This is a genomic window from Exiguobacterium sp. R-17, assembly GCF_049913315.1.
GTDB lineage: Bacteria > Bacillota > Bacilli > Exiguobacteriales > Exiguobacteriaceae > Exiguobacterium_A.
In genome coordinates this window covers 115,343-196,999 of the sequence record NZ_CP184373.1, presented here as the reverse complement: position 1 = coordinate 196,999, position 81,657 = coordinate 115,343, and the positions used below count along the sequence as shown (strand labels likewise).

The window sequence follows — 81,657 nt, the reverse complement described above, 5'->3', positions numbered from 1 at the left end:
TGCCAGATTGCTTCTAGACGATTCCGTTCGACCGGACCGTCACTCGAATAGTGCGATGATTTCCTCATAGTCGACCGTCGGATCCGGACGGAGCTCGCCGTTCTCGATTGCGTCGAGCATGCGTTGCTCCTTCATCTTGAGGCGGTCATAGATTTTCTCGTCGACCATCCCATGTTCCTCCGGTTGTCCTTGCATCATCATGTAGTGATAACGTGTGTATTGTCCCTGAGGTAGACCCAGTCGATGGATGCGGTCGCGCGATTGCAGCATGTGCGTCAGGTTGAACGAATATTCTAGGTAGACCGCATCATGACAGACGTGATGTAGCGATACCGACTCGGCGAGGGTATGCGGGTTCGTGACGATGACGTCGAGCTCGCCCGCCTGGAACGACTTGATGATGCGTTCGCGCTCCTCGAGCGGCGTACTCCCATAGATTGCCTCCGCCTTGATGCCCCGGGCGAGAAGCTCCGCCCGGAACTTGTCGATCGTATGGACGAACATGCACCAGACGACGGCCGTCTTGCCCTCATCATGCAGGTCGGAGACGAGCTCCACCCCGGCACGGAACTTCCGGGTCGTCGGCACGCGGCGCAACAGTTCGACCTCCGAGCGGTCGAGCGTGACGGGAGGCGTGTCCTCCTGTCCGGCGAAGGTGAGTCCGGATGCCTCCTCCTCTCCATACATCTCCTGGAAGTCGAGTGCCCGCAACAGGAGCTCCGGGCAGGTCGAGGCCTGCAGGAGGCGGATGTACATGCTGAACGGGTTCCCCAGGTACTTGCGATGGACGAGGTCGATGATCGCCTGCTCGGCGTCGTTCGCCTCCACGTGGTACTGGATGTCCGGCTCCGCCTGCGGCACCTGGAGCTCGTGCTTCGTCGTCCGCCAGAAGAACGGCAGCAGCTTCGCGTTGATTTCCTCGATGCGGGTCGAGGAAGGATTCTTCAGCTCGCTCGGCTTGAAGTTGAAGAAGCTCTTGTAGTCCTCCCCGTACAGGATGTTCAGGAAGTTATAGACGTCCTCGTAGGTGTTCGGTATCGGCGTACCGGTCAGGACGTACTTATAGGAAGTCAGCGTCGAGAGACGCTTCGCAATCTGGGCCCGTTTGCTCTTCATCCCCTTGATCTTATGGACCTCGTCGAAGACGAGCATCGTGCGTCCGTCGATGACGTCGCTGAGCACGCCCTCGAATCGTCCGAGCGACTCATAGTTGACGAGGACGAGGTCGAACGAGTCTCCACCGAGACGAAGCTGACGGATTGGCTCGACCGAGTCATGGACGTTGAGAAGGCTTAGGCTCCGCTTCGTCCCGAAGTTCTCGACGTACTCGTCCTTCCAGGCGAGGAACGTGTTCTTCGGCCCAATCATGATGATCTTGTTCACGCGGTCGACCTCCGGGGAGGACAGATAGGCGAAGGCGCCGTATACCATCGAGGTCTTCCCTGCACCCGGTACGGAGAAGTTCGCCGCCCGGTGCATCTCCGCCATGTAGAAGGCGGACTGCATCTGCTTGTCGCGGAGTTCCCGGTGCAGCTCACGGTCGACGATCGATGCGAAGTTCGCATACTTATCCTCGATTCGGTCGTCCTGCGTCTTCAGCAACATCGCGTAATTCGATCGTTCCTCGATGAGATAGGTCTGTCGCTCGAGATGTTCAATCAACGCACGAGTCTCCACGACGTCGAAGTCCCGTCGTCGCCCAAGTTTTTTAAAAAGCTTTACGATTTCTCGAATCTCAACATACGTTAAATCTTCTCGAAAAAAAGGATATCCCTTGTCCGAGTAATATGGATCCAGCTTATCCACGATAGTGAGCTCACCTTCTTTTATCTTGCCTGGTGTCACGTTATCGTGGATTACGAACCGTCCATCATCGTCCACCGTGAGGATCATCGCGTCCTCCTGTAGCATCTCCTTGTCCAATATGATCGTCCCCTTGTCGTATGTCAGTATCTTCTTGATGATGAGTTCCTCGATGTGCTTGACGTAGATGTTTTCCTCCCGCATCCGGTCCGCCCAGAGCAAGTCGAACTCGCGACGTGCGCGAGGGATTTTCTCGACGTCGAACGGGGAGGAGAGCCATGTCGTCGTGATGTCGAAGGACTCGAAGTTGTTCTGAATGGCTGCGCTCGTCTCGTTGTTCGAGCCCGTGAAGTAGATGACGTTCCCGTATCCGTCCTCGACGAGCCCGAACTTCGAATGGAACAATCCGGACGACTTGAAGCCGATCCGGATGTCGACGACGCCGGTCGCGATCAGATGCGCAAGGTTGCAGTAGTCCATCATTTCCTGGTTGTCGAGCTTTTCGTCGAGTCGTCCGAGCAGGTCGTCGACGGTCTGCTCGCGCAAGGCATAGCCCTGTCGTATCAGCCGTACGTCCTCCTCGCACAGCTCCTCCGAGACGATGAGCCGCATCCGTCCGCCGTTTCGGACCAGTCCCTTGACGCCCTGGCCATAGGAGGCCAATGCTTTCGAGCTGAAGTAGCCGCTGACCCGGTCATAGGCGACCGCCCGTCCGAGGACGGGCGTATAGAAGTCCTTGCCGATCTGATGCTCCGTCGTATAGTAGGACGGGCGCAGCACCAGGTCGCGGAAGTCAGAGTCGTGACTCATAGGCCCCGAGTTCCTTCCGGATCTGTTCGACGAGACGGGCGAACTCCTTCTTCGAGCCGGCATCCATCCGGGCGATCTGGTCCGCGTCGACGTTGTCGAGCGTCCGGATGACCGTGTTGAGCGAGTCGATCGGCTTCATCTTGACGCGCGTCAACACCGTCTCGTCCACACGCTTGCTGACGATCGAGCTCGCCTCCTCGCGTACGTTCTTGAGGTTCTCGTTCACCTTCTTGACCGTGTTCACGGTCACGCTCGCCTCTTCCCGATAGGCATCACGGACATCCTCGACGATGTCGTCGTATTCGTCGAGGAACTGGTCACGGTTACTTGCCTGGATGATTTCCTTTCCGATGCGACGGATATAGCGCGTCAGGTCGCCATCCTTCGAGAGCGTCATCGCCGCGAACAATGTTCTTTTGACTTTCTTGTACTCCACTTCATCTTTTTCCTTGTTCAAAATGAGCATGACCTCCTGGAGCGGTCCGTCGAGCTCCATGTCGCGTGCCACGTAGTACTTGCCCTCGGCGTTGATGAACGAGAGGAACTCGACCATGAGGTTCGCCTTCTTGAGCATCTTCTTGACGTCCCCTTCGGTCTTGTTCGTGTTCGTCGCATATTCCTTCACCGTGAAGTACTTGTTCTTCTCGATGTCGTTGTAGACCTCGACCAGGTTGTCGATGGCGTTATAGTCGACCGGCCGCTCCTCGCCGTGCTGCAGGTTGAGCTCGAGTCGCTTGATGTCGATCGCGGAGAGCCCCTCCGACGGATCAAGGATGACCGCCTCGAAGAACGACGTCTTCCCTTCCCGCTTCAACTGACGGAGGCATGTATAACGTCGGTTCCCGTCGACGACCGTCCCGTCGTTGAGGACGACGCCCGGAAGGCGCTGTCCGAAGAGATCGATGTTCTGCTTCGTCTTGTTGAGCGCGGCGCTGTTCGACTCGACGATGAACTGCTCGACAAGGTCGTTGTACTCGTCCTTCGAGAGGCTCTGGATGTCCTTGCCTTCCGATTCATAGCGGTTCATCGAGCTGATGATGCGTCCGTTCTGGCGGTTATATAAGAGGTGCTCGAGCGGGATGCGGTGTACCGGGTAGCTGCGTGTCTGGCCCTTGATCGTCAGCTTACGCGTTCCGTCCGTCAACGAGATGGTCTTACCGATTTCTTTTTGTAGGTCGATCTTATTATCGAAGTTCATAGCTTGTGATTCCTCCCAAATTTCATGTGCGTCAACCAGCTGGTGACGCGACTCCATAACTAAATTTTACGCATTTATAGAAAATAAAGACAGTATGTTTTCGGAAATAGTTGTCAGAATTTCTAAACTGACCCCCATGACAGACGGGCACGCCCATCCGAGGAGATGAGCGTGCCCGATTCATGGCTTCAACGACGTAGATATTGCTCGAGTGCGAGCCGGATGATGTCCTCCGGGCTGCTTCCGTCCTCTTCCGCCCGTTCCTGCAGGTTCTTCAACAACGGATCATCATCCCCGAAGTCAATCCGCAGCTTGACCGGACGGCTGACGGACGGTTGTTCGATGACGCGTCGTTCCTTGCGGTCGCCTAGCATCCGCTTGACCTCGCGGAGTTCCTCCCGCGTCATCTCGTAGACGGTCTTCTCGCCGTCCCCGACCTGGTATGTACGTCCCTCGAGCATGACAGCCCTCGGGTCCTCCGGCCAGGAGAGCAGCTCCGCGAGCTTCGACGCCGTCAGCTCCTCCTCGACCGCACGGACGAGCAGCTCCTCGCCGAACACGTTCCAGAACGAGACGAAGCGGCTCACCTGCGACTGCGACAGGCCGATGCGCCCGACGAACTCGAGCCATCCGCCCTCCTCCTGCCGGAAGCCGTCACGCGTCCCCTCATAGCGGAAGATGGCGTTGGCGTGCGCGAGCACGCGGCACTTCTCGACGAAGCTCGTCGCATGGATGGCATCGATGTGGTTGTAGTACTGGACCAGTCCGTCCATGTTCTCGGGTAGCTTCTTCGTCACGACACGGGACAACGAGGTCGCGGACAACGATTGATACGGGTTCGCGACGCTCGTCGTCGAGGAGAACTTCTTGACGGCGTCGACCTTCTCCCCTCGTGCGTCCGTGTTCGGGTTCGTCGCCTCAGGGAGCGCGCCGTTCGCCTGGAAACTCGAGAACTTCGGTGCGTTCTTCTTACGACTCATAATGCGAGCACCTCCTCCGCGAGCTTCAGGTACGCGTCCGTCGCCGGACCCTTGTGGTCGATGACCGGACGGGACTCACGCTGGAGTGATTGTACCTTCACCATGTACGGGATCGTCGTCAACACGGGGATGCCGACCTCCCGTCCGAGGTCGACGAGTTCCTCGACCGTCGTCAGGTCCCCGCGCGAGCGCGTACCGACCATCGTCGGCACGAATGCCGCGATGTGGATGTCCTCCTTGTAGCGTCTGATCTCCTCGAGCTCCTCGGGTGCCGTGTAGACGGCGTCCATCGAGAACTTCTGCATCTGCACCGGCATCACGATGATGTCCTGTGCGACCAATGCGCAGCGAGCATAGGGGTTCAACGCGGACGTCGATCCCGGGCAGTCGATGAGGCAGACGTCGAACAGTTCCTCGACGCGTGCGAGCTCCTCCCTCAGGCGGAACTCGTAGCCCATCTGGCTCGTCAGGCCGGTCGGCGAGGCGGAGCGACGCGTCGGTACGAGATGGACCGTCCCCGTCTCGTACTCGCAGTTGACGATGACCTGCTCGATCGGTGCGTAGTACGGGTCGTCCTCGTTGATCAGACAGTCGAGCAGCACCTTCCCTGGATAGTCCTCGGTCAGCCCGAGACCGTTCGAGGTCGACGCCTGGTCGTCCGCGTCGATCACGAGTACACGGAGCCCCTCCCTGGCGTAGGCGTGCGCGAGGTTGATCGTCGTCGTCGACTTCCCGACCCCGCCCTTACGGTTGTATAACGCGATTTTCTTCATCGTCTCTCTTCCCCTTCCGTCTCATCTGAGCCCTCCACGATGCCGTGGTCGAGCGATTCCTCTATCAATCGTGACAAATATTCGCTGATGCTGAGCCCTTGTGCGCTCGCGAGCGCATGGAGGCGTTCCGATGTGTCCGTCGGCACGCGTGCCGACAGGACCGTCGACGTCGTCTTCTTCTGACGGAAGGCGCTGACCTTCACGCCTGACGTGGCGGAACGGCTAGCCCGGAGTTCACGTACGGTCGCCTCCTCTATCGGTTTCCGCCCGCCTTCCACGGGTAGGCCGTTGAGCACGACGTCCTCCGGGTCCTCGACGTACATGAGCTCGAAGATTTTCGAGGCCGGCAGCTTCCCGAGCGACTCCTCGAACGGTTGGAGCGTGTCATAGGCCTTGACGTACCGCGAGGCGAGCGAGTTCGACATCTGGACCGTCTCGAGGAACCCTTGCCATTCCTTGCCATCGTGCATCTCCGACTTCGCTATCGAGAGACGCTTGCCGATCTCGAAGACCGATATCGTCTGGACGCGCGCGAGCTCCTTGATCTCGACCGCCAGGTTCTCGAGGTCCTTCGACACGGGGAGCTTCTGGACGACGGAGCCGATGTCCGTCAACCCGCTCCGATACGGATGTTGCTCCTGAGGCTTGATCTTATGGATTTGCTTGTTCCGGGCCTTCATGCGTCCTTCCCTCCTTCGACCATACGACGAGCGAGCTCCCTGAATGGTGCGGCGAGCTCTTGTCCTTCCTTCGACTTGTACTGCAGCACGCTCTTCCCGTTGTCGGCGGCCTTCTCGATGAAGGCTGCACGCCTGACGGACGGGAGCACGGCGAGCCCCTCCTCCTCCGCGAGCCGTCCCATGGCCTCCGCATATTCACGGTCACCCTTCAGTCCGACGTCGAGCGCGACCGGCATGATGCCCGTCAGTTCGAGCGAGCCGTTATAGAACTTCTTCACCTGTCGGATCGTCCGGATGGTACTGCCGAGTTGATCGAAGACCAGCTTCTTCGGCATGAAGGGGACGATGACATGGTCCGCACAGGAGAGGACGACCTTCGAGAGCTCATTGATCGACGGGACGGAGTCGAGGATGATCCAGTCGAACTCCTCCGCGAGCGGTGCGAGCAGGTCCTTCAATAGGAAGAGCTTGTCCTGTTCCGATATCAGGTTGATGAGTCGGGCGTTCCGTTCGTTCGAGGGGAGAAGGCTGATGTTGTGTTTCTCGTCGTCGAACAAAATCTCCTCGATGGCGAGTCCGCGCGCCTGGACGTCGAAGAGCGTCATGTACTTGATCGTATCGGACTCCTTCAGCATCAACTTGCTGAGGGAACCTTGTGGATCGAGGTCTACGAGTAAAGTGCGTTGACCGAGTTCACCGAGTGCATGCCCCATGTTGAGGGAACAGGTCGTCTTCCCGGAACCTCCCTTTGATATGTAGAACGTCAGAATGTTCATCATCTCTCCCCTTTCTGTCTCCATCATCACATACGAGAGGATTGAAGACAATCATTTTTATCGTTCGATATCGATTTTTTATGATTTTCATAAGTATACATCAAAATTAAGTTGTATACGTTTCGATGTCGAAATGTATACAAGATGTTTTGTCAGTCTTCCCGAACTTCAATCACCAGAGAGGGTTCTCCTCTCCAATATGATGACATACGGGCTAACCAGATTATCTTCATTACAGATATTTTAGGAGATTGAAGGGATTAAAAAAGAATTAAAAAGAATTGGAAAACGTGAATCGATCATGGAGCCCGTGATACCAACGTTCCTTGCCGAAATCAAAGTCCGATAAAGAGACATGATGATTTGGAGAAGTTCGCCTTCATCTGGATTATGCGCTCTGATTACTCGTTTTCGTTCGATGCGAGTCGTTTCTCTGCATCCATTAGCTTTTTTTATGTCCTGTATATTTGTTTTTTTTCCTGAATGGTATGACACATTCGAAAAATCGCCTGGACGGACATCCTGGATGCGGAGACCCCCCTTTTTCGAGGCCGATGACGTCGATATCAGAGGTGATTTGCCTCGTTTTCATCATTTTTTTCAGAAAAGGGCATGACAAATAGACCATCATGCGATGGCCAATTTTTCCGAGAGTCGTCTTAGACGCTCATTGAGATAGAGGAGCGGGGACTGGAAGAAGAGACTATAGACGTCCGTCTCCTGCAGGCGTTCCCCGTAGCGGAGGAAGTCGTTCCGAATCGAACGTAAGACCTCGTCACAGGCCTCGAACCCATACGTGTCGCTGAGCGATTTGAGGGAGGACTGAGGCACCTCGAGCAGGTCGAAGTCGACGAAGTCACGAGCCACCTCACGAAGGTCGAACCAACCGATGAGCGTGCTCGCGCGTTCCGCCTCGCGGATGCGTCTGCTGTCGACCTTCTCCCCGATCTTCATCTGGAACATGAGCGGACGTGTGACGGTATGTATGCGTCGCTTGAGCGAGATGTTGTCCTTGACGGCCGACAGGAAGTCCTTCGTGTCCTCGACGAGTTGCACGTCGAAGAGGCGTGAGAGCTGGTCGAGCATGCCCTTCACCGCGAGACGATGGCCACAATAGCGAGGGAGGAAGCCTTTCACCTCATCATAGGTGAGGATGGCCTTCTCCTGGGACTGGACATGGATGTCCCGTTCCACCTGTACGAGGGCACGCAATGCCACACGCAGGATGTTGACGTGGTCGATTTCCATGAGATGACGGATCATCCCGCACCAGATGGAGGTATATCCCGTCTTCGAACCGAAGCTGCCGGATTCTTCCGTGAGGTCACGATAGTTGGAGAGGTAGTCGACGAGCTCGATCGATAGGACGCCGGTGAAATGGAAGACATACCGGATGAGTCCTACCTCCTCGAACAGACGGAGGTTGTCATGCAACGAACGGACGGAGGTCCGGGCATGGTCCGCGAGCGTCTCGCTCTCGACGAGGGACAACACGCCCTTGTCGTCACAATGCGAGAGAAGCGTGAGAAGATGACGGATCCGCGACTTCGTCCATTTCAGGGCGAGGAACGGTCCCGGGATGTTATAGTGATGCTGTTCATACATGAAGCCTTCTTCTCGTTTCGTCCAACGCGTCAGACCGCTCATGGCGATCAACACCTTGTTCGCGACCAATACGTGTCTGTTCTGCTGATTCATCGACATTGCCTACACCTCCCCTACTCTGGACTATTAAGCCTAGTATCCTGTCCGGGAGGAGAACTGTCAAAACGCGTCTCCGGTACGGTAAAAGACGACCAACACGCCAGGAACGTTGATATGAAGCCGTTTCCATGAGTCAAAAAGATGTCATTTCGGTACGGTCGATTACGACCAAAACCGAAGGAATCCCCACATGAAGCCATCCACGGCCTCTCTTCGCCAGTATTTTCAAGGCTTTCTGACTGATGGATGTCGCTCCGGTACGGTGAAGGGCGACCAGAACAAGAAAAGTGTCGTTCCGGTACGGCGCTGGGCGACCAGAACAAGAAAAAGTGTCGTTCCGGTACGGTGAAAGACGACAATTCTTGATGTTGGAGGATCTAAAAAAAATTTGAAAAATCTCAGAAAATCTTTGGAATGTCGTTCTGGTACGGGGATTCGCGACCATTCTCTCAAAAGTGTCGTTCCGGTACGGTGACAAGCGACCAAAACATGAAAGATGTCGTTCCGGTACGGTGAAAGACGACAAAAGGCATCCGAAATCGTTGAATATGTGTCGTTCTGGTACGGTAATGGACGACCATAATCAAAAATTGGTCGTTTTACGACATAATTCGACATATGCATTGATTTCATTCTGATGGACCTTTTACGAGGACTACGATGCGTAATCAGACTGAAACTCCACCTAATGAGAACGTATGTTCTTATTTTTTTATCTTGATGATCATCTTAAAACTAACGACCAAGATCGTCTGTCGGAACCGGTAAGTAGAGTACGGTACGTGACGACCAAAATGTCTATTTCCCTCCTATGGATTCTTTTCGTCTGTGAATACGACCGATATAAGCCTTATGTCGACGAGTCCTTCAGTCTGACGAATCACCATCAAAACTGACGGAGGTTCTTCATGAAGGAAATCATCAGTTCGAATGCCATACGGATGGGAATCAGTCAATAACACGACATCTAAGTTGGAGAAGATGTTCAATCTAAGCTTAGGTGGTGCGTTCTTATTGGTATCAACATTGTTCTTACTCTCCTGCGTCACCTTTTACCTCGCCTTGGTGATTGAATCGGGAAAACTATCATTGGGTCTAGAAGAAATGAGGAAATCAGAAAAGAAGCATGCGGAACGTCCAGCCACATGGACAACCTTATCAGACTGTAATGGTTGAGTACTGAGATGGATGAGTACTGAGATGGATGAGGACAAGAAGTATGGAGTGAGGATGGAGTACGAGACGAAATTCAATCAGGTAGTGATCGACGAAGAGCGTGGACATGAGGAACGGATGAATGAAGAGATTGAAGACATATTCGAAAGTTCGAGGAAAACAGATATCTAGGCAGTACATAAGATTCAAGTAGTGATGCGGACATAAAACGATAAGATGTTTGGAGATGGAAGAAGAGCGTACGGATGAAGAAATCCGTACGCTCTCCTATTAGAAAATAAGACATTACCCTAATTATAGAGACGATTAAAGAGAGAACTAAAGAGGGAAGACGTCATCCTTTTGTGGAGAAAGAATGACGACAAGGATACATCATGTAGACGCTCGTCCCCTCGTGGACGGGTCCATGATTAGCGTTTCTACGAATGAACGATCATCTCAGAGCGAGGAGAAGTCGAAGAGAAGAGTATACCCGAATGTATTGAGAGGGTCTTCTTCTCCTGTACGGGGAACGCGCGTGACGGAAATCCCCTTCAAGCGGAAGTATCGGATGAGTGATTCACCGAAGCTCTCATGTAATAGAGGGAACTCTTCATCGAAATCTACTGTCTCGGAGTAGATATCTCTTTCCTTGAGTCGTCTGAAGCGGAAGGTGAGTCGATTGATGACTTGTAGTGCTGCACGGTTTTCCTGCAGTCCTTCGATCATCTGGACATCTTCTTCCGAGAGTCTCTCCTTGTACGGAAGAGGAGTCAGGTGTTCTGGATTAATCATGTGGGTATGCCTCCTTGAAAGATGACAGTTTTTGTTGCCCCAGAGGAGCAAACATCGTTAGCAGTCGAGCTAGGAAGAGTCACTCAAAGCAAGAGCACGTTGCTCCGGTCATCGAGTTCCCATCTCTCGAGCGGATGGAAGTAGAGGAAGTAGTAATCCCCTGAACGATGCCAGTCCTGGATGATGAAGTCGAGCTCCTTTATCCGATCGAGGTTCGTCTCGAGCTCCTTCAGGTTCTCGGCCTTCCGACTCTTGTTGAAGCGGATGGAATGGGTGAACTGTCGCCAGTGCCGCTTCGCCGGCATCTCCTCCTTGAGCTGGAAGGAGGAGAGACGTTCCTTCTGCAGGACGAACGACAGATGATAGGCGAACGTCCCCTTCAGTCGTTCGATTTGTTCCCCGTAGATGCTGATGATCTGTTGTTTGAGCAGGTCGTCATAGACCTCCTCCGAGACGGTCACGGTGATTTGTGTGTCCCGCTGGATGGCGGACGCCCCACTTATCTTGACGGAGGAGAACAGACCGAAGATGGAGAGGTCGCCCTCTTCGTTACGGACCGCAACCCGATAGTATCCCAGCTTGACGAGACGCTGCGTCGTAAGGGCATAGCTCTTCCCGCTGTCGTTGCCATAAATCTTCTTGACGAGCTTCGAGATCGGGAACACGATCTTCCGGTTCGTCTGGAACGAGATATCGCGATAGGATAGTATCTCGTTGAATGCCTCGAAATCGCGCGAATCAAGGTCAGGTACCTTCCCGTCGAGTTCTGCCAGGAATTCATTGCTGACGAGGACGGATAGATTGTTCGGTACGCCCTGCTTGTATTTAGGTACGACGGCAGAATAGTCGTGTAGGTCGAGAGAGAGGTCCATCAATGTCCCCTCCCCTTGGTTGAACTTCTCCGTCGTGTTCTTCATGCGATCGGCCAGACCGAAGAACGGGACGGTGATTGAGGTGGATGTCGCGACGTGCGCCTTCGGTTGTACTCGCTTCAGTCCCTTCGCGACCTCACCGATGACCATCAGGACGTCGGTCCGCATGGTGCTCGTCCGTTGGTTCTTCGTCTTCTGCCCCCAATGTGGATACGTATGGATGAGGAGGTTGTTGTTCTCGGCCCATTCCTCGAGTTCGCGAATATGTTCTTTCATGAGGTCCTCGACACTGTCGGCAGAGAACTTTCGTTGGAAGCCTTCCTTGCCTGAGATGTCCCAGAACTCGAGATACATCTTATGCAATCCCCTAAGCTCTTTCATCGGCCCCTTATTCTCGACATAGTTTCGGATGGCGGATCTGACCCATCTTCTCTTCAGTTTCTTGAACGAGTAGTAGCGGAGCTTCGTATAGACGTCCTCCTCGTTCTGGAACTCATAACATTCCTCATAGAGCTGGTTGACGTAAGCCTCGACGTCGACGATGTCGATCGAGGCGAGTTGTTCGGTGACGTCGTTCTCAAGCAACGTCTTGGCCGCCTGAGAAACGACGAGCTGTCGGTGTTGGACGGATGAAGAACTGTCCATGGTACATCGCCCCCTTTTTTCGATACATCTAGCATATCATGTCATGCGATGTACGGGGAAACCTGACAAAAAGTATGCACCGGCGCATACTTTTTGGTAATAGAACTCGTCGAGGGATCAGGACTACCGCCGTCTTGTAGTCGACATTTCATTTTAGGAACGCCGGAATCGTTGATAAGACATGACCATAGGAATTGAGAATCGTGGATCCGGACGCACGTTCATCATCCATAGATGCAAACAGCATGTGACGTGTATCGATGATTACTATATCAGGATTGCGCTCTGTTGGATTGTGGTTCGTATTTAGAACACTAGAATACGCAGGTGTCCATCAATCATCTTGAGTCGATGAGTGGTGATGATACGATTACTGATTACTATAGAAATGATTGTTTGTCTGCTCTTCCGAAAAAAGTATGCGCCGGCGCATACTTTTTTCGCAATCCATCCGTCCAAGAGGCATAGTGCTTCTGCCAATCGGATGACACCTTCGCGGGAGGATATCATTCGTCTTGAGGGAAACGAACACAGACTAGGAAGGTGTAGTTAAAGAATTTGGAGCTGCCTCGTGAAGTGGCAACCCCTAAAATAAAAGTGTGAGCGATGCATCAGTCATGGAAACAAAGTATTCAAGTTAAAGAAAAGTATGCGCCGGCGCATACTTTTTTGTTATCAGAACGACGAAACAGATGGAAGAAATCATCAGTAATGTACAGGCATCGAAATACATAAGTCGATGGGTTTAATAAGCAAGAAAATAGACAGCTTGATCGACGCCATGAATGAATATCGGGAAGAATTAAGACTGAAGACCGACTTCATCAAAATGGACGGTCTCCCGCATGACGAGGACGGGAAAAAGTATGCGCCGGCGCATACTTTTTTACAAGGTCTTTCCGTACTTCTTCATATAAGACAAATAGACATGTATCATACCTGACCTAGATGATCATCCATCTACGAATGATGTTTGCGTCCACCCGGAGAATCAGAGGAGGGGCTAGTCCGGCCTCCGATGGTCATGTCGTAGAGCGAAAAAACTCCGAATAGGAATCATGAATTGGCTCAGACGGAAATGGATGCATGGATGAGTAGATTTAGCGACTAGTAGAAAAAGTATGCGCCGGCGCATACTTTTTCTTATTTCACGTACCATATTCATAATAAATATCCAACATAGTCACGGGGGATTTCTCATACCTATACTAAAGACAGAAATATGTCTTTGAACCTCTAAATGGATAGGAGGAGATGGTGGGATGACAATCATCTTTAACACTGCGTCAGATTGACAGAAGCAAAAAATGTTACAGGAACGATGACATTGAATCGAAGGATAAGGATGAGTGATCACGCCGAACGATGTTTCACGTGAAACAAGATGATGCACATCTTCGAGAGTCCTCGATTCGTCAGAAGCCAGGATGATGTGAGGATGGATCTGGTAGATGGATGGACTCGTGGATCAAAGTGGACGATGGTATGGCGTCAGAGGGGGGGACGTGAGAAGTACTGTTACATATGGGTTTCATATGAGACATTCTATGCTGAGTAAAAAGTATGCGCCGGCGCATACTTTTCGTCCATTCGCTCTGCTGAAAAGAATACTATCTTCATGACCTCGACATATCTATATGTCGCTTCATTCTTATGGTCTAGAATGGAACGGGAGAGAGCATTCAGGAACGTACATGTGAAAGTAAAAAAGATGAGGATGAAAAAAAGTATGCGCCGGCGCATACTTTTTTACGTTCAATCCCCGTATACATGTCGGAGGAAGGAATCCTTGTCTGAGAATAGTCGTGCCAGTTCGTCCGAGACGTAAATCTCGGTGTCCTTGAGGATTCGAAGCGCTTGCTCCTCTACAGGTAGAAAACCATAGCGCTCCTCCAGGCGATGGAGGTAGTCATCGATTGGTTCTCCATCCTCGACATGAAAGGACAAAAAGCTCTCGGCCGAATGACGGATTCGTCTTCGGTTCCGATAGTAGACGGTGCCTCCGGGAATGTACGACGTACGCAGCAAGGGACTCCTGCGCAACACGCTCTCGAAGAAGATGGAATCAAAACCTAGTCCGTAGACCGCATGACCTCGCCCCAGGCCTGCTGCCATAGAGGAGCTGATGAACTCCTCATGAGGTAACCTCTCGAGAAGCCAGGAGACGTATCCCTCAAGTTCGGAAGGGGACAGACCGGAACCGAACAATCTGGACACACGGAGAAAGACGTCAGGCTCCACCTCTACGTACGAGACATCATCGAGGAGTAGGGAACGGAGATGGTGTTCCCAGTGCGCCCGTCGATGACCGCTCGTCGTGGCCGCCTCATCGGCCAAAACGCGGACGGAGATGAACTCGGGATGAAGTCCGATCAATCCCTCGATGAACTCACGTCTCGTCCTCATCCGTACGGCGATCTCTTCCCGAGAAAGGACGTGAAGTTCGTCGAAGGAGAGCTTCCGTCCGAGCATGTGCCTCAGCTCCATCAGTGAATGGATGTCGAGTGTACGTATCTCAGGGGACAATAGATTGTAGATGACCCGGGGCGTGAAGACACCACGTAATCCATCCAACTTGTCTGATAGTAGGATGGATAGAACGTCTTCATCATAGGGAATCCTCAGACGCCGGACGTATCCCTCGGCACGAAGAAGGTGAGGAGAGACCCGTACGGCATCCTTCACCCGTTCCTTCGTGATCCCCAGGGTGTCCATGTGTCCATGTGGGTTGACGACGGTCGACATCCGCTTTGCGTCCCTCGCGATGACCGCTTCATCGATGGGGGAGTGACTATCCTCTGTCAAGGAGAGCAGGATGTTCTCGACATCGTAGTGTCGGACCGTTCCCGTGGCGGGGCAGACATAGACATCCCGCATGCGAAGGAAACGGGACAGTTGCCCGGCATCGAGGCCGGCGACGAAATCCTTGGAGAGCGACTCCTGCACCCCACGTCCATGGAGGAGCTCGAGGTAACGGTCGATGCGATCAGGGACCTCGAAGACGGTCTGGAACATGACAGGGTCCAGCGCATATGTCGCGAACACCTCTCCGAAGAGGTGGTTCTCTAAAATCTTCTCGTTCGGCCATTCCCGTACAAGTGCGCGTAAGACATCGAGGGAGATTGTACCCGATTGTCCTCCTCCGACCAAATATCGACTCAGGGCGTCGTCGCCATCGTGCCGTTGGATGACGTAATCGAGAGGATATAGCTCGTCATCTTTTCCATCACCCGGGAAGGGGATGACGTTGAGCCCGTCCCGTCCATCATCCATCGAGGACGCCCGATTCTCATCGAACAGACCGAACTCCTCGATGGCACCGATGATGTTCCGGTAGAGGGTGGACGTCCCCTCGCCACGTGTCCGTTCACGGAACTCGAGGAACGACATCGAGGAGAAGTCGACGAGCATGAATCCTCGTCTCCGGAGCAACGATTCGATCACGGCATACGGGATGGGATGCATCTGGGATATCGTCAGGTGATATAGGTTCGCCCTGCGGCATAGCTCGCGGCACGTCTCCGCGCCGAGGTCGTCGACCATCCGGAAGAGGACCTTGGATTTCTCGGGGGACACGGGGATGTGGCTCCGGATGACCGGGTCCAATATGTCATCGAGCCTGACGCCGATCTCGCTCAGGGAACGGAGTACCGTATAGCCGCTGATGCCCATCGATTCCATCTCACGATGCATCAATCCGAGTAGTTCGTACTCGCTCCATCTCTCATGGTGTCCTATGGTGTTCATGTGCAACCTCCTACTCATAAAGAAGTACCTAAAGACGAATCATCCTATACTTCGATTATAGAATGTGGACGAAAGGACGACCATATGAATTCGAATATGATGACAGGATTTTCTAGACACCAACGTTACTTTTCTCATATAAAGTCATATAATGGATGTATGAGAAAGAGTAGGGAGGGGGGATTCCCTCCATCGATGAAAGGATGTAATCAGGAATGAACCAGAACAAGAACGACCTGTTGTTCCACGAACTCGTAGGGATGGACCTAGAGGAGATATCGAGAGCATACGGACTGAACCCGGATCTCAACAAGAGCAAGGCACGCCTGACGAACGTGGCGAGCCGTATGGTGGAGTCGGTGAAGGACGAGGTGGAACGTCTCCGGATGGAATCCGGAAAACCAGAGCTCTCCATCCGTACGATCAACCTGACCGAGAAGGGACGACCGAAGGAGCTGATGTCCCTGGACACCATCGACTTCCTGGAATGGGTCGAGAAGCCTTGGGAGGAGAGTCAGGTATATCGTCGATTCAAGGAGACGGTGTTCGTCCTGTTGACGTTCCGGACGGACAAGCAAGGACGTACGATCTTCATCGGGGATAAGTTGTGGTCGATGTCGGAGAAGGAGCTGGAAGGTTCCGTCAAGCGGTTCTGGAGACAGGTGAAGGAGACGACCGAGGAGGGCATCGTCATCACGCCGATCCAGCAGAAGAGCAAGGTGGTCATGAAGAACAACCTTCCGAAGCAGGATGAGAACCGGATCCTCCATGCGAAGACGAAGGCATCGAACGCCGCGGACCTATGCTCGCTACCGGACGGACGCGCCATCACGAAGCAAGGATACTGGTTCAACGCCAGCTACATCTCCGACTTGGTGAAGGACCTCCATGGGCGGAAGACGACAATCCAGACGAAGAAAGAGGGGAGTCGGACGAGCCTGGAAGCGGGGCAGGTGGCAGCAATCCAGTCCGACCTGACCGAGGACGGCTATGCCATCGCGGATTTCGTGGACATCATCCGTCAGACAGTACCGTCGTATGACAAGCAACAACTGACCGCAGCTGACGCGGAACTGCTCGGTTATCGGGTCGATGATCAACTCGCGGTCCGCCTACGCTACCCGAACTCGACGGCGTACCTCGAGCAGCTCATCTTCGCGAACGACTATGTCCGCACCGAGCAACATCGGGTCCTCCGCACGGACATTGCCGGACGACTGTTGAAGAACCTGGAGCGACATGCGCGGTTGATTCTCCTCGACAAAGGGTTCTATATCACGGACCGCTGTCTCTCCCGCGCTGGCGTCTCGGAGAAGAACATCTCGGATTACCGAGAGACGATTGAATCGTATGTAGCCAAAGATGAGTTCTTCACGCTCGCATCGTTGCGTAAGGACGGCTTCACTCATCCACTCGAAGAAATCGGTTTCGAGGACCTGTTCTATGAGAGCATCCTTCTACGTGTCGGCGTACTCAAGAGTCTACGCATCGGGAAGTCGACCGTGTTCATCAAGTCACTCAAGAAGCCGGATCCGGATTCGTTCATGGAATGGCTGATGGGGGAGGACGGCATCTTGTCGATAGAAGAACTTCAGTCGAGAGCATCAGTGCTACTAGCGACCGAAATGGCAGAGGATGACTTGATCACCATGGTGAATCGTAGCAAGCAGCACTATTCTAGAGAGTTCGAAAAAGTATATAGCAGTCACGATACGTATCTGGATAGCATCTATGCGTAAGGAGGTTTGACGATGAAACAAATGATGAATTATGTCTTGTCGAGTGACGGGAATGAATTCGAGCGTGGAGAGATTGAAGCAATCGGAGAGTCTGTTTATGAGATGACGGAATATGTAGTCGAGAGACTTACTCCGCACTTCGGATATCGATTGGAATTTGATTTTGTCGATGTCTCCAATGAATGGACATTCTCAGCTGATGACGAAGAAGAAGGCTCCCATACCATCCGATTCGCTCCCGAAGGAATCCATGCAGACAAGTTTGGCATCGAAGAATGAGATTGTAAGATTATAAGAAAAATGTATAAAGGAAAGCCCCGTTGACCATTACTGGTTATCGGGGCTTCTTTTTTTGTTAAGGAGTTTTAGAAGCAGTCGTAAATATAAAGATAAATTCCATAGGCTATCAATTCGTTCTTTTTTTTCAAGAATGTCAGCCTTGAAAAGAATGATCTTAAACTTTATGTCTTTAGTTATCTCTGGTTCTTGTTCTCTGCTTTCTTCATATTCTCTCAGTAACTTTAAAAACTCAATATAGTATTCATTATTAGAAAGACTAATATCATCATATTTTGAATATCTTTCGTAAGAAGAAGAACTTTCTACTTTATACATCACTGAATGTATACTTTTGTTTTCATCTAAATATGGCTGAATACGTTCAATTTGATGAAGTAATGATAGGTATACTTCTTTATCTAACGAATCATATAGATTCAACACAATGAAAATAAAAATTTGATAAACTGTAAAAAAATCAATGAATCGCTTTAAAAAGCTTCTTTCATCGTAAGCAGATAAATTTTTAATAGGTGTTTCCATGATTATAAGTTGAAAAAGCGAAAACATAATCAAAATTTCCACCAAATAAACAATTAATTTATATATAAAGTTAATTTTAAATCGGGTTTTAAATGAGAGTTTTTTTGAATCTTTCGATAGCATCAAAAAAATATTGATAACCACAAGCAGGACTGCAGTATAAAATGTAAAGTATGTTCCGAACAAATCAATATCACCTCTTTTTCTGTTATTAAGTTATTTGAATAAGCGTAATAGTAAAGATACCTTCCAGTGTGAATCTCTTTTTCCTTTTTCACGAACAGCATCGGTCTTCAAGTCACGAACAGCAAATTTGATTCTTTCCATTTCTTCATTATTTGAATCAGTTTCGAACTTTAATTGATTTAAGGACACTTGAAGAGATTTTCTTTTCTCTGAAGGTAGCCGCTTATTTAATAAATTGCTTTCCAGTTTTTTCACTTCTTCTGATTCAATCCGTATTTTCGCTAGTAATTCAGTGTACTCTGTTAGTAAATCGTATAACTTGTTATACATAGATTTTACGTTTCCTGGAAGAAAATTTCCGTCTTTATAATATTTTACTGTCTCCATAAAGAATCTATCGTCAGAAGAATTTTCGATTACAGCATTTTCATCTATTCTAGGTTGGGCTATTTCCATTTGATGAATCAAGGGACCATAATGATCTTGTTCCAGAGAGTCATAAAGTTTTATAAGTGCAAATACCAATATTTGATAAGCAGTGTAAAAATTAAAAAATTGTTTTAACATGCTGTCTCCGCTACTGCTTAAAGTTGTTCCGGAGTTTATTAAAATTTGTTGGAATATCCCGAAAAAGAGAAAAATCTCAATAGCGTATATACAAAAATTCAAGATAGTGTTAATAAGGAAAGTGGGCTTTTTCTTTACTTTCCTAAATATGAACACCTTAAGAGTAATTACTAATATCAATGCAGGAAGTGATATCTGCAAATTAAGATTTAAGTTGTCAAGATCATTCATTGTGTCCTCACCTTTTAAGTTTTCTATTCTTTGGTATTTGAATAAAGATATTGCTTACTGGAATTAATCCAAGATGACATCGACGTAACGCCCGTAAACTGTCCCGTACGTGTATCGATCTCAATAGCCTTCTATGTATCATTATCTTTAATAAACATACGTACATCAGTTCTTTTAGTTCCCTAACATCGTTGTTATTTGGCATATATTTGTGGCACTAAATCATCATAGTTAACCTAGCCGTTCCCTAAGAAATTCTACAAAATAAGGGTTAGTTAATTAAATCGGTTAACCTACACGCTATAAACGTTGGTGTTAAGCCATCGTATTATTAAAAATCCATCGGTTAAAAAGTATACAAAATTATATAGCAAAGATACGAGGGGGGACTTATCCTCTTCCTACCGAGGTGACAAAGCAATAAGACGTGGAATGTGTGATGTAGTTAGCAATTATTTATTATTGATTAAGATGTAATTGATAGCGGTATGATAAACCACGTCATTTGTAAGTACACTCCCTTAAATTAGTTCTGTAAGTTTATTTGTTGATTGAAAGACTGCTATGAGAAAATACAATAAACTATATAATTGTATTACCTTTATATAGATTTTTTTGTAAACTCCCCCTAGACATTACCATTAAACTAGATAATAGAATGTTTAAATTATGTATAATTAAATGGTAAACAAGTTAAGACGCTTCAGACTGCGCTACTTACCTGATTGAAAAAGGACAATCAAAGAATTTGATGTCACTGGACATAATTAACAAGTAAAAACGAACGATCTTCATCGGGGATAAATTGTGGTCGAAATTGGAGAAGGAGTTGGGAGGCTCCGTCAAACGATTCTGGAGACAAGTGAAACAGACGACCGAGGGAGGCGTCGTCATCACGCCGGTCCAGCAGAAGAGCAAGGTGGTCATGTAGAACAACCTTCCGAAGCAGGATGAGAACCCAATCCTCCATGCAAAGACGAAGACGTCGAACGTTGCGGAGCTGTGCTCCGGACGTACCTGGAAGTAGGGCAGGCGGCAGCAATCCAATCCATCCTGATGGAAAATGGCTATACCATAGAGACTTCTTCACGTTCGTCTTCAATCATCCACTCGAAGAGAGTGGTTTCGAGGATTTATTCTCTTTTCTATGAGAGGAACCTTCTACGTATTTGCGTACTCATGAGTCTACATCGGAAAGTCGAACATGATGAAATCGAGTTAGTTTACGAAAGGACAGAAAATGTAGTTGAAAGACCGGCTCCACTATTTGAACAAAAGCTAAAGTTTGGTTTCATCGATATATTGAATGAGTGGACATTTGTTGCGGATGATGATTATGAGAATGAAGATATAATACTAATTCAATTTTTATCTAAGGAATCAATAAGGAGTAAACTTTATTGTGAAGAGATTAATATAAAATATAGATAAGTGAGGAAAAAAAATGAAAATCGAAAAAATTGAAATAAAAAATTTTAGAAACTTTGAATCGCTAGAAGTAGAAGTGGGAGAACAGATTGTGATAATTGGTGAGAATAAAGTCGGGAAAAGTAATTTTTTATATGCTTTAAGATTGTTACTTGATCCTTCATTACCTGAAGCAGCTAGATATTTATCTGACGTCGACTTTTGGGATGGGATTAAAAGACCAATAACAAATCAAGAAATTGTTATTTCTGTGGAGTTCACGGGTTTTGATGATAATAAGGATTTGCTATGTATATTTGCTAATTGCCTAGTCAATGCAAAGCCATTAACTGCACGTATTACATATATCTATTATCCGAAAAAAACTAAACAAGAGAAGGCTGAATATGAATATGCTATTTATGGAGGAAAAGACGTTAAAAATAGATTGAGTTATGAAATAAGAAAAGCTATTCCTTTTGAAATTTTACCAGCTCTAAGGGATGCAGAATCAGATTTATCTAACTGGGGAAAATCGCCTCTTAAACCCTTAATAGAAAGAATCACAAAAAAAATAGACCGCTTACAACTAGAGAAAATTTCAGATGATATGTCTAAAGTTACAGATAAATTAAGAGAGAATCAACAAATAATTAATTTATCTAAGGATATCAATAACCAATTAGAAGAACTGGTCGGGGCGAATCATATGATTGATACAAGCCTTGGTTTTAATCCTACAGATCCTGACAGAATATTTAGGAGTATAAAAATGCTGATTGACGATGGAAAAAGAGGAATAAGTGAAGCGAGTCAAGGATCAGCAAATCTGCTTTATCTAGTGTTAAAAACATTAGAATTAAAATTTTTAGTACATGATGGCTCTAGAGACCATACTTTTTTAGCCATTGAGGAGCCTGAGGCACACCTGCATCCTCATGTTCAAAGATTAGTATATAAGTATCTATTAAAAAAGACACGAAATAGTGAAATTAAAGATAAATTAAACGAAGAGTTTACAAGTATTTTAACTACTCACTCCCCGCATATAGCGAGTGTGTCACCATTAAAATCATTTGTTGTTTTAAAGAAGGTAGAAAGTTTGAAAAAAACAGAAGGTATATCTACAAAAAATTTAGATATAACTGAAAAAGAAGTCAAAGACTTAGAAAGGTATATTAATGTGACAAGAGGTGAAATTTTATTCGCTAAAGGCGTGATTTTAGTAGAAGGAGACGCTGAGGAAACTTTAGTTCCTGTATTAGCTAGTCAAAATAACTATTTTTTAGATGAGTTAGGTATTACTATATGTTCTGTCTCAGGGACTAATTTTGCTCCTTATGTAAAGTTACTAGGAAAAAAAGGTCTAGATATTCCTTTCTCAATAATTACAGACTTTGATCCTCAGGGTGGAGGTAAAGAACCTCTTAGCAATAATAGAATAAAAAAATTACTTCAAGAAGTCATGCCCAAAGTTGAATTAGAAAAATATAAAGACAAAGATGAAGAACTGATTTCAAAATCTTCGGAATACGGTATTTTTAGAAATACTCATACTTTTGAAATAGATTTATTTAAAAATGGCGGTGCTTTAGCGATGACTGAGTCAATAAAAGAGTTAACGGAAGTTAAAATAGCAGAAGCTCGAGCAGAAAAATGGTATGCAAACAAAAGTATTGATAAAGAAGAAAAACGATTTCTTGATGATATAGAAAAAATAGGTAAAGGAAGATTTGCACAGAGAGTAGCAACTAATATTGTATTAAAAAATCAAAAGGCTTTACCTGTATATATAAAGGAGGCAATTGAATATGTCTCAAGTAGAATATAAATATGAAATTGAAGCTGCTAATCTATACAATAATCCTGAACAAGTCCAAATATATAATTCCAATAAAAGCTGTGTAGTATTAGCTGGACCTGGTAGTGGCAAAACGAAAGTATTGACCTTAAAATTAGCTCGTATTATGACAGAAGATATTAAAAGACCTAGAGGGATAGCTTGTATTACTTATAGTAATGAATGCGTACAAGAAATAGAAAAAAGACTATACGCTCTAGATATAAAAAAAGAGAATAATCTTTTCGTAGGAACAGTCCATAGCTTTTGTTTACAATACATCATTAAAAATTTTATACACTTAACAGATATAGTTTTTCCTGCAGAATTTAAAATTGCAAATAAAAAAGAGATAGATGACGCATGGGAAAAATCCTATGAAATAATCAAAAAAAATGGAAAAGGATTTAAGCGATCTTTATTAACAAAAGTTCAAAAATATCGTAGAACATATCTACCTACAACTAAACTTTATGGTTCGAAAAATCCGAACTTTGCAAAGTGGATTGAAAAATACAAATCGATTTTGCGAGAAAATAATAAAATTGACTACGATGATATTGTTTTAACAAGCTTAGAAATAATAGAAAATTATGATTGGGTGAAAAAGATACTTATTGCCAAATTTCCTCATCTAATAATTGATGAGTATCAAGACTTAGGTTTGGCACTACATAAAATAGTATTGAAGCTATGTGAAGATACTGATTCTAGACTTATCGCATTCGGAGATCCTGATCAATCGATATATGGCTTTACCGGTGCTAACCCTTCTTTAATTAAAGAACTGAGTATGATAGATAACGTTGATACGATTCAATTGAAATTAAACTACAGATCTAGCACTGATATTGTAAGTGTAGCGAACAAATTTTTAGGAATAAAAAGAAGCTATAAAGCTGTTAAAAACATTGAAGGTAAAATAAAATTTTATAAGATTTTAGAAGGTGTAGAAAGTCAAGCCATAAAAATATTTTCTGAAATAATTCCTGATATATTAAAACGTAATAGGGGTACTGATTTAAAAGACATAGCTATACTTTATCAGAGTAAGAATGAAGGAGATATATTAGAGAAAGTCATAACTGAGAAAAAAATTAACTTCCAGTACTTTAGAATTGATAATGATACTGCTTATTTGAGAAGTAAGTTTAATCGATGGTTAGAAGATTGTGCGAACTTGTTAACCAACTGGGAGGATAAAAGTTCGATTTTATTTAACAAAGTGATAATTCAGTGGGAAAGTTTTATCAAAAGCGGCGAATTAGAATTTGAGGAAATACTTGAACTAAGGAAAAAGCTTATTTTATTTTTATTGGACAATAGGAATAAAAATCCTTTATTGAAGGTTTGGCTTAATGATTTTTATGAAGAAATTTTAAAGGTTACTATAAAAAACAGCATGAATTTAAGAGATGAAATTGAATCTTTCGAGAAATTAAAACAAGAAAGCGAAATTGGAGAAATGAAAGACTTCGAATTAAAATCATTTTCAGGAAGACGAGAGTCGACTGAACATCTTAATTTAATTACTTTACATAGTGCGAAAGGTCTTGAGTTCGAACATGTAATATTATTTCGTATGGAAGAGGGTAAAATTCCTTTCATAAATGCTAATAAATATGAGGTTGAGGAATCAAAAAGGCTTTTCTATGTAGGAATAACCAGAGCTAAAAAAGAAATTCATATCACATACTCTGGATGGTATGAAAATAACAAAAAAGAAATAATTGAAGAGGGTCCGTCTCGCTTTGTACTGGATTTAAAAAAAGAACTAGACATACCTACATTGAAAGCCCAAGATTTTTCGATGACTAATCTCAAAGAATATTTTGAGAAAAATAGTGATGTCAGTATGAATGATCTAAATGAACTGATTGAAAATAAGCATGTTAAAAGAAGTGAATACCATGAGTTTATAAATCCTTTATTGGATTATTTTTCTAATCACGATTATTTTGAAAACTACATTAACTTTCTAGACGATCACTTAATTGATTTTATAAAAATCCTTGAAGAGAGTTTTGATATATGTATAAGAAGTGTTGGTTGGCCGTTTAAAGAAAAATATAGATTTGGAGATTTTACTTTAAAACTTTATAAAGCTTCAGACAATGTTGAAACGAGAATAGAAACTTTAAAAATCTTATGGAATTTAGCTTGGAAATTTGATATTCGACCAACAAAGAAAATAATTTTAAATGAGTTAAGTTCATTAAATCCTCAAGACGAAATATTACCATATTTATTAATTTTTATAAACGAGAATAAAAGTGATTTAGATAGAATGTCGCAATTCGATTTAATTGATTTTCAGAGTCAGGAAATAAGAGCATTTTTCCTGTAATTTATTTAAAATTCTTAACTTCTTATTGAAAAAAGTGCAATTCACTCCTTTTTAAATTAGGAAGAATTGCACTTTATTTATATAAAATGAATTTTACGATTTAAAGCTTGATTGGTTCAGTTTTTTTCAATAATAGTTCATAAATCTAGACTGAAATTCTCATAGTTTGTATAACTGCTAGAAATTCTTCTCAAAGCTCTCATTGTTAATTGTGAATCAAAATCTAAGTTATTAGCGTTAAACCAAGTTTCGACTATCTGATAACAATATTCTATCTTATTTTCTTCAAATGAAGCAGTGAATCTATCTACCATAATCCAGTGACATACGGATAACATCATTAAAGATGATTCGTCTTCAAAATCTTTAAGTAGGGAAATGACTTCCTTCATTTCTTTTGAATTAAAAATTTCTTTCTGGTCAGAAATAGTAGGGAGTTGAACTGCAATCATTTGATTATCATTTTTTTTACGATTTATTGGGACCAAGTAATGATTATTTAGTCGTAATAGAATTTTGGTAATTTCCTCAGAGTAAGGACCTAGCTTAAAGAGTTTGAAATTTATTTTTTCGTTATTAAAATTAAGTAAATAGCTTAATTGATGAATTTGAACGTAGGTAGCTAAAGAGCTCTCCGATTTTGAATTGTAGTAATCGACGAGCAATAATAATTTTTTTCTATCGGATGTTAAGGTAGGACGCTTTTCAATCTTTTTCTCTTTTGATTCTAATTTTTTTGATTTTTGAGGTTCATACACATAAATTTCTACATCTTCTAAAAATTCCAATTTATTAGAGATTAGAGCCTTCACTTCGTTCCAATTTAATCCCCCTAATCCTGCACCCAAAGCAGGGAGTGCTATGGACTTTATTTCGTACTGTTTAATAATTTTTATCAAGTCCTCTAATCCAGCATCTACATATTCGATTTTCGAAGGGTTTCGCCAATGTTTCTTTGTGGGGAAATTGACAATGAACTTAGTAAGGCTTTCGTTTCCTAACTCAAACACAAAACTATTTCCTATAGTTATAGATCCTTCCTTGCATCTAGTAACATATTCTTTTGTGTTATCTGGAAATCTTTTTTTGAATTCCAATGCAATCCCTTTACCCATAACACCGACAGTATTGACCGTATTTACTATGGCATCGACTTCATTTAATTTATCAAATAAATTTCCTTTTAAAAAAAATATCATAAGAACGCTCCTTTTTTACCATTATTTTGATGATATAATTGAAATGTCCAAATATAGGAGGGTCAATTATGGGGTATAAAGAAATCTTAAGGAGTCAACTAGTACGAAATCATATAGCTACTAGGAGACACTGGTGGTCTGAATATATATATCATTTTAGCCATGTCACGAATATAGCAAGCATTCTGAATGAAGGAAAAATAAAGAGTAGAGCTGAAATAATGAGAAAGCTACCAATAGGATACAATGATAATGCAAGTTCTGAAGTAATTGATGGTACATCTTTCGACGTACATGAGTATGTACGTTTTTACTTTCGTCCTTTGACGCCGACGCAGTATCGTAATGAAGGAGTTAAATCGAATTTTGAAGTAGATCAATTCAATGCACATTGTCCAGTTCCGGTATTCCTTTTATTTGATACGGATATACTTGAAGATGAAAGAACTATGTTCTCATATGAGAGTTTAGCCTCCAGACATCACGTTGAACGATATAACAATATTTATGATTTTATTAGAGCGCCGTTTAGAGACATTTATCATACGGGACCCATTTCTCGAGAAGATAATAGCAGTATTATTAAAAAACGTAGACATGCGGAGGTTTTAATAAAAGACTCGTACGACTTAAGTCTATTGAGATTGATAATTTGTAGAACTGAAGCGGAACAAGAAACTTTATTCAACTTAATAGACGAAAACGCTAAAAGATTGTACCGAGATAAAATAGTACTATTAAAAAATGATTATTGCAGAGATATGTTTTATTACGACAAGTTAATGATAAACAAAGTGACAAAAATAGATGACCAAATAATAATCTATTTCAATAAGTGTGATACGTTACTTAGAAACATTTCGATTAAATGGACAAATTTACAAGGAATTATATTAACGTACTGGACAAGTCTGGATACTAACCTCAGTGAGTTTATGCAAGAAGGTAATAAGATAGTATTCAACATTCCTGAACTCTCTTCAGAAACGTTCTTTAAACTCACTGTGACTATTGATGAAAATCTAGTCTATCAAAAAGATTATTACAAATAAATTTTATCATACAAATCCAAGTGGATATTTTTCATATGATGTTATAGACATAGTTTATTTATAAGGTATAGATAATATCGTTCTATTTTTTATATCTTGTAAATATTGATTGGTAGTAGAGATAGACTCATGACCTGAAGTATTCATTACATCATACAGAGGAAAGCCCTCTGACAAGAGTTTCGTGATATAAGATCTTCGGAACCAGTGTGGAGAGATTCCCGAAGACAGTAACGTGCTCGCCGCATTTTTAGATATTATTCTTAGAGCTTCATAGGTAATAGGAGAGTCTAAAGAATTAGGGTTGAAACATATATAGGTTGTAACTTTTTCTTCGGTATTTAACAATGATTCAAGTCTAATTAACAAGCGAAATGCCTTATCCGATAAAGGAATGCGGCGCTGTCGATTACGTTTCCCAATCACCTCTATATAGTGGTGTTCCGAGTTTTGCCTAATATCTTTGAATTTTAAAGAAAGTAGTTCCGAGGCACGCATCCCAGTCGTCAATAATAGATAGCCCATCGTCTCGTTCCGCAGCTGCAACAGCTCGCGGTTCTTTTTCTGCTTCACTGTGTGGCGGAAGGCGAGGGCAATCGCCTCCATCTCGTCGAAATCAATCTCGCGGCGGAGCGGCTCCGGCTTCATCTGGTCCTTCACCTGCACTGACAGGTCGCGCGCATGATAGTCGTTGAAGTGTAGGAAGCGCAGGAAGCGCCGCAGCATGGCGTTGCGCCGCTTGACGGTCCGCGGGGCGTACTGGTCGTGGACGTCCTTCAGATACTCGTGCAGATTGAGGATCGTCAGCTGCTTGACGCCCTGGGTCTTCGTCACGAAGAAGCGCAGGATGTAGTCGAGGTCCTGCTTATAGGCCCGCTTCGTGTGCGGGCTCTTCTGGCTGTAGATCGGGAACAGCTCCGTCGCCCAGAAAAGCTCGAAGATCTCGAGGTCGCTCAGCGCCTCCATGTTCAGGTGGTCGTCCTCGAGCACCGCGAGCAGCCTCTCCCGGCTGTCGGCGAACGCGAGCGCCGCCGCCTCCCTGATCTCGACCTCGTTCCTCACTTCTTTTTCCATCATCCCATCCTCCTCCATGTCTTCGCCGTCCGACGCTTCCTCTTTCGGCCACCTTTTTTCATGATTTCCGCATAATCGGGTGTATGTAAGTGTATTACATCAAATTATGTTTATTGTATGTACGTAATTAACGATTACGAATCGGATATATTATGTATTACAGATAACTCACGAATCCATTATAACATCCAATTACTTGTGATAACAGCTAATTATCACAAGTAAATTTTTAGAGTACATGATGGTTGACATAACGTTTTTATCCGTCGATTGACGAAAAGGGCGAGGAGCGATGGGGGAGGAGGGATGCCGATTCCTCCTCTATCATTCTTGGAACGATTCGATGTCTCAAAAACAGTAGTATTCTATTTTCAATGAGACGAATTGAAAATCAATAGTACGGTCAGGTCGGACGAAAGAAGATGATGATCATGGAGTGGGGGATGTCAGTGTCACGAAGTGACCGTAAGGAAGAACGGCGTTCTTCGGACGACCACTAGTGAAGCTGGCTGTAGACGCCCCGCTTCCTCGATAAGTCCCCTGCCGCTCATGATAGGGCTGGGCGACTACATCCTCATCGTCCATCATCGATTGATGCTATCATTCATACTTCCTGTCATGTCGCCTGCTGTTCGCTCCTTCCCCGTCCATCTCATTCTATCGTTACTGATCCCTGGGCATGATATCGAGTACGTCTGCCTCTTGGACCGACCAATGGATTCAACCGAGAGAGCCAGAATTGACGCCTAAGTGAAGGTCCTAAAAAATTAACGTTATATAAATATATAAAGTATTGACTTGGTGTTGAAACTTCGGGATATATAGCGACATATTTATGGTTAAAATATCCATATCATGATTCGAGGGAGGGGAAACGAATGAACAGGAAGGTATCAGGTGATGGTTTGATCATGAATGGGTCTAAAATCGGGAGTCATACGCTCGAGTTCTATGGAGAGTACATGAGGATGCAGGACACGGGTGGATTATTTGTCGATGCTTCATCGAAAAAGTTGGATTATAAGACGGAATTGCTTCAAGTGGCCGTGGCAGGAGTCGGTGGCGGCCCATCCGTGATGGCGAGCGGAATATCAGTGGGCGGCAATCGATTATTCTCCTTCAGCGTCAATATCGAAAAGATGTTCCATATACTAGGCGGATGTGAATACTACGAGGACTTCATTACCATTCACGATTATAAAGATTACGCGGACGTGTTAATAAAGAAGGCGAGATTGAGTAGAGGAGATGAGCCGGCATCCTCGTATACGATTGTCAAACATGGCCAGAAACATACTTTTGCAAAACTGGATTTCGTGAATGGATACGTCACCATCGATTCAGGCGTCGAGACGATAGAGAAGATTCAACTCTCGCACATCAAGCAAATCCAGAACGACGTGATGACCGGATCAGACTCCATCGGTTCAATAATGACGTCCGAGGGCGCTTATGAAATCATACAAACGGCGGCTGTCAGAAGACTGCTCGACCAGGTCAAGATTGATTTGGCGGTCCTACACAGGATTGGTGACGTGGAGGACCAGGTCGTCCTCAAAGGAATGGACGGAGATTTGATTGCCTACATCAAAGAGTCACAGCTGAAAATCTATGAGGCATCTACACTGGATTTGAGGTATGAGTTCGATGCCAGAAGTCTCAATCTATATCTAGGCTCGCGGTACCTCCTCCTGCAGCATGGGGACGACGTCATATGCTGCTCCAACGAGAGCGCACGTCTCTTGTGCGCGAAGACCGGCATCAGACCGGTGGCGTTGCATGCACTGGAGGATGCTCGTCTAGTCTCCCATGGCGGGCAATGGAGCTTCGATGAACTCCTTGTCTGGCAGGACGTGCATTCATGGTACATGTACGTGCGGCAGGACGGACGCATGATAAGAAGGCCACACCATGCGGAGCTCCGGAGAAGTAACGAGGATCCTAGACTCGTGATCTTCGGAGATGGATTGGTCTACTCAGAGACCCCTGCTGATTTTCTCGAGACCGTGGACGCTCCTCGGTCCGTCAGGACGAAGGAAGGATTCCCGGTGTTCATCGAGCGTGTCGACATCAGCACGATGCGTGTGGCAATCCCGGGTAAGGTGCTGTGGGAGGACCGGTTGAAGGTCTTCTATGACGCTGAGACGAGACAGGCGGACGGAGACGTGGTAGTGACCCTCCGTCCACTGGAGCTGAGGATCCCTCTCGCACTGTACAAGTCGCACTATACACAAAGCCTGCTCGAGTCGAAGACGACATCCTTACCGGACGTTCCGATCACGATGCTGTTGACGTCGCGGGCGCGGAACCTGAGCGACATGCTAATCTACGAGTTCTTCGGACAATGGCAGATACTGATGGATTACATGTCCTCCTCGGTGGATGGAGAGGAATTCTCGGAGGAAGAAATCAAGAACCATGGGTTGTTCATGTATCATGCCATCTATCAGCAACGGAAACGGATGGAAGAGATATCAAGTAAGTTCCCCCACTTCATGTCGACGTTAGCCGATGAGGTCGGCATCGGAAGAGGTGGCGATCGAATCCATCGGATGCAGCAGAGACAGATGTTCCAACTGTCCGCACAGCTGAAGTCGCAGTTCACAGAGATTGAGAACCTGTTATCGCAGATCACCTATGTCCATTTCCACAACGATGAATACCAAAGAAAGATAGACAAGGCATACAAGGATAGTGGCATGAAGCGAGTCGGAGGGGCGATTGTCGTCGGAGTGGGCATCGGCGTGTTGACTGGGGGATTCGGATTGGTCCTCCCTGCGATGGCAGCGATATCGGAATGGACGACCTCGAAGCAGAGGAAGGAACTCAGTGACATCCAGGCAGAGAAGGAGTACAAGAAGAACGCGTTCTTGTTCAAGAAGGCAATCGATCTCGTCAGGCATATGGATGCCTTCACCATCAATCATCATGTCGACGTCCTGAACCAGTTCACGTTCGAGACGCTCCAGCTCGAGGCGAAGGAGATCATGAAACTCGAGCTAGGCCACAGACGGAGGGGCAAACTCTTGGAACAATCCGTCCATCTATATTCTAAGAACACGTTGCCGGTCGACTTCGACCAGGGACTCGTACCACAACGGGTCGTCACGTCGATACTCGACAAGCCATCGAAGAAGGATGAGGGAATAGCATCCCTTTTCCTAGATTAAGGAGGAAACCAACATGTATAGAGACCCACTGAGACCTTTAGGTTCGTCAGTCAAGGACCCGTTCCTGGATTTGGACCATGACGGCATACCTGACGTCAATGATTTAATGCTCGACACGAACCACAATGGAATAGATGACCACTCAGACGCATTCCTAGATTTAGACCATGATGGCATACCTGACGTGAACGATTCTTTCATTGACGTGAACCACAACGGACTCGTCGACTCGTCGGACCTCTCCATCGATGTGGACCATGACGGCATATCTGACATGAACGATTCTTTCATCGACACGAACCATAACGGTCTACAGGACCTCTGAGTGACGTCCTTCTTAAGGCTTAAGGATGTTCAAGACGAGGTATGACTGAATCTAAATGACGAAAGGGGAGAGGACATGATGTCGCTCCCCTTTCGTACGTGATGAATTGATTAAATGTAGGAGTCTCTCCACCCGCAATGCTCGGAAGGGGTTGGTTAAGCCTGATGGAAGAACCGTGAACTCTTAATGGGGTTAGACGTACGATTCATCGTTCAACAAGCGACAGAGTATTGTCCCTTTAATCCACAGGTCCTGCCGATAGAGTGAAATACCATCGATGGACAATACCTTGTCCTTGGCATCACGTCCGCTTCCGCGTAGGAAGAACGTATAGTGGCGGGACTTCGGTAGGTTCGTCCGGGTGCGTGGGACGTTCGTTCGTTTCGTGTATCTCACCATCCCGTTTTTGTCGAGTTCGGTCGTCACGCTTAGGCGTCCCCCTGCAATGAGATCATGCACCTCCTGCCATGTCCGCCGCAGCTCGACCTCGAACAGGTCGTCCGACAGCATCAGGTGCTTGAAACCGACGAAGACGTCGTCGAGCCGGTCTCCTCCCGCTTGCGTCTCGAAGATGGCGAACAGGAAGTGTATCTCGCTCATCTCAGCATGGATTGCGGACTCCTCGAAACATGTCTCCTCGCCCGTTTGGACTAAATCGACCGGGAATAGTTTCGTGTCCTCTACGTTCGCTCCTTCCTCTGTCAGACGGGTCGACTTCACGACGACGTTGAGCTTCGAGAACAGGTCGACTTTACCGACGCGTCGCCCTTTCGCTCCGAACATGCGGACGACGATTGATTCCGTCAGGGACTTTGAGCCGCTACCTCCCGTCAAGCCGAGGTCGGTCATCAGCTGGCGGACGGTCCTTCCCTTACAAGCACGTGTGAGGCGTCTGAGCTCGTCGTTGAACTCAGCCATGGTCGTGATGCGTCTTGGAATCGACTCGTACCGTCGTCCCATCGACTTGTTGACGATGTTCGTGAGTACCGCTCGCTTTATCCGGAAGCGCGGCTTATGCGGCCACTTCGGGGAAGTGTCGAGGAACATCAGTCTTTTTCTGAGCGCGGAGGACAGAGAGGGATAGTACTCCTCTGGATTGTCGTGTGTGTCCTTCAATTGCCGGATATAATCGCGGATGATCTCCCAGTCGGCCTGTAGCGTCTCGACCTCCTCTTCGTCGAAGTGATGAAAATCATATCCGATCAGTGGGAAATCCCGATAGGCGGAGGCTGGCACCGTGGTCGGTGATACATACTCATAATAGACGAGGAGCAGATGCTCCACCTTCCTCCAAAAATGAGAATACCAGAAAGTCTCATCCGTAATGGTGGCTGGACTGACAGCCGTGATCGTCAGCGGTTCCTTCGCTTCATAATGTACATCCGTACGTCGCTTTGGCCGACGAAGACCCGTCGTCTTGAGTTCGACCTCCACCCCGTCGACGATGATGTCGGGGTCGCGACTTGGGTTCGAGGGGAACCCGAGCAATGACTGCTCGATGACGTCCCCTGCAATCCCCGTGATTTTTTTCGCGATCTCCGTCCGGCGAAAAACGTCTGCGGTGTCAATCTCACCAAGCGTCTTGCCTCTCGCGTTGTTCAGAAGTTCTTCGAGCGTCGTTCTCTCGAATTCGATACGTTGCATCTTCCCGACCTCTTTCTTTGTCTAAAATGATTTTTTGGCATACCTGAAGGATTCACCCGTCGGTGCTCGAGAGCGTATGGGTATCTGGATTCAGATTCCCTCATCCTAATCGTGTTTCCTTGAATCGAGCGTAAAAATCGAGTCGATTCGAGCGAGAATGATAGTGCTTAGGATGACACCCCTTTGGCGTCACTCTCGAGTCACGGATGGATGCACTGCTTAAGACCAATCGGAAAGTTCCATCCATCATCCTCTACTTCATGATGGTAGAGAACGATGATAGTCAGAAAGGAATAATCGGAAGCAGGATTTTTTTGTTAATAAGTCGTATATAAGTAAATTATATAAAATAATACTAGTTATAAGTAATCATTTTTGGAACCATATGTATTTTCATGAAAATATCTGTTTTCTAGGGAGGATGAATTCATGACGGAACATAACATGTTCATAAATCTCATCGAGCTGTCTCCCGGCGATAGACGGTGTGCTCTGGATTCAATCAGGTACATCATCGAGGAAGGCTCGGGAGGAAGACATCTGGATACCATCCAAAAGAAAAGCTTCAGGATGTCGGTGGATGAATACTTCAATCGTCTAGTCAACCTCATCGAAGAAACACCCTCTCTCTGGTCACTCGTCTACGATGCGCTCGAAGAATGGTACGGGACGTTCGTCGAAGATTATCGTGCATCCTCGACCATCGAGAAGCTTCGAGCTCGCGATGCTGAGCGACCGATACACACATGGGTGCACTGCCTGGTGACGGGCGAACTGCACGTCCTCAGGAAAATCAGGAGCGACGAGAGGATACTGATAGAGGAGAAGGAATGGGAGGAACTCCAAAAACGAACCAAAGGAACGCATCATCCGAACGACGATGCAGAGAATCTCCCTGAAGAGAACCGACTCTCGGATAACCTCTTGCGATTGCTAGAGTTGGATGAAGAGACTCGTCTGAAGGCATGGTTCCTCGGAAAAAGAATAGCAGTATTCATTGCGGATGAATTCGAGGACAAAGATCTCGAGAGATACATGGATAAATATCATCTCGATAGGATCACGCAGTACTCCACTCTCTCGGCAAGCTCGTTCAGCACGAACCATGACCTCTTCATCTACATGGGGAAGCAAGCGAAACATGAGTCCTTCCACAAGTTGAAAAGCAAGGTCCCAAGGGAAAAAATCGTACAGGTAAGCGGTCTGAACATCGATATCGTATTTGATGAAGTCATAAACCAAATGAAGGGACGGATCAACCATGAACAACATCGATGAACAGTCAGAACTCGTAGGACGAGTCGGCGGTAAGGTGATGGATATGTCAGACAGACTGGAAGGTAAGGAGAAGAAACGTTTCCTGTACCGTAAAATCAATGAGATGCCCCTTGGAGGACCGGAGTTCGTCGACGACCTCATAACGTTGAGATACATCTCGAGAAACCGGATGAGCGATCAGGAGGAGACACTGCAGCGTAAGCTGGCAGAACACGAGAGAAATCTCTTGAGGTTGATCCGGGAGAATCTTGACGAACGTATTACTTATAACAAACGACTAATGGATAGTATCCAGGATACGCTTGTTCCTTACTACCATGGACGATTTAGCATTGAGCTGTCTCGAGAGATTAGTTTCCTTCCGTTAGGTGTGAGACTACTCGCCTATAGTCAACTTCTCGAGAGAGAGGCCCATCTTGTCGCGAAGTATCACATCCTCAATCGTATTTCTATGACACTATATAAGAGTGGCGAAGAACAACTTGGCGAGTATTCGGTGTTCCTGCAATGTATGCTCGGTGAAAAAATCTCCCCACTTCTATTCGGGAAAAAGAGTTTCGAGGAGTTATATTCTTATCAAATCAAGGCGAACCAGGAAATCAGGGTATTGCGCGAGGACATTCTTGAGGCTGCGGAGCTCTCGCCCGAAATCGCGGGTCGGGAGTTCTGGTACGGTTTCAAAGGATTCAGTGATCTTAAGAACATAAATGATATCGGTGCAGCGAAAATCTGTTTGCGGTTATTCACGCTATACTTCGAGAAAAACTTTGCCATCGCTGAAAATCTCGAGACGCAACTCTTGAATTACTACAGAACCGAAAATTCTAACGTAATAGAGACTCTCCTGGAGGACGAGGGACTCGACGAAGTGACCATCATTTCGAGATATAAAGAAGGTAGAATCGGCGCGGTAGAAGGACCGGCAGAGTTGGATGAATCAAGTGTACAAAGATATGAAGAAAACGTGAGAAGAAGAGCGGGAATTCAAGCTACACTTTATCAAGAGAGAATGCAAATAAATAGTCGGAAAAAACGACTGGATGAGTCACGTCTTATGCTACCTGAAGTAATAAGTTCTTCTGGGGTTAGCTCTTCTCTTCAAGTCATGACGGACATGATGACGAAGAACTCCTATACCCTTGATCAAATTGATACTTTTATCGGGAATTTCTTGAAGGGTGCTTTGAAATCTGAAGAATGGGAACCTGCTAAATTGAATATCTTTCTGGGCACGATGAAGGAAGTACGGTCGATGTTATGGATGGGGAATGAGAAAGATGCGGTAAAAATTCTTCATGTACTTAAAGAAATCATGGAGAAGCCAGAAGTCAAGTGCTCAGGGTGGCCAGTCTGTCTCGTTATAAACGATACAATGAAGTGCGCCTCTGATTATATGCTCGTCCCTGATGTAAAGTCTGACCGGAACCTGTTCAGTGGGGCTGCATTCATATCTATGCCTAAACCACTTCGAATTGCACTGAAAGGTCAAACAAGGATGATCGAACAGAATATCGTCCTTCCTTTACGCATGATGGCGTCTGACTGGGATAAGATTGCTGAGAATATAGGAATGTCTGACAAAGAAATGAAATCACTGAACACAGTATTACGAAAACTTCAACAAAACGCATGATTTAAAAAACAATATCGTGTCCCTATTCGAATCGTTGATTTCATTCGATGAGGAGCATCGCTTGGTGTTCATGGTCAGTCATAAACGTCCATCGTATCGATGTTCTTCATTTTTTTAATACGTCATCTTTTATTTTTGACGATTTGAATGAGCCGTGGAAGTTTTCTATGAGGATGAATGAAGAACACCCAGGTGTCGGGAGGGATATCAGTGAGAAGACAATCAGTCAGGGCACCAATCATTCGGTACACCGAGTTAGAAGCGAGAGGTCTCGTCGAGGCGCTGTATGAAGGAGACGACCTGCTCCGTTTGTTGCAAGAGCGAGGATTCATCTGCGTCGAAGGGAATGTAAGATCTGCCCCGTTTCGACTCATGTTGGAGTTGGAGCAGAAAGGAATCGAGTATCAAATGAAGTCGTTCGAGCATGATGATTTTCATCCAAATCCACACAGCGAGTTCAGCTTACCCTATTTCATAGACGACCGTAGCACGAACGAGGAAGGATTTCGCGTCGCGCGCGAGATCAAGCCGCCTCGACTCATTCCGCGCAACCCGTTTGAAATCACTTTCAGCGAAGCGTCGGAGATGGCCCCGTTTCTGACGAAGGATAACCGAAATGGTGTCTTGCAGATGATTCGGACGTATGGTTTCGTCGGTACAGATGAATTGTCCTATCGTTTGATCCACCACTTGAATCTCCAGAAGGTGGAGTTCATGATGCGAAGCTACGTCGATGGAAAGAACGTCAGCTATGAGTTCCAACTACAAAGCTTTTCGGATGACCGCGAAGATGCAGATTAAAGAAAAAAGATAGAATACCGTTAAAAGCGACTGGCTGCTTGAAGGTCTGTTAACGGCTGACGTCAAACGTATTAACCGGGAGTACTATGAGAGTACATGATTTGCCGCTTGCATGTAGCGAGCTTCCGTTGGACCTCGGCAATCAAGAGCTTGCTTACGACCTGTTCCGTCGCATATCGGAAATCGATTTCGGACCGAACATGAAGACGTCAGATGCAGGAAATCCATGCGGCTTCGCCGGTGGCATTTGGTAGGCTTTCGCCAATGGATTTAGTGGCTTCCGGATGACCGTGCGAGACGTACAAGCCCTACAATGAATCAAGCTATGGTAGTAATAGTTTGAAAAAGCAATCCATACGCTATGTCTAAAGACATCAAAACATCGAACGAACGTTTAATTTTTTATTTAAACGTTCGTTCGATGTTTTTGCTTAGATGTATTAGAATTTCTTAGTGACGAGTTTTGTACCTTTCACGAAGACGATTTCACGTTTGACTATGTCGACGCGGAGAAACCTGATGATGTAAGGGAAATCTATATTCTCCGTCTCCTTGAGTGTGAGGACGGTTTTCAATGTCCGTCCCCCTGGTGAGAAGAGCTCGATTTTGCCAATAGCACCATCTTCAATGAATTCTGAATTAACTGGGTTTAAATCGTAAAGCTGAGATAATATATTACTCTTTTCCTTGTTGTATAGAGTAGTGCTAGATGCAATTACATGTTGAGTGATTTTCTTGGTCTTAAAAGAGTAGAAATCAAAAACGTAGTTATCCTTTTTTGTTTTCCTCACGATGTACATGATTCCATTGTTCGATATTCGATAATTATTAAACGTTCTTGATGGTAGTTTACAGTAATTAGGTGGATATAGTTTTCTGCTGCCTAAATCCAGTGATACTTTTTTCAAGGAATTGGGATGGAACGAATAAGCATGACGATTCTTAACGTAATACATCTGGCTGTTCGCATACCAAAAATCTTCAACATCGCTCTCGATGACCTTTCTCTGTTTTCCATCGGATGATAAACGAATCAAATCACCTTTTTTCATATCGTTTGCAGAAATGAAGTAAAGGTATTTACCATCAGTGGCAATCCGCGACATGTTGATATTTATTGTATCTTTAAAGCTGATCACTTTATTTTTACCTATCTTCATTTTTAAGATATAGGTAGGTGTACTGAACCCACACTGTGTATCTGACCTGAAATCTTTATATTCTGTAAAAAAAAGTGTGTCCTTGACTTTCTTGACATCAAGTATCAGCTCTTGATCTTCACCATTGTTTATCTTTCTATTAACTGCAGATACGATTAGTTTACCATCCTTATATACACCCGCTTTGATTCCTTTTGAAGGTTCCACTTTATAATATTCTGATGCTTGAGCAGTGGAAGCTGAGGCTACTAGAAAAACAGCCAAGACGATGCCGGTAATTGTTTTCATCATAGTTACAATCCTCTCTTTGATAAGTGAAGGAACAAAAAGCATCTAGTGAGTCCATGAATTTCGGCAAATCAACAAGTGATACCACTATGAAAATTATCGATATGATTTTTTATCCGGACTTATGACGAAAGAGATTAATCCCTTTTGACATTAGGTGGTTACAAAAGTAATAAAAAATTACGCAGTTCTTCATACGGTGTCCATGTGCGAGTCGTCGTCTTTTTGAGACAAAAACTAAAATGAAATATCAAAATTCAGATGACTTCGAGCATCATGGAAGCCTCTAGGCAAACAGTCATTTTCAATCAATCTGATGATGATTAGAATAAGTGCATATAACGAGCATGCCCTTTATCGTCATAGGTCACTTGAAGGGTATGGTTCTTCTTTATGGTATAAAGATTGATCCGTTTCACTTTATTTTGATCCAACGTCTTTGTTCCTCGAATAACCTTAGCGGTCAACCCATCCTCATACTTGTACACCTTTTTCGGCTTGCCAAAAACGCTCGTGACCTCTTTCTCGGTTACATCGGTTCGTTTCTCCAAACTCAATGGCAATATAATCTCATCGATTGTCTTCTTCTTTCGATAAGTACCGTAGAGCCAGCTATCCTTGAAGATACCGTTCACATACAATTCGCTATTATAATACAGCTTACCGTTCGTCCCTTTTACTTTGGAGTACGCGTCATAGATTTTAAAGGGCGCGTTCAAGAAGCTTCCCTTCTGGTCAAGTACCTTCTTTTGACTCTTCAGCCATTGTGTGTTGGACGGGCGCGGGTCCTTTTTAACGGTCACACTCATGGTCGCGGTGAAATCTTCGAAGGTAGCCTTGATTGTTGCTTTTCCCGGGGACTTTGCAATGAGCTTCTCTTTTGAGAAGTAGACGACCTGTGAGTTATCTGTTCTCCAAGTGACATTAGAAGTAATCGTGGAAGACGTTTTATCCTTTGACGTCGTGATTACGGACGGGGTCACCTCGTTTCTTTCGATGAATGAGAAGAGCTTAGGATTAATTTTCATACTAATTATTCGCTTACTAAGATTCTTCGTGTTATATACGCGGACAGCACCGTCGATGACTAGGATTTTGGACGTATCTTGGTTGAAAGCGATGCGCGCTTGGGGAAGATTGGTAAAAATCCTTTTAGAGGTTTCCATATCGTATAAACTTCCATCGCGAGTTCCTACAAACGTTCCGCTCTCATCCATGTCTATTACTTCGCTAGTCTTGAAAGGAACTAAAGATGATTCTTCGAGGTTCGTTTTATAGCGATATATGCGACCGCTATAGGTGTTGTAAATCAGTTCGTTCGAGCTTGTTAAATCATAAGAAATCATACGCTCAGTAGGTAAGATTTCGGTGACTGACTGTCCTTTGTGGTCCATCACGCGAATGGAGGAGTCGTTTCCGATTGTTATGTACTGACTAGAAACCTTCAGAGTACCGTCCGTGTCAATCCCACGGACAAAAGTAACCTTTTCCTTTACTACATCATAGAAGATAAGATTATCTTCTGAAGCAATAACTAGTGTGGATGTATTAGGAAGAAATTTTGCATCTAAATAGTATTCAAATTCATATTCAACATCGTTATAGCTCAAACGATACAGGTCAACTACCTTATCTCCAAAACGATCGTGGATGGATAACACCTGACCGTATAAATCCTTTTGAACCGACCAATTCTCATCTGTACTTACATCCAGTAAGTAATTCTCTGTATCATCCGTTCTCAATAATGTTCCAGTATTTAAATCGTATAGTTTGGTTCCGTCATCATCAGCATAATAAAAAGTATTACCTCGAACGATATAGTTGTAATAAACTCTATCATTGATTTGGCTTATTATCGGAAAACTGACACTTGCTGAGACGGGATGAGTGAAGTTTAGAGTGAAGAGTAGAGCAAGCCCAGCTACAACTTTTTTCATGGTCCTCATTCCTTTCGTTTTATGATATTCAGGATAAATATCCCAATCCATCCATTTTAGTCGATTAATACCATGAAGATGGTGGTTTTTAGGTTATATGGGGAACGGTTTTTCGAGAATTCGTAGTCTTTAGTTAATAAAATGACGACTTCAGCTGAACGAGAGCGAGGTCACGAGTTTGGAGTAGTCCTAAAAAACAAAGGGGCAAGTCCACCACCCTTCGTCAGAGAAAGTGGTAGGCTGGCATCTTATCAAAAACAGTTAGATTCTGAGGAATTCAATGATGAGGGATTGTCAGACTTCGTCTTCAATATGGAGTTCATTTACAAGCTCTCTATTGAAATCACCTTTTGTCCCTTCGGCGTCACGCTCATCTCGACGGCAACAAGGCTTTCGCCTTCTACAATCGTAATCTCTGAGACGGGGCTAGGCGGATTGAACTTGTCATTGTAGTCGATCATCACCTCTAGCATGCTCTTGAGTACTTCTTCAGCATGTTTGAAAGATCCTAATAGTGTCTCTCCTTCGGTATAAACATCCTCTAAATCAGGAAATCGGACTAAATAACCTCCATCCTCCAAGTCAGGAGTGATGACCGCGTAATATTTAAATTTTTGCATTGAAGAACTCGAACAAAAAAGGTGTCGTCGTTCCAGCCACAGAAGATGGCATGGAAGCGCAACCTCACGCCTATGAGTTTTGGGATTGCTCAGAAGGCACAGCATCCAAAGGAGGACATCGGGCACAAGGAACAGCACAGGATAAAAACAGGTGAATTCGTCCACCTTGAAAATCCAGATCAACAAGGACAAGTTCCTAATCCTACAGTTCCGCTATTTAATATTCATCATGATCATTTGAAAATGCAGATAAACCAAAATCTTAACAACCTCTAGGAATAGAATGAGAAAGGTCGTAAACGCCTTCGTATATTTGACCATAAAAAACACCCCATAAAAGTTGGATTTTTATTTCCGACTTTTATGGGGCAGTTCACCACTCGGTAGAGGGTTCTTGTATGGAAAACTTCTTGTGTCACGTCTTTTAAGATGTAGATCCGATCAATGAGCGGAAGGATGAAGTCGCGCAGCTTGAAAGACCTGATTTCGTCCGCGACGCTTCGCCTCGTAGAGAGCGGCATCAGCACTTTTCGTCACTTCCATGAAGCTAACGGATGTCCGTGATTCGCACGAAGAGATACCGATTGATAGCGTCACATGGATATACTCTTCATGATGGATAAGAAAGCGAGTCGTCGCACAAGATAAGCGGATGTCTTCTGCGAGTCGTTCAACGTAGGATACATTTGTTTCCGGAATGAGGAGCATGAATTCCTCTCCTCCATATCGACCGATGACAGCATTGTGTGGGGTATGTTCTCCAAGTAAATTACTAATCTGCGATAGAATAACATCTCCTTGATCGTGTCCATACTTATCGTTGACGAACTTAAAGTAATCAACGTCAATCATCATGACCGTGAACGAAGGATGAGCAATCATGAAGTAGTCTACTTGATCCTCAAGGGCACGACGATTATGAAGCCCAGTCAAGGAGTCTGTCAGTGCGAGTTCTTGATGAAGTCTGACTTGCCCGTAATGTTGTTTGACGTAATAGAGGAACGAATGAATAAGGACCGCTACTGAAGCAATATAAAAACTGAATAGAATCGCATTTTCCATGAAAGACTTCATGTCATTTTCACTAACATAGACGAGTGGCAGATGGGTGAGTAAACAGCAGGTGGTGATGAGGGGAAGTGTCTTGAACTCGTCTCTCAATAAGTGCTTCAGCAGTAAGACGATACTTAAAATGAACGTATAAGTGATTAAGATCCAGGGGAACAGGAAAAACTCATCGCTAGTCAATGTAATGGCTTGCCACATCAATAGGATGAACCAAGTGATGATGCCATAACTCGTACCACCATAGTAAAGAGCAATGATCAATAGGACGATCGAGAAATCGAATGTGAAACCACGAAACGATATGTCGTTAATGGTCACCCAGTAACAGGCAATCAAGGCTAGGATGGTCACGAATAAGTATTTCTTTATGATACTCGTAGAAGGAGACTCGATCGTAAGACGTTTGTAGCTAAAAAGAGAGATAAGTACAAACAATGTAATAAGGGCTAAATTAACCACTAAATCGTTTAGCAGATGGATCATAATGAAGTCTCTCCTCTCCCTAAAACCTCCCTGTTCCTGTCATCGATTTTCGAAAATGATTTATATTAAGTAATAAATACCCATCTATTTCATTTTTATGCCTAGTTCTAAAGTACTTCTAAGCTAAATCATGAAAACCTTCTTTAGGGCAAAAATAGTCGAGGTAAATCGATTGAAGTAGGATCTAATAAAAAGGGATGTGATTCAAGATTACATGTTTACGGGATCGATAAAAAACATAACCTACCCTACGTAATGAAATACAAATGTAGGCAAAGATAACACAACAGAAAAGAGGCGAGGATTTTGGCGAAAAGTGATAATTTACTAGCCATCTTATGGTTACTACGAGAAGGGAATAAAATCACGGCGAAGCAAATCGCTGAACAGCTTGAAATGAATGTACGGACCGTCTATCGCTACATGGAAACGCTCTCCATGAGTGGAGTGCCTCTCGTGGCTGAAACCGGTGTGAATGGCGGATACACCCTCTTGAACTATTTCGTTGACGCTCCCCTATACTTTGATCAGCAGGAACAGAGTGCGCTATACCATGCAGCGGTCTTTGCTGAAAAAGCAGGATATTATGGAAGTACAAGCTTACAGAATGCCATTTTAAAAATCAATCGGCATTCAAAAGTAGAGGTGACGGATGTATTACAGCTTCCGATTGACGCACTTGAAGTGGCGCATGAAAACGTGCCGCTAACTGCTTTGGCAGCGCGTAACCTCTCCCGCATCGAGAGTGCGATTTTAGAGCATCTCATTATCGAGATTATCTATAGACGCCCTAACGCTGAAAAAGCTGAGAAGCGCAGGGTAAATCCCTACAAGATTGTGTATTGGAAAAGTGCCTGGTATGTGACAGGACATTGTCATCTAAGAAACGCCAGACGTAACTTTCGAGTAAACCGGATTGAACAACTAACTGTGACTGATGATTTCTTCCTCCCACCCGAATCTTCCAGAGAATCAGACCTCTTCCTGACCGAGCTCTTACCTAGAAGTGAAACGAAGGAATCGAAGAAATTGGATCTCGTCATCAGAGGTAGCGAGACGGCCATCGAAGAGCTGAGCCGTCACTGGTACTTGAAGAACTGCATTAAGCAACAAGAATGGCGAGAGATCGTCTTTCTCATTGAACCCTCCGTCTTAGAGACATACATACCTGGTCTACTCATTACGTATGGAACTGCAGTACAAGTTATCTCTCCTCCGGATGCTAAACAACTGATTGTCGAGCGACTTTTAGAACTAGCAGCATTTCATTCTCAAACTTGATCTTTACTGACAGTAGTTGTCAGGGAGACCACTCTAAAATAAGCCTATAACATATTTAGGAGAGTGACAAAATGACAAGGCAAGTATATCTTTATGTATTCGATTCGGTTTCGGATTGGGAATATGGTTACTTAATGGCTGAATTGAAGACCGGTCGATATTTTAAAACGAATGAGTCCTCGCTATCCGTCATCACTGTCGGTGTAAGTCGAGCAACGATAACGACGATGGGCGGGCTTCGCGTCGAGCCTGATATTACTGTTGCGGAAATGAATGTGGGTGGACGGGACCTCTTAGTACTTCCCGGTGGAGAAAGCTGGGGACAACCAATACACGAGCCTATACTTGAAAAAGTTGGAGATGCGTTCGAACGAGGAGCATTCATCGCAGCGATTTGTGGCGCAGTCCAGGGTCTTGCGAATAGTGGCTATTTAGATCACCTTCGGCATACGAGTAATGATCAGTCCTACCTTGAAATGATCTGCTCAGCGTATAAGGGAAGTCCTTTCCATAAAAATGGTCCTGTCGTCAGGGACGGTCGATTGATCACAGCTTCCGGTATGGCTCCGCTCGAGTTTGCGAAAGAAACAATCGGCGCAATGGATGTCTTCCACTCGGATACGCTTGAAGCTTGGTACCAGTTGAATAAAACATGCGATGCTACCTATTTTTTTCAACTGATGTCATCGCTCGAAACAAATGAAGGTTCTCCATTTTAAGATTGAACTCCGTCAACGCCATTGAGCTCTCATCGATAAATTTGTTACTAACAGTATATAGGTCATTCATTAATTAAAAGGGATAAAGGATGGTAAGAGAATGAATGATTTCTGGACAGCCTTCGCATACATCAATGAACAACTCTATATGCCGTGTCGATTGACGCCACATGCTATTTGCGAAGAAGTTCAAAATGCAGCATAAGGAAGTCTTAAAAAAACATAAAATTCTTAGGACGGATACAACGAAAGGAAAGATGGCGATTCGTGTCTACCCGAGCTGGGATAATCCAACGAGTAAACAAGCTATAGCAATGCGAATATGGCAATTAAATTATTTTGTTGAATTTAATAAGTTCAGGAAACTGCCAGTAGATGACTTAAAACGACTATATTTGAAAGAAGATTGAATGATTTTTAATACTAGAACCACATAGAGTGAATAAATTTAAGTTATGAAGATATATTGATGAATTAGAATAGATTTAAATAATCTATTCTAATTCATCAACTTTAATGGCATGAAAAGGGAGGTCATTTCCTCCCTTTTTTCTATTTATACGTACATTAATGGCAAGCAAACTAACTTAAAAAATAATAAAGAATTTCGAACAGAAATAGCATGCTCGGTAGAAAAATAAATTAGAGCCAAGTTACGTTTTTAGTTGAAATCGTGTAACATATTGTCCTTACATCGAGTTTTAATCAATTTTAATTCTAAGTGTAAGACTGTTTACGTATATAACTGAAGCGACTATTAACAAAATAAACATATGCATACTTCCCTCGCTTGAAAGTCAATGAAAGTTAACAAGTCAAAATGAAGAAAACCATATTGTCCATAAAAATCAAATTATTTCAACACTATTTTTATATTACCAATAGTATTACTATTGAAATGTTGTTCAAATAATAACAGGTATTGAACTATTATCAATTTTTAGAAAACATTGGTTTTAAAAATGAGAACGGGCTATAGTTTCAACATTATAGAGCACACATTGAAAGGGAGAAAACTGTGAATAATCCGAAAGTGAAGATTCTCATCATTGATGATCATCCATTGTTCAGAGAAGGTGTTAAACGTATACTTGCATTTGAAGAAGAGTTTGTTGTCGTAGCAGAGGGACGAACTAAATCAGAAATTTCTTATCTTGTGGAAAAATATCGACCAGATATCGTTTTGATGGACATTGATTTAACCGATGAAGATAGCATGGTGGCGATAAAAAATATAAGTGAAGCGTATCCGGGTGTTCAAATGGTCATTCTATCGTTTTACGAAGATGAAAGGCGTGTAATGCGTGCATTTGAAATCGGAGCAGTTGGCTATCTTCTTAAAGAAATGGCAACGGACGAGCTCGTGAATGCCATTCGATCCGTTTACCAAGAAGGTGGATATATTCACCCGAAAGTTACTTTGAATTTAATACAAAAATATCGAAGTTTAATGAAACAAAAGCAAGCGTTAGAAACTCAAGTGAAAGAAGCAGAAAGATTAAAAAATTCTAAACAAACGTTAACATCTAGGGAATACGAAGTTTTGCAACTAATAGCCTCAGGCTGTTCAAATAAAACGCTCGGAAATGAATTATGCATTAGTGAGAAAACAGTGAAAAACCATGTCTCAGCCATTCTGCGTAAGATGAGCGTTTCTGATCGGACCGCAGCAGTTGTAGAATCTATACGCCTCGGATGGATTAGTGTCTAATATAGTCTACTTCAGCTAAACAAGAGCGGTGCTACGAGTTTGAAGTACCTAAAATACAAGACGCCAGTCTACCATCTTCTAAGAACGAGAATGGCAGACTGGCGTCTTATCAGACCTGATGAGATTCTAGGAAATTCAATGGTAGAAAGACCGTCATGATTCATCTTCAGTATAGATTTCATCTACTCATCCTTTTCTGATATCTTCTTTTCCCTTCAGCATTACAATCACCTTAACAGCAATAAGACTCTTGCTTTCTTCGACCATGATTTATGAAACAAGGTTAGACGGATTAAACTTGTCATTGTAGTCGAACATCACCTCCAGCATGCTCTCGAGTACTTCTTCGGCATGATTGATTGTTTCTAGAAGTGTCTCTCCATTAGTGTAAACATTCTCCAAATCATGAATGATGTCCGCATATTATTTGAACATTGCTTATATTTTACTCGTCGATGAAAAGTAACAGTCGCCCCTTATTTTAAAAACATGTAGACAAACTTAAGTTGAAAATAATTATTTTATTTGCAAATTGCAAAATATAGAATCACTAGTATACAAAAAATCAATTATATGGCTAAAATTTAAACTACTTTCCTTCAAATTCTTCTTAATATATACGATAAAAGGACTGACGAAATGATTGCTGCCATCCCAAAATCTGACCGGATCGTCCGCGTGACGAATACCGGAACGATTCTCAAACGTGCCGATTTAAAACTTTAAAGTGGGACGGTCATCAAAAATGTTCCTTTCGTTTACAATAAAAGGATTGCTGCGGGCGAGTTACCAACTCAAAAACCGGGTACGTTTTATATTGTATCCGCTTTAATCCTTGAGGTATTTCCGCATCGCGAGGTCTTGATTTGTGTCAACACGTCGAACGAGAAGCTCGGTGTCTTACGACTGGAAGGGACGATCATCGGTAGCCAATCATTACGTCCTTCCCCGCGTGGACTATACGCGCTGTTGGCGGTGTAGCATGGGACTTTACCTGTTTTCCTCACAACTCGTCGTCACCAATCCGTTTCGTCCGCCTGATTGGCAGCATTAAGGAATTATCAATCAAGTGAAGACGGGGGAATGGTCATTCTTTACGAAACGAGAGCCCGGACCGTTCAGGAACATCGTCGTGAGTCTCGTCCTCATGCATACTGAGGCGGCCGTCACCATGAAACGATTCGACGGCAATCTCCTTGCCTTGAACGAGATTTATGGAGTCGGCTTCAATCCAGAAGGGTTCGACGTGACGATAGACCGCCGTCTTGTCGGGCTCTTCGACTTCGTTTCCTATGTCGTCGAACAGGAACAACGCCTGACGAACGACTATCTCATTAAGGTCCTCCGTACCTGTGAGGAAGCCGTCGTATTCAAGGGTGCCAATGGCACCGATACGAAGCCCCACTTCCCAGCAGGACGCTTGGTCAACACCATGCACGACCCTAGCGCCTCCAGCGTCTCGACACTTCGGGATGAGGATGGAAAAGCCGTCGCGGTCTTCATGCCGAAGTGTCGCGAACTCGAATAAAAAGATTTTAAAGGAGATTCACAAATGGCTAAAAAGATTTTAATTCCTCTGTTCATACTCGCCATCCTCTTGATTGGTGGCGGGGCGTATCTAATCTACACTGCAAATCAAAGCAATTCTAAAAAAGAAACAAAATCTGGCTATATCCGTGATCCTGAACTCGGAGAACAGACAGATTTCGAAAAAGAAAACTTTGATAAGCAAACGCCTGAAGTCCAAGAAAAAATGACCTTCATTAAGGCAGCTTATAAAAGTTACATTCCGAATGATGAATCTTTCAATAGCCGTATCGACGTCCTTAAACAATGTACCGTCAATTATCTCGATTTAAGCAAAGAATCGCGTAGCATGATGATGGAGAGCCTTGGTGAAGATAACATCATGGTTCCTGATTGCGACGTTGACGGTATGCTGCAAGGCGTCGAGTTAAATTCTAGCCAAAAAGAATATGTCGACATGCTTCGTGATCACTTCGCATCATATTCTGAGCAACAAACCGTATACGAAGAGCAAGCAAAAGAATGGGGTGCTGCTGACATGGCAGCTCGTCCTGACATTCAAGATGAACTGGATAATGTCGAATATCGTCTGTCATACATCGAAGACGGTATGGCCGAATTATTCAATAAATTCTTCCCTATGCTTTAACTGAACTTTTGACATTTTGACAACTTCATAGTCCGCCGCTCCCCTCGACAAAAAAGGAGACTATCATCATGAGCAAACCACTGAAATGGATTTTAGGTATCATCAGTGTTGGTCTGGTCACCAATCTCGCTGTCGTCACTGTTTTGTTGTTGAACAACTCGTCGCAAAAGGCCAAACAAGAAGTCGCACCAACTAAGGTCGAGGCAGGAGCGGAGAAGGACGTGAAGAAAGAAGAAATCCCTCAAGAAGACCCTCCAATCTCCGAAGATTCCTATACGGACGAAGAAGTCGTCCCGACCGATGAAACGGCCACCGATGAAGACACCGAGACGACTGACGAGAGCACTACCGACGAAGGACTCGCCGTCATTCCGGATCCTGAAGACTACTCAGACATCGACCGCGTACGCCAAGAAGCGGCCGATTACTTGAACGAAGGCGCTCTTGAAGAGGCGGGCGCTGCCGGTACCGATTACTATCTGCTTGTTGAAGTCCTCAAGCAAGCGGTCGATTCGTATCTGTATTTTAACGAGGAGAACGTCGACGTCCGCATCCAGTCAGAAAGTACAATTGAAATCAACATCCCAGACATCTATATCTACGCAATCATGGAATATGCGGACGCAAACGACGACCGCATGTACTACCTCAACGAACTCGACGAATCCCTTGAGAACTATGCTGCCAACCAACAATTCTATCTCAAGAACATCGATGCCTATTTTACCGCTAAACAAAATAACGGTGACCTCGAAGAAGCGAAGTTGAACGTCAAGGACGGGGAATATGCCGTCGACGCCGCAAAACAGTTCGTTGTCGAGGCGATGGGCACCTTGCTTACACTTTAATCAATTTGGCAATCGTTCTCATAACTCAAAGGAGAAAAGAACATGAACTCAAAACAAAAGTGGTTTCTCGCAATCGCTTCGCTAGTTCTCGTCTTTTTCGTGACGTTTCTAATCGTTTATAAACAACCTATCATCCAAGCAAAACCACCACTCCAATTGAAACTACAAATAACTCCAATTGATAAGGTTGATGCGGATAGGGCAATAGAATATCAAACAAAAGGCTTTAAGGAAGAAATGATCGGCGAAGTTGATCCAAATGTCCGTATCGATTTATTCAGAGAATATTTAATCGCTGTCGTGAAAGCGAACGAATTTAATGCGCAGGAAATCTATGAAGGGCGCCAACCTATTGATAACGTCGGCATAAATATCACAAATCTTATGGGCGCTTTAATGATTGCAAATATCGAACACGACACAACTGCCGTATTCGAACGCCATGACGATTATGAAGGCATAAGCTATAAGTACTTTAATCTCTTTGAGGCGTTACACGACGACTTCACGATAGAACAACAACGAGAAGCCGAAAAAACTCAATTAAAATTCGAGGCTAAAGGTCAGGAATTAATCGATGTCGTTGAGCAATTGTATCCTTAATTACAAGTTCTTCATCAGCAAACGGACTTCCCTCGTACAATTAAGAAAAGGATCGAGAGCAAGTATGTGCGATGCAGAAGCAAAGTCAGAACGAATGGTATCTCGATAAATATTTTCCAGATCTTATCTCATTCGACAAGTAAACTATTGCTAGACCTGAAGTTCATCTTCTGTTCAATCATACTAGCGACGATTTATCTCATCTTCCGAAGTCACCTTTAGTCCCCTTCGGCGTTACGTTCACCTCGACGGCAACAAGGCTTTCGCCTTCTGCGATCGTGATTTCTGAGACGGGGCTAGGCGGATTGAACTCGTCATTGTAGTCGATCATCACCTCCAGCATGCACTCGAGTACTTCCTCAGCATGTTTGACGGATTCTAATAGTGTCTCTCCATCGGTATAAACATTCTCTAAATCAGGAAATCGGACTAAAAAGCCTCCATCCTCCAAGTCAGGAGTGATGACCGCATAATATTTAAACTTTTGCATGGATGTTCCTCCTCGATGAATAAGTTTGGGTCGTCAGTTAGTCATGTGGGACGCATACAGACTTATGACGGAAATTAATTATGTTAATATACAAAATGTAACATATGAATTTCGTGACACGCAAAGAATCAATTTTATGGCTCATCTTAAACCTAAATCCTTTCAAGACCTGCCGAATGAGATAGTTTACAGTTTGAAGACACAATCCCTCTTCGTCGATGTACTAAACGCACGAAGCTATTGCTATCACCTGTATCGTCAAAATTCGACACTCGTAACATGTTTGACACATCAAAATAGCGATTGAATTGACAGAATAATCTGCTATATTCTAACTATCACCAGGAAGACATTGTCATAAAGCAGTTCTCGAAGGAAAGGAGCATGTGTATGTACCGATTCGGAGAGTGGCTACGGCGCGAGCGTCTGGAACATGGTTGGAGTCAGGTAGAGTTGGCGGAGAGAACGTACGGCGAAATCTCACAGGCGACCATCAGCGCCTATGAAAGAAGTCGTTCTATCCCTTCGATTCTCGACGTCAAAATACTCGCGACAGCCTGCGAACAGACACTGGGATCCATCCCTTGGGATGAGTTCGACCTGAGGATGGAGAAGAAACGGAACTGGTCGCATCTGAAGCAGGAACGTTTCAATCTAGCAGAACTCCCGTTAGCGGATTCCATCCGTACGTTCGATGGCAAGACATACCAACTGCACGGGCGAATCGCAATCGAACAAGAAAGCAATGAGACTCAAGAAATCGCACAACTCTATTATCGGATCCGGACCGTCGTCGGGGAGAATCGAGTCATCGCAAAACGGAAACATCCGGATGACGAACTGATTCACGTCTCACGTCGCAGACTGGTCCATCACTGAGACATCCATGTGCATCTATCTACTTATGAAACCTACCAACAATTAAGAAGAGGAATTGATGACCGTAGCAGCATATCGCTAAGGACAGTCCTTCCAATCATATATCGGCGTGTCCCTCACGTGTGATCGGGTGAGCGGGATATACGCAGAAATGGTTCGGCGAGAGTCGCCTAAAACTCGCCCACAGGTCACATGTTCGTTGAGGGTCAGCGAAAAACCCTAGACAGATGCCCGGTACCGGACATCAGAGTTCGTGGGAGAACGTGCTCCAAACCCACCGCCCTGCTCGACTCCGACTGTCCTTAAGGATGTGCTGCTGCGCATCGACCTCAAGGAAGGAGTGTATGTTATGCCGACACGTGAACAGAAGCAGAACAAGACCTTTGCTGAGAAATTGCTCCGAATCCAAGGGAAAGACTATGAGGAGTGGCTCGACGCCCAACATCAAGTCGTCATCCAGGAGAACCAGGAACTGATTTTAGAAGCGCTCGACTCGAAACTGAACTTTATATCACCTGCAGCCACTTCACGGGATTGAGAGGAGGAAAACAGATGGGATTGAATGAGACAGGACTCAGCTTACTCCAGTTCTTTCAAGGACTCGCCGTCATCGCGGCAGCAATCGCCTTCGCAGTTGGTGGCTTCTACTTCATCTTCGGGGGAGATCGTGGACGCTCGAAAGCGGTCGGTTGGCTCGTCGGTGGTGCCGTCGGTCTGATCATCGTCATGGGTGCCTTCACACTGGCGGAGATGGTCAACGACAACATCAAATTCTAACTGAACAAGTGATCTCACAGACCGTCATTCCAAAATGGATGGTTTTTTTATTGTCTTCGTTAAGATGTCTTGCTTCAAAGGAGGAGAATACATGCTCTTTGTTCGTTTCACGGATGTACCAAAAGAAGTAGTATTGCCGAACTACGAGCGTCTCCCGTATGAGGAGGCGCTTTTATTATCGACACGAATCCATCAAGAGGCACAACAAACGAACGAACGATTCGCGAGTGAGTTCCGGATTTTCGATGATGACGACCAGCTCGTCTATAAGGGAACATTCCAGTTCGGTGACACGACCTATCAGAATCTCTATTTGCAGCTGAAAGACCGGATTCCACGCATACGGATACGGAAGGAGGATGCGACGAAGAAAATCCTGTTACACGAGAACTTAGAACGGTTGACGCCAGAGACTTACAAGACGATGGTGACCGAAGCAGCGACTCGAAATAACACGGATGCGACACACATATCCCGCTTACGTCGTGGACAACGTCGCATCGTCTATGGTGCCAGTGGTGTGAGCCTGCTGCTCCTCGGCGCGCTGATCGTGGTCCGGCTCGTGCAGCCGGACCCTCCGAGCGGCGTCCGAGCTGAAGCGTCAGGTTGGCGACCTCTTTATGAAGCAGCACTGACCGGTGAGACGGGTCCACTCGTCGAGAATCTTGAAAAACGACAGTCGTTGAACGATGAACAACAGCAATTCCTGATCACGCACTATGTCGAAGAACAGGACTACGACCAAGCGGTCTCCGTGACGAAGGATCCGATCGATGTGGAGACGATCATCATGCAGTCGAAGCGATTCGCGACCAATCGTCAGGATACGTTGCATGCCTTCCAAGCCGTCCATCCGACGGACGAAGGGACGTTCGACCTTGCCATCCTACAGAAAGACTATAGACGTGCCGTCTCGCTCACGGACGTCGAGATGACGACCGTACGTCAGGAATCCAGAACACGTGCCTACATCGCACTGAAGGATGTGACGAAGGCGAAGGAGAGCGTCCGGACGGTCCAGGACGAGAAGCTGAAGGAACAAGTGGCGACATTCGTCCGATTGGATGAAGAAATCAAAGCGCTCGAGGATCAAAAGCGACAGTTATCGGAGAAGGAGGACAAAGAAGCACTCGAAAAGCTGAACGAGTCGCTCGAAGCGAAGCAAAGACAAGCCTCTTCTCTTCTTTAACGAAAGTGTGGTGACTGAAATAATGATGAATTTCTCACTTCGTTCTCTTGTTACCTCCGCTTGGCTGTGGCGATGTCTTGCCTTTTTGATTGCTTTACCCATTGTATTGTTCTTAGTACTCAATGTGGCGTTTCAGTTCCTGCAACAGACAGTCCAAAATCTCTTTCAGGATGGGAAGTTAACGACCGGATCCCCGCTACAGTACGATCCGAATTGGTGGACGACGCTTGCCTGGTCGACCTCCATCGCTTTCGCTTTGTTCGGTGTCTGCTTCCTCTTAGGAGGATTTCTCTTATTAAAGTATTGGCTCAACTTCCGCGATCTCAAAGCAGCACAAAAAGGAAGTGCCCGCTTCACGACGTTCCAAGAGCTGAAACAGCAGTATCGCGATGTTCCGGACCGTAAAGAGACCTATAGCGGATCTGGTGGTGTCCCGGTCGGTCGCCATCGTGACCGTCTCTACATCGATGATAGTGCTGTCAACAATCTCGTTATCGGGACGACACGATCCGGGAAGGGTGAGACGTTCGTCTTCTCGACGATCGATCTCTACAGTCGTGCGGAGCGTCAAGCAAGTTTGATCATCAATGATCCAAAAGGTGAACTATTCGCTGCCTCTAAAGAGACACTCGAAACACGCGGCTATCAGGTCGAGGTCCTGAATCTGATGAACCCGTCGCAATCAATGTCCTACAACCTGTTACAGCTGACGATCGACGCTTATTTGGACGAGAACTACTCTCTCGCCCAACAGTATGCCCGTTCGGTCGCCTATATGCTTTACCATGACCCGAAGGCAAAGGATCCGTTCTGGAGCAACTCATCGACGGACCTTTGCACCGCTTTGATTCTCGGATTATGCGAACAAGCAAAACATGAACCGGAGAAGATCACGATGTATAACGTCGCTTTGATGTTATCCGATCTCGGCTCACGCACAGTCATCGATGGAATGGGACGGGAACAATCGGCACTCGATGCTTTCTTCGCATCGTTTCCGGAGAATCATCCGGCACGTATGCAATACGCGACACTGCACTTCTCCGGTGGGCAGACGCGCGCGAGCATCCTCGCCAATACCAACGCCAAGCTCGGGATCTTTACGCTTGATGCGACGGCACGTTTGACGGCACAGAACTCCCTTGATATGAAATTGATTGGTTTCAATCGTTGGATTCGTGGACGTGCCCTTCCCTTGTCACGGTTGACGTTCTACTTTCCAAGCGGAAAACAACTCGCCTTGACGACGGATGACGACGGAAGTTTTGTACTCCATCACGAAGAAAACCTCGAAGTGGATACTGATATCACCGTAGAAAGTGAAGGACAGCAGTACATCGTGTCACTCTCAGGTCAGAGAGACGAGACGGACGGTCTCTTCGACTGGACGACGGATGCACCGATTGACATCCGGGAGATTCGACAGCATCCGCGCCCCGTCGCCGTGTTCCTGATTGTTCCGGATTACGATCCGACGCTGAACGTCATCGCCTCGCTGTACGTTAAGCAAGTCTATACCTCCCTCGCTCGCGTCGCCTCGCAAGCGACGAGCGGACGTTGTGAACGCCAGGTCATCTTCCTACTCGACGAATTTGGGAACATGCCAGCGATTGAAGGGATGGCGAACATCATCACCGTCTGTCTCGGTCGGAACATTCGTTTCAACCTCGTCATCCAGTCCTACGCACAACTCGAGAACCTCTACGGAGAGGATTGGAAAACAATTGACGGAAACTGCGGAAACACGCACTACCTACTGACAGCAGATGAGTCGACGGCAGAATTGATTTCGAAGAAGCTCGGGGAGCAGACGATTGTCACGAAATCACGTTCCGGACAGACGTTCTCGCTCTCAAAGTCGAAGACAGAGAGTGTCGATGGTCGACGCTTGCTGACGGCAACCGAGGTGATGGGACTGAAGGAAGGCGAGATGTTGATTATCCGTGTCATCAAGCGACAAGACAAACAACAGAATCGGATCCAGTCTTATCCCCTGTTCCTGACCGGACGGACGGCGATGAAATACCGCTATGAATACTTGGCGGATGACTTCAACACGGACCGTTCCATCAACGACCTCGTCATTCCCTGTGCACATGCGCATCTCGACCTGAATACGCTTCGTGTCTCCTTTCATCTCGGCGCCTCAGTTGCCTCCAAGATTAATGAGACAGATGAGGAGAGAACAAATGAAACAGAATGGCGCGTTTGCGATGTCCTGCAGCCGAAAATCCTGCGCTCGATCTTCGAGACGACAGAATACGATACGTTACCGATTGATCTGTTCGAACAAGGCATCCTAGATAAGACAATTCCTGTGACCGACAACCAGCGCCATTTCTTGAAGACGATCATCAGCAAACGACTCGAGAAACTTCGTCATGGCGTCTAAGGAGGGCATCAAATGACAGAACTGACACGCACCGAACGCGTCCAGCGTGAACTCCGCGTCATCGCAACCATCATCAAGGAGAATAAAAAGCGTCTCCGCCGCGGTGAAGTCTTGAATATCCAGACCCGGGACGGCTTTCTCGTTGTATTTGAGGAAGAAGACCCAGACTCAGGCGACCGAAAAACTGTTACGCTTATAGACACATTCGATTTCCGGGTTCACGTCAGTAATGGTGATTTAACGGATCCGGAACAGGTGTCATCATAGGAAAAGGGGTGGAGGCATGCAAGCGAAACGAGTACTCTCCGGACTATTGATTTCCTCTGCGTTACTTTTGGTCGGTTGTAGTGAAGAAACGTCGAAGAATACATTAACTCAGATAAAAGATTCTGAAGTTGATAAGATGATGAATGGTAAAAAAGACGGTATTTTATTAGTCGTAAAAGAAACTGATGGAGAATTCGAGAGTTACGTCAATAAGATTAAAAATATCTCTGAAGAAAAGAACACATCAGTAAAGATGTACAATACATTCCAACCTGATGGAAAAGAATTAGTTAATAGAGATACTTTCGAATACACATCCGAATTAAAAGGAGAGCGTCTGTACTTCATTAAGGATGGTAAAGTACAAGACGAATTAAATATTAATGTTCTTACTGGAACTCAACTGAACGATGAAGTCGAAAAATTTATTGATCAGAACAGTTAATAAGGAGTGAATCTTATGACAGATTCCGAGCTAATTTCAAAGTTCAAAGACCTTGAGGATGTTTTTAATCTCAGTAATCTTGTAAATGATGCGCTAAGGACTGTTGGATGGATATTAGTTCGGGGACTTGCTGTCATAATTGATGGATTGGAAGAAGTAACGAACACTATCCTGTTAACAAAGACATTCTTTAATAATCCAGAAGTGGTTGAATTCGTTCAGACGATTCAACCTTTTTTGTACGTTCTTTTAGCTGGTAGCTTTTTATTTACAGGCTATCTGATCATTTTCCAAAAGAAATTTGACCGTGAAGGATTCTTGATCAATTTATTTATCACACTATTAATTCTTGGGTTACTTTCCCCGACCATGATAAAAGTGAATGATTTTTCTGATGAAGCGATTGCTCAAACTAAGTCCAGCGATCTGTATAGCGAAAATGACTCTACGATTTCAAATAAAATTTTGCTTCAGAACATTCATGACTTAGTACTCTACGACAAAAAAGAATTCAAAGTAGCTGATCAGAAAGAAAAAATGAACAACATTCCTGAATCGTTAGTAAAAAACCTGAGAGTCAATGAGGTATTTAATCAAAATGATTTTTCACTATCTGACACAGGAGTTAAACTTTCTGAGAGTTTTGTAATATGGGATGGACAAAAGGCTGTGTTAGGCGAACTTGATCAAAGCGGTGTTGAATGGAACAACCAGTACTACTATCGCTATCATCCGAACTGGCTGACGATCCTTGTCACGCTTGGCGTGATGGGCTTCACTCTTTTCTCGATTGCCTACAAGCTGGCTCGACTTTCGTTCGAGTTGGCTTTTAATTATGTTTTAGCGATTTTAGTCGCCCCTGCTGACTTACACAGCGGACAAAAGACGAAGAAGGTCATTCAAAGCATCCTGAATACATTCCTCGTCATTATCTTGATTTTCGTCTCGATCAAGCTCTACACGATTGGGACGGCTTATCTTGCTGATACACTCGATGGTCTTGCCTATTTGATCGCATTGATTGCTTTCTCTGCTGCCTTGATTGATGGACCGAACATGGTCGAACGCCTCTTCGGGATCGATGCGGGTCTGAAACGCGGGTGGGGTGTCGCACTTGGTGCGTATGCTGTTGGGAAAGGTACGGCAAAAGTCGGAGCTCGTGTCGCTGGACAGACGATAAAGAGGACATCACGCCCTACTCCATCCGCCTCAGAAGCTGCTAGCACAAAGTTACCACCGAATCCTCCATCAGGTGGTGGCACACCGACGGGGCGTCCGGATCGTTCGTCCGATAGTGTGCCAATACGTTCGCAAGCACCAGAGCGCACTTCACAATTAACCGGACAAGAGAACCAACGCATTGAATCAATTGATTTATCGACGCACGACACGAGTTCGGAGAGTCCGACTGCAACAACATCAAAAGAGTCCATGCCACGTCGTTTGGACGATGTCTCACCACAATCACTTGCGACTACTCCGCCATCATCGCAAACACCTGTTGCACAATCGAAGGTGCCCGATGGATCGATGAAGGAACAACCAGCTACATCACCTAATGCGTTCACTATCTCTGAAACAACTGTCGCATCACAGCCTACTTCATCGTCGAAACAACCCATTGGATCTCGTGCACCTAGTCCGACTTCTGTTCACTCAGGATCAACATCTGACATGAAACCTAATGTACTTGCACATTCTTCTAACACACCTGAAGACGAAACACCTACTATCTCCTCTTCAGGAGCGAGCAATTCTTCACCTTCTATCAATGAGTCGCAAGAGACATCATCCGGAACACAGCGGCAACGAAAGTCGATCTATCAGACACTCGAGACCACGACACAAAAAGAACTCAAGCATGTCGAACAAACACAGACACGCGTGACGTCAGAATCTTCCCGTATGTACTCGACCGATGTCCCGCGTCTAGACCCGAAAAAGGAGTGAGACCATGCAACAGCGCCAGTACCGGATTCCGAACGAAGTCACGACCGAGCTGAAGATCAATAAGATGCTCTATCTCTATGATTTACTGTTTCTCGTCGCTTTGATCATCGTCCGGTTGATTGCCCTGCCGTTCATCCCGGACGCCTTACATCTTCCATTCACATTCTTCCTGGTCGCGTTCGGACTCTTCCTCGTCATCCGCCCAACGACGAATCCAGAGAAACGGATGATTCACGTGCTCTATTACGCGCTGATGAAGAAGAAAGACACGTATATCGCATTGACAGACGGTAAGGACGGATCGAAAGGAGCGTGATGGCATGAGTTTATCGGAAGAGAAACGATCTAAAACAATTCCGACGACAGACATTACTTGGCTCGATGAGATGCAATTGACGACACCTCCAACACGGAAGGAAAAACGCATCCGGATCCCGCCTTCTGTCGCCTCTCTGCTACCAATCATTGATGCCACGGCGCTCGATGGGTTCGAGATGCAGGACGGGACATTCTGCGACATCATTCAGCTGACTTCAAAGGATATCTACGGGTTGTCCGAGACGGAGAAGGACCATGATATCTTCTCCCTCGCCTATCTGTTGCAGGCATATATTCATCCGTTGAAGGTGATTCCGCTCAATACACCGCTTAATTTGGAGAAACAGAAACAGCGCATCGAACGACAGCTACGGCAAAATCAAAACGTCGCCTATCGTCCGTTTTTGCAAAAGAAGAAGCAAGAATTGATCTACCTCGAGGAGCATCGCACCAATCGCGATTATCTCCTCTTTTTTTATGCCCCGGATGAGGCAATGCTACAGGAACGAAAGCATCAATTGACGAAACTGCTTCGACGCAGCAACCCGATGGTCGAACTGACACTCGAACAGAAAATCCATGTGTTGTTCCAGCTACACAACCCGAATACCAAACCGACTCAGGACGGAAAGGAGTGATGGCGTCATGTGGCGCACGCGTTTTCTACGGAAGCAGGACCCGGAAACGATCAAACGACAGAACGGATACAATCCAACGTTCATCCAAACCATCCAACCGCAAGGCGGACTCCGCTTCGAACCGAACTATGTCCGAACCGGTGACGGGTATCTCACCTGCCTTCACGTCTATAAGTATCAATCGACCGTCTATGACTTTTGGCTCGAACCCATCCTCAACCTCCCAGGTGTCCTGACGACGCTGGACATCGGGACGGCGGACAAACGGGAGATGATCCGGACGATCAATAAGTCGATGGCCGAGCAGAATACACGCTTCGAGAATGCGAAAGATAATGTCGACCGGATCGATGCGCGCGAGACGTATAAGGAACTGAACGAACTCTACGAACAGATTACGCAAGGCGAGACGATGAAATATCTGCACCTCCGGCTCTATGTCAAAGCAAAGACACTCGACACACTCGAACGCCAAGTCCAGGACGTGATGGAGGAACTGGAGGCACGGAACTTCCGCGCAACCGTCTTCTTGAACGAACAGGAATGGGAATGGCAGAGCCTGTTCCTCAGCTACGCGCAACAACAAAAACTACCCAATCGGCGTCGCGGCAAAGAGATTCCGTCGCTTTCGATTGCGGGAGGTTATCCATTCCACTTCACGTCGCTGCAGGATCCGACGGGGACCTACTACGGGACGACCGATACGAACGGGAGTGTCATCTTCGACTTGTTCCATAAAGACAAACAACGGAAGTTCTACAACGCCTTGATGATCGGCAAGATGGGCTCCGGGAAGTCGACGTTGCTCAAGAAGACGGTCCTCGATCAAGCGATCAAAGGGAATCACGTCCGCATCTTGGACGTGACAGGTGAGTTCTCTGACCTCGTCCGACAACTGGGTGGGAAGGAGATCGCGCTTGACGGTTCCGCCGGACGGATCAATCCACTCCATGTCTATAAGACGGTGACGCACACCGACGGTTCGGCGGATGAGGCGCTCTCGTTCATGCAACATTTATCGAAGATTGCGGTCTTCTATCACTACATCAATCCAGCAGCTACGCAAGAAGAAGCGAACGAGTTCGAAATTCTGCTCCGGCAACTCTATCTTGAGAAAGGGCTCTGGAACGTGGACGGTGACGCCCCAATCACGACGCACCCAGCAAACACCTATCCCGTCTTCTCCGACTTCTTAGCGCTCGTCCGCTCTGAATTGTATGCGGACGCCGCTCGGACGACAATCCGCGAGACGATTAGTACGAACCGTGTCCGCCGTCTTGAGAACATCGAGCTCGCCATCACGAATCTTGTCCACAACTACGGCAACATCTTCGACGGACACTCCTCGATTGAACGGTTCGATGAGGAAGCGATCGTCTCATTCCCACTACGTAACCTGACCAATCTGAAAGACGAAATCTTTCAGGCACAGGTCTTCAACCTGATGAACATGCTGTGGGACGGGATGATTCTTAATGGTGCCGGACAACTCCGCAGCTACAACCAGGGCGAGTTATTGATCGAGGATGCCTTCAAGTATCTGATTGTCATCGATGAGGCGCATCACCTGATCAATACGCGCGATATCGCGCAACCGGCAATCCTGTACCTACAACAATTCATGCGCGAAGCGCGGAAATACTTTGGCGGCATCTTCTTCGCCTCGCACTTGATCACGGACTTCGTTCCGACCGGCTCGAAGTCGGAGAACGCGGAAAACGTCAAGACGTTGTTCCAGTTGACGCAGTATAAATTCATCGGCGAGCAGGATGCCGAGAGCATCCCTACGATCCAGACCGTCTTCGACGGACAGTTGACGGAGAGTGAGACGCGGTTGATTCCGTCGCTCGAGACAGGACGGATCGTCCTCAGTATCTCCGGTGTGAAGACGTTGATTTTCGATGTCGATGTCTCACCCGAGGAGCTGACGTTGTTCGGAGGTGGTGCCTGATGTGGAGTACGGTCCGGCAGTCGGCACGTGTCGCCGTCCGGACGAAATGGCGACTCCTGACCTTAAAGTATCGTCTGATTGCTCTAGGAATCGCGCTTCTGCTTCTCCTACTAACCATCATCGTCGCAGGGATTCTCGATACGTTGACCGGGCTCGAGAATGAACAGGCGACGGAGACACCGATCGCTTACTCGGACGCGAGTCTACAAGTCAGTGATGATGTCCTGCAATACCGCGAAGCGATCGCGCGCGAACTGAAGAAAGAACAGCTCGAGGGACAGACGAACGTCGTCCTTGCATTGATGATGCAGGAAAGTGGTGGACGCGGGAACGATCCGATGCAAGCGAGTGAATCGAAGTGCGGACGGATTGGTTGTATCACCTCGCCCGACGAGAGCATTCGTTACGGCGTGAAGCACTTCGTTTCCGTCTTCCGGCAAGCGAACAAGGACGTCAAGTTGACGCTCCAGAGTTACAACTTCGGGGGTGGCTTCATTGATTACGTCCAAGAAAACGGGGGACGCTATACGAAACAACTCGCGATTTCCTTTTCCCAGATGATGTACCAACGCGTCAAGAAGAGCGGCATCTATCAATGCCATCGTCCGAGCGCGATTGAGCATCAAGCCTGTTATGGTGACATCGAATATGTCGATGCTGTCCTCCGTTATCTGACACCGACCGTACTAGCGGAAGGCAAGACAGGACCGATTAAAGGGAAACTTCATGCTCCGCTCGACATCCCACTGCAGATGACATCGGGTTTCGGGTCACGGATCGTTTTCGGAAAGACGGATATCCATACGGGCATCGATTTCAGTTGCCACGATACGGATACCGTCCACGCCGTCCGCTCCGGTACCGTCACCTATAGCGGTTTACGCGGACCGTATGGGCAACTGATTCAGATCAAACAAGGCGACTGGATCACCGCTTACGCCCACCTTTCTGCACGCCAGGTTAAGACGGGGCAAAAGATCGAAGCTGGACAAGCGATCGGGATGTGTGGGTCGACCGGACGTTCGACCGGGAATCATCTGCACATCGAATTTAAGACGAGTGATTGGTCCGGTCACATTGATCCGGCACCACTGTTTTCGCTATAGGGAGGGATGAACTATGGCATTGACGAGTCGTCATCTCCTATGGCTCGTGTTGTTCTGTCTGCTGCTGTCAATCAGTGCCAATGTCTATCAATATCGTTCGATGGCAGCAGATGAATCGCATCGAATCGTCGAGAAAGACGAGAAGAATGTGTTACCAAAAACGACGGTGTCAGATCCGTCCATCTCAACTAATGAACAAGAGCAAGAACAAAATTCAATCATTTCGAAGAGCGCGGAACGCTTTATCACGTTCGCCTTCACATGGGAGGATGGGACCTATCCAACACGCAAACGACAAGCCGATCAGTATATGTCGGAGTCCCTCAAACGGACGTTGTTCGCGAGTAGCGGAAGCGATGATAAGTTTTCCGCTTCCGTCTCTGGGATTGAAGTCTTTCCGCGTCACGACGATTCAGAACATTGTCTCGTCCGCTTCCAACGGACGTTGACGATTGATGCCAATGGTTACAAAGAGACATCTGAAGAATTAGTTGAACTGACGTTTATCTATCAAGGTGGACGTTACATCGTTGATCAGATGAAGAGTCTTCAAACGTCAGGAGGTGTCTAAATGCATCCAGGAAAACGAAAGACGTTGACCCGTGACTGGTCGCGCTTGTATCTCGGAACAGGACTGTTCTTCTTGATTGGTTTTCTGTTTTTCGGTTTCTCTTCCCTCTTCTTTGCTGAGGAACAACCAATCAATGCGACACCCATCGGCGAAGAAAAACGATTGACGAATGGACAGACCGTCACGCTTCTCGATTGGTCCCATGATGTGCAGCGGAAACAGATGCGCATCCGTCTTCAGTTCGACCAACCTCAAGACTACGCGTCGAAACTTGTGGCGCGAATCGCTTATAAGGAACGACCGACAGATGAGCAACACGTCCGTGTCGTCTATCAGCAGGACGAGCACTACGTCTTCGAAATCGAAGATGTACCGCGTGACTTCGACCAACTAGCACTCCGCTTGTATGTCGTTAAGCCTGAACAGTCACTTGAGAAACTGCTTGCTACGAAGCGAGAAGACGCGCTCGTCGAATCACTCTATATGGATCAGCGACGCGTCTTAAAGACATCACTTTCTGTTCAACAAGCGGACGATTATGCACAACTTTTTCTCGCTGACGAGCACCTGCAAAGTCAAAAACGAATCAAGAGAATGAAGCGTGAACAGACGGAACAAGCTTCCCTCATCCAACAGATCGAACAGGACATCGAGACGAAACAAGCCACTTTGCCCGACCTGACACTCGATGAACAAGTCGAACGTGAGGATGAAATCTTCAATCTGAAGCAGGACAAAGAAGACGCACTGTTAAGACAAACGGAATTGAAAAAACAACTTACGAAAGAAGAAAGAAGACAGGATCAGCTACTTGTTAAAGCACGTGAACTGAAATGGTAAGGTGGCAAACACCGTGCCAAAATGCCGTTTTTAGTGGCACGCGGTGTGACCTTTTGGCGATTTTGATGATATCAGGGAAACACTAGGCTCCGCCTAGGCTAGCACGCTGAGTGATAGCAGTTTCCCCTTATGCTCTTTTCACGATTTTAGGTCCATTTTGCTTTTTACGGTTTCTGATTTTTGGCTGGAGAACTTGATCGTTCTTCTATCTAGTCCAATAAAAAAACGAGCGTCGCGGCTCGTTGAATGTGTTCACGGATTATCTTTTTAACGACTCAAATACTTTCAACATGACATAAAACGAACCAAAACTGAAAGCTAATCCAAACAACGCGAGCACCCAAACCGACATCTTCCATCCCTCCTCTCATCCTTATACAGCATTCGGAAGAGTGAGGTTTCACCAAATGGAAAAATTTATTAATTCATACCGATTGATTCTTTTCTGCACTAGAAGCGTCACTCATATCAACTGAGACAGATTCACGTGTGCGTGTCTTCGCATACATGGCTTTTAATAGTTCGACGATCAAGGAGACGCTCACGGCTTCTCCAAGTGCGTAACTCTGTTCAATCATTGACTTCATGTTGTTCCCTCCTTTTCTTGTCTGATTGATATCACCTTTCTCACTTCTAATGACAGGAGGAACAAAAGAATTGTTCGGAAATTTTTTTATTTTTTTAGAACATTGAGACTCACTTTCGTGATGGAAGGAGGAAGACAGATGGATCTCTTGATTCGTGATATCGATCCTGTCCTCGCTAAACAACTCGACGAACAAGCGGAGAAACAGTCGTGTTCCCGACAAGAATTGTTGAAAGGATTGTTGACCACCTGGTGTGCAGACGGCGTCCAGTCGACACAGGTCGAACGCCTCGAACGACAGCTCGAAGCGAATACCTTACACCTGAAGCGGAGCGCAACCGAACTCGAACTATTGACTACACTCTTCCGTGAGGTGATGCAGGATGAGTAACATTCCCGGCGTCATCATCAAGTCGAAGTTCAAGTTGCCGCAAACAACTCGACGGGCGCGTCGTTATACGACCTACCTCAGCTACATCGATCGACCAGAGACAAAAGCGCGGTCGCATCAATTCGAGAACTATCACGACTATATGGAAGATGAACTGAAATCAAGCGGTCTGTTCACAGCGACGCAAGACCGATTGAATGCGAATGAACGAGAGCAGTTACGCGATATCTTCCGACGGGCACAAGAGAACGGCAGCATCCTCTGGCAAGATGTCATCTCGTTCGATGAAGCGTGGTTACAGGAAGTCGGTGTCAAAGAAAATCGTTACATCGATGAACAACGGTTAATGCAGGCGACACGGAATGCGACCGCGCTGATGATTGAAAGGGAACAGATGTTGCACGCAACATGGGCCGCCGCCATCCACTACAACACGGACAATATCCATGTCCATGTCGCGACGGTCGAGACGATGCATCCACGCGAACGCGGCAAACGTAAACCGAAAACGATCGAGCAGATGAAGGCACAAGTCGTCCATACACTTGCCGACCGGACACGTGAACAAGAGAAACTGAATGCCTTCATCCGTGATGAAGTCCTTGCGCACAAACGAAATCATGCAACACTATCTGTTTCAAACCGCGTGCTACATCCGGAACTCGTACGCCAGTACAAAGCGATTCAGAAACGACTACCGGACGATAAACGGCAATGGTACTACAACATGAACAGCATGCAAGAAGTACGTCCTTCACTTAATCAATTCACTGACGCGCATCTAGCGACGCACTTCGAGAAAGAACACGCCGCGTTCAAGCAACGACTCGATACGGAGGTCGCATTCTACGAGCGAAGTTACGGATCGGCATCTCAAGCATCGGCTTATCGGAAGACGAAAGAACAGGATCTCTATACACGAATGGGAAACGCCATCCTGTCCGAAATGCGTGAGTCGTCTACGTCATCCCAGAAGCTAACAAAGACGAAGACGTCCTCACCTAAACAAAAAATCCGGTCAGCATTTCGACGTGAACGGATCATGCAAGAGACGCTCTATCGAATCGGACGACACATGAATGATGAGTGGGAACACATACAAAATCAAAAAGCGTTCGAACTTCTTCAGCAAGAAATCGATCACAATCGGTAAAAGAAAAAGTCACCCTTACGACAAAAGGATGACAACCAGCAATTTTTTTATCGACGATTTATTTGGATCGCATAGTCACTCAAACGCTGGAATTCTTCATTGTACATTCGACTCAATCTTGATCTGGAGAGTTTGTAAAGAATAGCATAAGCCCATTTCGATGTATCCACTATCAAATCGATTTGTAGCTCTGTTTGATTCTGTTTCGATTGCAAATGGTATTGACCAATCATCGTTCCCACCTCATTCGAAGTTCTGAGATCAATAAAGGACGGTGCCTCGATATTCTCGACCCAAGCATCAGCGCAATACCTTTTTCCACGATGTTCTTGAATGACTTGAAGTTTCTGACCCGCGTACGAATATTGCAATGGCTCTCCTTCTGCATAGACATGATCCTTAGTCATATTGCTCCAACTCAGAATGTGTTCATTCTTCGTCAAGTAATCGTATACCTCTTCTATAGAGGCATCAATCAATTGAACAGAATTGTAAAAATGAATTTTTGACATGTTTGTACCTCGCCTTAACTAATTTATCTGTTCATCATACCATTCGAACTGAGCCTTGTTTCTTTGGCAGTTGTTTTTACAGTTCATAATTATAGAAAGGAGCATACGGATGGAAGAAACCAAGCAAATTCGGATTAAGATGAGTGCTGTGACTGCTGAATTTTTAGAGGAATACCGGGAGAGAGAACGGTTGTCCGGGATTGGTCCGGCAATCGATCACATCATCCGCGACTATCAAGAGATGATCAAAAAGCAATGGGACTTGAACTATGTCAGTCGTTCCGTCTCAAGACAGATCGAACAAGAGTTGACGACGTTCTGGGATGAACAGATCACGAGAAGTCTTTCTCCATTACGAAAGAGCGTCCAACAAACAGACCTTCAAACACAGGTATTGATCGAACTGGTACAAGCCTTGATGCAGACGGAGAGCATCGAGGACATCATCCCGACGACCGAATACCGTCCTTCGTTCCTTGAGACGGCAGAGACGGCTGTCAAAAAACGAATCGACCAGCGCAAGCAACTTAAACATTCGGATGAAGAAAGGATGACTCACAAATGAGACGACTCGAAGCCTTCACACTCGCGACATTTCTCGAATTGCATCCGACCCAAGTCACCGTCATGATTCATCAAGCGCATTATGATATTCCGGTTTCTCAGGATGAACGAGCGTTTCTTCAGCTCTTGCAGGAAGAACCTTTGGTATTACTCCCGGTATCACGTGATCGCCGTCATCTACTACTCGATCGACTGGCTAACGACCCGATAGTATCAGAAGAGTTGAACGATTTTGAAGGTGCTGCTGATTCATCCGTTTCGTCGGAAGGAGCGTGAGTGGCATGGCATACAAGAAGAAAACGCGTGAGGATTACCAGAAGGAGGTCCAAGCGTTGACCGATAAAATGGAGACGCAGCTCGCCTCCCACTTCGTCAGTCAGGAGAGCATCAAGGAACACCTCGACTTCATGAGCCGGTTCCATCGTTACTCGACACGGAACATGCTGTTGATTGAGGAGCAGTTCCAAGGTGCTCGTGCCGTTGGTTCCTATGCGTACTGGGAGAAGCAAGGTGTCCAGGTCCAAAAGGGTGAGAAAGGGATTAAAATCTTCGTTCCCTCCCCCGTTACGTTCATCAAACGAGAGACGGAGTGGGTGGCGTGGAAGGACGCCACGAAGACGGAGCAAAAACGTGCCAAGGAAGGTTCTCTTCCGACGCGGAAAGCGATGTACTACAAGATTGGTCATGTCTTCGAGTACACACAGACCGATGCACGGGAAAAGGGACTCGAAGTCTCTGAGTTATTCGCTTCCTATCATCGAAATGGTTCGATTCGTGAGGCGGAATCGTTTCGCCGCGCGTTGAACGGGATTGCTGAGACACAAGACGTAAAAATACTCGATCAGCCACTGAACGAGCTTGGTACGGCAAAAGGCTGCTTTTATCCAGAACTGAACGCGATCGCCCTCAATCCGCGGAACTCGGATATTGAGAACGTGACTATCCTGATTCATGAACTCGCGCATGCCAATCTGCACAACATGGAACGGAATGAAGAACGCGGAATCGAGTTAAAACCACATGAGAAAGAGTTCCAAGCGGAGATGGTCGCCTATACGATTGCGGCACACTTTGGTTTTCCGACGGACGAGTTTTCATTGTCGTATCTCGCTAACTGGACGCAAGGGAGAGACTTGCGTGATAAGGAAGACCTGTTGCATGAAGTCCATCAGACATCCGGTCACTTCATCCGCGAGATTCATGCTTCACTCGAGCAGGAGCAAATCTTGGAACGCGAAGCATCACCCATTAAAATGATTGAGTACATCGAACAGAGTGCACAAATCACAGAACACGGATTACCGTTAGCTGAACGTCTAGAGCAAATCATGCAGCATTCACCGGAGGACGTCGGTGCTTATCTGACGAGCATCGCTAAGCAGGACACGCAACAAGACCTGTCAACGTTCGAAGAACCAATGATGCTGGTCCATGGTGCGACAGATTTCTTCGAACCGTTCGCAAGAGCCAATGACCGTGACTTCGACGAACATGAGACTGTCGCCTACACGCTCGTCGTCCCAGGCGAAGAACCGATTAGCCAACACTTCCGCATCCTCGATGATGCGATGGGACCATACCATCATATCTTGAACACAGAAGTCGTCAATAAGGAGACCGAACAAGTACTCGAAAAAGCATGGTACGACGAGATGATTTCGACGGAAGACCGTGATTTAGAAAAAGTCCGACAAATCGTGACACGTCACTTCAATGTACCGAAACAAGATTTCCGTAGCCGCTAATGTTTTAAATTCGAATAAACATAATAGAAATCAAACAGAAACACGGAAGTCATAAATATTGTGACCATGTTCATATAAATATAGATCAATATAATTCTTTATCAATATCTGATTCAATTAGTAAAAAGTATATAATATCACGCGAAGACAGATTTCCAATTGACGAATTGTAATATTAAGTGCAACACCTAGCTGAAAACACAAAAAAACCCATAACGACCTCGTGTAGAATAGAGTTACCACACAAAATTCAACGGAGGATTCGTTATGAGTTATGTTCATCTTACCAAATCAGAAAGAGTCAAAATAGAGACATATCTCGAGCTAGGTTTTTCTATCCGAAAGATTGCTGGACGCCTAGGGCGTCAACCTTCTACGATTTCACGAGAATTGAAACGAAATCCTCACTATGATTCTTCCCATGCCGACAAGCGTTATGTGGAGCGGAAGAAGAAGTGCGGTGCACGGACGAAGTTTACGATCGAAAAAGGAGTCCGCATCCTCGAAAAGTTACGAGAGACCTGGTCCCCTGAACAGATTGCCGGACGATTATTCCAAGACGAAGGACTCTCGTTCAAGACCATTTATCGTTGGATTTATATGGGCCTCGTCGAGGCCGATTCTGGACTCCTCCGACAAAAAGGAAAGCGTCAGAAACCACGTGAGACGCGTCGACGCTTCAACGTCGGACTGCCGATAAGTAAACGTCCGGCTGACGTCAAAGCGCGCCAAACGTTCGGACATTGGAAGCTTGATACTGTTGTCTCGGGTAGAGGGAAATCTAAAGCCTGTGTCGCAACGTTCGTCGAGCGAAAGAGCCGCTTCTATCTCGCTGTACAGATGGAAGATCGGTCCGCTCAATCGATGGAGTCTGCGATTCAATCATTGAATCTTTTCTTCCCGTTGGGAACGTTCCAAACTGCGACGACAGATCGTGGAAAAGAGTTTAGTTGTCATGAACGAATTCGTGACACGTTAGGCGTACCGATGTATTTTGCGGATCCGTATTCTTCTTGGCAGCGTGGGAGTAACGAGAACGCCAATGGTCTTCTCCGTGAATTTTTTCCCGAAGGGGACAGATTTCGGAAAGGTCAGTCGTACTGAACTCGCTCAAGCGCTCGCCTGGATCAATGGGAGACCGCGAAAATGTCTCAACTGGAAAACTGCATACGAGGTCTTCACAGAAGAAGTGTTGCACTTAATTTGACAAACCGTCTTTTTTATTTATGATATGATTGCTCATATCGTTAATTTTTATTATTAATAATAAAAAAGGAGGAAACTAGCCGTGAAAAATAAACTGGCATTCATTTTAATCTTTCTTACTTTCGGCTTAATGTTTTTAAGTAGAACAGATATTTCGTATACGCTTTTTCAGACGTTTGGTATTTTTTACGCGATTTCTTGGGTAGTGATTATGTACTTCTATTTTAAGTCGAATAAAAAAAACGAACAAAGAACTTGAGTTTGACGAACCCTTGATGCTAACCAATGGTGCGACAAAATTTTTAAGCCATTCTTAAAAGCAAATGACTGTGATAGCTTCAACAAATGTGAGACAATTTTTCATTCGATGGTTACCTTATGAGAAGAACAAGATATAAAAATACATTTAGATCAAGAAAAAAGCAAGAAGTAGGATGATTTCTATCCGTACTTCTCGCTTTTTTTTTGAAAAATTAACTTTTTTAATAAAAATTTAATTCCGAGTTCATACTATGACAATTAAGTGTCGTAGAACCGGCTTCACTAAACCATCTATTTCGTGATTTAACTTGAGCTTCAAGAGAATGACAAATTAACGATTATAAAGACTATGGATAGTAGTTACGTCTAATATTTGTTTGCAATCAATTTTATAAGCTAGTTTGCCTAAAGTAGGATTGAAATTGAGCAAAAATTTTATTCTTTTCTGCTTAGATATTTCTTTAGTCCTCCCATAGTTCTTCCATCAGCTCATCGATTTCGTCTGACAGTCGCTGCCGTTCGCGGTCATCCTTCTCGATATGACCGTATTCATCCATCCAAATGACATCGCCGGATTCTACCGTCATCGGGAAGCGGGAAATCAGGATGTCGCGCATCCCATCGTCGAACTCGACGACGACCCACTTCCCCTCAATCCGGTCGATGATTCCTTTTCGTTTCGTCATTTCGACTTCTTGATCGTGTAGGACGATCCGTTCCCTTCGAAGACGATTGTGCCACTCTTATCCGTCCGTAGCATCGTCGCCTTCGCACGCTTCAAGTTCGTCACGACTTCCTTCGTCGGGTGTCCATAGGCATTCTTCCCAACACTGATGACAGCATACTTCGGTTTGACGTACTTGAGGAACGTCGCACTCGTCGATGTCTTCGCCCCATGATGCCCGACCTTAAGGACGTCTGCACGCAGCGTCTTCTTCTTTGCAATCATGTCTTGCTCCGACTTCAATTCCGCGTCTCCCGTGAATAGGAACGTGTTCTTCTTGTAGGCGACGTGTAAGACCGCACTCCAATTGTTCAAATCACTCTTCGCATATTCTTTGATTGGTCCGACGAATTGTGCTTTTACGCCTCCTTTGACCGGAAGCGAGACGCCTGCCTTCGCAGTCTTGATCGTCAGCTTCTCGCGTTTGACCGCCAACAAGAAGTCCTTGTAGGCTTGCGTCGTGTGCTTGACCTTTGGTGCATAGACACTCTTGACCTTGAACGAGTCGAGGACCTCATCGAGTCCCCCGATGTGATCGGCATCCGGATGCGTCGAGATCAACACTTCGATGTCGCCAACCTTCTGTTTCTTCAGATAGGCAACGAGTTCATCGCCCTTCCCTTTGTTACCACCGTCGATGACGATATCCTCACCACTTGGCATCTTGATATAGATGGCGTCGCCTTGACCGACATCGATATAGTGGACCTTGATTTTCGGTGTCGCCGCTTCGGCGCCTTGTAGTGGTCCAACGAATAACCCAACACTTGCGAATGCCAAGCTCGCACCCATCCATTTTCGTTTCATGTTCCATCGCTCCATTCCTGATTTGTAAGTTAACTTCAGTATACAGTGAATACCAGGAGAAAGTTGGGCATATACCCCACTCATTCATTTTTTTGATAGGTTAGCCGATATGTAGATCGATATACAAAAAAACAGACCTCAACGGGTCTGCTCTAATGGTATTGGAATTTTAACTTTGATTAAAACTCGTTTTTTTGTGCGTAGAAAAAATAGAGTGTAATAATAAGGGCAAAAAAGTAATGATTTGAAAGAATTGCTTATTCATTATTAAAAGAAAACATTACCTTTTTTCGTCCATTTAATTATTTAAATTAAATTTAATTGTTAAAAGAAAAATTTAAATAGTTTAATTTTTGTCTTGTGAAAAGTGATGATCTGAAACATTATTTAAAGGTTTTTTTATAAAGTTTTCTACTAAGTTAATACAATGCTGTTTAACATTTTGTTCTTCATACTCTTCAATTTGCTCTTCTTTAGATCCATATAAATCTTCATCTTTATGAATCTTTATATCGTTTTCATCAATTTTATAATTCGAATGAAAATGAAAAAATACAAATGCGTTATGAAGCATGCTCTCAACTAAAGCAGAAACAGACTCTATAAACTCATCATATTCTTCTTCGTTCAAAGAGTTTTGCAAATTCATATTACTATGAACATCTATAGAAATATAATTATCTCTGGAATCTAATTCTTCAGTAGTTGCTAAAGGATTATCTTCTACAGTAGCTTTTCTACCCATATCAGTTATTGAAAAATAGCAATAGATATTATAATAATTTTGAAATCTAACTTCCCATACTTCTGTATCTTGTAATCTATATAATCGAATAAAGTGATACATATTACTAATCCTCCTACAGCTTGTTGTTTTTAATTGTACTTAATCTTAACTTTTTAATTGTATACCAACCTACAAAGTAATATACTAAACTATTTAAAAAAATGTAAAACAAATTTGTGATTAGTTTAATTAAATCTAATTGATAGTGATTTAATATGTTATAAATTAAAATTTTACTTAGAGAAAAAGGTACAAACATACTACCTGATGAATATGAAAAAATAAAGAAAAATAATACTATTTGAGCAATTGCAATGACTGTCATTTTTAATCCAGTCGCTATTTGGATTGCTCCAACAATTAATCCTACACCTGCAACAGACATCATTCCAATAAATGAAGAAACATAAATAATTAAGTAACTTTTATATCCTAAGTTGTATAAATCGCCCAATGATAAATCGATTAAAAGCAAAAATAAAATAGAAAATGTTGCATTTAAAAAAACATTAATCAAGATTCTGATAGTTAAAATATATTCAAATGAGTATTTTAAATAACTTAACATATACATTCTACGATTATTTTTTTCCTGAGATATTTGATTAATAGGAAATGTTAAGCTACTAACTAAAATTCTAAGGAAGAAAATAATGGATATAAGGATCACAATAATTTCATGATATTTTTCTAGTTTATTAGTAATATTATTAAGCGTAATAAATAATATTAGTGTCATTATGAGTATAGATATAAGAGTAAACTTAATACTTTTTACATAATGATTATAGGATCTTTTAATTTCAGCTATTAAAATATTCATGTTAATATCTCCTCCATGTATATTTCGTTTATGGACGAGATCATCTCATAATTTGATTCATGAGTTGTTATGATAAAGGTTTTCTCTAAATTTTTTAATAGTTCAAAAAATTTTAAAACACTACTTTTGTCAAATCCTAATGTAGGTTCGTCAAATAGTATTATTTTACGATTAAGCAACAGTTGAAAAATTACTAAAAGCTTTTGTTGTGTTCCCTTAGATAAAGAACTTATATTTTTATAAAGTTTCTCTTCAATTTCAAAATAATTCATTAAATTTATGAAAGAATCCAATTTTTCAGACGTATACTTTTGTCCATTTATTCTTAAAAAATATTCAAGATTTTGTTTAATAGAAGAATCATTATAAAAAATTGAAGTTGATTCGATAAAAGATACGTTATTTTTAATAAATTTATTATATTTTTTTTGTTCTTTCATATTAAAATCATCAAAATTAACTTTAATATGAGGATCGGAAACATGTAAACTACCTGTTTTTGGTATACTGTAACCAGCTATTACTTTTAATATTGTTGTCTTTCCAGAAGCATTTTTACCCTTTAAAATATTTAGTTTATCTTCATGAAAAGCAACCGATTTTATTTTAAGGATATTTTCAAAACTAAATTCAATGTTGTTTAACTCTAATTTAATCAACGTTACTTATCTCTCCTTATGAAAGAATGTATGGCAAATTTTAATTTAGCCATACATTCTTTATGCTTATCAAGATAATATTTTAAATTGCAATAGCTCTCAAGAAAAATGCCCAAGCAACTGCATCATCTCCAGGGAAGAAAAAGGTTGCTGTTCCTAGAAAAACAGCTAAAGTCGCAACAGAAACTAGCGCCCACTTTGGAATTTTTTTTACCCATGAATCTGTTTTAGGATTTTCTTTTTTTACTGCCTTTTGCACAAATCCATTTTCAGTTACATGTGATTTTACCTTACTAGGCAATTTGTCAAAGCTACTATAATCGTTTGTTCTTTTATCACAAGGCTTCATATTATCAAGTCTTAAACAAAATACACTTTTACCTCTTTTAAAAAAATGAATATGATGATAAGGCTTAGCATTATCTGGAGTGTCGACTCGATAAGTCCAACCACCTCCGGCATTATATACTTTACCTGCTGCTGAAACACTATTTATTTGTGAGGTACTCACAAATAATAGAATAACAAATGTTAATAATAAGATTTTTTTCATTTTACTCTCCCCTTCCATAAAAAGCATATATTAGTATATTTAATTTGTAAATACACCTTTTTTTAAAAAATAAAAGTTAAATTTTTAGAATTAAAGGTTAAATTGTACTATCTTTTGATTTAAATAGTGTAATGCTGATGGATATTCTTGTTAAAAAGTATTTGAGAAACACTTAACGTAATCGACTCACAATGATTTCTTTCTCGCCTCAAAAATTTTAATTCATATAAGAGAAAGTTATAAGTAACTTTATGAGAAATATAGTAAGAATAAATGTTCTTACTATGTAAAATAATTCTACTTATCTCAATGAATGAAATACAGAGTATAGCATCATTAAACAAGCTTTATTCGAACGGAGTGAAAATTATGCGCATCACACAGTACACAGATTATGGACTCCGTACCTTGATTTATCTCGGCGCTCATCCTGGTGACATCATCCCAATGCCCCAAATCGCAGCACACTATGCAATCTCTCCGAATCACTTGATGAAGGTTACCCAGCAGTTGACGAAGCTTGGTTATGTCGAATCTGTCAGAGGGCGAAACGGAGGACTCCGACTGACGCGTGCTCCAAAAGAGATTAACATCGGAACCGTCGTCCGTCAGATGGAACCGCTCGATATCGTCGAATGCTTCAGTCCGAACGGGCAATGCCTCATCGCCCCTGTCTGTCGTCTCAAAGAGGTTCTCGGACGGGCAATGCGTGCTTTTCATCAAGAACTTGCGAAACATTCTCTGGAGGACTTACTCGATAATCGGGAACAACTTGTCGAACTTCTTCACCCTTCCACTCCAAGTGTCGAAACCGCTTCTATCTGATCAGGTGTGCTTCATATCATCGACTGACTCATCTAGTATGTCCCGACAAAGACTACTATGAGAAACAGATCTAATCACATGTGTGGTGGACGTTATATATTGTTAGCCATACCAACAGCCAATGGGAACGCCATCAAAAAAATCACCTTATTTTACTTACTACTTCTTTACCGCCTATAGCGAAAATGATGGAAAGGAGAACATTTTATGCATTCGTCTGATTTTCAAGATCGCTGTCGAAAAGTTGCTTTAGAAGCGTTTCTCGAGATGTATTCACGACTTTTACATGCAACAGACTCACCTTTGAAGCGACAGCAAGTCGAAAGCGTTCTTGAAGAGATGCGCAAAGAGTTCTCTCTTGAAGTCTTGACTGCTTCATCTTCAAACCGAACCATCGACAATGTTCAAAAACTCTATCAAAAGCTTCATCTTTTTTTGAACTGAAAGATTCATTTTAAATGAACATTTTATTCTATTTCGCTCCGTGCCTTCCGTCGCAAGGAACAGGAACGTAGAGATGCCTCGCGCAGGCGAGTTGCAGCTCTCGTTATCGGTCCGGCAGGAGGACAGCGGTGCGATGAGGATGTCGCTGCGTGCAGCCTACAGCCTCACGCATGAGCCCGAAAATTCTTCTTGTGTTGTACATCCAGTAGAAAGAGCATCACTACCTATCTACAGGAGGAATGATTCACTTCAATCAGCTATCTCTTCTTGAACCTTCGTACACTCCACTACTGTCTCACTACTGCATCCTCCATAACACCCTTCTATCTATATAGAAAAGACCAGATGTACTTTCTCACCCGCAGTGGATCCGTCCACTGCGGGTCTCTCATTGCCCTTGGATTCGGGACGAATCCATTCCCTACTCGCTTGCGCTCTCTCAAAAGAAAAACGTCGTCGTTTTTCGTCCATGCTCTTGCGCGCGGACAGGACGGGGTTGTCCCGTCCGTCTACGCTCTATCATCTCTTTACAGCACACCTTGTGCCTTCAAGCTGACGTATTCGTCTCCGGCACCGACGACGATATGGTCGAGTAGCTGGATGCCGACGATGCGTCCGACCTCGACGAGCCGTTCCGTCACCTCGATGTCTTCCCGTGATGGATGCGGGTCACCGCTCGGATGCTGATGACTGACGATGAGTGACGTCGCATTGTTGAGGATGGCGGACTTGAAGATTTCTCTGGGGTGGACGACGCTCGAGTTGATGCTTCCGACGTGTGCCCGGTGGACGGCAATGACCCGGTTCTTCGTATTAAGCAGGATGACGAGGAATACCTCACGGTCATCGTCCTGGATGAAACGTTTGGCGACACAGAACGCGTCCTCGGGGGACGTGATGTGCGTCGTCTCGAGCGCAACGTCTGGGTCTCGGACCTCTTGGCGGATACGAGTGATTTCAACGAGTGTAGTCAGTTTCATGGAAAAGCTCCTTTCGCGAGTGGGATGCAGTCCGACACGGTGCCGTCCTGTTGACGGGAACGCAGCGAGCGTCGCGAGGCGGCGCAAGGGTGACCGCAGGGAAAGATCAAAAAAAGCGGACAGCGCACCGGGACGAAGGCTTCCGGAGCCCGCGAGCGAAAAGCTTTGCTTTGAGCCAAAACGCGGAGGAAGACGAGGAACGGCAGTGGCTTTTTTTGATGGCCCTTGCGCCGACGAGGAGCGAGCTAGAGTACGGAAACAGGACGGCTTGCGGTCCCTATCCATCAGACAGAGCGGGACCGCTCTGTTCCGTGCTTTTAAAATGATCATTTATCGCATTAGCTATTCCAAATAGGATGACTAAAATGAATTCTTCCTTACTCGTCGATCCCGAGTAGTCTGTGAGCGGACCGTTCCAGCATTTGAAATATCTGATCTTGCTACTGACAAAAAGTAATGTATAAAAAAGAGACAAATCCCAAATTTTTAGGATTAGTCTCTTTTGGTTTCGAAGACATGTTGCTAAAAAGCTATTGATCCATTACATATCTGATTCAAGCTGTAAAACGACATGGCTCAAATCTGATACATCTTCCTTTTCATTAAATAGTGCAATCGCCTGCTCATGTGTCATATAGTCTTCGACCGATCTGTCCATCAATACTTGAGCTAATAGTTCCGCGTATGAATCTAGTTCGTCTTCATCGTTCGAATCTTGAACACGTCCACGCAATTCACCGACCAATCCTTTAACTTCTTCACCTCTTGTCGACCACATGCGATAAGCCATAAGTCGTTCGTCCTCATCATTCCCTGCGATAGCTTCTCGAATTTCATCCATCGAAGGATAGTCGGCAAATACATCTTCATGTGTTAATTCAACTCCGCCTTCAACTTGATCATTTCGACGAACGAGATGATCGAGTAGTTGGTCGAAGCTCTCTGCTACGAAGTGTGTTGTCTCATCCGAAATGTCCAAACACCAAATATGTGGTTCGTCAGGGGTGTCATCGAAATCGAAGTACCAAAGGTAACTGCCTTGACCCTCGCCGAACAGTATCAACTTTCCAGTTAATCCCCACTCAGCCAACATGTGCATGCCATCCTCAAATTCCTCCACCGTCAAGGGTTTAAAACGATTCAAAGGTAGATGAAGACCATCTTCTTCGTCAGACCATGTGTTTTCGAAATCAACATTCACTGAATCGAATACAAGATCCCCACCGTTTTGGTCTGCTAACTTTTCGATATATTTTTTAGGAAGGCGTGCGCCTAATTCTTTTTCGATTTGTTTCACGTTTTCTTTATTTAGTGATAATGCAATCTCATCTTCTAACAACTCATCCCAAAAATTCATCAAAGCACCTCTTTCACTACATTTGTATATTTATATACTCATTCATACTATACGCTATATTTTTTAAAATTTGGCATGATTTAGAATCGAATGCCAACGAGACATCACTGTAAAGACAAAAACAGAACGGTATATGGTCCCTTTCCATCAAACAGAGTGGTTCACGATCTGTCCCCCTGCTCTTGAGGTAATCAATTACATCAGCCTTCAGAAATAAGACAGCAGAAATGAAGGACTAGCGTTATAATGAAGGACACAATGACAGATTAATCAAAAAGGAGTACACCTATGAAGATTTTTTACATAGCGATTCCCCTTGCCGTCCTACTGATGGCAGGATGTACAGATACGGAGACAACCTCACCTCCACCTAATGAGACAGAGCAAGTAGCACAACAGGACGACGCGACTACACAAAAGACTGATGCGAAGAAGGCTTCCGATCAACCTCCTGAAAAAGAGGCTGAAACGAGTACAACCAAGCAACCAAAGGAGACGAAGGCATCAACGGAATCAAAAACGACGAGTCCGCAGGATTCTTTCACAGGATATAAGAAAATTGCGGTCGATGGCGGAGACCTGTCCGGTAGTCGTCAAACGAACGTCGTCGTCGACATCGGGTTCGGTGACCGGAAATACTGGGCGTTCACGAACGAATATGGTCAGCTGGTCCGCGTCATCGCGAAGAAGATTGTCCTCCAGAATGATGCGACAGAAGACGTCACACGTGACGGACGCTACTATGCTGATGAAGCGAAGGTACCAGGCGTCGAACGCGCGGATCTCGATGAAGGACATATCATCGCGGATTCGCTCGGTGGCGTCTCAAACGCCTACAATATCACTCCACAGGATAGTACTTTGAACCGTCATGGTGATCAGGCGTACATGGAGGACGTCATCCGCAAGGCGGGTGGCGCGACAAACTTCGAAGCGCAGATTACCTATCCGGATACATCGACGATGATCCCATCCGCATATCAGTATACCTATACGGTCCGTGGAAACACTGTCGTCGATCGGTTCCAGAACGGTAACCCGGATGAGACGAATGCGGCACTCGGTCTGACGAAGAAAAAGGAGACAAAACAAGAACCGACAACGAAGTCGACTCCCGATACTGCAGCGACCGAGGATGTCTCGCTCGTCGATACCGACGGCAATGGTCAAGTGACGATCCAGGAAGCGAAGGACGCAGGCTATGCGATGCCAATCACGGAGAAGCACTGGTTGTACCAATATATGCGGGACAATGATCATGACGGCATGGTCGGAGAATGAATCCTCCATCCAATCGAATGGGCGAAACATATTAGGGCAGTGACGAGATACTTGTCGCTGCCTTTTTTCGTTCCCAGAAACGGAGGCATTGATGAGACGTCGAAAAAGCGGATTGAAAACAAGAGAAACGAGGAACATAATAAGAACAAATGTTCTTATTATGAAAAGGAGTGGTTTTAATGAGTTATGAAGACCGAGGCAATAAGAAGTGGATCCCGTTCCTCATGCCCGAACACAAAGGATTGCTGAAACGCTATTATCAAGAAGTGCATCATTTCAAGTTCGAGGATACGGAGGGACCGATCGATGGGACGATCGAGAACATCTTGAACGATGCCATCTTTAGCGGAGACATTGTCACGGTGACAGCAATGAATGGTCCGTTGATGCATCGTTTTGACGCCTTTGTCGAGAAGCTCGACTATATGCAGGAGCAGGTCCACCTCGTCAAACGAAATCTCGACGTCGAAATCGTCCCGTTCAAGCAAATATTAAGTGTCACTCTAACGGAGTGAAGAAAAAATCAGGATCATCGATTGCTTAAACATGATCAAAATAAGGACGAATGACTATGTTTAGTTCAATTTGAACATAATATAACCCACTTTTGGCATCATATCGTACTTGTTCATGATATTCAGCAGCGGATTTTCATCTCGCAGAGAATGTTCATTCTGAATCATCCTCGATTCTATGTACTAAATGACCAATTTGTATTACAATGTATTACAAAGGAGCTGATAATCATGAGTACCATTTCCGTCCGTCTAGATGATCAAGATACACGACTCATCAAGGAATATGCGAAAGCGAAAAATATCACGATTTCTACACTCGTTCGCGATGCCGTCCTCGATCGTATCGAAGATGAAATTGATTTACAACTCTATCATGATTCCATGGCAGCACACCGTCAAAAATCAGAAGCGATTTCTTTCGACGATATGATGAAAGAACTTGATTTAAAATGACAGCATATACGGTAGAGTTTGAGCGCGGAGCTCAAAAGTCTCTCAAGAAGATGGATCTCCAACAGACAAGGATCATCGTGTCCTGGATCAAGAAAAATCTGGTCGGGACGGCTGATCCGCGTCGTCATGGTAAAGGGCTCGTCTCGAACAGATCGGGTGAATGGCGTTATCGCATCGGTGATTATCGTCTGATTGCTGACATTCAAGATGAAAAAGTCGTGATTTTGATTCTTGAGATTGGTCATCGTCGGGACATTTATAAGTGATGACCTAGATAAAAAATTCTTTCTTTATTACATAACCCCTTAGAAAAATTTTACAAAGATAATATCAGTAATTTGATGTAAAATATTTGTATAAATACCTATATACCTAAGGAGGAATACAAAAATGAAGTCTAAAGGTGCTATGACGGAAGAAGACATTAAAAATAAATATATTACGCCTGCTGTTGTTGGAGCTGGTTGGGATATGCAAACTCAAATCTATTTTGAACATTATTTTACGGATGGACGCGTAATCGTTCGTGGAAACTTGACGGCAAGAGCGGAAGGTAAACGTGCTGATTATTTATTGATGCATAAAAGTAATTATCCCTTAGCGATTATCGAAGCTAAAGATAATAACCATCCTGTAGGTGGGGGTATGCAACAAGCAATCGACTACGCAGAAATTCTAGATATCCCTTATGCCTATAGTTCGAATGGTGATGCCTTTGTTGAACATAATCGTTTAACTGGCGAAGAACGAACGATTGCCTTGTCTGAATTTCCTTCTCATGATGCACTTTGGTCGCGTTACCAACAGGATGCAGGTTTGAGTACTGAACAAAAAGAGCTTATCGACGAGCCTTACTACTTTCAACTTGGTGACAAAACACCTAGGTACTATCAACGGGTTGCAATCAATCGTACGTTAGACGCAGTCGCTCAAGGAAAAAATCGTATCATGCTAGTTATGGCAACAGGAACTGGTAAAACGTACACTGCTTTTCAAATTATTTATCGCCTTTGGAAAGCTGGTATCAAGAAACGTATTCTATTTTTAGCCGATCGGAACATTTTA

General features: G+C 45.0%; 75 protein-coding genes and 1 pseudogene (1 of these 76 running past the window's edge). 46 read left to right on the top strand and 30 right to left on the bottom strand.

What is annotated here, in order from left to right; all coding sequences use genetic code 11:
* Positions 1 to 39: 39 nt before the first annotated feature.
* The 10 genes from ACN9MT_RS16515 to ACN9MT_RS16470 form a co-directional block, all read right to left on the bottom strand.
* Positions 40 to 2,613, bottom strand: a complete 2,574-nt coding sequence (locus ACN9MT_RS16515) for an SNF2-related protein (RefSeq protein WP_426273689.1) — start codon at positions 2,611 to 2,613, stop codon at positions 40 to 42.
* Positions 2,597 to 3,811: a ParB/RepB/Spo0J family partition protein gene (locus ACN9MT_RS16510; RefSeq protein ID WP_426273687.1), complete on the bottom strand. Its 1,215-nt coding sequence runs from the start codon at positions 3,809 to 3,811 to the stop codon at positions 2,597 to 2,599. Before ACN9MT_RS16510 ends, ACN9MT_RS16515 begins: the two co-directional genes overlap by 17 nt.
* Positions 3,812 to 3,999: 188 nt before the next feature.
* Entirely contained in the window at positions 4,000 to 4,791 is a 792-nt protein-coding gene (locus ACN9MT_RS16505; RefSeq protein ID WP_426273686.1) for a hypothetical protein, read from the bottom strand.
* Positions 4,788 to 5,564, bottom strand: coding sequence for a ParA family protein (locus ACN9MT_RS16500; protein WP_035412959.1), 777 nt, complete (start codon positions 5,562 to 5,564; stop codon positions 4,788 to 4,790). Before ACN9MT_RS16500 ends, ACN9MT_RS16505 begins: the two co-directional genes overlap by 4 nt.
* Entirely contained in the window at positions 5,561 to 6,244 is a 684-nt protein-coding gene (locus ACN9MT_RS16495; RefSeq protein WP_214859003.1) for a DUF3102 domain-containing protein, read from the bottom strand. Before ACN9MT_RS16495 ends, ACN9MT_RS16500 begins: the two co-directional genes overlap by 4 nt.
* The gene (locus ACN9MT_RS16490) at positions 6,241 to 7,020 is read right to left on the bottom strand and encodes a ParA family protein (protein ID WP_035412957.1); all 780 of its coding nucleotides are present in this window, start codon (positions 7,018 to 7,020) and stop codon (positions 6,241 to 6,243) included. The genes ACN9MT_RS16495 and ACN9MT_RS16490 overlap by 4 nt, the downstream gene beginning before the upstream one ends.
* A gap of 627 nt (positions 7,021 to 7,647) precedes the next feature.
* A complete protein-coding gene (locus tag ACN9MT_RS16485; RefSeq protein WP_426273682.1) occupies positions 7,648 to 8,724 on the bottom strand; it encodes a hypothetical protein in 1,077 nt (358 codons plus the stop codon).
* Between the two features lie 1,614 nt (positions 8,725 to 10,338).
* Positions 10,339 to 10,674 (bottom strand): hypothetical protein, encoded by a 336-nt coding sequence (locus ACN9MT_RS16480; protein WP_426273680.1) that lies wholly within the window; start codon positions 10,672 to 10,674, stop codon positions 10,339 to 10,341.
* Positions 10,675 to 10,757: 83 nt separating this feature from the next.
* Positions 10,758 to 11,900 carry a hypothetical protein gene (locus tag ACN9MT_RS16475; protein ID WP_155960224.1) on the bottom strand — a complete coding sequence of 381 codons (1,143 nt, stop codon included), beginning with the start codon at positions 11,898 to 11,900 and terminating at the stop codon, positions 10,758 to 10,760.
* 2,046 nt (positions 11,901 to 13,946) lie between these two features.
* Positions 13,947 to 15,938 (bottom strand): hypothetical protein, encoded by a 1,992-nt coding sequence (locus tag ACN9MT_RS16470; RefSeq protein ID WP_426273677.1) that lies wholly within the window; start codon positions 15,936 to 15,938, stop codon positions 13,947 to 13,949.
* 347 nt (positions 15,939 to 16,285) lie between these two features.
* Here ACN9MT_RS16470 and ACN9MT_RS16465 point away from each other — a divergent pair, with 347 nt between their 5' ends.
* The gene (locus ACN9MT_RS16465) at positions 16,286 to 17,677 is read left to right on the top strand and encodes a hypothetical protein (RefSeq protein WP_426273675.1); all 1,392 of its coding nucleotides are present in this window, start codon (positions 16,286 to 16,288) and stop codon (positions 17,675 to 17,677) included.
* 12 nt (positions 17,678 to 17,689) lie between these two features.
* Entirely contained in the window at positions 17,690 to 17,956 is a 267-nt protein-coding gene (locus ACN9MT_RS16460) for a hypothetical protein (RefSeq protein WP_426273674.1), read from the top strand.
* Between the two features lie 48 nt (positions 17,957 to 18,004).
* Here the strand turns inward: ACN9MT_RS16460 and ACN9MT_RS16455 are convergent, their stop codons facing one another.
* Complete coding sequence (locus tag ACN9MT_RS16455) at positions 18,005 to 18,685, bottom strand: hypothetical protein (RefSeq protein ID WP_426273672.1); 681 nt, start codon at positions 18,683 to 18,685, stop codon at positions 18,005 to 18,007.
* 30 nt (positions 18,686 to 18,715) lie between these two features.
* On the bottom strand, positions 18,716 to 19,252 hold the full coding sequence (locus ACN9MT_RS16450) for a hypothetical protein (RefSeq protein WP_426273670.1): 537 nt from the start codon (positions 19,250 to 19,252) through the stop codon (positions 18,716 to 18,718).
* Between the two features lie 1,675 nt (positions 19,253 to 20,927).
* Here ACN9MT_RS16450 and ACN9MT_RS16445 point away from each other — a divergent pair.
* Both ACN9MT_RS16445 and ACN9MT_RS16440 read left to right on the top strand, forming a co-directional pair.
* On the top strand, positions 20,928 to 22,721 hold the full coding sequence (locus tag ACN9MT_RS16445) for an ATP-dependent nuclease (protein WP_426273668.1): 1,794 nt from the start codon (positions 20,928 to 20,930) through the stop codon (positions 22,719 to 22,721).
* Positions 22,702 to 25,077 carry an ATP-dependent helicase gene (locus tag ACN9MT_RS16440; RefSeq protein WP_426273666.1) on the top strand — a complete coding sequence of 792 codons (2,376 nt, stop codon included), beginning with the start codon at positions 22,702 to 22,704 and terminating at the stop codon, positions 25,075 to 25,077. Before ACN9MT_RS16445 ends, ACN9MT_RS16440 begins: the two co-directional genes overlap by 20 nt.
* Positions 25,078 to 25,214: 137 nt before the next feature.
* On the opposite strand, the gene darG is transcribed toward ACN9MT_RS16440, so the two are convergent.
* Positions 25,215 to 26,276, bottom strand: a complete 1,062-nt coding sequence (gene darG, locus ACN9MT_RS16435) for a type II toxin-antitoxin system antitoxin DNA ADP-ribosyl glycohydrolase DarG (RefSeq protein ID WP_426273664.1) — start codon at positions 26,274 to 26,276, stop codon at positions 25,215 to 25,217.
* A 68-nt stretch (positions 26,277 to 26,344) separates the two neighbouring features.
* Between darG and ACN9MT_RS16430 the strand changes: the two genes are divergently transcribed.
* Positions 26,345 to 27,328, top strand: a complete 984-nt coding sequence (locus ACN9MT_RS16430; protein ID WP_426273662.1) for a DarT ssDNA thymidine ADP-ribosyltransferase family protein — start codon at positions 26,345 to 26,347, stop codon at positions 27,326 to 27,328.
* Positions 27,329 to 27,382: 54 nt separating this feature from the next.
* Here the strand turns inward: ACN9MT_RS16430 and ACN9MT_RS16425 are convergent, their stop codons facing one another.
* Complete coding sequence (locus ACN9MT_RS16425) at positions 27,383 to 28,405, bottom strand: tyrosine-type recombinase/integrase (protein WP_426273660.1); 1,023 nt, start codon at positions 28,403 to 28,405, stop codon at positions 27,383 to 27,385.
* An 875-nt stretch (positions 28,406 to 29,280) separates the two neighbouring features.
* Between ACN9MT_RS16425 and ACN9MT_RS16420 the strand changes: the two genes are divergently transcribed.
* Positions 29,281 to 31,572 (top strand): hypothetical protein, encoded by a 2,292-nt coding sequence (locus tag ACN9MT_RS16420; RefSeq protein WP_426273658.1) that lies wholly within the window; start codon positions 29,281 to 29,283, stop codon positions 31,570 to 31,572.
* Between the two features lie 13 nt (positions 31,573 to 31,585).
* Positions 31,586 to 31,897 carry a hypothetical protein gene (locus ACN9MT_RS16415; RefSeq protein ID WP_426273657.1) on the top strand — a complete coding sequence of 104 codons (312 nt, stop codon included), beginning with the start codon at positions 31,586 to 31,588 and terminating at the stop codon, positions 31,895 to 31,897.
* Positions 31,898 to 32,089: 192 nt separating this feature from the next.
* On the opposite strand, the gene ACN9MT_RS16410 is transcribed toward ACN9MT_RS16415, so the two are convergent.
* Entirely contained in the window at positions 32,090 to 33,541 is a 1,452-nt protein-coding gene (locus ACN9MT_RS16410; protein ID WP_426273655.1) for a MutH/Sau3AI family endonuclease, read from the bottom strand.
* A 429-nt stretch (positions 33,542 to 33,970) separates the two neighbouring features.
* Here ACN9MT_RS16410 and ACN9MT_RS16405 point away from each other — a divergent pair, with 429 nt between their 5' ends.
* From ACN9MT_RS16405 to ACN9MT_RS16390, 4 genes are all read left to right on the top strand, one after another.
* Entirely contained in the window at positions 33,971 to 34,819 is an 849-nt protein-coding gene (locus ACN9MT_RS16405; protein ID WP_426273653.1) for a hypothetical protein, read from the top strand.
* On the top strand, positions 34,803 to 36,452 hold the full coding sequence (locus tag ACN9MT_RS16400) for a hypothetical protein (RefSeq protein ID WP_426273651.1): 1,650 nt from the start codon (positions 34,803 to 34,805) through the stop codon (positions 36,450 to 36,452). Before ACN9MT_RS16405 ends, ACN9MT_RS16400 begins: the two co-directional genes overlap by 17 nt.
* Before the next feature lie 210 nt (positions 36,453 to 36,662).
* On the top strand, positions 36,663 to 37,253 hold the full coding sequence (locus ACN9MT_RS16395; protein ID WP_426273649.1) for a hypothetical protein: 591 nt from the start codon (positions 36,663 to 36,665) through the stop codon (positions 37,251 to 37,253).
* 86 nt (positions 37,254 to 37,339) lie between these two features.
* The gene (locus tag ACN9MT_RS16390; RefSeq protein ID WP_426273647.1) at positions 37,340 to 37,507 is read left to right on the top strand and encodes a hypothetical protein; all 168 of its coding nucleotides are present in this window, start codon (positions 37,340 to 37,342) and stop codon (positions 37,505 to 37,507) included.
* A gap of 186 nt (positions 37,508 to 37,693) precedes the next feature.
* On the opposite strand, the gene ACN9MT_RS16385 is transcribed toward ACN9MT_RS16390, so the two are convergent.
* From ACN9MT_RS16385 to ACN9MT_RS16370, 4 genes are all read right to left on the bottom strand, one after another.
* Positions 37,694 to 38,704 carry a hypothetical protein gene (locus tag ACN9MT_RS16385; protein ID WP_426273645.1) on the bottom strand — a complete coding sequence of 337 codons (1,011 nt, stop codon included), beginning with the start codon at positions 38,702 to 38,704 and terminating at the stop codon, positions 37,694 to 37,696.
* A gap of 320 nt (positions 38,705 to 39,024) precedes the next feature.
* On the bottom strand, positions 39,025 to 40,641 hold the full coding sequence (locus tag ACN9MT_RS16380) for a hypothetical protein (protein WP_426273643.1): 1,617 nt from the start codon (positions 40,639 to 40,641) through the stop codon (positions 39,025 to 39,027).
* Between the two features lie 323 nt (positions 40,642 to 40,964).
* Positions 40,965 to 41,447 (bottom strand): type II toxin-antitoxin system HicB family antitoxin, encoded by a 483-nt coding sequence (locus tag ACN9MT_RS16375; protein ID WP_426273641.1) that lies wholly within the window; start codon positions 41,445 to 41,447, stop codon positions 40,965 to 40,967.
* 255 nt (positions 41,448 to 41,702) lie between these two features.
* Positions 41,703 to 42,680 carry a GGDEF domain-containing protein gene (locus ACN9MT_RS16370; protein ID WP_426273639.1) on the bottom strand — a complete coding sequence of 326 codons (978 nt, stop codon included), beginning with the start codon at positions 42,678 to 42,680 and terminating at the stop codon, positions 41,703 to 41,705.
* 438 nt (positions 42,681 to 43,118) lie between these two features.
* Between ACN9MT_RS16370 and ACN9MT_RS16365 the strand changes: the two genes are divergently transcribed.
* The 8 genes from ACN9MT_RS16365 (at position 43,119) to ACN9MT_RS16330 (ending at position 50,150) form a co-directional block, all read left to right on the top strand.
* Complete coding sequence (locus ACN9MT_RS16365) at positions 43,119 to 44,093, top strand: helix-turn-helix transcriptional regulator (protein ID WP_426273637.1); 975 nt, start codon at positions 43,119 to 43,121, stop codon at positions 44,091 to 44,093.
* 71 nt (positions 44,094 to 44,164) lie between these two features.
* Entirely contained in the window at positions 44,165 to 44,812 is a 648-nt protein-coding gene (locus tag ACN9MT_RS16360; protein WP_426273635.1) for a DJ-1/PfpI family protein, read from the top strand.
* A gap of 170 nt (positions 44,813 to 44,982) precedes the next feature.
* On the top strand, positions 44,983 to 45,222 hold the full coding sequence (locus ACN9MT_RS16355; protein ID WP_426273633.1) for a MepB family protein: 240 nt from the start codon (positions 44,983 to 44,985) through the stop codon (positions 45,220 to 45,222).
* 608 nt (positions 45,223 to 45,830) lie between these two features.
* Positions 45,831 to 46,523, top strand: a complete 693-nt coding sequence (locus tag ACN9MT_RS16350) for a response regulator (RefSeq protein WP_426273631.1) — start codon at positions 45,831 to 45,833, stop codon at positions 46,521 to 46,523.
* Positions 46,524 to 47,694: 1,171 nt separating this feature from the next.
* On the top strand, positions 47,695 to 48,051 hold the full coding sequence (locus ACN9MT_RS16345) for a hypothetical protein (protein ID WP_426273629.1): 357 nt from the start codon (positions 47,695 to 47,697) through the stop codon (positions 48,049 to 48,051).
* A 24-nt stretch (positions 48,052 to 48,075) separates the two neighbouring features.
* Positions 48,076 to 48,699 (top strand): hypothetical protein, encoded by a 624-nt coding sequence (locus ACN9MT_RS16340; protein WP_426273627.1) that lies wholly within the window; start codon positions 48,076 to 48,078, stop codon positions 48,697 to 48,699.
* Between the two features lie 68 nt (positions 48,700 to 48,767).
* Complete coding sequence (locus tag ACN9MT_RS16335) at positions 48,768 to 49,547, top strand: hypothetical protein (RefSeq protein ID WP_426273625.1); 780 nt, start codon at positions 48,768 to 48,770, stop codon at positions 49,545 to 49,547.
* Positions 49,548 to 49,589: 42 nt separating this feature from the next.
* A complete protein-coding gene (locus tag ACN9MT_RS16330) occupies positions 49,590 to 50,150 on the top strand; it encodes a hypothetical protein (RefSeq protein WP_426273623.1) in 561 nt (186 codons plus the stop codon).
* Between the two features lie 199 nt (positions 50,151 to 50,349).
* On the opposite strand, the gene ACN9MT_RS16325 is transcribed toward ACN9MT_RS16330, so the two are convergent.
* On the bottom strand, positions 50,350 to 50,640 hold the full coding sequence (locus ACN9MT_RS16325) for a type II toxin-antitoxin system HicB family antitoxin (protein WP_426273622.1): 291 nt from the start codon (positions 50,638 to 50,640) through the stop codon (positions 50,350 to 50,352).
* A gap of 390 nt (positions 50,641 to 51,030) precedes the next feature.
* Here ACN9MT_RS16325 and ACN9MT_RS16320 point away from each other — a divergent pair, with 390 nt between their 5' ends.
* From ACN9MT_RS16320 to ACN9MT_RS16255, 14 genes are all read left to right on the top strand, one after another.
* A complete protein-coding gene (locus ACN9MT_RS16320; protein WP_214859023.1) occupies positions 51,031 to 51,519 on the top strand; it encodes a helix-turn-helix transcriptional regulator in 489 nt (162 codons plus the stop codon).
* A 349-nt stretch (positions 51,520 to 51,868) separates the two neighbouring features.
* Positions 51,869 to 52,057, top strand: a complete 189-nt coding sequence (locus ACN9MT_RS16315; protein ID WP_426273619.1) for a hypothetical protein — start codon at positions 51,869 to 51,871, stop codon at positions 52,055 to 52,057.
* Between the two features lie 14 nt (positions 52,058 to 52,071).
* Positions 52,072 to 52,296: a hypothetical protein gene (locus tag ACN9MT_RS16310; protein WP_050678812.1), complete on the top strand. Its 225-nt coding sequence runs from the start codon at positions 52,072 to 52,074 to the stop codon at positions 52,294 to 52,296.
* A gap of 91 nt (positions 52,297 to 52,387) precedes the next feature.
* The gene (locus ACN9MT_RS16305) at positions 52,388 to 53,485 is read left to right on the top strand and encodes a hypothetical protein (protein WP_426273617.1); all 1,098 of its coding nucleotides are present in this window, start codon (positions 52,388 to 52,390) and stop codon (positions 53,483 to 53,485) included.
* A 22-nt stretch (positions 53,486 to 53,507) separates the two neighbouring features.
* Positions 53,508 to 55,877 (top strand): VirD4-like conjugal transfer protein, CD1115 family, encoded by a 2,370-nt coding sequence (locus tag ACN9MT_RS16300; protein WP_426273615.1) that lies wholly within the window; start codon positions 53,508 to 53,510, stop codon positions 55,875 to 55,877.
* Positions 55,878 to 55,889: 12 nt separating this feature from the next.
* Positions 55,890 to 56,144, top strand: coding sequence for a hypothetical protein (locus ACN9MT_RS16295; protein WP_133208770.1), 255 nt, complete (start codon positions 55,890 to 55,892; stop codon positions 56,142 to 56,144).
* 16 nt (positions 56,145 to 56,160) lie between these two features.
* A complete protein-coding gene (locus ACN9MT_RS16290; RefSeq protein ID WP_119924056.1) occupies positions 56,161 to 56,589 on the top strand; it encodes a hypothetical protein in 429 nt (142 codons plus the stop codon).
* Positions 56,590 to 56,604: 15 nt separating this feature from the next.
* Positions 56,605 to 58,539, top strand: a complete 1,935-nt coding sequence (locus tag ACN9MT_RS16285) for a pLS20_p028 family conjugation system transmembrane protein (RefSeq protein WP_119924057.1) — start codon at positions 56,605 to 56,607, stop codon at positions 58,537 to 58,539.
* A 4-nt stretch (positions 58,540 to 58,543) separates the two neighbouring features.
* Positions 58,544 to 58,855 (top strand): DUF5592 family protein, encoded by a 312-nt coding sequence (locus ACN9MT_RS16280; RefSeq protein WP_029343412.1) that lies wholly within the window; start codon positions 58,544 to 58,546, stop codon positions 58,853 to 58,855.
* Positions 58,856 to 58,859: 4 nt separating this feature from the next.
* Positions 58,860 to 59,495 (top strand): hypothetical protein, encoded by a 636-nt coding sequence (locus tag ACN9MT_RS16275; RefSeq protein WP_426273612.1) that lies wholly within the window; start codon positions 58,860 to 58,862, stop codon positions 59,493 to 59,495.
* A gap of 7 nt (positions 59,496 to 59,502) precedes the next feature.
* The gene (locus ACN9MT_RS16270) at positions 59,503 to 61,446 is read left to right on the top strand and encodes a VirB4 family type IV secretion system protein (RefSeq protein ID WP_426273610.1); all 1,944 of its coding nucleotides are present in this window, start codon (positions 59,503 to 59,505) and stop codon (positions 61,444 to 61,446) included.
* Positions 61,446 to 62,552 carry a lysozyme family protein gene (locus tag ACN9MT_RS16265; protein WP_426273608.1) on the top strand — a complete coding sequence of 369 codons (1,107 nt, stop codon included), beginning with the start codon at positions 61,446 to 61,448 and terminating at the stop codon, positions 62,550 to 62,552. Before ACN9MT_RS16270 ends, ACN9MT_RS16265 begins: the two co-directional genes overlap by 1 nt.
* A 13-nt stretch (positions 62,553 to 62,565) precedes the next feature.
* A complete protein-coding gene (locus ACN9MT_RS16260; protein WP_426273607.1) occupies positions 62,566 to 63,123 on the top strand; it encodes a hypothetical protein in 558 nt (185 codons plus the stop codon).
* Positions 63,124 to 63,963, top strand: coding sequence for a hypothetical protein (locus ACN9MT_RS16255; protein WP_426273605.1), 840 nt, complete (start codon positions 63,124 to 63,126; stop codon positions 63,961 to 63,963).
* Positions 63,964 to 64,388: 425 nt separating this feature from the next.
* On the opposite strand, the gene ACN9MT_RS16250 is transcribed toward ACN9MT_RS16255, so the two are convergent.
* Complete coding sequence (locus ACN9MT_RS16250) at positions 64,389 to 64,550, bottom strand: hypothetical protein (RefSeq protein WP_426273603.1); 162 nt, start codon at positions 64,548 to 64,550, stop codon at positions 64,389 to 64,391.
* Positions 64,551 to 64,688: 138 nt separating this feature from the next.
* Between ACN9MT_RS16250 and ACN9MT_RS16245 the strand changes: the two genes are divergently transcribed.
* Both ACN9MT_RS16245 and mobP2 read left to right on the top strand, forming a co-directional pair.
* Complete coding sequence (locus tag ACN9MT_RS16245; protein WP_426273601.1) at positions 64,689 to 64,940, top strand: hypothetical protein; 252 nt, start codon at positions 64,689 to 64,691, stop codon at positions 64,938 to 64,940.
* Positions 64,933 to 66,093 carry a MobP2 family relaxase gene (gene mobP2 / locus ACN9MT_RS16240; RefSeq protein ID WP_426273599.1) on the top strand — a complete coding sequence of 387 codons (1,161 nt, stop codon included), beginning with the start codon at positions 64,933 to 64,935 and terminating at the stop codon, positions 66,091 to 66,093. The genes ACN9MT_RS16245 and mobP2 overlap by 8 nt, the downstream gene beginning before the upstream one ends.
* A 47-nt stretch (positions 66,094 to 66,140) precedes the next feature.
* On the opposite strand, the gene ACN9MT_RS16235 is transcribed toward mobP2, so the two are convergent.
* The gene (locus tag ACN9MT_RS16235; RefSeq protein WP_426273597.1) at positions 66,141 to 66,605 is read right to left on the bottom strand and encodes an SRPBCC domain-containing protein; all 465 of its coding nucleotides are present in this window, start codon (positions 66,603 to 66,605) and stop codon (positions 66,141 to 66,143) included.
* 109 nt (positions 66,606 to 66,714) lie between these two features.
* On the opposite strand from ACN9MT_RS16235, the gene ACN9MT_RS16230 reads away from it, so the two are divergent.
* From ACN9MT_RS16230 to ACN9MT_RS16215, 4 genes and pseudogenes are all read left to right on the top strand, one after another.
* Complete coding sequence (locus ACN9MT_RS16230; protein WP_426273595.1) at positions 66,715 to 67,170, top strand: hypothetical protein; 456 nt, start codon at positions 66,715 to 66,717, stop codon at positions 67,168 to 67,170.
* A complete protein-coding gene (locus ACN9MT_RS16225; protein ID WP_426273593.1) occupies positions 67,167 to 67,445 on the top strand; it encodes a hypothetical protein in 279 nt (92 codons plus the stop codon). The genes ACN9MT_RS16230 and ACN9MT_RS16225 overlap by 4 nt, the downstream gene beginning before the upstream one ends.
* Positions 67,446 to 67,450: 5 nt before the next feature.
* Positions 67,451 to 68,914 carry an ArdC-like ssDNA-binding domain-containing protein gene (locus ACN9MT_RS16220; RefSeq protein ID WP_426273591.1) on the top strand — a complete coding sequence of 488 codons (1,464 nt, stop codon included), beginning with the start codon at positions 67,451 to 67,453 and terminating at the stop codon, positions 68,912 to 68,914.
* A gap of 267 nt (positions 68,915 to 69,181) precedes the next feature.
* Positions 69,182 to 70,121, top strand: a pseudogene (locus tag ACN9MT_RS16215) (IS30 family transposase).
* 721 nt (positions 70,122 to 70,842) lie between these two features.
* Here the strand turns inward: ACN9MT_RS16215 and ACN9MT_RS16210 are convergent.
* The 6 genes from ACN9MT_RS16210 to ACN9MT_RS16185 all read right to left on the bottom strand — a co-directional run bounded on the left by ACN9MT_RS16210 (position 70,843) and on the right by ACN9MT_RS16185 (position 74,734).
* Positions 70,843 to 71,067 (bottom strand): DUF3006 domain-containing protein, encoded by a 225-nt coding sequence (locus ACN9MT_RS16210; protein ID WP_368915911.1) that lies wholly within the window; start codon positions 71,065 to 71,067, stop codon positions 70,843 to 70,845.
* Positions 71,064 to 71,897 (bottom strand): ComEC/Rec2 family competence protein, encoded by an 834-nt coding sequence (locus ACN9MT_RS16205; RefSeq protein WP_426273823.1) that lies wholly within the window; start codon positions 71,895 to 71,897, stop codon positions 71,064 to 71,066. Before ACN9MT_RS16205 ends, ACN9MT_RS16210 begins: the two co-directional genes overlap by 4 nt.
* Before the next feature lie 361 nt (positions 71,898 to 72,258).
* Positions 72,259 to 72,759 carry a hypothetical protein gene (locus tag ACN9MT_RS16200; protein WP_426273588.1) on the bottom strand — a complete coding sequence of 167 codons (501 nt, stop codon included), beginning with the start codon at positions 72,757 to 72,759 and terminating at the stop codon, positions 72,259 to 72,261.
* Positions 72,760 to 72,772: 13 nt separating this feature from the next.
* A complete protein-coding gene (locus ACN9MT_RS16195; protein ID WP_426273586.1) occupies positions 72,773 to 73,522 on the bottom strand; it encodes a hypothetical protein in 750 nt (249 codons plus the stop codon).
* On the bottom strand, positions 73,519 to 74,181 hold the full coding sequence (locus ACN9MT_RS16190) for an ATP-binding cassette domain-containing protein (protein WP_426273584.1): 663 nt from the start codon (positions 74,179 to 74,181) through the stop codon (positions 73,519 to 73,521). Before ACN9MT_RS16190 ends, ACN9MT_RS16195 begins: the two co-directional genes overlap by 4 nt.
* Before the next feature lie 82 nt (positions 74,182 to 74,263).
* A complete protein-coding gene (locus ACN9MT_RS16185) occupies positions 74,264 to 74,734 on the bottom strand; it encodes a hypothetical protein (RefSeq protein ID WP_426273583.1) in 471 nt (156 codons plus the stop codon).
* A 369-nt stretch (positions 74,735 to 75,103) separates the two neighbouring features.
* Here ACN9MT_RS16185 and ACN9MT_RS16180 point away from each other — a divergent pair, with 369 nt between their 5' ends.
* The gene (locus ACN9MT_RS16180; protein WP_426273581.1) at positions 75,104 to 75,559 is read left to right on the top strand and encodes an Rrf2 family transcriptional regulator; all 456 of its coding nucleotides are present in this window, start codon (positions 75,104 to 75,106) and stop codon (positions 75,557 to 75,559) included.
* A 207-nt stretch (positions 75,560 to 75,766) separates the two neighbouring features.
* Positions 75,767 to 76,003: a hypothetical protein gene (locus ACN9MT_RS16175; protein ID WP_426273579.1), complete on the top strand. Its 237-nt coding sequence runs from the start codon at positions 75,767 to 75,769 to the stop codon at positions 76,001 to 76,003.
* A gap of 527 nt (positions 76,004 to 76,530) precedes the next feature.
* Here ACN9MT_RS16175 and ACN9MT_RS16170 read toward each other — a convergent pair.
* Entirely contained in the window at positions 76,531 to 76,983 is a 453-nt protein-coding gene (locus tag ACN9MT_RS16170; RefSeq protein ID WP_426273577.1) for a JAB domain-containing protein, read from the bottom strand.
* A gap of 541 nt (positions 76,984 to 77,524) precedes the next feature.
* On the bottom strand, positions 77,525 to 78,340 hold the full coding sequence (locus tag ACN9MT_RS16165; protein WP_426273575.1) for an SMI1/KNR4 family protein: 816 nt from the start codon (positions 78,338 to 78,340) through the stop codon (positions 77,525 to 77,527).
* 288 nt (positions 78,341 to 78,628) lie between these two features.
* On the opposite strand from ACN9MT_RS16165, the gene ACN9MT_RS16160 reads away from it, so the two are divergent.
* The 5 genes from ACN9MT_RS16160 to hsdR form a co-directional block, all read left to right on the top strand.
* The gene (locus ACN9MT_RS16160) at positions 78,629 to 79,621 is read left to right on the top strand and encodes a DNA/RNA non-specific endonuclease (RefSeq protein ID WP_426273574.1); all 993 of its coding nucleotides are present in this window, start codon (positions 78,629 to 78,631) and stop codon (positions 79,619 to 79,621) included.
* Between the two features lie 179 nt (positions 79,622 to 79,800).
* A complete protein-coding gene (locus ACN9MT_RS16155; RefSeq protein WP_426273572.1) occupies positions 79,801 to 80,136 on the top strand; it encodes a YolD-like family protein in 336 nt (111 codons plus the stop codon).
* 231 nt (positions 80,137 to 80,367) lie between these two features.
* Positions 80,368 to 80,592, top strand: coding sequence for a type II toxin-antitoxin system RelB family antitoxin (gene relB / locus ACN9MT_RS16150; RefSeq protein WP_426273570.1), 225 nt, complete (start codon positions 80,368 to 80,370; stop codon positions 80,590 to 80,592).
* Positions 80,589 to 80,858 carry a type II toxin-antitoxin system RelE family toxin gene (locus tag ACN9MT_RS16145; protein WP_426273568.1) on the top strand — a complete coding sequence of 90 codons (270 nt, stop codon included), beginning with the start codon at positions 80,589 to 80,591 and terminating at the stop codon, positions 80,856 to 80,858. Before relB ends, ACN9MT_RS16145 begins: the two co-directional genes overlap by 4 nt.
* A gap of 124 nt (positions 80,859 to 80,982) precedes the next feature.
* Positions 80,983 to 81,657 carry the start of an EcoAI/FtnUII family type I restriction enzme subunit R gene (hsdR, locus tag ACN9MT_RS16140; protein ID WP_426273566.1) on the top strand. Its footprint extends 1,680 nt past the window's final position, so the window shows 675 of its 2,355 coding nt (coding positions 1–675); its start codon is at positions 80,983 to 80,985; the stop codon falls past the right edge of the window.

What these genes read in the sequence shown, in the direction of transcription:
- ACN9MT_RS16260 (WP_426273607.1), top strand. Translation starts at nt 62,566, where the DNA reads ATGGCATTGACGAGTCGTCATCTCCTATGGCTCGTGTTGTTCTGTCTG.
- mobP2 (WP_426273599.1), top strand. Translation starts at nt 64,933, where the DNA reads ATGAGTAACATTCCCGGCGTCATCATCAAGTCGAAGTTCAAGTTGCCG.
- ACN9MT_RS16405 (WP_426273653.1), top strand. Translation starts at nt 33,971, where the DNA reads ATGACGGAACATAACATGTTCATAAATCTCATCGAGCTGTCTCCCGGC.
- ACN9MT_RS16430 (WP_426273662.1), top strand. Translation starts at nt 26,345, where the DNA reads ATGGGGTATAAAGAAATCTTAAGGAGTCAACTAGTACGAAATCATATA.
- ACN9MT_RS16500 (WP_035412959.1), bottom strand. Translation starts at nt 5,564, where the DNA reads ATGAAGAAAATCGCGTTATACAACCGTAAGGGCGGGGTCGGGAAGTCG.
- ACN9MT_RS16185 (WP_426273583.1), bottom strand. Translation starts at nt 74,734, where the DNA reads ATGAAAAAAATCTTATTATTAACATTTGTTATTCTATTATTTGTGAGT.
- ACN9MT_RS16275 (WP_426273612.1), top strand. Translation starts at nt 58,860, where the DNA reads ATGAGTTTATCGGAAGAGAAACGATCTAAAACAATTCCGACGACAGAC.
- ACN9MT_RS16285 (WP_119924057.1), top strand. Translation starts at nt 56,605, where the DNA reads ATGACAGATTCCGAGCTAATTTCAAAGTTCAAAGACCTTGAGGATGTT.
- ACN9MT_RS16230 (WP_426273595.1), top strand. Translation starts at nt 66,715, where the DNA reads ATGGAAGAAACCAAGCAAATTCGGATTAAGATGAGTGCTGTGACTGCT.
- ACN9MT_RS16450 (WP_426273670.1), bottom strand. Translation starts at nt 19,252, where the DNA reads ATGTTAAAACAATTTTTTAATTTTTACACTGCTTATCAAATATTGGTA.
- ACN9MT_RS16465 (WP_426273675.1), top strand. Translation starts at nt 16,286, where the DNA reads ATGGTGGAGTCGGTGAAGGACGAGGTGGAACGTCTCCGGATGGAATCC.
- ACN9MT_RS16225 (WP_426273593.1), top strand. Translation starts at nt 67,167, where the DNA reads ATGAGACGACTCGAAGCCTTCACACTCGCGACATTTCTCGAATTGCAT.
- ACN9MT_RS16320 (WP_214859023.1), top strand. Translation starts at nt 51,031, where the DNA reads ATGTACCGATTCGGAGAGTGGCTACGGCGCGAGCGTCTGGAACATGGT.
- ACN9MT_RS16490 (WP_035412957.1), bottom strand. Translation starts at nt 7,020, where the DNA reads ATGAACATTCTGACGTTCTACATATCAAAGGGAGGTTCCGGGAAGACG.
- ACN9MT_RS16305 (WP_426273617.1), top strand. Translation starts at nt 52,388, where the DNA reads ATGCTCTTTGTTCGTTTCACGGATGTACCAAAAGAAGTAGTATTGCCG.
- ACN9MT_RS16410 (WP_426273655.1), bottom strand. Translation starts at nt 33,541, where the DNA reads ATGCAACGTATCGAATTCGAGAGAACGACGCTCGAAGAACTTCTGAAC.
- ACN9MT_RS16485 (WP_426273682.1), bottom strand. Translation starts at nt 8,724, where the DNA reads ATGTCGATGAATCAGCAGAACAGACACGTATTGGTCGCGAACAAGGTG.
- ACN9MT_RS16480 (WP_426273680.1), bottom strand. Translation starts at nt 10,674, where the DNA reads ATGATTAATCCAGAACACCTGACTCCTCTTCCGTACAAGGAGAGACTC.
- ACN9MT_RS16290 (WP_119924056.1), top strand. Translation starts at nt 56,161, where the DNA reads ATGCAAGCGAAACGAGTACTCTCCGGACTATTGATTTCCTCTGCGTTA.
- ACN9MT_RS16210 (WP_368915911.1), bottom strand. Translation starts at nt 71,067, where the DNA reads ATGACGAAACGAAAAGGAATCATCGACCGGATTGAGGGGAAGTGGGTC.
- ACN9MT_RS16330 (WP_426273623.1), top strand. Translation starts at nt 49,590, where the DNA reads ATGAACTCAAAACAAAAGTGGTTTCTCGCAATCGCTTCGCTAGTTCTC.
- ACN9MT_RS16235 (WP_426273597.1), bottom strand. Translation starts at nt 66,605, where the DNA reads ATGTCAAAAATTCATTTTTACAATTCTGTTCAATTGATTGATGCCTCT.
- ACN9MT_RS16420 (WP_426273658.1), top strand. Translation starts at nt 29,281, where the DNA reads ATGAACAGGAAGGTATCAGGTGATGGTTTGATCATGAATGGGTCTAAA.
- ACN9MT_RS16415 (WP_426273657.1), top strand. Translation starts at nt 31,586, where the DNA reads ATGTATAGAGACCCACTGAGACCTTTAGGTTCGTCAGTCAAGGACCCG.
- ACN9MT_RS16255 (WP_426273605.1), top strand. Translation starts at nt 63,124, where the DNA reads ATGCATCCAGGAAAACGAAAGACGTTGACCCGTGACTGGTCGCGCTTG.
- ACN9MT_RS16385 (WP_426273645.1), bottom strand. Translation starts at nt 38,704, where the DNA reads ATGATGAAAACAATTACCGGCATCGTCTTGGCTGTTTTTCTAGTAGCC.
- ACN9MT_RS16280 (WP_029343412.1), top strand. Translation starts at nt 58,544, where the DNA reads ATGCAACAGCGCCAGTACCGGATTCCGAACGAAGTCACGACCGAGCTG.
- darG (WP_426273664.1), bottom strand. Translation starts at nt 26,276, where the DNA reads ATGATATTTTTTTTAAAAGGAAATTTATTTGATAAATTAAATGAAGTC.
- ACN9MT_RS16160 (WP_426273574.1), top strand. Translation starts at nt 78,629, where the DNA reads ATGAAGATTTTTTACATAGCGATTCCCCTTGCCGTCCTACTGATGGCA.
- ACN9MT_RS16475 (WP_155960224.1), bottom strand. Translation starts at nt 11,900, where the DNA reads ATGTATCTCGAGTTCTGGGACATCTCAGGCAAGGAAGGCTTCCAACGA.
- ACN9MT_RS16325 (WP_426273622.1), bottom strand. Translation starts at nt 50,640, where the DNA reads ATGCAAAAGTTTAAATATTATGCGGTCATCACTCCTGACTTGGAGGAT.
- relB (WP_426273570.1), top strand. Translation starts at nt 80,368, where the DNA reads ATGAGTACCATTTCCGTCCGTCTAGATGATCAAGATACACGACTCATC.
- ACN9MT_RS16460 (WP_426273674.1), top strand. Translation starts at nt 17,690, where the DNA reads ATGAAACAAATGATGAATTATGTCTTGTCGAGTGACGGGAATGAATTC.
- ACN9MT_RS16495 (WP_214859003.1), bottom strand. Translation starts at nt 6,244, where the DNA reads ATGAAGGCCCGGAACAAGCAAATCCATAAGATCAAGCCTCAGGAGCAA.
- ACN9MT_RS16180 (WP_426273581.1), top strand. Translation starts at nt 75,104, where the DNA reads ATGCGCATCACACAGTACACAGATTATGGACTCCGTACCTTGATTTAT.
- ACN9MT_RS16470 (WP_426273677.1), bottom strand. Translation starts at nt 15,938, where the DNA reads ATGAACACCATAGGACACCATGAGAGATGGAGCGAGTACGAACTACTC.
- ACN9MT_RS16335 (WP_426273625.1), top strand. Translation starts at nt 48,768, where the DNA reads ATGAGCAAACCACTGAAATGGATTTTAGGTATCATCAGTGTTGGTCTG.
- ACN9MT_RS16300 (WP_426273615.1), top strand. Translation starts at nt 53,508, where the DNA reads ATGATGAATTTCTCACTTCGTTCTCTTGTTACCTCCGCTTGGCTGTGG.
- ACN9MT_RS16295 (WP_133208770.1), top strand. Translation starts at nt 55,890, where the DNA reads ATGACAGAACTGACACGCACCGAACGCGTCCAGCGTGAACTCCGCGTC.
- ACN9MT_RS16205 (WP_426273823.1), bottom strand. Translation starts at nt 71,897, where the DNA reads ATGGGTGCGAGCTTGGCATTCGCAAGTGTTGGGTTATTCGTTGGACCA.
- ACN9MT_RS16315 (WP_426273619.1), top strand. Translation starts at nt 51,869, where the DNA reads ATGCCGACACGTGAACAGAAGCAGAACAAGACCTTTGCTGAGAAATTG.
- ACN9MT_RS16380 (WP_426273643.1), bottom strand. Translation starts at nt 40,641, where the DNA reads ATGAAAAAAGTTGTAGCTGGGCTTGCTCTACTCTTCACTCTAAACTTC.
- ACN9MT_RS16175 (WP_426273579.1), top strand. Translation starts at nt 75,767, where the DNA reads ATGCATTCGTCTGATTTTCAAGATCGCTGTCGAAAAGTTGCTTTAGAA.
- ACN9MT_RS16505 (WP_426273686.1), bottom strand. Translation starts at nt 4,791, where the DNA reads ATGAGTCGTAAGAAGAACGCACCGAAGTTCTCGAGTTTCCAGGCGAAC.
- ACN9MT_RS16220 (WP_426273591.1), top strand. Translation starts at nt 67,451, where the DNA reads ATGGCATACAAGAAGAAAACGCGTGAGGATTACCAGAAGGAGGTCCAA.
- ACN9MT_RS16200 (WP_426273588.1), bottom strand. Translation starts at nt 72,759, where the DNA reads ATGTATCACTTTATTCGATTATATAGATTACAAGATACAGAAGTATGG.
- ACN9MT_RS16515 (WP_426273689.1), bottom strand. Translation starts at nt 2,613, where the DNA reads ATGAGTCACGACTCTGACTTCCGCGACCTGGTGCTGCGCCCGTCCTAC.
- ACN9MT_RS16390 (WP_426273647.1), top strand. Translation starts at nt 37,340, where the DNA reads ATGAGAGTACATGATTTGCCGCTTGCATGTAGCGAGCTTCCGTTGGAC.
- ACN9MT_RS16250 (WP_426273603.1), bottom strand. Translation starts at nt 64,550, where the DNA reads ATGAAGTCAATGATTGAACAGAGTTACGCACTTGGAGAAGCCGTGAGC.
- ACN9MT_RS16360 (WP_426273635.1), top strand. Translation starts at nt 44,165, where the DNA reads ATGACAAGGCAAGTATATCTTTATGTATTCGATTCGGTTTCGGATTGG.
- ACN9MT_RS16355 (WP_426273633.1), top strand. Translation starts at nt 44,983, where the DNA reads ATGCTATTTGCGAAGAAGTTCAAAATGCAGCATAAGGAAGTCTTAAAA.
- ACN9MT_RS16510 (WP_426273687.1), bottom strand. Translation starts at nt 3,811, where the DNA reads ATGAACTTCGATAATAAGATCGACCTACAAAAAGAAATCGGTAAGACC.
- ACN9MT_RS16245 (WP_426273601.1), top strand. Translation starts at nt 64,689, where the DNA reads ATGGATCTCTTGATTCGTGATATCGATCCTGTCCTCGCTAAACAACTC.
- ACN9MT_RS16265 (WP_426273608.1), top strand. Translation starts at nt 61,446, where the DNA reads ATGTGGAGTACGGTCCGGCAGTCGGCACGTGTCGCCGTCCGGACGAAA.
- ACN9MT_RS16340 (WP_426273627.1), top strand. Translation starts at nt 48,076, where the DNA reads ATGGCTAAAAAGATTTTAATTCCTCTGTTCATACTCGCCATCCTCTTG.
- ACN9MT_RS16145 (WP_426273568.1), top strand. Translation starts at nt 80,589, where the DNA reads ATGACAGCATATACGGTAGAGTTTGAGCGCGGAGCTCAAAAGTCTCTC.
- ACN9MT_RS16445 (WP_426273668.1), top strand. Translation starts at nt 20,928, where the DNA reads ATGAAAATCGAAAAAATTGAAATAAAAAATTTTAGAAACTTTGAATCG.
- ACN9MT_RS16440 (WP_426273666.1), top strand. Translation starts at nt 22,702, where the DNA reads ATGTCTCAAGTAGAATATAAATATGAAATTGAAGCTGCTAATCTATAC.
- ACN9MT_RS16170 (WP_426273577.1), bottom strand. Translation starts at nt 76,983, where the DNA reads ATGAAACTGACTACACTCGTTGAAATCACTCGTATCCGCCAAGAGGTC.
- ACN9MT_RS16165 (WP_426273575.1), bottom strand. Translation starts at nt 78,340, where the DNA reads ATGAATTTTTGGGATGAGTTGTTAGAAGATGAGATTGCATTATCACTA.
- ACN9MT_RS16345 (WP_426273629.1), top strand. Translation starts at nt 47,695, where the DNA reads ATGAAACGATTCGACGGCAATCTCCTTGCCTTGAACGAGATTTATGGA.
- ACN9MT_RS16425 (WP_426273660.1), bottom strand. Translation starts at nt 28,405, where the DNA reads ATGATGGAAAAAGAAGTGAGGAACGAGGTCGAGATCAGGGAGGCGGCG.
- ACN9MT_RS16400 (WP_426273651.1), top strand. Translation starts at nt 34,803, where the DNA reads ATGAACAACATCGATGAACAGTCAGAACTCGTAGGACGAGTCGGCGGT.
- ACN9MT_RS16310 (WP_050678812.1), top strand. Translation starts at nt 52,072, where the DNA reads ATGGGATTGAATGAGACAGGACTCAGCTTACTCCAGTTCTTTCAAGGA.
- ACN9MT_RS16155 (WP_426273572.1), top strand. Translation starts at nt 79,801, where the DNA reads ATGAGTTATGAAGACCGAGGCAATAAGAAGTGGATCCCGTTCCTCATG.
- ACN9MT_RS16270 (WP_426273610.1), top strand. Translation starts at nt 59,503, where the DNA reads ATGTGGCGCACGCGTTTTCTACGGAAGCAGGACCCGGAAACGATCAAA.
- ACN9MT_RS16195 (WP_426273586.1), bottom strand. Translation starts at nt 73,522, where the DNA reads ATGAATATTTTAATAGCTGAAATTAAAAGATCCTATAATCATTATGTA.